Source organism: Photorhabdus sp. RW14-46 (assembly GCF_963887965.1).
Lineage (GTDB): Bacteria > Pseudomonadota > Gammaproteobacteria > Enterobacterales > Enterobacteriaceae > Photorhabdus > Photorhabdus laumondii.
In genome coordinates, this window is the sequence record NZ_CAWPHH010000002.1 from 25,670 (window position 1) to 141,012 (window position 115,343).

Annotated in this window: 101 protein-coding genes, 1 tRNA gene and 7 pseudogenes (1 of these 109 cut by a window edge); 39 read left to right on the forward strand and 70 right to left on the reverse strand. The window is 40.4% G+C overall.

From position 1 onward, the window contains the following. On the reverse strand, positions 1 to 778 hold a 778-nt coding region (bioH, locus tag AACQ38_RS01885; protein ID WP_165577401.1), incomplete at its 3' end, for a pimeloyl-ACP methyl ester esterase BioH. On the opposite strand from bioH, the gene AACQ38_RS01890 reads away from it, so the two are divergent. Beyond that, positions 778 to 1,071 (forward strand): hypothetical protein, encoded by a 294-nt coding sequence (locus AACQ38_RS01890; RefSeq protein ID WP_165577276.1) that lies wholly within the window; start codon positions 778 to 780, stop codon positions 1,069 to 1,071. The two genes, bioH and AACQ38_RS01890, sit on opposite strands and share 1 nt — an antisense overlap. A gap of 175 nt (positions 1,072 to 1,246) precedes the next feature. On the opposite strand, the gene AACQ38_RS01895 is transcribed toward AACQ38_RS01890, so the two are convergent. Next, positions 1,247 to 2,467, reverse strand: a complete 1,221-nt coding sequence (locus tag AACQ38_RS01895; RefSeq protein WP_165577277.1) for an MFS transporter — start codon at positions 2,465 to 2,467, stop codon at positions 1,247 to 1,249. 845 nt (positions 2,468 to 3,312) lie between these two features. Here AACQ38_RS01895 and AACQ38_RS01900 point away from each other — a divergent pair. The 5 genes from AACQ38_RS01900 to AACQ38_RS01920 all read left to right on the forward strand — a co-directional run bounded on the left by AACQ38_RS01900 (position 3,313) and on the right by AACQ38_RS01920 (position 8,467). Beyond that, complete coding sequence (locus AACQ38_RS01900; protein WP_165577278.1) at positions 3,313 to 3,954, forward strand: hypothetical protein; 642 nt, start codon at positions 3,313 to 3,315, stop codon at positions 3,952 to 3,954. 127 nt (positions 3,955 to 4,081) lie between these two features. After that, positions 4,082 to 4,966, forward strand: coding sequence for a phytanoyl-CoA dioxygenase family protein (locus tag AACQ38_RS01905; RefSeq protein WP_207631762.1), 885 nt, complete (start codon positions 4,082 to 4,084; stop codon positions 4,964 to 4,966). Positions 4,967 to 5,020: 54 nt separating this feature from the next. Next, positions 5,021 to 6,004: a phytanoyl-CoA dioxygenase family protein gene (locus AACQ38_RS01910; protein ID WP_165577280.1), complete on the forward strand. Its 984-nt coding sequence runs from the start codon at positions 5,021 to 5,023 to the stop codon at positions 6,002 to 6,004. Positions 6,005 to 6,014: 10 nt separating this feature from the next. After that, positions 6,015 to 7,667, forward strand: a complete 1,653-nt coding sequence (locus AACQ38_RS01915; RefSeq protein WP_165577281.1) for a radical SAM protein — start codon at positions 6,015 to 6,017, stop codon at positions 7,665 to 7,667. A gap of 2 nt (positions 7,668 to 7,669) precedes the next feature. Continuing rightward, complete coding sequence (locus AACQ38_RS01920) at positions 7,670 to 8,467, forward strand: TylF/MycF/NovP-related O-methyltransferase (RefSeq protein ID WP_165577282.1); 798 nt, start codon at positions 7,670 to 7,672, stop codon at positions 8,465 to 8,467. Between the two features lie 10 nt (positions 8,468 to 8,477). Here AACQ38_RS01920 and tyrS read toward each other — a convergent pair whose 3' ends face one another. Together tyrS and AACQ38_RS01930 are read right to left on the reverse strand one after the other, a co-directional pair. After that, the gene (gene tyrS / locus AACQ38_RS01925) at positions 8,478 to 9,677 is read right to left on the reverse strand and encodes a tyrosine--tRNA ligase (RefSeq protein WP_165577283.1); all 1,200 of its coding nucleotides are present in this window, start codon (positions 9,675 to 9,677) and stop codon (positions 8,478 to 8,480) included. A gap of 180 nt (positions 9,678 to 9,857) precedes the next feature. Beyond that, a pseudogene (locus AACQ38_RS01930) lies at positions 9,858 to 9,986 on the reverse strand (pimeloyl-ACP methyl ester esterase BioH); the annotation flags it as partial. A 39-nt stretch (positions 9,987 to 10,025) separates the two neighbouring features. Between AACQ38_RS01930 and gntX the strand changes: the two are divergent. The 6 genes from gntX to glpD all read left to right on the forward strand — a co-directional run bounded on the left by gntX (position 10,026) and on the right by glpD (position 15,186). Next, positions 10,026 to 10,709 carry a DNA utilization protein GntX gene (gene gntX / locus AACQ38_RS01935; RefSeq protein ID WP_058589503.1) on the forward strand — a complete coding sequence of 228 codons (684 nt, stop codon included), beginning with the start codon at positions 10,026 to 10,028 and terminating at the stop codon, positions 10,707 to 10,709. Between the two features lie 59 nt (positions 10,710 to 10,768). Next, positions 10,769 to 11,344, forward strand: coding sequence for a Fe-S biogenesis protein NfuA (gene nfuA / locus AACQ38_RS01940; protein ID WP_011144599.1), 576 nt, complete (start codon positions 10,769 to 10,771; stop codon positions 11,342 to 11,344). Between the two features lie 130 nt (positions 11,345 to 11,474). Continuing rightward, entirely contained in the window at positions 11,475 to 11,810 is a 336-nt protein-coding gene (gene glpE / locus AACQ38_RS01945; protein ID WP_011144598.1) for a thiosulfate sulfurtransferase GlpE, read from the forward strand. 8 nt (positions 11,811 to 11,818) lie between these two features. Next, positions 11,819 to 12,667, forward strand: coding sequence for a rhomboid family intramembrane serine protease GlpG (gene glpG / locus AACQ38_RS01950; protein ID WP_165577284.1), 849 nt, complete (start codon positions 11,819 to 11,821; stop codon positions 12,665 to 12,667). A 17-nt stretch (positions 12,668 to 12,684) separates the two neighbouring features. Then, on the forward strand, positions 12,685 to 13,443 hold the full coding sequence (locus AACQ38_RS01955; RefSeq protein ID WP_113025945.1) for a DeoR/GlpR family transcriptional regulator: 759 nt from the start codon (positions 12,685 to 12,687) through the stop codon (positions 13,441 to 13,443). Between the two features lie 240 nt (positions 13,444 to 13,683). Next, positions 13,684 to 15,186, forward strand: a complete 1,503-nt coding sequence (gene glpD, locus AACQ38_RS01960; RefSeq protein ID WP_165577285.1) for a glycerol-3-phosphate dehydrogenase — start codon at positions 13,684 to 13,686, stop codon at positions 15,184 to 15,186. A gap of 295 nt (positions 15,187 to 15,481) precedes the next feature. On the opposite strand, the gene AACQ38_RS01965 is transcribed toward glpD, so the two are convergent. Both AACQ38_RS01965 and AACQ38_RS01970 read right to left on the reverse strand, forming a co-directional pair. Continuing rightward, positions 15,482 to 15,880: a type II toxin-antitoxin system VapC family toxin gene (locus AACQ38_RS01965; protein ID WP_113025947.1), complete on the reverse strand. Its 399-nt coding sequence runs from the start codon at positions 15,878 to 15,880 to the stop codon at positions 15,482 to 15,484. After that, positions 15,877 to 16,110 (reverse strand): ribbon-helix-helix protein, CopG family, encoded by a 234-nt coding sequence (locus AACQ38_RS01970; protein WP_229000188.1) that lies wholly within the window; start codon positions 16,108 to 16,110, stop codon positions 15,877 to 15,879. The genes AACQ38_RS01965 and AACQ38_RS01970 overlap by 4 nt, the downstream gene beginning before the upstream one ends. A gap of 365 nt (positions 16,111 to 16,475) precedes the next feature. Between AACQ38_RS01970 and AACQ38_RS01975 the strand changes: the two genes are divergently transcribed. The 3 genes from AACQ38_RS01975 (at position 16,476) to AACQ38_RS01985 (ending at position 18,478) form a co-directional block, all read left to right on the forward strand. Continuing rightward, positions 16,476 to 17,351, forward strand: coding sequence for a hypothetical protein (locus AACQ38_RS01975; RefSeq protein WP_242685501.1), 876 nt, complete (start codon positions 16,476 to 16,478; stop codon positions 17,349 to 17,351). Between the two features lie 375 nt (positions 17,352 to 17,726). Continuing rightward, on the forward strand, positions 17,727 to 17,999 hold the full coding sequence (locus AACQ38_RS01980; protein WP_011144582.1) for a type II toxin-antitoxin system TacA family antitoxin: 273 nt from the start codon (positions 17,727 to 17,729) through the stop codon (positions 17,997 to 17,999). Further along, positions 17,990 to 18,478, forward strand: coding sequence for a GNAT family N-acetyltransferase (locus AACQ38_RS01985; protein WP_011144581.1), 489 nt, complete (start codon positions 17,990 to 17,992; stop codon positions 18,476 to 18,478). The genes AACQ38_RS01980 and AACQ38_RS01985 overlap by 10 nt, the downstream gene beginning before the upstream one ends. Positions 18,479 to 18,560: 82 nt before the next feature. Here the strand turns inward: AACQ38_RS01985 and AACQ38_RS01990 are convergent, their stop codons facing one another. Genes AACQ38_RS01990 through AACQ38_RS02015 form a run of 6 tightly spaced genes read right to left on the reverse strand, consistent with a single transcriptional unit; the run spans position 18,561 to position 24,926 of the window. Beyond that, complete coding sequence (locus AACQ38_RS01990) at positions 18,561 to 19,190, reverse strand: bifunctional 4-hydroxy-2-oxoglutarate aldolase/2-dehydro-3-deoxy-phosphogluconate aldolase (protein ID WP_041379857.1); 630 nt, start codon at positions 19,188 to 19,190, stop codon at positions 18,561 to 18,563. 17 nt (positions 19,191 to 19,207) lie between these two features. Then, positions 19,208 to 20,152, reverse strand: coding sequence for a sugar kinase (locus AACQ38_RS01995; RefSeq protein WP_011144579.1), 945 nt, complete (start codon positions 20,150 to 20,152; stop codon positions 19,208 to 19,210). Next, positions 20,149 to 21,573, reverse strand: coding sequence for a glucuronate isomerase (gene uxaC / locus AACQ38_RS02000; protein WP_165577287.1), 1,425 nt, complete (start codon positions 21,571 to 21,573; stop codon positions 20,149 to 20,151). The genes AACQ38_RS01995 and uxaC overlap by 4 nt, the downstream gene beginning before the upstream one ends. Continuing rightward, a complete protein-coding gene (locus tag AACQ38_RS02005) occupies positions 21,570 to 23,051 on the reverse strand; it encodes a fructuronate reductase (protein ID WP_165577288.1) in 1,482 nt (493 codons plus the stop codon). The genes uxaC and AACQ38_RS02005 overlap by 4 nt, the downstream gene beginning before the upstream one ends. A 27-nt stretch (positions 23,052 to 23,078) precedes the next feature. Beyond that, positions 23,079 to 24,392: a TRAP transporter large permease gene (locus AACQ38_RS02010; RefSeq protein ID WP_011144576.1), complete on the reverse strand. Its 1,314-nt coding sequence runs from the start codon at positions 24,390 to 24,392 to the stop codon at positions 23,079 to 23,081. A 27-nt stretch (positions 24,393 to 24,419) separates the two neighbouring features. Continuing rightward, on the reverse strand, positions 24,420 to 24,926 hold the full coding sequence (locus AACQ38_RS02015) for a TRAP transporter small permease (protein WP_113025956.1): 507 nt from the start codon (positions 24,924 to 24,926) through the stop codon (positions 24,420 to 24,422). A 297-nt stretch (positions 24,927 to 25,223) separates the two neighbouring features. On the opposite strand from AACQ38_RS02015, the gene AACQ38_RS02020 reads away from it, so the two are divergent. From AACQ38_RS02020 to uxuA, 3 genes are all read left to right on the forward strand, one after another. Further along, positions 25,224 to 26,204 (forward strand): TRAP transporter substrate-binding protein, encoded by a 981-nt coding sequence (locus AACQ38_RS02020; RefSeq protein WP_112872233.1) that lies wholly within the window; start codon positions 25,224 to 25,226, stop codon positions 26,202 to 26,204. 118 nt (positions 26,205 to 26,322) lie between these two features. Further along, complete coding sequence (locus AACQ38_RS02025; protein ID WP_011144573.1) at positions 26,323 to 27,066, forward strand: FCD domain-containing protein; 744 nt, start codon at positions 26,323 to 26,325, stop codon at positions 27,064 to 27,066. Between the two features lie 37 nt (positions 27,067 to 27,103). Then, positions 27,104 to 28,291 (forward strand): mannonate dehydratase, encoded by a 1,188-nt coding sequence (gene uxuA, locus AACQ38_RS02030; RefSeq protein WP_165577289.1) that lies wholly within the window; start codon positions 27,104 to 27,106, stop codon positions 28,289 to 28,291. A 342-nt stretch (positions 28,292 to 28,633) separates the two neighbouring features. Here the strand turns inward: uxuA and AACQ38_RS02035 are convergent, their stop codons facing one another. The 14 genes from AACQ38_RS02035 to AACQ38_RS02100 form a co-directional block, all read right to left on the reverse strand. Next, positions 28,634 to 28,804: a hypothetical protein gene (locus AACQ38_RS02035; RefSeq protein WP_165577290.1), complete on the reverse strand. Its 171-nt coding sequence runs from the start codon at positions 28,802 to 28,804 to the stop codon at positions 28,634 to 28,636. Continuing rightward, positions 28,801 to 30,348 carry an anti-phage dCTP deaminase gene (locus AACQ38_RS02040; RefSeq protein ID WP_240002221.1) on the reverse strand — a complete coding sequence of 516 codons (1,548 nt, stop codon included), beginning with the start codon at positions 30,346 to 30,348 and terminating at the stop codon, positions 28,801 to 28,803. The genes AACQ38_RS02035 and AACQ38_RS02040 overlap by 4 nt, the downstream gene beginning before the upstream one ends. Before the next feature lie 569 nt (positions 30,349 to 30,917). Further along, positions 30,918 to 32,507: a serine hydrolase domain-containing protein gene (locus tag AACQ38_RS02045; protein WP_165577291.1), complete on the reverse strand. Its 1,590-nt coding sequence runs from the start codon at positions 32,505 to 32,507 to the stop codon at positions 30,918 to 30,920. A gap of 92 nt (positions 32,508 to 32,599) precedes the next feature. After that, positions 32,600 to 34,195: a serine hydrolase domain-containing protein gene (locus AACQ38_RS02050; protein ID WP_165577292.1), complete on the reverse strand. Its 1,596-nt coding sequence runs from the start codon at positions 34,193 to 34,195 to the stop codon at positions 32,600 to 32,602. A gap of 308 nt (positions 34,196 to 34,503) precedes the next feature. Beyond that, the gene (locus AACQ38_RS02055; protein ID WP_165577293.1) at positions 34,504 to 36,096 is read right to left on the reverse strand and encodes a serine hydrolase domain-containing protein; all 1,593 of its coding nucleotides are present in this window, start codon (positions 36,094 to 36,096) and stop codon (positions 34,504 to 34,506) included. 434 nt (positions 36,097 to 36,530) lie between these two features. Then, entirely contained in the window at positions 36,531 to 38,123 is a 1,593-nt protein-coding gene (locus AACQ38_RS02060) for a serine hydrolase domain-containing protein (RefSeq protein ID WP_165577294.1), read from the reverse strand. A 645-nt stretch (positions 38,124 to 38,768) separates the two neighbouring features. After that, complete coding sequence (locus AACQ38_RS02065) at positions 38,769 to 38,996, reverse strand: hypothetical protein (protein ID WP_207631763.1); 228 nt, start codon at positions 38,994 to 38,996, stop codon at positions 38,769 to 38,771. A gap of 162 nt (positions 38,997 to 39,158) precedes the next feature. Then, positions 39,159 to 40,751 carry a serine hydrolase domain-containing protein gene (locus AACQ38_RS02070; RefSeq protein WP_165577297.1) on the reverse strand — a complete coding sequence of 531 codons (1,593 nt, stop codon included), beginning with the start codon at positions 40,749 to 40,751 and terminating at the stop codon, positions 39,159 to 39,161. Positions 40,752 to 41,123: 372 nt separating this feature from the next. Then, a complete protein-coding gene (locus AACQ38_RS02075; protein ID WP_165577298.1) occupies positions 41,124 to 42,005 on the reverse strand; it encodes a DMT family transporter in 882 nt (293 codons plus the stop codon). A gap of 315 nt (positions 42,006 to 42,320) precedes the next feature. After that, positions 42,321 to 43,271 (reverse strand): 2OG-Fe(II)-dependent halogenase WelO5 family protein, encoded by a 951-nt coding sequence (locus AACQ38_RS02080; protein WP_339367020.1) that lies wholly within the window; start codon positions 43,269 to 43,271, stop codon positions 42,321 to 42,323. Between the two features lie 4 nt (positions 43,272 to 43,275). Continuing rightward, entirely contained in the window at positions 43,276 to 44,283 is a 1,008-nt protein-coding gene (locus AACQ38_RS02085) for a fatty acid desaturase family protein (protein ID WP_165577404.1), read from the reverse strand. A gap of 12 nt (positions 44,284 to 44,295) precedes the next feature. Continuing rightward, the gene (locus AACQ38_RS02090) at positions 44,296 to 45,396 is read right to left on the reverse strand and encodes an amidinotransferase (protein WP_165577299.1); all 1,101 of its coding nucleotides are present in this window, start codon (positions 45,394 to 45,396) and stop codon (positions 44,296 to 44,298) included. 763 nt (positions 45,397 to 46,159) lie between these two features. Next, positions 46,160 to 46,462, reverse strand: coding sequence for a hypothetical protein (locus tag AACQ38_RS02095; protein WP_011144559.1), 303 nt, complete (start codon positions 46,460 to 46,462; stop codon positions 46,160 to 46,162). A 935-nt stretch (positions 46,463 to 47,397) separates the two neighbouring features. Then, positions 47,398 to 48,336: an alpha/beta hydrolase family protein gene (locus AACQ38_RS02100; protein ID WP_165577300.1), complete on the reverse strand. Its 939-nt coding sequence runs from the start codon at positions 48,334 to 48,336 to the stop codon at positions 47,398 to 47,400. Between the two features lie 144 nt (positions 48,337 to 48,480). Here AACQ38_RS02100 and AACQ38_RS02105 point away from each other — a divergent pair, with 144 nt between their 5' ends. After that, positions 48,481 to 49,380, forward strand: coding sequence for a DNA-3-methyladenine glycosylase 2 (locus tag AACQ38_RS02105; protein WP_165577301.1), 900 nt, complete (start codon positions 48,481 to 48,483; stop codon positions 49,378 to 49,380). Between the two features lie 388 nt (positions 49,381 to 49,768). On the opposite strand, the gene AACQ38_RS02110 is transcribed toward AACQ38_RS02105, so the two are convergent. Next, on the reverse strand, positions 49,769 to 50,194 hold the full coding sequence (locus tag AACQ38_RS02110) for a hypothetical protein (RefSeq protein ID WP_011144556.1): 426 nt from the start codon (positions 50,192 to 50,194) through the stop codon (positions 49,769 to 49,771). Next, positions 50,191 to 52,050: a DEAD/DEAH box helicase gene (locus tag AACQ38_RS02115; protein ID WP_165577302.1), complete on the reverse strand. Its 1,860-nt coding sequence runs from the start codon at positions 52,048 to 52,050 to the stop codon at positions 50,191 to 50,193. Before AACQ38_RS02115 ends, AACQ38_RS02110 begins: the two co-directional genes overlap by 4 nt. Positions 52,051 to 52,394: 344 nt before the next feature. On the opposite strand from AACQ38_RS02115, the pseudogene AACQ38_RS02120 reads away from it, so the two are divergent. Beyond that, positions 52,395 to 52,592, forward strand: a pseudogene (locus AACQ38_RS02120) (IS982 family transposase); the annotation flags it as partial. On the opposite strand, the gene AACQ38_RS02125 reads toward AACQ38_RS02120, so the two are convergent. Further along, a complete protein-coding gene (locus AACQ38_RS02125; RefSeq protein ID WP_165577303.1) occupies positions 52,589 to 53,035 on the reverse strand; it encodes a hypothetical protein in 447 nt (148 codons plus the stop codon). The pseudogene AACQ38_RS02120 and the gene AACQ38_RS02125 overlap by 4 nt on opposite strands. Before the next feature lie 114 nt (positions 53,036 to 53,149). Further along, positions 53,150 to 53,323 carry a hypothetical protein gene (locus AACQ38_RS02130; protein WP_165577304.1) on the reverse strand — a complete coding sequence of 58 codons (174 nt, stop codon included), beginning with the start codon at positions 53,321 to 53,323 and terminating at the stop codon, positions 53,150 to 53,152. Positions 53,324 to 53,614: 291 nt separating this feature from the next. On the opposite strand from AACQ38_RS02130, the gene AACQ38_RS02135 reads away from it, so the two are divergent. Then, the gene (locus AACQ38_RS02135) at positions 53,615 to 53,809 is read left to right on the forward strand and encodes a hypothetical protein (RefSeq protein WP_242685502.1); all 195 of its coding nucleotides are present in this window, start codon (positions 53,615 to 53,617) and stop codon (positions 53,807 to 53,809) included. Between the two features lie 80 nt (positions 53,810 to 53,889). On the opposite strand, the pseudogene AACQ38_RS02140 reads toward AACQ38_RS02135, so the two are convergent. Further along, positions 53,890 to 53,997: pseudogene (locus AACQ38_RS02140) on the reverse strand (IS5/IS1182 family transposase); the annotation flags it as partial. 176 nt (positions 53,998 to 54,173) lie between these two features. Here AACQ38_RS02140 and AACQ38_RS23990 point away from each other — a divergent pair. Continuing rightward, positions 54,174 to 54,344: pseudogene (locus tag AACQ38_RS23990) on the forward strand (DUF4145 domain-containing protein); the annotation flags it as partial. A 96-nt stretch (positions 54,345 to 54,440) separates the two neighbouring features. Here AACQ38_RS23990 and AACQ38_RS02145 read toward each other — a convergent pair. From AACQ38_RS02145 to AACQ38_RS02180, 8 genes are all read right to left on the reverse strand, one after another. Further along, the gene (locus AACQ38_RS02145; protein ID WP_082302937.1) at positions 54,441 to 54,887 is read right to left on the reverse strand and encodes a Rieske (2Fe-2S) protein; all 447 of its coding nucleotides are present in this window, start codon (positions 54,885 to 54,887) and stop codon (positions 54,441 to 54,443) included. Between the two features lie 133 nt (positions 54,888 to 55,020). Beyond that, entirely contained in the window at positions 55,021 to 56,229 is a 1,209-nt protein-coding gene (pcaF, locus tag AACQ38_RS02150; RefSeq protein WP_165577405.1) for a 3-oxoadipyl-CoA thiolase, read from the reverse strand. Positions 56,230 to 56,289: 60 nt separating this feature from the next. Then, positions 56,290 to 57,354, reverse strand: coding sequence for a maleylacetate reductase (locus AACQ38_RS02155; protein ID WP_011144550.1), 1,065 nt, complete (start codon positions 57,352 to 57,354; stop codon positions 56,290 to 56,292). Next, complete coding sequence (locus tag AACQ38_RS02160; protein ID WP_109791247.1) at positions 57,351 to 58,130, reverse strand: CoA-transferase subunit beta; 780 nt, start codon at positions 58,128 to 58,130, stop codon at positions 57,351 to 57,353. The genes AACQ38_RS02155 and AACQ38_RS02160 overlap by 4 nt, the downstream gene beginning before the upstream one ends. Continuing rightward, entirely contained in the window at positions 58,127 to 58,990 is an 864-nt protein-coding gene (locus tag AACQ38_RS02165) for a CoA transferase subunit A (RefSeq protein ID WP_011144548.1), read from the reverse strand. The genes AACQ38_RS02160 and AACQ38_RS02165 overlap by 4 nt, the downstream gene beginning before the upstream one ends. A 21-nt stretch (positions 58,991 to 59,011) precedes the next feature. Then, complete coding sequence (locus AACQ38_RS02170) at positions 59,012 to 60,481, reverse strand: aldehyde dehydrogenase family protein (RefSeq protein WP_202926158.1); 1,470 nt, start codon at positions 60,479 to 60,481, stop codon at positions 59,012 to 59,014. Between the two features lie 19 nt (positions 60,482 to 60,500). Continuing rightward, positions 60,501 to 61,478: a hypothetical protein gene (locus AACQ38_RS02175; RefSeq protein ID WP_011144546.1), complete on the reverse strand. Its 978-nt coding sequence runs from the start codon at positions 61,476 to 61,478 to the stop codon at positions 60,501 to 60,503. Positions 61,479 to 61,521: 43 nt separating this feature from the next. Next, positions 61,522 to 62,022, reverse strand: coding sequence for a hydroxyquinol 1,2-dioxygenase (locus AACQ38_RS02180; protein WP_165577305.1), 501 nt, complete (start codon positions 62,020 to 62,022; stop codon positions 61,522 to 61,524). A gap of 144 nt (positions 62,023 to 62,166) precedes the next feature. Here AACQ38_RS02180 and AACQ38_RS02185 point away from each other — a divergent pair, with 144 nt between their 5' ends. Continuing rightward, the gene (locus AACQ38_RS02185; protein ID WP_011144544.1) at positions 62,167 to 62,937 is read left to right on the forward strand and encodes an IclR family transcriptional regulator; all 771 of its coding nucleotides are present in this window, start codon (positions 62,167 to 62,169) and stop codon (positions 62,935 to 62,937) included. Here AACQ38_RS02185 and AACQ38_RS02190 read toward each other — a convergent pair. After that, on the reverse strand, positions 62,916 to 63,086 hold the full coding sequence (locus AACQ38_RS02190; RefSeq protein ID WP_157852154.1) for a hypothetical protein: 171 nt from the start codon (positions 63,084 to 63,086) through the stop codon (positions 62,916 to 62,918). The genes AACQ38_RS02185 and AACQ38_RS02190 overlap by 22 nt on opposite strands. Positions 63,087 to 63,490: 404 nt before the next feature. Continuing rightward, positions 63,491 to 63,585: transfer RNA gene (locus AACQ38_RS02195), tRNA-Sec, on the reverse strand. Positions 63,586 to 63,820: 235 nt separating this feature from the next. Between AACQ38_RS02195 and prlC the strand changes: the two genes are divergently transcribed. Further along, positions 63,821 to 65,863, forward strand: coding sequence for an oligopeptidase A (prlC, locus tag AACQ38_RS02200; protein WP_165577306.1), 2,043 nt, complete (start codon positions 63,821 to 63,823; stop codon positions 65,861 to 65,863). A gap of 6 nt (positions 65,864 to 65,869) precedes the next feature. Beyond that, entirely contained in the window at positions 65,870 to 66,613 is a 744-nt protein-coding gene (gene rsmJ, locus AACQ38_RS02205; protein ID WP_011144529.1) for a 16S rRNA (guanine(1516)-N(2))-methyltransferase RsmJ, read from the forward strand. 37 nt (positions 66,614 to 66,650) lie between these two features. On the opposite strand, the gene gdhA is transcribed toward rsmJ, so the two are convergent. Then, positions 66,651 to 67,994 carry an NADP-specific glutamate dehydrogenase gene (gene gdhA / locus AACQ38_RS02210; protein WP_109791244.1) on the reverse strand — a complete coding sequence of 448 codons (1,344 nt, stop codon included), beginning with the start codon at positions 67,992 to 67,994 and terminating at the stop codon, positions 66,651 to 66,653. A gap of 261 nt (positions 67,995 to 68,255) precedes the next feature. Further along, positions 68,256 to 68,687 (reverse strand): universal stress protein UspA, encoded by a 432-nt coding sequence (gene uspA / locus AACQ38_RS02215; RefSeq protein ID WP_011144527.1) that lies wholly within the window; start codon positions 68,685 to 68,687, stop codon positions 68,256 to 68,258. 589 nt (positions 68,688 to 69,276) lie between these two features. On the opposite strand from uspA, the gene uspB reads away from it, so the two are divergent. Beyond that, a complete protein-coding gene (gene uspB / locus AACQ38_RS02220; RefSeq protein WP_011144526.1) occupies positions 69,277 to 69,612 on the forward strand; it encodes a universal stress protein UspB in 336 nt (111 codons plus the stop codon). A 54-nt stretch (positions 69,613 to 69,666) separates the two neighbouring features. Here the strand turns inward: uspB and pitA are convergent, their stop codons facing one another. Continuing rightward, positions 69,667 to 71,157: an inorganic phosphate transporter PitA gene (gene pitA / locus AACQ38_RS02225; protein WP_011144525.1), complete on the reverse strand. Its 1,491-nt coding sequence runs from the start codon at positions 71,155 to 71,157 to the stop codon at positions 69,667 to 69,669. A 269-nt stretch (positions 71,158 to 71,426) separates the two neighbouring features. On the opposite strand from pitA, the gene AACQ38_RS02230 reads away from it, so the two are divergent. Both AACQ38_RS02230 and AACQ38_RS02235 read left to right on the forward strand, forming a co-directional pair. After that, complete coding sequence (locus tag AACQ38_RS02230; RefSeq protein ID WP_165577307.1) at positions 71,427 to 72,611, forward strand: aminoacetone oxidase family FAD-binding enzyme; 1,185 nt, start codon at positions 71,427 to 71,429, stop codon at positions 72,609 to 72,611. A gap of 25 nt (positions 72,612 to 72,636) precedes the next feature. After that, entirely contained in the window at positions 72,637 to 72,864 is a 228-nt protein-coding gene (locus AACQ38_RS02235; RefSeq protein WP_207631764.1) for a hypothetical protein, read from the forward strand. Positions 72,865 to 73,253: 389 nt separating this feature from the next. On the opposite strand, the gene AACQ38_RS02240 is transcribed toward AACQ38_RS02235, so the two are convergent. The 4 genes from AACQ38_RS02240 to AACQ38_RS02255 are packed head-to-tail and all read right to left on the reverse strand — an operon-like array spanning position 73,254 to position 78,088. Next, positions 73,254 to 74,426 (reverse strand): MalY/PatB family protein, encoded by a 1,173-nt coding sequence (locus tag AACQ38_RS02240; RefSeq protein WP_165577309.1) that lies wholly within the window; start codon positions 74,424 to 74,426, stop codon positions 73,254 to 73,256. A gap of 10 nt (positions 74,427 to 74,436) precedes the next feature. Beyond that, entirely contained in the window at positions 74,437 to 75,648 is a 1,212-nt protein-coding gene (locus tag AACQ38_RS02245) for an MFS transporter (protein ID WP_113025974.1), read from the reverse strand. A gap of 24 nt (positions 75,649 to 75,672) precedes the next feature. Continuing rightward, on the reverse strand, positions 75,673 to 76,881 hold the full coding sequence (locus AACQ38_RS02250) for an ATP-grasp domain-containing protein (protein ID WP_165577310.1): 1,209 nt from the start codon (positions 76,879 to 76,881) through the stop codon (positions 75,673 to 75,675). Further along, positions 76,874 to 78,088: a radical SAM protein gene (locus AACQ38_RS02255; RefSeq protein WP_165577311.1), complete on the reverse strand. Its 1,215-nt coding sequence runs from the start codon at positions 78,086 to 78,088 to the stop codon at positions 76,874 to 76,876. Before AACQ38_RS02255 ends, AACQ38_RS02250 begins: the two co-directional genes overlap by 8 nt. A gap of 1,087 nt (positions 78,089 to 79,175) precedes the next feature. Between AACQ38_RS02255 and AACQ38_RS02260 the strand changes: the two genes are divergently transcribed. The 4 genes from AACQ38_RS02260 to AACQ38_RS02275 all read left to right on the forward strand — a co-directional run bounded on the left by AACQ38_RS02260 (position 79,176) and on the right by AACQ38_RS02275 (position 80,885). Further along, positions 79,176 to 79,445, forward strand: a complete 270-nt coding sequence (locus AACQ38_RS02260) for a hypothetical protein (protein WP_165577312.1) — start codon at positions 79,176 to 79,178, stop codon at positions 79,443 to 79,445. Between the two features lie 45 nt (positions 79,446 to 79,490). After that, complete coding sequence (locus tag AACQ38_RS02265) at positions 79,491 to 79,754, forward strand: hypothetical protein (RefSeq protein ID WP_165577313.1); 264 nt, start codon at positions 79,491 to 79,493, stop codon at positions 79,752 to 79,754. After that, a complete protein-coding gene (locus AACQ38_RS02270) occupies positions 79,751 to 80,239 on the forward strand; it encodes a hypothetical protein (protein ID WP_165577314.1) in 489 nt (162 codons plus the stop codon). The genes AACQ38_RS02265 and AACQ38_RS02270 overlap by 4 nt, the downstream gene beginning before the upstream one ends. Positions 80,240 to 80,495: 256 nt before the next feature. Next, positions 80,496 to 80,885, forward strand: a complete 390-nt coding sequence (locus AACQ38_RS02275; protein ID WP_165577406.1) for a hemagglutinin repeat-containing protein — start codon at positions 80,496 to 80,498, stop codon at positions 80,883 to 80,885. A gap of 20 nt (positions 80,886 to 80,905) precedes the next feature. Here AACQ38_RS02275 and AACQ38_RS02280 read toward each other — a convergent pair whose 3' ends face one another. From AACQ38_RS02280 to AACQ38_RS02300, 5 genes are all read right to left on the reverse strand, one after another. Next, positions 80,906 to 81,064 carry a hypothetical protein gene (locus tag AACQ38_RS02280; RefSeq protein ID WP_165577316.1) on the reverse strand — a complete coding sequence of 53 codons (159 nt, stop codon included), beginning with the start codon at positions 81,062 to 81,064 and terminating at the stop codon, positions 80,906 to 80,908. A 130-nt stretch (positions 81,065 to 81,194) separates the two neighbouring features. Continuing rightward, a complete protein-coding gene (locus AACQ38_RS02285) occupies positions 81,195 to 82,133 on the reverse strand; it encodes a helix-turn-helix transcriptional regulator (RefSeq protein WP_165577317.1) in 939 nt (312 codons plus the stop codon). Positions 82,134 to 82,959: 826 nt separating this feature from the next. Beyond that, positions 82,960 to 83,433, reverse strand: coding sequence for a hypothetical protein (locus AACQ38_RS02290; RefSeq protein WP_011144521.1), 474 nt, complete (start codon positions 83,431 to 83,433; stop codon positions 82,960 to 82,962). Beyond that, the gene (locus tag AACQ38_RS02295; RefSeq protein WP_109791239.1) at positions 83,433 to 83,930 is read right to left on the reverse strand and encodes a hypothetical protein; all 498 of its coding nucleotides are present in this window, start codon (positions 83,928 to 83,930) and stop codon (positions 83,433 to 83,435) included. The genes AACQ38_RS02290 and AACQ38_RS02295 overlap by 1 nt, the downstream gene beginning before the upstream one ends. After that, positions 83,908 to 84,078 (reverse strand): hypothetical protein, encoded by a 171-nt coding sequence (locus AACQ38_RS02300; RefSeq protein WP_158538212.1) that lies wholly within the window; start codon positions 84,076 to 84,078, stop codon positions 83,908 to 83,910. Before AACQ38_RS02300 ends, AACQ38_RS02295 begins: the two co-directional genes overlap by 23 nt. Before the next feature lie 605 nt (positions 84,079 to 84,683). Between AACQ38_RS02300 and AACQ38_RS02305 the strand changes: the two genes are divergently transcribed. Further along, positions 84,684 to 85,559 (forward strand): alpha/beta fold hydrolase, encoded by an 876-nt coding sequence (locus tag AACQ38_RS02305; RefSeq protein ID WP_165577318.1) that lies wholly within the window; start codon positions 84,684 to 84,686, stop codon positions 85,557 to 85,559. A gap of 290 nt (positions 85,560 to 85,849) precedes the next feature. Here the strand turns inward: AACQ38_RS02305 and cynS are convergent, their stop codons facing one another. Continuing rightward, entirely contained in the window at positions 85,850 to 86,320 is a 471-nt protein-coding gene (cynS, locus tag AACQ38_RS02310; protein WP_165577320.1) for a cyanase, read from the reverse strand. A gap of 27 nt (positions 86,321 to 86,347) precedes the next feature. After that, complete coding sequence (locus AACQ38_RS02315) at positions 86,348 to 87,007, reverse strand: carbonic anhydrase (RefSeq protein ID WP_165577321.1); 660 nt, start codon at positions 87,005 to 87,007, stop codon at positions 86,348 to 86,350. Positions 87,008 to 87,221: 214 nt separating this feature from the next. On the opposite strand from AACQ38_RS02315, the gene AACQ38_RS02320 reads away from it, so the two are divergent. Together AACQ38_RS02320 and AACQ38_RS02325 are read left to right on the forward strand one after the other, a co-directional pair. Then, positions 87,222 to 87,491, forward strand: a complete 270-nt coding sequence (locus tag AACQ38_RS02320) for a type II toxin-antitoxin system HigB family toxin (protein WP_165577407.1) — start codon at positions 87,222 to 87,224, stop codon at positions 87,489 to 87,491. Between the two features lie 27 nt (positions 87,492 to 87,518). Next, positions 87,519 to 87,836: a helix-turn-helix domain-containing protein gene (locus AACQ38_RS02325; protein ID WP_242685503.1), complete on the forward strand. Its 318-nt coding sequence runs from the start codon at positions 87,519 to 87,521 to the stop codon at positions 87,834 to 87,836. A gap of 549 nt (positions 87,837 to 88,385) precedes the next feature. Here AACQ38_RS02325 and AACQ38_RS02330 read toward each other — a convergent pair. Continuing rightward, entirely contained in the window at positions 88,386 to 88,787 is a 402-nt protein-coding gene (locus AACQ38_RS02330; RefSeq protein WP_165577322.1) for a hypothetical protein, read from the reverse strand. A gap of 576 nt (positions 88,788 to 89,363) precedes the next feature. Between AACQ38_RS02330 and AACQ38_RS02335 the strand changes: the two genes are divergently transcribed. Further along, positions 89,364 to 90,446, forward strand: coding sequence for a hypothetical protein (locus AACQ38_RS02335; RefSeq protein WP_165577323.1), 1,083 nt, complete (start codon positions 89,364 to 89,366; stop codon positions 90,444 to 90,446). A 326-nt stretch (positions 90,447 to 90,772) separates the two neighbouring features. On the opposite strand, the pseudogene AACQ38_RS02340 reads toward AACQ38_RS02335, so the two are convergent. Both AACQ38_RS02340 and AACQ38_RS02345 read right to left on the reverse strand, forming a co-directional pair. Then, positions 90,773 to 91,066 (reverse strand): annotated as a pseudogene (locus AACQ38_RS02340) (transposase); the annotation flags it as partial. A gap of 15 nt (positions 91,067 to 91,081) precedes the next feature. Beyond that, a complete protein-coding gene (locus AACQ38_RS02345) occupies positions 91,082 to 91,990 on the reverse strand; it encodes an IS4 family transposase (RefSeq protein WP_207631766.1) in 909 nt (302 codons plus the stop codon). Between the two features lie 380 nt (positions 91,991 to 92,370). On the opposite strand from AACQ38_RS02345, the gene cynR reads away from it, so the two are divergent. Continuing rightward, a complete protein-coding gene (gene cynR, locus AACQ38_RS02350; protein WP_165577324.1) occupies positions 92,371 to 93,273 on the forward strand; it encodes a transcriptional regulator CynR in 903 nt (300 codons plus the stop codon). A 41-nt stretch (positions 93,274 to 93,314) separates the two neighbouring features. Here the strand turns inward: cynR and AACQ38_RS02355 are convergent, their stop codons facing one another. Genes AACQ38_RS02355 through AACQ38_RS02370 form a run of 4 tightly spaced genes read right to left on the reverse strand, consistent with a single transcriptional unit; the run spans position 93,315 to position 100,321 of the window. Then, entirely contained in the window at positions 93,315 to 94,511 is a 1,197-nt protein-coding gene (locus AACQ38_RS02355) for a Wadjet anti-phage system protein JetD domain-containing protein (RefSeq protein WP_165577325.1), read from the reverse strand. Then, positions 94,508 to 97,903, reverse strand: a complete 3,396-nt coding sequence (locus tag AACQ38_RS02360) for an ATP-binding protein (RefSeq protein WP_165577326.1) — start codon at positions 97,901 to 97,903, stop codon at positions 94,508 to 94,510. Before AACQ38_RS02360 ends, AACQ38_RS02355 begins: the two co-directional genes overlap by 4 nt. A 14-nt stretch (positions 97,904 to 97,917) precedes the next feature. Beyond that, positions 97,918 to 98,811, reverse strand: coding sequence for a DUF4194 domain-containing protein (locus AACQ38_RS02365; RefSeq protein ID WP_165577327.1), 894 nt, complete (start codon positions 98,809 to 98,811; stop codon positions 97,918 to 97,920). A gap of 49 nt (positions 98,812 to 98,860) precedes the next feature. Then, on the reverse strand, positions 98,861 to 100,321 hold the full coding sequence (locus AACQ38_RS02370) for a DUF3375 domain-containing protein (RefSeq protein WP_165577328.1): 1,461 nt from the start codon (positions 100,319 to 100,321) through the stop codon (positions 98,861 to 98,863). 264 nt (positions 100,322 to 100,585) lie between these two features. On the opposite strand from AACQ38_RS02370, the pseudogene AACQ38_RS02375 reads away from it, so the two are divergent. Further along, positions 100,586 to 103,147, forward strand: a pseudogene (locus AACQ38_RS02375) (Tn3 family transposase); the annotation flags it as partial. Positions 103,148 to 103,206: 59 nt separating this feature from the next. After that, a pseudogene (locus AACQ38_RS02380) lies at positions 103,207 to 103,407 on the forward strand (IS6 family transposase); the annotation flags it as partial. 101 nt (positions 103,408 to 103,508) lie between these two features. Here AACQ38_RS02380 and AACQ38_RS02385 read toward each other — a convergent pair. The 8 genes from AACQ38_RS02385 to AACQ38_RS23995 form a co-directional block, all read right to left on the reverse strand. Beyond that, positions 103,509 to 104,762: a glycerophosphodiester phosphodiesterase gene (locus AACQ38_RS02385; protein WP_165577329.1), complete on the reverse strand. Its 1,254-nt coding sequence runs from the start codon at positions 104,760 to 104,762 to the stop codon at positions 103,509 to 103,511. Between the two features lie 459 nt (positions 104,763 to 105,221). Beyond that, positions 105,222 to 108,494, reverse strand: a complete 3,273-nt coding sequence (gene pulA, locus AACQ38_RS02390; protein ID WP_165577330.1) for a pullulanase-type alpha-1,6-glucosidase — start codon at positions 108,492 to 108,494, stop codon at positions 105,222 to 105,224. A 589-nt stretch (positions 108,495 to 109,083) separates the two neighbouring features. Continuing rightward, positions 109,084 to 110,469 (reverse strand): clostripain-related cysteine peptidase, encoded by a 1,386-nt coding sequence (locus AACQ38_RS02395; protein ID WP_165577331.1) that lies wholly within the window; start codon positions 110,467 to 110,469, stop codon positions 109,084 to 109,086. Positions 110,470 to 110,674: 205 nt separating this feature from the next. Then, positions 110,675 to 112,291, reverse strand: coding sequence for an ATP-binding cassette domain-containing protein (locus AACQ38_RS02400; protein ID WP_165577332.1), 1,617 nt, complete (start codon positions 112,289 to 112,291; stop codon positions 110,675 to 110,677). Between the two features lie 2 nt (positions 112,292 to 112,293). Next, positions 112,294 to 114,210, reverse strand: a complete 1,917-nt coding sequence (locus tag AACQ38_RS02405) for an asparagine synthase-related protein (protein WP_165577333.1) — start codon at positions 114,208 to 114,210, stop codon at positions 112,294 to 112,296. After that, on the reverse strand, positions 114,197 to 114,676 hold the full coding sequence (locus AACQ38_RS02410; protein WP_165577334.1) for a lasso peptide biosynthesis protein: 480 nt from the start codon (positions 114,674 to 114,676) through the stop codon (positions 114,197 to 114,199). The genes AACQ38_RS02405 and AACQ38_RS02410 overlap by 14 nt, the downstream gene beginning before the upstream one ends. Then, positions 114,660 to 115,121 carry a hypothetical protein gene (locus tag AACQ38_RS02415; protein ID WP_165577335.1) on the reverse strand — a complete coding sequence of 154 codons (462 nt, stop codon included), beginning with the start codon at positions 115,119 to 115,121 and terminating at the stop codon, positions 114,660 to 114,662. Before AACQ38_RS02415 ends, AACQ38_RS02410 begins: the two co-directional genes overlap by 17 nt. Positions 115,122 to 115,267: 146 nt before the next feature. Then, positions 115,268 to 115,343 carry the 3' portion of a lariocidin family lasso peptide gene (locus AACQ38_RS23995; RefSeq protein WP_434086433.1) on the reverse strand. 38 nt of this gene lie beyond the right edge of the window, so only the last 76 of its 114 coding nucleotides appear in the window; its start codon lies beyond the right edge, outside the window; the stop codon is at positions 115,268 to 115,270.

Consider the following 115,343-nt stretch of genomic DNA (forward strand, 5'->3'; position numbering starts at 1 on the left):
CTTGCAATGCTTCTCTACTAGCAAATTCAGTCAACAATCCAACAAGCTCATCCGGATGAGAAATAAAAGGCGCATGAGCGGCATGGCGCATCATGGCTGAAACTGAACGCGGCCATTTTTCATCAAGAATGTTGATAATTTTTCTTGGCACCAACCCATCCAGATAACCGTAAATCCGCAAGAACGGTATGGCAAGCTCAGCCAAAGGCTGCCTTAAATCTTCGGTACGCAAAATTTCCAAACCAACATGCAGCACTTCAACAGAAGGCATCGGCTGCGCCAGCACAACAGATTTCAGTAATCGCGCATCTTGACGAGCGCTGTCAGTACCTAATGTCTGTAAAGCAAGAAAACGCTCAACTGTGCGCTGGAAATCTTTACTAAGCTGATGTTCGAAATCGTGCAAAACTTCCGGCTTAATCCCCGGCCAGTCACTTTCTGCGCTGAAATGTGGTGAAGAAGCCACGGTAATTAATCCGGCAACTTTATCCTGATGGTCAAGCGCTATCCGACTGGCAACCAGACCTCCCAACGACCAACCTAGCCATAGCGCATTTTCAGGCGCATATCGCCAGACTTCATCCGCCATGTCAGCAAGATTCATCGGGCCATATTTCTGGCTACGGCCATAACCCGGCAAATCCACCAGATGCAAACGAAAATGCGGAGCACATCGCATTTCAATGGAACGCCAAACTTCCACATTCAGCCCCCATCCGTGCAGCAACACAAGATCACGCGAACCTTCATCAGAAGTCTGCCAAAACAGATCAGCCATTGTTATTCTCAACTTTATTTGCCATCAAGGAAGAAGTCTATGCTAACAATGGTTGGGTACTGTTGGCTATGCCATCAGCCTCTTTGGTTTCCACATCATGGAGTATGCAGCTTTTGCAACAAGCGGCTGAAACGTTTGACAAACATGTGCCCGTGCTGTGCACTACCCTCGGAACTCCCTTCACTGCCTTGTGGGCGCTGCCTCAAAAAACCGCCTCTATGGGAGAATATGATATACCCTATGGATTTCAAGATGGATCGCGACGGCAAGGGAGAGAATCCCTAGGAGCATAGGTAACTATGTGACCGGGGTGAGCGAGTGCAGCCAACAAAGAGGCAACTTGAAAGATAACGGGTATAGCGATTACCGACTATTGCCCACCATTGAGCGGCCTGATCCGTCGCTATAAATATCACTAGAGAATAGATTAAAAGATTTAAGTCAAAGAAAGTGTAAAATGAAAAATAATTACCATTGTTTTATATAGGCACGCTTTACAACTAGAAGTATAAAATAAGAAAAGGAAATTGCGACGATAAGAATGAGAAAAATATCAGGGGATTTATAATATGAAATTAAATATCCCATCAGAACAGGACTGACAGCTGCACCCAAACTGCCTAGGTTTTGTATTGCGAAGTAATGCCCCCTTAACCCCTCAGGTGCTATACTGTCAGTAAGCGCGTAAAGGACGGGGATAAAAATGATCTCTCCCAACGAGAAAGAAAATATTGCAATTATCCAATAAATCAAGTTCTGTTCAGAATAGATAAAACCCAAAATACCGAGGATAAAAAAAATTACTCCTCCCGTCAGCCATCTTCCGATATAACCATCTTTAATATACTTTCCAACATGATATTGAAATCCTATAACAACCATAGCATTTGTTACCATCATTGCAGCAATAGCTGTATATGAAAACTCCTTATTTGTAGAAACAATTAAATATTGAGATAAGTAGCTAATGGTACTACCATATACAAAAGACCCGAGTACTGATGAAATCGTTATCAGAAAAAGCAAATGATTCTTCAAGGGCTTTATATTACTTAGGGTATCTGCCAGTAATCTATTATTACTCTGTGATAATATAGGTAAGAAGTGAAAACATGAAGAATAGTATATTATAATAAATATCATCGGGAGCAATGCAGTAAGACCAGACAATATGAAAGGGAAACTATTATTATAACCTGAAAGTAATGCACCAATTAATGGACCAACGGACCACCCTATGTTAATAAACGTGTAGTTTAAAGAAAATAATCTTATCTTAATACTTTGTGGTAAATAATCTGAGAAATAACTCTTTAATAGCACCTCAAATAATGCGTAAGCTAAGTTCACAAAAGCCAGAAGAAAAGAAATAATGATGATGTTTTTAAAATATGGAAAAATTAAAAAACAAAATAAAAAAGTTAAAAGCGATGATACAATAGGGAATTTGAATTTCTTATTATCAGCAAACATACCGCCAACCAGGCTGGTTATTATTCCGAATATCATAGACGAAGATATAATATATCCAACAATGATAGGACTAAAATTAAACTCCACAGATAAATATATAGCTAAATAAGGAAGTGATGCACCGCGACCAATCGTTAATAGTAATGATGAAAAGAGAAAAAAAGATATTGTTTTCTCATTCTTAAACACATGTAATAAACTAATATTATAATTCATGGTATTGATTAAATTCTCCCTTAGTTTATTTTCATATAACGATCTATAATATATTTTTATTATTATGAATACTATAAAGACTTTCTAAAATAACATACAAATCTGTTGTTAATTATCGGCAAGACTGCCAAAAATCCTTAAAGTAAATGGAAGTGATTTTAAGGATAGCAATCTTTATTTATTTTCTTTAATATTATGAATAAAATAATCACCCTTCATGACTCTTCATCGGTTACTGTCAGCTGATATCCTTTGAATAAGAATACAACGTACAAGATAAAACCCAGTGGGAAGTATTACTTGTGATTGTAGAATCTGCAAGCCATTTCTAAAGAAATTATTCAAAAGAAAAATTAATTATAATATTAATTCATTTTTGTGTTGTTTTTTTGCCACATTCACTCAGAAATTAGTATGATTACTATTATTTTTTATAATATAGTTGTCATCAAAAGCACTTTTAGTCAAAATTATAATTTTAACATTAACTTACTGATATTTAAAAGCAAACAACTCAAAATGACATCAATCTCCGACAATATGAATAAATTTTATAAAAAAATTAAATTAATCATCTACAATAATATTGTTATTAGAATGTGCGGTATGCAGTTCCTGATCTATATATTTTTATTAATTAATCAATGTAACTAGTTGCATTGTAGCAATTTAAAATTCTTATACTCAATTATGATTTATCACAACCTGTACCGGTTTTTTATGCTTTAAATCGTACTATGCCGAGAGCATTGGATCATTTAATGTAAGTTGTAGCGTTGTATGTTGTACCCGTATTTTCATATTGAAATGTTCCGTATTGTGATCATGTCATTTAGGAGAAAATTATGGAAAACGTTCATGCTAAAACTATCAGTACAAACCATATCATCAGTTCAGCAATGGTAAGTCAGAATGAGCTGTGTCGTATATCAGACAATGCCGATGCTATCAGAGCTAAGGCAATGGAACTCACAGATTCTTGGGAAGGAGTGATGTTTGCTCTGTCTGCGGAAGAACTAGAAAATATTGCACTAGCATTAAAATTTTCACCAGATGTTGCTGATAAAATCCATAATGAACTCAAAACATTAAGGTATGCAAAAGTACAGTCTCAAGCCGGCCCTTCTTTTATCGTAACTTATCATATCTTAGACGTCAGCTTGCTGGCTCTAAGGGGAGTAACAAGTTTTGATAATGCTCTTTCTCATATAAATGATCTTAATCTACAACCCCTTCTGAATGAAAATCAGGACACCTTCCAGAAAATCCGTGCAGCTCTACCGGAACATGCTGCACGTATGAATTTCAAGCCTGAAACCGCTGCGGCTGTTCTGAAAGCCTTAGGTGCAGATATTTCCCCAGATCTGCTTTATGAGCTTTGCCCAAAATATGGCACAAGCTCAGTTATCGATCTAGAAGGTCGACGTGGTGTTACTACAGAATTTATCAGATGTGTGACACTTACTCTCGGGACGACACTGGCATAGTTAATCATAATGATCATATCTGGTGCTGTTTTTCTTGCAGTGCCAGTTTTTACTTATTCATAGCTCGGCCTGAATATATTCTTCATCTATTATTTTCTTAACAACTATTTTATATATGGAAAGAAAAATGTGTTCTGATATAAATAGATTAGAACCTGAACTAATAAAAAAATATAAAGAAGAGGGGTTTCTTCTTGTTCCTTCTCTTATTAGAAAAGAAGATTTAATAATCTTGGATGTGACCATTCAAAATATCATCAAAGATGCCGAAAATAATGAAACAATTACCCAAGTTATTGAATATGAAAATACTCAAATTGATGGTCTCTGTCTACCAAGAAGATTGTTTAATCCCTTTGAATTACACGAGCAATTCAGACGAATTGCCACTTCAGAACAGGTTCTCGGGTATGTTATATCTTTGATAGGCCAAGATATAGCCCTCCAACATAGTAAACTTAACATGAAGCCTCAAAAAGTTGGTGCTGTTGTAGAATGGCATCAAGATTTCACCTATTTCCCACATACTAATGACGATCTTGTTGGTGTACTTATTTATCTGGATGATGCTACTTCTGAAAATGGCTGCCTGGAAGTTTTGCCACGTCAACATACGCGATCTTTCGATCATTCACTTCCTGATGGATCTTTTGCCGGGATGATTACAGAAGAAATAAATGAAGAAAATTATGGTCAGCCTGTTACGTTAGCAGCTAAAGCAGGAAGTACAATATTTTTGCATCCTTTTACTCCTCACCGTTCGGCACCTAATGTTTCAGAGAAACCAAGAAAAACGTTAATTTTTGAATACAGGGCAACCGATGCTTTCCCGATATACACAGGAAGCCAGCTAGTATCCATGGAGTCATATGTTCATCACCTTCATGGTAATCCTGCCACACACGCCCGTTTCGGTGGTCCTCCTCCTGCTATTTACACACCAAAAGATATACCTAAATCTCTCTATGAGCTTCAGGAGGTTTCGAGAAAAATTTTGAAACCAGAGGAATAATTCTATTGCATTAAAGTTTCCATTCTACAATTTATTTCGTTTGGGAGATATAAAATGCTTGATAATCAATATGCAAATATTATCGATCATTACAGGAATGATGGTTATGTTGTTATACGTAACATTCTTAATCCAGTTACAGATCTTTTCCCGGTTATAAAAGAATACGGTGAGCTTGCAAATAAGCTTGCTAAGCAATGGTTAGAGCAAAGAGTGATCACAAGTTATGATAAAAATACACCCGAAGAGAGTCGGCTTTTACAGTTAATGAAACAAACTGATGGAAACTGTTTTCAGGAACTTGATATTACGCTTCCTGTAGAAGCCGAAATTAAGGAGGACTCTCCGGTACATTTAGGAGAGGCAATATTCAATCTCTTGAGAAACCAGACAATTCTTGACGTAGTAGAAAATATTATTGGGCCCGAAATTTATTCAGTTCCCGTACAACACATGCGCATTAAACCACCCGAAGCACAGATTACAGATAAAACTCAAAGTCACACACTTACATTAACGGGAAAAACTTTCTGGCATCAGGACCTAGCGGTTGTGACCGAGGATGCTGATAATACAGATATGTTGAGTGTCTGGTTACCACTGAATGAAGTAACCGAAAAAAACGGTTGCTTGGTCGTGATACCCGGAAGTCACACCAAAGGGCTTTTGCACCATTGTGATACCCCTGTTTTACAAGGGATTCCTGATTCACTGGTAGGCACAAACATACATCCTATTCCCGCGAAACCAGGCGACATGATACTTCTTCATCCACTTATGATACATGCATCTTTATCGAATATCAGCATGCAAGGAAGGTGGAGCTTTGATCTGAGATACTGCCCTACTGGTCAACCGACAGGTCGACAATGGTTTCCTGGTTTTATTGCGAGAAGTAAATCTCACCCTGAAAAAGAATTATCTAATTATGAAGTTTGGGTCGAATCATGGCACTTTGCAAGACAAACTTTAGCCGGGCAGCCTCATCCAAAATTCGATCGCTGGGATAAAAATGATTCCAACCCTTTATGCGCATGAGGAAAAACTAATGTTAGATCTCTCTCTACTTCGAGACTCGGGTTCGTTTTCGATTGATTGCGGCTCCCCACGACTTGCTCTCGTTCATCATGGCTTTCGTACGACGCAACTAGGAGCAGCTGACAAAAGACAGGATAAATATGCCGCAAGATATGCTTCACTGGGATTACTTAATCTGGCTCGCTCTGCTCAAGTAGACTTTGAGCATGGTCGTATACCTTTTCAACCTGAAATACAATATTTCGATGAGGATAATTTCACAGATGACGTTGAGCTGGCAAAAACCATAAGCGATTGGTTAAGGCCAGTCAAAGCAAGATTTGTATTGGTCAGCCTGTATTCACTGGCATTTGAAAGGACAAAGAATATGCTGTCCAATCTTAATCCCGAGGAAGTCTGCATTATGGTTGGTGGGGCACACCCAACCGTAGCTCCTGAAATTGATTTCGTGCATCTTGTAGCAAGAGGTGAAGGAGGGAATGCTCTAAGGCATGTTCTTAAGCTGTTCCTACATCCTGAATTTGGTGTAGGGAACGAAGCGCGTGGTTTGTGTTTCATGTTGGATGGTAGAGTTCAAATGGGAGAAATCGTATTTGATAAATCTCTTGAGGATATTCCCTCGCCAGCCTTTTCCTATGAACTAATACAGAGTGATACTAGCTTCGCCGGGCAGTCCCGGGAGAGGTGGTGGAAAGCGGTAGGAGAATCTCAACAAATTTATATTTGTACACAGAGCTGCCGAGCTCGCTGTACGTTTTGTTCAACATATCTTATACATGGGAAGCTAGTTTCCCGGCCAGTTGAATTAATTGCAGGAGATATTGAACACCTTTTAACATTCGGTCACGATTCAATTCAGTTTCATGATGACGATCTACTTCAACACAAAAATTTATATGAACTTCTTGATTTGCTCTCAGAGTTTAATATTGCATGGACCTGCAATGCAAGATCAGAAGTAATGACACCAGAACTCGCTCACCGAATGTACGATGCAGGATGCAGAAAAGTTTTTTTAGGGGTTGAATCGTTAGACCAGAGAAGCCTAAATTATTACAACAAAGCAACTACCGTAGAAATGAATATAAATGCGGTAAATGCATTAAGTGGTTCAGGTATCGGAGTTATATGCGGATACATCATTGGCGCACCTCATGACACAGTTGAAAGCATCTTAGCTGATTTAGATCGAGTTTTAGCTTTACCTATATATTTTCTAGCCACAGCAATACTAACACCAGATATAGGTACTGTTGAATACCGCAGAGCCTTGAGGCGGATACCTTTGCTGCAAGAGTTAGGTAACGATGGAACGAAAATGAATATTAGACCACGTCCTGAGATATTTGGAACTTCTGCCCCATATGGTTTGCCTACTGTAGCTGAAGCTATATCTAAGGAAGAATTAAATGAGCTTTATGCCCTTGTTAATTGTGAATTTTTCTTAAGGAAAGAATATATTAATAGGATAATAAAATATACCTCAAATGATAGGCTAAATGAAGCGCTTTCATGGTGTTCACTGCAGAAGCTGAAAGCAGAAGAATTAGCAGAAAACGCAACGCTGGCCTCAGTACAAGAGAGAACTATTCAGTTACTCCAGAAAATAGATGCAGACTATCCGTATTATGGTGTCCTTTCTGAATTTGCTGAGGCTAGATAATTATGAAACCAGAAAAAGAAATTATCCCTTTTTCTCCCGAAATGATACAAAAGTTGATAAGCGAAGGGAAAGATCCACACTACTACGTTATTCAAGACTTCATGGCAGACAAATTATTAGGTTTATCTGAATTGGATAAAAAAAACCTTGTTGACAGTCACTATTTGATTTCAAAAGAAATCATCAGCCCACACAGCACAGAAGATATATTTACTTTTATCAAAGAAATATTATCAATACCATCATCACGAGAGGGTTGTATCGTGGAGGCGGGAAGTTATAAAGGCTCAAGTACAGCCAAGTTCAGCCTGGCTGCTAAGTTAGCCGGCAGAGAACTTGTTGTTTGTGACTCTTTTATGGGCCTCCCGTTTCATAATGAAGTTCATGGCATCAGTATTGAAGGAAGGGAAGCGGTGTTTAGGGAAGGTGATTTCGCAGGTTCTCTTCAGGAAGTAAAAAATAATATTATAAAATATGGTAATATCAGTTCCTGTACATTTATTAAAGGGTGGTTTGAAATATCCTTGGCTAATTGGTCACGACCAATAGCTGCAATCTATCTGGATGTCGATCTTCAAAAATCAACTCGCGACTGTCTCAAATATCTATATCCATGGTTGACACCAGGTGGTAGTCTTTATTCACAAGACGGCCACTTACCACTTGTTCTTGATGTTTTTGAGGATGTGAATTTTTGGCTCAATGAAATAGGTACTCTGCCACCTATAGTAGTGGGTATCAGGAAAAAGAAACTAATAAAAATAACAAAACCTGATACACCTTCTCTACCACTACTTTAATAATATTCCTTCAACTGCCAATACGGAATTTATATCGTTTACCTATCCATATAAGCGTGCCCGGGATAACCTCAATATTTTTAATTTCATCATCTTCTTTACTTTTATCAACACGAACAGCCCCTGAACGAATTAATCGCCTTAGTTCAGAACGGCTTATCGCTGGCAAGGCTACTGAACAAAGATCCAGCAGTGTTATATAAGAGCCTTTTGGTAAAATCAATACATCATGATCGGCCTCTTCAGGTGTCCGCTTTTGTACTACACGCTCAAAATGCTCAGTGGCCTCTTTTGCAGATATGTCATCGTGATATCTTTTAACAATATTATAAGCGATATCTTTTTTGATCTTCATTGGGTTAAGGCCCAATTCTAGTTGACTGACTATCGCAGATTGTTTTTCTGCCTCCATGTCTGTAGCAAGTGTCAAATAATTGATAATGACACTGTCAGGAATTGACATTACTTTGCCATACATATCATTTGCATTATCAGTTAACCCAATATAATTATTTTTTGACTTACTCATTTTTTCAATGCCATCTAGCCCTTCTAATAATGGCATTGTTATTACTATTTGCCCTTTTTTCTCATAGGCTTCTTGAAGTGTTCTCCCTACCAAGTTATTAAATAACTGATCTGTTCCGCCAAGCTCGATATCAGCATCAATCATAACTGAGTCATATCCTTGGAGAATAGGGTAAATAATCTCATGCAAATGGACTGGTGCTTTTGATTCAAATCGGGTTTTAAAATCATCTCGGTGCATGATTTGTGCAAGAGTGATTTTAGAGATTAACTTTATGACATTACTGAATGGCATATTGTTAAACCATTCTGAGTTTTTCCTTATTTCAATATTTTCGATATTTATAACTTTTGCAAGCTGATTTATATAAGTCTGACTGTTTTTATTAATTTGTTCAGGTGTTAATGGAGGACGAAGCTTATTTCTCCCGGTCGGGTCACCAATTCCAGCCGTAAAATCCCCAATGATAACAACAATCCGGTGCCCTTCATCCTGAAAATCTTTAAGCTTTTGTAATACAACCGCATGGCCCAAATGCAAATCAGGTGCAGTCGGATCAAAGCCTAATTTTATTGTCAGTTTTCTATTTTCTTGTCTTGCAAGAGCAAGTTTATCCTGTAACCCTGAGGGTGGCTCCATAATTGCGATGTTTGAAAGCAACTTATCAATATTCTCTTTCATATAGTTAACCTAAATAATTACGTTTATTAACGATGAATAAAACAACTTTATACCATGTTTATAACAATCTCTATTGTCAAGTAAATAATTATTCATTCTGGTCTTGTTGCATTAACGACGATGTAGTATGCAAAAATATGTCGTTTGTTTTTTAATTAGGTCGTCTTGTCCTCTTTCGTGATGCAAACGAAAATGCGGAGCACATCGCATTTCAATGGAACGCCAAACTTCCGCATTCAACCCCCATCCGTGCAGCAACACAAGATCACGCGAACCTTCATCAGAAGTCTGCCAAAACAGATCAGCCATTGTTATTCTCAACTTTATTTGCCATCAAGGAAGAAGTCTATGCTAACAATGGTTGGGTACTGTTGGCTATGCCATCAGCCTCTTTGGTTTCCACATCATGGAGTATGCAGCTTTTGCAACAAGCGGCTGAAACGTTTGACAAACATGTGCCCGTGCTGTGCTCTACCCTCAGAACTCCCGTCGCTGCCTTGTGGACGCTGCCTCAAAAAACCGCCTCTATGGGAGAATATGATAGCGATTACCGACTATTGCCCACCACTGAGTGGCCTGATCCGTCGCTATAAATATCATCGCACCCCACAACTTGCGTCAATTCTGGCGCGTCTGTTTCTGCTGCACTGGCAACAGGGCTATCGTGATGGAAGATGGTATAAACCCAACATTCTGCTCAGTGTGCCACTGCATCGACACCGACGATGGAAACGGGGATTTGATCAAAGTGTATTAATGGCAAAGCAGTTATCAGAATGGCTACAATGCGATTACCAGCAAAGCTTTCTACAGCGGACGCATGCTACACTACCACAAAGAAATTTATCGGCAGCACGGCGTAAAATTAATCTCAGGAAAGCATTTCAGCTTTGTGGCTCCGTTACGGGACAACATGTCGCCATACTTGATGATGTGATTACCACCGGTGCGACCATGACCGAGATTTCCCGTTTGTTAATTCGTGCTGGCGCCCGTTCAGTGCAGGTTTGGGCGATCTGTCGAACCTTGTAGTCAATACGAAAATGGGCGTATTATAACCAACTATAGCAGTCAACTATTGAGCAAATGATATGATTAATATTACTGAAGCAGCGCAAACTCATTTTGCCAAATTACTGGCAAACCAAGAACCAGGTACACAAATTCGCGTATTTGTCATCAATCCAGGTACACCTACTGCTGAGTGTGGCGTATCTTACTGCCCGCCTGATGCCGTTGAAGCAACAGATACTGAACTGAAATTTGATCAACTGTCAGCTTACGTCGATGAACTGAGTGCCCCCTTCCTTGAAGAAGCTGAAATTGATTTTGTCACTGATCAGTTAGGCTCTCAGCTAACATTAAAAGCCCCTAACGCCAAAATGCGTAAAGTTTCTGACGATTCCCCACTTGCCGAACGTGTGGAATACGTTTTGCAGTCACAAATTAATCCACAGTTAGCCGGTCACGGTGGCCGCGTCAGTCTGATGGAAATCACTGATGATGGTTTTGCTATCCTTCAATTCGGCGGCGGTTGTAATGGCTGTTCAATGGTTGATGTCACTCTAAAAGAAGGGATTGAAAAAGAGTTACTGAACATGTTCCCGGAACTAAAAGGGGTAAAAGACTTAACTGAACACCAGCGCGGTGAACACTCTTATTACTAAAAATGTATTACTAAAAATGTATTACTAATAACGTATTACTGATAACAAATTTTCCCGCTCGGATAATCGTCGGGAAAACACTATTACAATAATAACCAACGGGATAAGTTCTAAGAGCAATTCAATATATATGGAACATTTTCAGACTATCAGCCCTGAGCAGGCTTATCAACACTGGCAGAATAAATCCGCGATTATGGTGGATATCCGTGATCCACAGAGTTTCCGGACAGGTCATGCATGTGGCGCTTTTCATTTGACTAATGACACGTTGAATGAATTGATGTTACAAGCCAATTTCGAACAACCTGTTATGGTCATGTGTTATCACGGTCATAGCAGCCAGAGTGCCGCTCAGTATTTATTAAACATCGGTTTTGAAACTGTCTACAGCATTAATGGCGGCTTTGAAGCCTGGCGCAGAGACTATCCTCACGCTGTTGACTCCTTACATAATCCGGCATAACACACCTCATGATCCGCGTAATCGCTATTTCAAACCCGCGTCTAGCGCAAGCCTTTATCGATTATATGGCAACCCATCAGGTCCATCTCACTATGCGCCCCAGTCACGATGGGCAACACGTCGAACTGTGGCTAGAAGATGACACTAAACTTACTCTAGTTCAGCAAGAGTTGGAGCAATTTACTCGCGATCCGCTAAATGAACGTTATCAAGCGGCCAGTTGGCAATCTGGCGATGTGAATCACCCATTGAAGTACCACAATAATCTGAATTGGCAATACTTAAGTCGTCAGGCTGGCCCATTAACCCTTACCGTTTTACTCCTAAATATCGTCGTTTATCTCTGGATGCAATTTGCCGGCGATTATCAGGTGATGTCTTGGCTGGCCTGGCCTAACGATAGCCAACATATGGAACTATGGCGTTGGGTCACCCACGGCTTATTGCACTTCTCACTACTGCATATCATCTTTAATCTCATGTGGTGGTGGTATCTTGGCGGACAAACAGAAAAGCACCTCGGTACAGGAAAACTGTTTGTCATTATGATTGTTTCCGCGGTTTTCAGCGGTTGGGGACAATCATTATTCAGTGGTTCTCACTTTGGCGGCCTTTCTGGTGTTGTTTACGCTTTAATTGGTTATGTCTGGCTAACCGGTGAACGTGCGCCCGAACGTGGTATTGGTGTTCCCCGTGGTTTGATGGCTTTTTCGCTCTTCTGGCTAATTGTTGGATACTTCGATGCATTTGGGCTATCGATTGCCAACGCCGCCCATTTCTCCGGTTTAATTATCGGCTTACTGATGGCGTTATGGGATAACCGTCATACATTCAAAAATAATAACCGACATTTTTAGAAACTTAGGGGACTATCGTGAAGCAAACTCAACGGCATGATGCAATAGTTGAGCTGGTACGCCTTCAGGGCTACGTCAGTACTGAAGAGTTGGTTGAACACTTTAATGTCAGCCCCCAGACTATCCGCCGTGATTTGAACGACCTGGCAGATAAAAACAAAATACAGCGGCATCACGGCGGTGCCGCGTTGCCATCAAGTTCAGTTAATACTGCTTATCACGATCGCAAAATCATGTGGTCAGAAGAGAAAGCACGTATTGCACAACGTGTTGCTAGCCATATCCCGGATGGCGCAACACTGTTTATTGATATTGGCACCACACCCGAAGCTGTCGCTCACGCATTGTTAAATCATAAAGGTCTGCGAATTGTCACTAACAACCTCAACGTCGCTACTCTGTTGATGACAAAAGAGGACTTCCGTTTAATCTTGGCGGGAGGGGAGATTCGTTCCCGTGATGGTGGGATTATCGGTGAAGCCACACTGGATTTTATTTCTCAGTTTCGACTTGATTACGGCATTCTCGGCATCAGTGGCATTGACATGGATGGCTCATTACTGGAATTTGATTACCATGAAGTACGCATTAAACGCGCAATTATCGAAAACTCCCGTTGCGTTATGCTAGTCACTGACCATTCTAAATTTGGCCGCAATGCTATGGTTAATCTGGGTAACATGAATCTCATTGATCACCTCTTTACTGACCAACTTCCCCCGCCAAGCATCCATAAAGTGATTGAGCAACATAACGTGCAGCTTGAACTCTGCTAAGAATTTTCTCTATATTCGGGGGATAGCGCTATCCCCTATCTCCTTGCCGTTCCACAATTACACTATCTTTTAGCTTCTTCATTAATGCCATGCAAATTATATGGATAAGGTAATATTTGCTATCCATATCACGTGAGCATGTTTTTTCTTAACAAATAGTTGGCTATTGATCGATTTCTGATTACAATCATGAGCGAAAACGAGCATTAAAGAACTGTTTCGAACATTTTAGGGGGATGCATGGAAACTAAAGACTTGATTGTGATCGGCGGCGGGATCAACGGTGCCGGAATTGCAGCAGATGCTGCTGGCCGGGGGCTCTCTGTTCTATTGCTGGAAGCACAAGACTTAGCCAAAGCCACATCATCCTCCAGTTCAAAATTGATCCACGGTGGCTTACGCTATCTAGAACACTATGAATTCCGTTTGGTCAGTGAAGCGCTGGCAGAACGTGAAGTTTTACTGAATCTTGCACCACACATCGCTTTTCCGATGCGTTTCCGCCTGCCGCACCAGCCACATTTACGTCCAGCATGGATGATCCGCATTGGCCTGTTCCTCTATGACAATTTGGGCAAACGAGTCAGCCTGCCTGGCAGTAAAGGGCTAAAATTCGGTGCCAATTCTGTTCTGAAACCAGAATTGGTCCGTGGCTTTGAATATTCTGACTGCTGGGTTGATGATGCTCGTTTAGTTGTCCTTAACGCTCAAGAAGTCAAAAAACGTGGCGGGGAAGTCCGTACCCGAACAAAAGTGACCCGTGCATGGCGCGAACAAGAGGGTTGGATGGTTGAAGCCGAAGATCTGCGTACAGGTAAGACCTATACTTGGCGTGCAAAAGGTCTGGTTAATGCTACCGGCCCTTGGGTTAAAGAATTCTTTGACGATGGTCTGAAATTGAAATCACCTTATGGTATTCGCCTGATCAAAGGCAGCCATATTGTGGTGCCAAGAGTGCATGATGAGCCGCAAGCTTATATTCTGCAAAATGAAGATCATCGTATCGTATTTGTTATTCCTTGGATGGATGAATTTTCCATTATCGGAACCACCGATGTGGAATATCAAGGTGATCCAAAAGAGGCGGAGATTGACGATCAGGAGATTAATTATCTGCTGAGAGTTTATAACGACCACTTCAAGAAACAGCTTAACCGTGACGATATCGTCTGGACCTATTCTGGCGTACGTCCACTGTGTGATGATGAATCCGACTCACCTCAGGCCATTACGCGCGACTATACGCTTGACATACATGATGAACAGGGCAAAGCACCATTACTGTCTGTGTTCGGCGGTAAATTAACTACTTACCGTAAGCTGGCAGAACACGCAACCGAAAAGCTCATGCAATACTATCCCACGGCCGGAAAAGCCTGGACCAGAAATGGTCAGTTACCGGGGGGTAATTTGGAAGGATGCGATCGTGATGGTTATGCCCGTTTATTGCGTAAACGTTACAACTGGTTACCGGAAGGCGTTGCTGTACGTTATGCGCGTACTTACGGCAGCAACAGCGAACTCATTCTGCAAGGTGCTAATAATCTGACCGATCTAGGCGAATCCTTCGGTCACGGCCTGTATGAAACAGAGCTTCGTTATCTGGTCGATAATGAATGGGTCGTTGAACTGGATGACGCAATCTGGCGCCGTACCAAACTGGGTATGTGGCTGAAAGAAGAGCAGAAGCAACGCATTGCAGCATGGTTAGCGGAGAATGCTAAACCACGCACTGAGATTTGATTTTTCTTCACAGAAAATCATTGATCTTCCAGTTTAGAAAACGTGACTACCGCGAGAATATTAAAACCTTTCTCGCGGTTTTTATTGCGTAGAATTTATATCCCATTTCTCCCTCCAATGTTATATCAATCTTTCCAATTCCTGATTGACACATAAATTAGCCAAATATTATATATATTCAGTGTAAAATACTGCCTCATGTTCCCTATTGGAGCAATTAACCACGAACATTTTAAGATTCTTATATAAACAATACTTTTGATTCTTTTATACCATGAAGAAGTCTATAAAAATATTAATCTATTTTTGAGCTAGACAGTTCGTAAGGAAGAATAACACCAGCATTATCTTTAAAATCTTTAGGGTTTCTAGTAATCAATAACCGCCCATTTCGCTGAGCTGTTGCCCAGATTATTGCATCAGGCAGCTTTATCTTTTTCTCATGTCGGATAACTACTGCACATTCTGCTACGTCACTCGTGACACTGAGAATCTCAAAGCTATCTAAAAAGATTCTTGTTGCGTTTTCTTTATCCTTGTCCAGCTTCTTAGCTCCTACCATAACCTCCATCCATGTTATACAACTAATAGCTGGACTATTTCCATATTTTCTCAATGTCTCCGCGGCTTGTTCATATCCATTTAAATAGTCAATCAATATATTAGTATCAAATAACGACTTCATAGCAATCATTGCCATTCCTTGCGTAAATTATTTTGATATTCCAATCCATCCAATTTTTTATCCCCCCACAAACCAAAAGCACTGTTATTCTGTTCTGAAATATTAGCATCAAGGTAAGCATCTATTGCTTTCCGGATCTGTGCAGCACGTGACTTATCGGGAGAACGCTCCTTTAAAATCTCGAGCTTTCTAATTGTTTCTTCTGGCAGATCTATATTAATTCTTACCATAGCAACCATATTTATTTCCCCTTATCAGATATCAGGTATATGTATCATATACCTCATTAGTTCGATTGTCTATTTTTTGATCCAAAAAATTATTGTGATAACTAATCAACAGATTTTACTCTGAAAATATCTATTGATCATGTAAACAAAACATTTAAAACATGTGACTTTTCCATTTGCAACAATACCTAAAATAACCTATAAATAAAGCTGTTACATACATATCGGTACTGTTTAACCCTATCTTTGATTAGATAAAAATTCAAATAAAAACAAATTGTTAAGTTATTGTTAGGGAATGAACTTAACAAACAATCTGGTAGCAATAGATGCCCCAAAATTATAACTTGTGAGATATTACATGACCTATGGATATGAATATTAATGAATTATTGACAGCAGAAGCTTCATTTATGCTAGGGACCCTGACATTAGAATCCAACATTATCGGGCTTATGAGATACGAAGATGGCACCCTTTTGATAACCCAAGATAGTCCATTCTACCCGAAGAACTATAAGTGGCCAGACCAACTACATGATAATGGAATAATTTCAATAGGCGATAAAGAACTTACTGTGACAAAAGTTTACACTGCGGGCCTTATTGATGGTCATTTATATATAGACCAGGAAATAACGAAACAAGCAACGTCGCCAGATAAAATTATGCCAGCACACTACTTACCTGATTTACACGGAATTTCTGAGAGAGATCTTATAGGGAAAACGGTAACTCTATCTGTGAACGATGAAACAAGGTATAAGGTAAGTGCTGCACACTCTATGGCCCACTTTATGTCCCTTGCTGTAAATAAAGCAACACATCATATATGGTCCAAAGTGTACGATACCGATGATTTGGGAAACTATAATTTAGATAAAGCCGCCATTTACCAATCTTCTATTACAGAACTTAAATCCGTTGATATTTATCGCTTTGGTAAATCGATCAAAAAGAAAGGATTTGATAAAAATATACTAATTGAAAATCTGGATAAAATTAATAGAGAAGTTAATAACACACTCAATAATTGGTTATCTCAGGGTGCGGAAATAACCATTGAATATAAATCAAAAGAGATTAGTGACACTAGATTATGGAAATCGACTATTGACTCTAAGGTAGTCACTATCCTATGCGGAGGCACACATATAAATAATATTAATGAAGTCAAAGACGTAAATGTTGAAATAAAGATCGGTGAATCTGCTGATTTTATTCAAGTAACAACTCATTGCAGAGTATAAAACTATGAACCTCGACCTACTTTATTTCTATCTTCTGCTGGTTGTTTTATCCTATATAACACCAGGCCCAGACTGGGCTATTATCAGCAAAAAAGTATTAATCCTGTAATAGATGTCTGACAGTATATACCCTATGGATTTCAAGTTGCATCGCGACGGCAAGGGAGAGAATCCCCGGGAGCATAGATAACTATGTGACCGGGGTGAGCGAGTGCAGCCAACAAAGAGGCGGCTTGAAAGATGACGGGTATATATATTTTGGATAACCCAGCATGCTTACGTTTCATAAGATTTCAAATGGAGACGCTAAATGTATATCTATTAGTTATACAACTGCTATAATGACTATCTACCAATTTGCTACACAGGTGATTTATGAGAACACAACCTAAAGAAACCCCGATCAACATCCGGGCGAAAGCCTTCCAGCGGGAGCTTATTGACCATGCAGCAAACCTGCTCTCAAAGACCCGAACTGATTTCATCTTGGATGCTGCCTGCCGCGCAGCCGAAGATGCCATACTCGATCAGCGCCACTTTTTCGTTAACGACGAAAAATACCATATGTTCATGCAGATGCTGGAGCAACCGCTTTCTGATAATGAAGGTTTTAAAAAACTGATGGGATATAAAGCACCGTGGGAATAAGCACACCTGAAATATTAACGGCTGAACATAATATAAATGATTTTTATTGCCAGCATGAAACATTAAACGAATGGCTTTCACGCCGGGCTTTAAAAAATAATAAGCTCGGCGCGAGCCGCACATTTGTTATTTGCAAGGAAGGCACAAAAGACGTTATCGGTTATTATTGTCTAAGCGCCGGTTCAATTAATCATATTGAATCTACACCATCGCTTAAACGCAATATGCCAGATCCTATCCCTGTAGTGCTTCTTGGCCGTCTGGCTGTCGATGTGGAATATCAGGGGAAGAAGCTCGGGGCATTGCTTCTCCAAGATGCTTGGAAGCGTGTCGCCAGCACAGCAGAACAGGTGGGCATTTCAGCTATAATCGTCCACGCACTTGATGAGAGCGCTCGAACGTTCTATACGCGTCTTGGCTTCGTCCAGTCACCGTTGGAGCCATACACGCTGATGCTTCCATTAGGCAAACAGAAGTGAAAGAATTTTTACTAAACCCTTTTTTTCCCTTTGGTATTATTGTCGGAATAATATTTTATCCCAAGACAAGAACCACTATTCCTTAAGTATTCACCAAATCCACCGCTTCACGAGTCAGGCGACCGATTTCCTGCCAGTTTTGGCTGCCCACCAGCGCTTGACTAACCATCCATGAACCACCACACGCCACAATACGCGGTACAGCAAGATAATCGCGAATATTATTTGGTCCGATTCCCCCAGTCGGCATAATTTGCAATTCAGTATAAGGTGCCAATATCGCTTTAATCATTGGCAAACCGCCGGAAGGTTCTGCCGGGAAGAATTTCAATAGTTTTAGCCCCAATTCCATTGCACCTTCAATCGCACTTGGATTATTCACACCCGGAATAATAGGAATATTCAATTGCTGACAGGCTTTGACCGTATTTGGATTAAAACCCGGCGAAACCATAAAATCAGCGCCAGCCTGTTTTGCAGCAACCACCTGATCACGGTTCAGAACAGTACCTGCACCAATCAGCATATTCGGCTGAGCTGCTCTCAACAAACGAATAGCTTCCGCCGCTGCCGTAGAACGGAAAGTAATTTCGGCTACCGGCAAGCCGTTGTCAGCCAATGCTTTACCCAACGGAATAATATCTTCCGCTCGGTCAACAGCAATCACGGGTACAATTTTTAACTGGCGTAACTGTTCAATCATCTGTTTCATCAATTTTCTCTCCGCTGTTAAAAGAAACTGTCAGTCACTGCTTGAGTTGCACTGATTGGAATAATCGCCCCTTTATGCTGAATAACGGTACCAGCCAGACAATGCCCCATAATTGCCGCTTGTTGTATCGGACAATCCGTCAGAAATCCTGCCAGAAACCCAGCATTAAAGGCGTCTCCCGCCGCCGTGGTATCGGCCACGTTAACAACCGGCACCGTTGGGATCAGCTCAATCGGAGTATCCTGTACCAAATGCTGATAATAGCAACCGGCAGCCCCCGCTTTAATCACGGCTTCTTTAACTCCTGCTTGTTTAAGACGAATCATGGTTTCTGTAACCGATTTATCGCCCCACAGCTTACATTCATCGTCATCTGTCACCAGTGCCAATGAGGTAAAGGCGAGTAATTTCTGATAACAAACTTGGGTTTCCTCCACACTTTGCCATAATGCCGAACGATAATTACTGTCGAAAATGATGGTTTTTCCTTGAGCAGCCAGCTCAGCCAGCAAGTTTAGTAGCTTTTCACGATCATCAACAGGCAAGATAGCCAAACTGATACCACTGAGATAAATGGCATCCATCTGCTGTAATGCTTGCATAACCGAAGAGAAATCAGGATGGCGCACCATATAACGGGCAGCGGAATTATTACGCCAGTACAGAAAGGTGCGCTCTCCCTGTCCATCAAGTTGAATCAAATACAGTCCCGGTTGGCGAACCGGATCACGCAAAATCAGATGGGTGCGAATACCCTCGTCTTGCCAACGTGTGATCATCCCTTCACTGAGCGAATCCAAGCCCAACGCAGTCACAAAATGAACAGCAATCTTCTGTCGGCTTGCACGTGCTAAATAAACCGCACTGTTCAAGACATCACCACCGAAAGTCTGATGCATGGTCGAAAAAGGGGCACCATTAAGTTCGATCATACATTCACCAAGGAGTGCAATCTGCTTCATAGATTTTCTCCCGGCAAAGCAAAATAACGGCGAGCGTTATTAAAACAAATATCCTCAACTATCTGCCCTAACATGGCTTTGTGGTTAGGAATTTCGCCCTTTTCTGCCCATTGCCCTAACACATTACACAGAATGCGGCGAAAATATTCATGCCGCGTGTATGAAAGAAAGCTACGAGAATCGGTCAACATACCAACAAATTGACTCAGCAACCCAAGTTGGGAAAGTTGTTCAAGCTGACGCAACATGCCATCTTTCTGATCATTGAACCACCAGCCCGAACCAAACTGCACTTTACCGGCGATACCGCCACCTTGAAAGTTACTGGCCATCGTAGCAATCACTTCGTTATCTCGTGGATTCAGACAGTAAAGAATCGTTTTCGGCAACTCATCCGTCACATCCATACTATCCAGCAAGCGAGATAGCGGCCAAGCAATATTGTTATCACCAATGGAATCAAAGCCGCTATCCGCGCCAAGTAAGCGGAACATCCGGCTATTATTGTTGCGAATAGCGCCGATATGCATTTGCATCACCCAACCACGGGCGGCATATTGCCGGCCAAGCCATACCAGAATCGCCGTGGTGTACTGTGCAATTTCAAGCTCAGAGAGAATGCCCCCTGCCAGCCGTTTTTGCAGGATGCCATTTAATACCGTTTCATCAGGAATAGGAGCATAGCGCAAATTTTCTATGCCGTGATCAGCAGCCCGGCAGCCATGAGCAGCAAAATGCTCAAGCCGACGCTCCAACGCGTTCAACACATCAGCAAAAGCAACAATCGATACATCAGCCACGGCTTCAAGCTGTTTGATATAGTCAATGAAACCCGCCAGCTCGATTTTAAATACCCGATCAGGACGCCAGCTTGGTAATACTTCGATATCGAAACTCTCATCTGTCGCGATTTGGCGGTGATATTGCAAAGAATCTACCGGATCATCCGTGGTTCCAACCATACGTACATTCATTTGCTGCATGATGCCACGCGCTGAAAACGCCGGGGTTGCCAGCTTTTCGTTGCATTGATGCCAAATTTCATCCGCGGTTTGCGGCCCAAACAATATCCCGCTAATACCAAATGGACGACGTAATTCTAGATGTGTCCAGTGATAAAGTGGATTTCCTAAGGTCAACGGTACTGTTTCTGCCCATGCCTGATATTTTTCATAATCACGGGTTTGCTTGCCGGTAATCAGTGATTCATCAATACCCGCACAGCGCATAGCCCGCCATTTGTAGTGATCCCCTTCCAACCAAATCTGACCAAGGTTATCAAACCGGCGATTTTCAGCAATTTCACGCGGATTAAGATGACAGTGATAATCATAAATCGGCATATCTGCGGCATGTTCATGATATAGCTGACGGGCAGTTTCATTGTTCAGAAGAAAATCGTCACACATAAAATTTTTCATATCATTTTCCTGTCAGCTAAATCGAGTGCCGCCACAGCATGACGAGCGCCGCAATCCAATAATAATTGATAAGCTGCGGTAACCGCCCGGACAAAATGCGGATTAGCTAACACTGGGTTACCAAAAATCGCCAACAACGCGGGTACTACATCAACAGATAACCCATATTGCTGGTAAATGGATTTAAACTGCTCAACCAGCGGATCACGCACATCAATCAATTTGCCTTGTTCATCTTTTCCACTGACATAACGCATCCACCCGGCGATACCCAAGGCTAAATGGCGGTAATCGCTGCCGTTTGCCAGATGATAAATGACAGAATCAAACATACGTTGTGGCAGCTTCTGGCTGCCATCCATTGCTATCTGCCCGGTTTGATGCTTAAGGTTGGGGTTACTAAAACGTTCAATCAACAGATGAGCATATTGAAAAAGATCGGTTCCTACCGGCATCGTCAAAGTTGGCGCTTGTTCTTCCAACATCAGATCCAAAGCGGCTTGCCGGTAATCGGGGTTCGCCATTGCGTCAGCAATATGCGCATATCCCGCTAAATAGCCCAGGTAGGCTAAAAATGAGTGGCTACCGTTTAGCATCCGTAATTTCATGGTTTCAAAAGGCATCACATCTTTAACGAATTGGGCTCCTGCCACATCCCAGTTTGGGCGGCCATTGGCAAAGTTATCCTCAATCACCCACTGACGGAAAGGTTCACAGGTGATTGCACTGGGATCGTATACACCTAGCTGTCCGGCTATCTCCGCCACCGATTCTGGCGTAGCCGCAGGAACAATACGGTCAACCATTGTGCATGGAAAAGTCACATTCAGTTCAATCCATTGCGCCAGCTTTTCATCACGTAAGCGGGCAAAACCCACCACCGCTTCACGGGCAATGTTGCCATTCTCTCTGATATTATCGCAGGACATCACCGTCAATGGCGGCAAGTCACGTTCATAACGCAGACGAAGCGCCTCGACAATATAACCAATGGCCGATGTTGGTTCGGTTGGGTTAGCTAAGTCCCGTTGAATTAATGCATTATTCACATCCAGCTTGCCGCTGGCTGCATCGATGCAATACCCTTTTTCAGTAATCGTCAGAGAAATAACCGCCACTTGCGGCTGCGCTATCGTTTCCAGAATACCTTGCTGACCCACAAACTCAGGGTGTAAAGCATCAACCATAGAGCCGATAATTTTCAACTCAGTTTGTTCTGTCCCCTTCTCCGCAATGGTGCACAAGCAATCTTGCTGTTTAAGTTGCTGAATCAACCGATGACCGGAGAACAAACTGACTTCACAAATTCCCCAATCACTGCCCGTTTTTTCCAACATATGATGAGTAAAAACCGCCTGATGGGCACGGTGAAAAGCGCCACATCCCAGATGGACAACACGGGCAACCAACTTCTGACGATCATAAGAAGGCAGAGAAATAGCGGGGTTAATTTTGCTGTTGGCTATATTACGGATCATAGAACAATTCCTGTTTAATGACGCGGATTACTTAAATACTGAGTAATTCAGTAACATCTGAGGCAACCACAAGCTCAGTTGCGGTATGAAGGTCACCAACATCAACGCGATAACCAAAGCGCAATACATGGGAACTAACGGTTTCAATACCTTATTAATGCTGACCTCACCGATAGAACAACCCACAAACAGCGCACTCCCTACCGGCGGTGTACAAATACCAATAGCTAGGTTGAAGGTCATAATGATGCCGAAATGTACCGGATCAACGCCCATATTCTGCGCTACTGGCAGGAAAATCGGCGTAAAAATCAGAATCGCCGGTGTCATATCCATAAAGGTTCCGACCAACAACAGAACCAGATTAATGACCAGCAGAATAACCAGAGGGTTTTCAGAAAACGCCATGAGTGCATCAGCGATCAAATAGGGCAGATCCGCATTCGCCATTGCCCAAGACATGCCCATTGATGCACCAATCAGCAACAAAACAATGGAAGTGGTCACCGCAGAATCCAGAATGATTTTGGGTAATTTAGTGATACTGACTTCACGATAAATCAATACTGCCAATATAAAGCTGTACAACACAGCAATCGCCGAGGCTTCTGTGGCGGTAAAAATACCGGCAATGATCCCTCCCATAATAACCACAACCAGCATCAGAGAAGGCAATGCACGAACTAATGTGGTGAAAAATTCGTTCCATGTCGGCTTGGGTGATACCGGATAACCACGGCGCTTGGCAATGATTGCCGCCACAATCATCAAAGATGCCCCCATCAAAATACCGGGAATATAACCCGCCAAAAACAGTGCGGCAATTGATGTGCCACCAGAAACCAGTGAGTAAACAATCAAAGTATTACTTGGCGGGATCAACAAACCGGCAGGACAGGAAGCAATGTTTACAGCAGCGGAGTATTCCGGCTCATAACCCTCTTTTTTCTGCATTGGTGCCATCGTTCCGCCGACCGCCGCAGCCGATGCCACTGCTGAGCCCGAAATCGCACCGAAAAACATATTCGCTATAATATTGACGTGCACCAGAGAACCGGGCAAACGGCCGCCCATGACTTTCGCCAGATTAATTAGACGGGCAGCGATTCCCCCTTGATTCATAATATTTCCCGCCAGAATAAAGAACGGGATAGCGAGCAAAGAGAAGTTATCAACACCGACTGCCATACGTTGAGCAACCACGGTAATCGCCGCTTCCATTGGTAAAGTCATCATAATTGCCAGTAATGATGACAAACCAATCGCAAAGGATACCGGTACACCCAGTGCCAGCAACACGGCAAAACTACCGAACAACGCTAAAACCACTTGCCAATCCATAAGCCCATCCCCTTCTGCCTGGTGACTTTATTGATTTTCAGAAATAACCGCGTCTTTACCTGAAAAATTCCGAATAAGAGCAACAATGTCTACTAGCACATAGCAGATCATCAGAACACCGCTAATTGGCAGACATAAATAGACATATCCCATCTGTAATCCCAGCGCGGGCGTGATCTGCCCGGTTTCAAGGGTTGAGATCACCAGTACCGATCCGCCATACACCAGCACGATCGAAGCAAACAGCATGATCGCGGCCTGGATCACCAAACCCACACTATTTTTGCCTATTCCCTTAAGTTTCATCGTTAACAGGTCGATAGCTAAATGGCGATGTTGACCTGTGGTATATGCCGCGCCAATCATGGCGACCCACATAAACAGATAACGAGCGAGTTCATCCGTTACCGTACTTGGCGTACCAAACACATAGCGGGAAACCACCTGCCATGTGACACAAAACACCAAAAAAACGGAAAGGCTGACGGTAAAAAATGCCAAACCTTTATTGAGGCAATACACAAGGTTTTTCACGGGGCTTTGTCCTTATTGGCCTCAACATGTGCCCGATTTGATCGACCAAATAGGGCAAACTGTCTGACCAAAATCAGTAAAGGAAGCTTTACGTTGCTTGGATTATAAGATCCAGGTCAAAAAAACATCCAGTGAGCGGGATCACAAACTGACTGGTCCACCCGTTGGCCCGATTATTTTGTGATATTGGTCAACCAAATCACTTTTACTTTTTGACGAAATCCGAAGTGATGCTTATGGTTTGACCGTCAGTTCAGTTGTGCCCGTAACCTATTTACAACAATTGGAGAACGAACAATGAGCAATTCTAAGCGAATTTTATCTACTGTAATCGGTGCGATATTTGCCTTAAGCGCGTCACAAGTTATGGCAGTAACAACATTAAAACTCAGCCATAACCATAACCGCGATCATGCAGTGCACAAGGCAATGACTCAGTTTGCAGATGAAGTTCGCCAAAAAACGAATGGTGATGTTCGTATTCGGATCTATCCAGACGCACAATTGGGTAACCAGCGGGAATCGATGGAACTGATGCAAAATGGTGCATTGGATTTAGTCAAATCCAATGCCGCAGAACTGGAAGCTTTTTCGCCCACTTATTCTGCTTTTAACTTACCTTATCTGTTTCGCGATAAAGCCCATTACGAAAAAATTAAAAACGGCGAGATTGGTAAAGAGATTCTGACATCCAGCAAAAACCGTGGCTTTATTGGTATAACCTACTATGAAGCGGGCGCACGTAGCTTCTACGCCAAAAAGCCTATCCGCACACCTGAGGACCTAAAAGGCATGAAAATTCGGGTTCAGCCAAGCCCAACAGCCATCTCAATGGTGAAAAATTTAGGCGGTAACCCAACTCCACTGGCTTACGGTGAACTGTATACTGCTCTACAACAGGGTGTGGTCGATGCTGCCGAAAATAATATTCCCTCTTTTAGCCTGAGCCGTCACAGTGAAGTTGCCAGATACTTCTCGCTGGATAACCATACTATGGTGCCAGATGTCCTTGTTATTTCTACTAAATCGCTAAATAAACTGTCATCAGAACAACAAAAAATTCTTATAAACGCGGCCATTAACTCTTCTCAATATATGACGAAATTATGGGAAAAATCAGAGGAGAAAGAGCGCCAGAATGCAGAGAAAATTGGCGTTAAGTTCGTCGATGTGGATCAAAAATCGTTTGAAGAGGCGGTCAAACCGATGTATGACGACATTAAGAAAAGCGACCCAATGCTTTACCGTATGGTAGAGCGCATCCGCGCAGTCAGATAAATCATTGGCGAAGGCCAAATGGCCTTCGCCCTTGAGCGGCATTTTTGGTTGACCAATTTCTATTTTTGACTATTATCCATACAATACCATCGATAATCACGACAACAATAGTGACACCATGAAGCATTTACTTGAGCCAAAACGTCCTTACCAAGAAGTTGGCATTTCATTAAGAGAGATGATTGCCAACCAGCAATATCGTATCGGGGATCGCTTACCACCGGAGCGAGAACTTGCTGAATTACTACAGGTTTCCAGAACCGTTGTGCGTGAAGCATTAATTATGCTCGAACTAGAAAGCCTTATTGAAGTGCGCAAAGGTTCCGGGATCTATATTATTAACCGCCCTCACCTGCCGACTTCCTCTTCATGCTCAGTTAACGCAGCGGGACCTTTTGAGTTATTACAAGCTCGCCAATTGCTGGAAAGTAATATTGCCGAATTTGCCGCCATGCAAGTGACACCAAATAACATTGCGAATATGCGTCGAGCCTTGCAAAAGGAATCCGAAGATTTGGCCTCCGGTGAAGATGAATCCGGTGACAGAGAATTCCATCTGGCGATTGCGGAAGCAACCCATAACAGCATGTTAGTTGAACTGCTTAAACAATCTTGGGCATGGCGGGAAAATAATCCCATGTGGCAGAAACTGCACACTCGAATTACCGATAAAGATTATCGTAAAGAATGGCTGCATGACCATCAGATCATTTTATCCGCCATGATCAAGAAAGATCCGGCGGCGGCCAAACAAGCGATGTGGCAACATCTGGAGAATGTAAAATTACGTTTACTGGAATTGTCTGATATTGACGATCCCTATTTCGACGGCTATCTCTTTAACTCATATCCCTGTAAATAAGTTTTTATTCTGGCGTTTGTATATAAGGTAAATAACAATGGAACAAACTTGGCGTTGGTTCGGCCCAAATGATCCTGTTTCTTTAGATGATATCCGTCAGGCTGGTGCAACCGGCATCGTTACCGCATTACACCATATTCCTAACGGACATATTTGGAACAAAGACGAAATCTTGGCCCGTAAAACCCTCATCGAAAATAAGGGGCTTATCTGGTCAGTTGTTGAAAGTGTGCCTGTCCATGAAGAGATTAAAACCCGGACCGGTCACTATTCTCAATGGATTAATAACTACAAAACTTCACTGAAAAATTTGGCGGAATGTGGCATTGATACCGTCTGCTATAATTTTATGCCCGTGCTGGACTGGACACGCACCGATCTGGAATATTCACTCCCTGATGGTTCTAAGGCCCTGCGTTTTGACCAAATTGCCTTCGCCGCATTTGAAATCTATATCCTCAAACGACCAAATGCAGAAGCTGATTACACCGTTGAAGAGCAAGCTCAGGCAAAAGTCTATTACGACAACATGTCTGCGGCTGATATTAAGAAACTCACCACTAATATTATTGCCGGTCTGCCAGGGGCCGAAGAGGGCTATACGTTAGCAGAATTTCAGGCGCAACTAGATCGCTACAAAGATATTACCCGCGATAAACTGCGTGAACATTTGGCTTATTTCCTGCACCAGATTGTTCCTGTATGTGAAGAATATGGTTTACGTCTGGCAATTCACCCGGATGATCCGCCGCGTCCTATTCTGGGCTTACCGCGTATTATTTCCACCATTGAAGATATTGAATGGCTGACCACCATTGAACCAAGCCCGGCTAACGGTATTACAATGTGTACTGGCTCCTATGGTGTTCGTAGTGATAATGATTTGGTTGAGATAATTAAATACTATGGCAACCGAATCTATTTCACTCACCTGCGCTCCACCCAACGGGAAGAAAACAGCAAAACTTTCCATGAAGCCACTCATCTGGCAGGTGATGTGGATATGTATAATGTAGTGATGGAAATCCTGCGTGAAGAATATCGCCGTAAGAAGGTTGGAGATAACCGTTTGATACCTATGCGCCCTGATCACGGCCATCAAATAATTGATGACCTGAAAAAACAGACTAATCCCGGTTATTCCTGTATTGGTCGATTAAAAGGTTTGGCAGAAATTCGCGGTCTGGAATTAGGTTTAAGGCGAGCGTTTTTTGAAAATAAATAATGAATTTACGTTATTCACTATATTTACTAGTAACCCTAAAAAGGGTTACTTTATTTAGATGAAGCCATGTTAAAGCGATTGACTACAACTTTATACCCGTCATCTTTCAAGTTGCCTCTTTGTTGGCTGAACTCGCTCACCCCAGTCACATAGTTTGCTATGCTCCCGGGGATTCTCTCCCTTGCCGTCGCGAAGCATCTTGAAATCCATAGGGTATATGTACAGGCTCATTTTAAACTAAAATTTTAATTTATTATTTTAGTTGATTTATTAATATATAAATTTGGGATGAAAACAAAAAATTCTTATCGACCCTTCTATTTTTCAATAAATAAGAATAGGTTATGCCAATTTATTTTCAGTCTCACCTGTCGTATAGTCCTTAGGTTTATTTTCACCAGATGTCTGCGGGTTACGATAGGTTCTCAATCCACCTTTCTTCCAATCTGGCCATTGTTCAACTATTTTACTCGCTTCACTTAAATAAGCTAAAAACTCCTCTCTCTTAGTCATTTTTTTAACTCCTTTATTAAGTTATCTACGTTAGCTGCTGATTCGGTTTCTTTTTCTATATAAGATAATGATAGCATCTTCATTCTCAGCCTTCCATCCTTTCTACGCCACTTAATAACTTTGCCACCCTTATTTTTTCTTTTTATTTTATATCCTATCCCCAGATTTGTTGAAAACAAATTAAAGAAACAGCGAGGCCCAACACCCACAAATGGTTCAAAAATCACTTTATTATCATAAGACTCTTCAGGTGTTGAAATAGAATCAGGATGAAAATCAAAAGCTTTACTTTTAGGATAAGGCTCAATATAGACAACTCGCCGTATACCGCTAGCAACGATATGTTTTGCACAGTTATGACAAGGAAATGTAGTACAGTATAATATCCCATTATGAGTACTAATGTTACTTCTTGCACACGCCAAGATTGCTTCCATTTCAGCATGTACAACCCTGCCATATTCGGTAATATCCTTTATCTTGCTATTTAGGAGACATCCTCTAAACTTTTCTTTTTGTTCCTCTTCAATATCTTCAAGTATATCTTCAATAATTAATCTTTTCTCTTTAGCGTTTGAATCTTCACCTACTTTATAATCTCTACCATTTTCAGCATCTTCAATTGAATCTCCTACATAATCAGGCCAATATAATCCTCCGCCAAATCGTGGCACATCATTAGCTCCAGTTGAGATTATATTCTTATCTTTGGTTAATACCGCACCAACCTGACGGGAAAGATCTGCTGATCGCAGAGAAGCAGAAAAAGCCATGAACATAGCGTATTCATCAAAGGTTGGCGTGACATATGGGTTACCAAAAATCAGATCTAATATTCTCCATATATTATTGTCGGTCCTATTTTTATTTCCATCATAATTTATAAAGAAATCTGATAACTCATAAGTATCTCGATTACGCTGCCCCCACTTATTCCCTTCATTGGAATCACGATTAATCAATTCTCTGGCTTTTACTTCATCAATACATTTATCAACGATAAGATTTCTTAATCTCTGAGATTCACTCGTATATACACCTATCAAGAAAAAACCATTTACATAAATCTCCCTTAGAGCATTGACTTCATCCGGGTGTTTGAGAGAATTTATAATATATGCCCTCCTAATAGATGGTATTGATGAGAAATGCTTCTTCTCCCTTCTTTTATTTATTTCTGCCACCGCAGCCAATGCTAATATAGAACTATCCTGACTAGACTCTCTTAAATAATTACCCTCCGACATTAAACAACTTATCCTTTCATAATTATCCCTTGTTGAGGGAATATCTCTTAATACCGAAATGATTTCAGAAGATATTCTTATCTCCTGTACATCATACCTGAACGCATTAAGTTTCTTTGTTATAGAATCTCTAATTATTTCCAGATCCGTTCCTACAGCACCAACTAACGCAATAACGACCTCAGAATCAAAATCACAAGGCATCATCTGATCACCCTCAAATAGATATGTTTTATTTATATACCCGTTATCTTTCAAGTTGCCTCTTTGTTGGCTACACTCTCTCACACCGGTCACATCGTTATCTATGCTCCCGGGGATTCGCTCACTTGCCGCCGCGATGCATCTCGAAATCCATAGGGTATGTTAATCATGTTAAGTATTTCTACCTATTATCGTTTTACTCTATTTAAAATAGCCGTTAATTACATTTGTAAAAAACGGACAATAACATTCAAAAAAATATAATTCCGTAGCTAAATATAGACTTTTTATTTACTATACCCTGTACATTCTTATTTAAACTCTTCCTCTAATACCAGATTAGGAAATATGAATTAACATCACATAATTTACCCTTTTTCATAAATTCACCTCCCTTCTATTATAATAAGGACTAAATTGTATCTCTAATTAGAGGAAAGGTGTATCCTTGACGTATCCAGGACGATGAGAATATAAACCAAAAACAATCCATGAAGCAATTAAAATATCAAAATCATGTCGAACAGGCAGAACATTATCATAATAGTTCTGCCTGAAAATAAATAGATTAGATAGAAAATATCTTTATGATCTCAATCTAATTTTCTTATCCTTCCAGAAAAAACGGTTCTTAATTCATATTTACAACCCTATCAATTAAACTAAACGGGTATGAATTCTATCTTCCAACAACGTGCATCATTGACATAAAGACGAGGCTCCTTCGTATCAGGGTTAAATTCAAAATCAATAATAAATTCAATGCTGGGTAAGAAATAACTATTCTCGTAAACCCACCTTAACGCCTCTTTTTTCCCTGGCAAGATAACCGCATCAATATAAAGTTCATCACCGGATACTTCAATATTTAGCATTGATTCTGTTTCGTGATTATAATAGCGACCTGATAATCGCTGAATATCAATATCACCTTTATCAGTCATCTTTTTCAAATAAAAAACATTGTCATTTTCATCAATCTGTTCCAGTGCGATAACACAGTTATTTTCAATGATCGGTCTGAACCGGATATCTCCCCCCTTCTCTTGGAATGTTCCATCGGCGTTAAAGATAATCGGATTACCTTTCTCGAATAAATTACCTAATAAATAGCAATCTTCCTTGGTAATAATATAAGGATAGGGATCAGCCCCCTTGAACATACCGGTAATATCAATATCACTGGTTCGGCAATGCTCTGGCTCAGCCATGTCAGTGTTAAATAATACATTAAGACATTGATTAGTAAACTCAACACTATTAATACCTGTTGCAGCAGTAATCACAACACCTAATTTAGCATCAGGTAAAACACAAACCTCAGCTTTAAAACCATCATAGGCACCATCGTGCCGTATTATCTTTTGACCTTCACGTTGGCTGATCATCAAACCGTAAGCATAATTGTTACGATTGCCATTGGCTAAATTTGGCATACGAGATAAATGAGGCAACATATCCCGAACAATCGATGGTGAATAAAATGCTTTCATCCAGCGGCATAAATCACTCACTGTAGAACGAAGCCCCGCACTACCTATAGTTGAATCGTTGTGATCCGATCTTATCCATTGATTTGAATCTGCGTTATAGACATAACCTATCGCCCGGTCAGAGATAACCTCAGTAACATCATCATAGAAAGAGGTATTATTCATCTTTAATGGAATAAAAATATTTTCTTTCGCATATTCTCTTAACGATTTACCCGAAACCACTTTGATGATTTCTGCCAATAAATTATAGCCCATATTGGTATAACTAAAATATTCCCCAGGCGTGAAATTAAGCTTTTGTTGCCGTTGAATCAGTTTTCTTAATAAATCTATACTGCGGTGGTCAAAATCTGAGTTTTTACCCGCCAAACCATAAGGGGCATATTTATCCCGTAACCCACTGGTATGATGAATAAGATGCTCAATGGTAATATCAGAGAAATGTGCCGGGAAATAATCCACATATTTTCCAACTTTATCCTTGACATTGATCTTTCCTTCTTTTTCCAACAAAGCAATACAAAAAGCGGTGAATTGTTTTGAAACACTCGCCATATAGAACTTCGTATTGGGGGTTATGGCAACTGCATGTTCAATGCTAGCTTGCCCGATATAGCGCTTATAAATAGTTTCATTTCCGTGGGTAACAGCAACCGCGAGGGCGCCGCCATTTTTCTTATTTTCAATATCAATTAAATTGTCTATTTTATTAACAAGAGACTTAATGTTATCTCTAGATATCGTCAATTCCATCATGAATTTCCTTATTTAAGGTTATAAGACAGAACATAAATATAATAGTTCTGTCTGGAACAAAGTGTATCTAATCTGGTTTATCACTTTATAAATTAAACTGCGACAAATTCTACCCTCCAGCAACCCCCATCATTAATATAGAGATGCGGTTTATTTGTATCAGAATTCAATTCAAAATCGATAACAAATTCAGTGCCCGGGGAGAAATAGCTATTACCGTAAACCCGCCGTAAAACTCCTTTGTTCTCAGGGTAAGTAACCCCATCAATATAAATTCCATCTCCAGAAGCGGAAATAGTCATCGTTGCTTCTATTTCATGACTATAATAATTCCCTGACAATCGCTGAATATCAATACCACCACTATCAGTCATCTTTTTAAAATAAAAAACATTGCCATCTTCATCAGTCTGTTCCAGTGAGACAACATTATCATTTTCAATGATAGGTTTGAATCGGGTTTTACTTCCTTGCTGTTGGAATGAACCGTCAGGGTTAAAAGTAATCGGGTCGCCTTTTCCGAATAAACTTCCCAATAAATAACAATCCTCCTTGGTAATAATATAAGGATAAGGCTCTGCCCCTCGGAAAATACCGGTGATATCAATATCACTAGTTAGACAATGTGGTTTTTCCGGTTCAACTATATTCGAGTTAAACAACACATCAAGACACTGTTCAATCCATTGAATGACATTAATATTTGTTGCAGAGGTAATAGCGATACCTAATTTAGCATCAGGTAAAATACAAACATCAGATTTGAAACCAGCATAAGAACCATCATGTTGTATTATTTTTTGCCCTTCTCGTTGGCTGATAATCAAGCCGTAAGCATAATTATTGTGATTGCCATTAGTTAAATCTGGTGTACGAGATAATTGAGGCAACAGCTCCTGAACAATCGATGGTGAATAAAATGCTCTGATCCAACGACACAAATCATTCACTGTAGAATAAAGCCCTGTGCCACCTACCACAGAACCATTGAGATCATATCTTGCCCACCGGTTCGGTTCCTTGCTATAAGTGTAACCCATCGCCCGATCAAAAATAATCTCTGTGACATCATCATAGAAAGTAGTATCTTTCATCTTTAGCGGAGCGAAAATATTTTCTTCTGTATATTCCCTCAATGATTTACCTGAAACCACACTGACTATTTCCGCCAGCAAATAATAGCCAGTGTTGCTATAAGCATAATATTCGCTAGGTGTAAAATTAAGTGTTCGTTGCCGCTGCGTCAGTTTTCTTATCAAATCAATATCATGGTAATCAAAACGCGAGTTTTTACCTGCCAGACGATAAAGTAAAGATTCATCCCGTAATCCACTGGTATGATGAATAAGATGTTCAATAGTAATATCAGAGAATTCTACCGGGAAATAATCCAGATATTGCCCGACTTTATCCTTGACGCTAAGCTTTCCTTCTTTCTCTAATAAGGCTATGCAAAAAGCGGTGAATTGTTTTGAAACACTCGCTAAATAGAATTTAGTATTAGGTTTTGCAGTCACAGCATGTTCAATATTAGCCTTTCCGATATGGCGCTGATAAATCGTTTTATTACCGTGGGTCACAGCAATAGCAAGAGCGCCACCCTTTTTCTTATTTTCAATATCAACCAATTCATCTATTTTCTTGAGAAACAATTTAACTTTATCTGTAGATATAGTAGATTCCATCATGAACTTCCTTATTTTAAGGTTATAAAACAGAACATATATATGACCTAATAGCAATATCATATACGAGTAATTACTGTAAAACGTAAATAGCAAATCATCCAAGTGATAATCATCATCATTTAATGTATGGAAGGCAATATAAAGTCACTACCGGAGCTAATGTTGATAAAAAACAGACAGAACATAAATATAATAGTTCTGCCTGGAGAAAAATGCATCTAATAGAAAATATCTTTAACCCCTCAATAGCATTAATTCCATCCGGCTATAACAATGCCATTATTCATTCTGATTTATCACTTTATAAATTAAACTACAACGAATTCTATCTTCCAACAACGTGAATTACTGATATAGAGATGAGGTTTATTAGTTTCAGTATCTAATTCAAAATCGATAATCAGTTCAGTGCTGGGAGAAAAATAACTATTCCCATAAATCCGCCGTAAGGCTTCCTTTTTACCAATATAAACAACCCCATCAATATAAATCCCATCGCCAGAAGCGGAAACCGTGATCGTTGCTTCTGTTTCATGACTATAATAACGCCCTGACAATCGCTGAATATCGACACTACCGTCATCAACTCTCTTTTTAAGATAAAAAACATTGCCATTTTCATCAATCTGTTCTAATGCAATGACACTGCCATTTTCAATGATGGGTCTGAACCGGATTTTACCGCCTTTCTCTTGGAATGTACCATCAGCGTTAAAAATAATCGGGTTACCTTTTTCAAATAAATTACCTAATAAATAAGTCTCTTCCTTGGTAATAATATAAGGATAAGGCTCCACCCCCCGGAAAATACCGGTAATATCGATATCACTGGTTAAGCAATGCGGTTCTTCTGGCTTAATATCGGTGTCAAATAAGATATCAATATACTGCTCCACCCATGTAGAAACATCAACACCTGTTGCAGCGGTAATCGCGATACCGAATTTAGCATCCGGTAAAATACAAACATGAGATTTAAAACCCGTATAAGAACCACCATGTTGTATTATCTTTTGCCCTTCGCGTTGGCTGATAATAAAACCGTAAGCATAATTATTACGATTACCATTGGTTAAATTCAGGGTACGGGATAATTGAGGCAACAGATCCTGAACAATGGATGGTGAATAAAATGCTCTGATCCAACGACACAAATCATTTACCGTAGAATGAAGCCCTGAACCACCGACCACCGTATCGTTAAGATCATCTCTTATCCACTGATGAGAGTTCTTGTTATAAGTGTAGCCCATTGCCCGATCAGGAATAATCTCGGTTATGTCATCATAGAAAAAGGTGTCTTTCATCTTTAATGGGGCAAAAACATTTTCTTCTGCATATTCTTTTAATGATTTACCAGAAACCACTCTAACTATTTCCGCCAGCAAATTATAGCCCGTATTGCTATAGAGATGATATTCCCCCGGCGTAAAGTTAAGCGCTTGTTGCCGTTGAGTCAGTTTTCTGACTAAATCAATATGGCGGTGGTCAAAGTCCGAATTTTTACCTGCCAACTCATAAAGTAAAAACTCATCCCGTAATCCACTGGTATGGTGAATAAGATGCTCAATAGTAATATCAGAAAATTCCGTGGGGAAATAATCCAAATATTGTCCAACTTTATCCTTGACGCAAAGCTTTCCTGCTTTTTCCAGCAAAGCAATACAAAAAGCCGCGAATTGTTTTGAAACACTCGCCAAATAGAATTTAGTATTAGGCTTTACAGCAACAGCATGTTCAATGCTAACTTTTCCGATATGACGCTGATAAATGATTTTATTGCCGTGGGTAACAGCAACAGCGAGAGCGCCCCCCTTTTTTTTATTCTCAATATTAACCAATTCATCTATTTTCTTGAGAAATAATTTAATATTATCTGTGGCTATAGTAGATTCCATCATGAACTTCCTTATTTAAGGTTATCAAACAAAATATATATATACGGCCTGATAGCAATACATATGCGGGCAGTACTGTAAGACGTAAACATGAAATATCCAAGTGATAATGATTATCATTTAATGTGTGAATGGCAATATAAAGTAACTATGGGAGCGGATGTTTACAAAAAACAGACAGAACATAAATATAATAGTTCTGCCTGGAACAAAGTGCATCTAATAATAGAAAGTATTTTTAATCCCTCAATAGCATTAATGCTATCCTGCTAGTGAAACTCTATTCTAAATTTATATTTATACCTGCCATCTTTCAAGTTGCCTCTTTGTTGGCTGCACTCACTCACCCCGGTCACATAGTTATCTATGCTCCCGGGGATTCGTTCTCTTGCCGTCGCGATCCATCTTGAAATCCATAGGGTATATTAACTAGCCAATTAAACTGCAACAAATTCCACATTCAAGCAACGTGAATTACCAATATAAATACGATATTTATTTGTTTCAGGATCAAACTCAAAATCAATAACAGATTCAGTACTGGATGAGAAATAACTATTGCCATAAATATGTCGCATAGCCTCTTTTTTTACAGGATGGATAATCCCATCAATATAAAGATCATCACCAGATGATATAATATTAATTATTGCCTCTGTTTCGTGACTATAATAGCGCCCTGACAATAACTTAATATCGACACTACTTTCATTGTTCATCTTTTTCAAATAAAAAACATTACCATTTTCATCAATATACTCCAGTGCAATAACACTGTCATTTTCAATAACGGGTCTGAACTGAATTTTACTTCCTTTCTCTTGGAATGTACCGTCAGAGTTAAAAATAATCGGATTACCTTTTTTAAATAAATCACCTAAAAAATAAATATCTTCTTTGGTAATAATATAAGGATAAGGCTCTATCCCCCGGAAAATACCGGTGATATCAATATCACTGGTTAGGCAATATGGTTTTTCCGGTTCAATATGGATGTTAAACAAGATATCCATATAATTATCCGTCCATTGATCAACATCAGCATCAGTTGCAGAAGTCATCGCCATACCTAATTTAGCATCCGGTAAAATACAAATATTCGCTCGGAAGCCAGCAAAGGTACCATTATGTTGTATTATCCTTTGCCCTTCACGTTGTTCGATAATCAAACCGTAAGCATAATTGTTACGATTGCCATTGGTTAAATCTGGTGTACGGGATAATTGAGGCAGTAGCTCCTGAACAATCGATGGCGAATAAAACGCTCTAGCCCAACGACATAAATCATTCACGGTGGAGTGAACCGCTGCACTACCCATCACAGAATTGTTGATATCGCTTCTTATCCACTGTTGCGCATTCTCATTATAAGTGTAACCCATCGCCCGATTAGAGATAATCTCGGTTATATCATCACAGATAACGGTATCTTTCATCTTTAATGGAACGAAAATATTTTCTTCTGCATAGTCTCTTAACGACTTACCTGAAACCACATTGATAATTTCCCCCAATAAATAATAGCCCGTATTGCTATAAATATAATATTCTCCAGCAGGGGCGTTAAATGTCTGTTGTCGTTGAACCAGTTTTTCCATCAAATCAGCATTGCAGTAGTCAAAACTTGAGTTTTTACCTACCAAACTATAAAGTAAAAATATATCCCGTAATCCGCTGGTGTGATGAATAAGATGCTCAATAGTAATATCAGCGAAATGTTCGGGTAAATAATCCAAATATTGTCTGATTTTATCCTTAACGTTGAGCTTTCCTTCTTTCTCCAGCAAAGCTATGCAAAAAGCCGTGAATTGTTTTGAAGTACTCGCCAAATAGAATTTAGTATTAGGCTGTATAGCAACAGCATGTTCAATGCTAGCTTGCCCGATATGACGCTGATAAATTATCTTATCATCGTGGATAATAGCGACTGCGAGAGCTCCACCTTTTTTTTCATTTTCAATATTAACCAGCTCATCTATTTTATTGATAAACAACTGAATATTATCTTTAGATATCATCGATTCCATCATGAATTTCCCTATTTAAGGTTACAAAACAGAACATATATATATACAACTTGATAGCAGTACATATATGGGCAGTACTGTAAGACGTAAACAAGAAATATCCAAGTAATAATGACTATCATTTAATGTGTGAATGACAATATAAAGTAACTGCGGATGAAAATTAAAATTATCTAAATTTTATAAACATTATTTTCTTTCAGAAATCATTTTGGATCTAATATTTACAAAAACAGGCAGAACGTAAATATAACCGCTCTGCCTAGAATGAAGTGTATCTAATAGAAAAGATCTCCATACTCTCACAATAGCATCAATCCTATCTTGCTAGCAAAATACTATTCTAAATTTGTATTTACTAACCTGTCCATTAAACTGCAATGAATTCCAAATTCAAGCAACGAGAATTACTGATATAGAGAAGACATGTATTTTTATCTGGATCAAATTCAAAATTAATAATAAGATTAGTTACTGGAGATAAGTAACTATCCCCATAAATATGCCGCAAAACCTCTTTTTTTACAGGATAGACAATCCCATAAATATAAATACCTTCACCATACGGTATAATATTAACTATCGCCTCTGTTTCATTACTATAATAGCGCCCTGACAATAACTGAATATCAATAATTCCTTCATTGTTCATTTTTTTAAAATAAAAAACATTGCCATTTTCATTAATCTGTTCCAGTGCAATAACATTGTTATTTTCAATGATAGGTCTGAACCGGGTTTTACCTTCTTTCGCTTGGAATGTACCGTCAGAGTTAAAAGTAATCGGATTTCCTCTTTTTTATTCTCAATATCAACTAATTCATCTATTTTCTTGAGAAATAATTTAATATTATCTGTGGATATTGTCAGTTTCATCATTAATCTCCTCATATTTATAAAAAACAGACAGAACATAAATATAATAGTTCTGTCTGGAACAAGGTTCATCTAATATAAAATATCTTTAGGCCCTCAATAACATTCATTCTATCCTGCTAACGAAACGCTGATCTAAATTTCCACGTACTAACCTGTGAATTAAACTGCAACAAATTCCACATTCAAGCAACGTGCATTGCCGATATAAAGACGAGATTTATTGGTATCAGGATCAAATTCAAAATCAATAACAAACTCAGCACTGGGTGAGAAATAACTATTGCCATAAATATGTCGCAAAGCCTCTTTTTTTACAGGATGGATAATCCCATCGATATAAAGATCATCACCAGATGATATAATATTAATTATCGCCTCTGTTTCGTGACTATAATAGCGCCCTGACAATAACTGAATATCGACACTATCTTCATTGTTCATCTTTTTCAAATAAAAAACATTACCATTTTCATCAATATGCTCCAGTGCGATAACACAGTTATTTTCAATGACGGGCCTGAACTTAATTTTACCTCCTTGCTCCTGGAATGTACCGTCAGAGTTAAAAATAATTGGGTTACCTTTTGTAAATAAATTACCTAAAAAATAAACATCTTCTTTGGTAATAATATAAGGATAAGGCTCTATTCCTCGGAAAATACCGGTGATATCAACATCACTGGTTAGGCAATGTGGTTTTTCCGGTTCAAGATGGGTGTTAAACAAGATATCCATATACTTATCCGTCCATTTACCAACATCAACATCGCTTGCAGCCGTCATCGCTATACCTAATTTAGCATCCGGTAGAATACAAATATTCGCTCGAAAGCCGGCATAGGTACCACTGTGTTGTATTATCCTTTGCTCTTCACGTTGGTCGATAATAAAACCATAAGCATAATTGTTGCGATTGCCATTGGTTAAATCTGGTGTACGGGATAATTGAGGCAGTAGATCCTGAACAATTGATGGCGAATAAAACGCCCTAGCCCAACGACATAAATCATTCACGGTGGAGTGAACCGCTGCACTACCGATCACAGAATTGTTAATATCACTTCTTATCCACTGTTGCGAATTTTGATTATAAGTGTAACCCATCGCCCGATTAGAGATAATCTCGGTTATATCATCACAGATAATGGTATCTTTCATCTCTAATGGAGCGAAAATATTTTCTTCTGCATATTTCTTCCACGACTTACCTGAAACTATGCTGACAATTTCCCCTAGCAAATAATAGCCCGTGTTGCTATAAATATAATACTCCCCAATAGGAGCGTTAAATGTCTGTTGTCGTTGGATCAATTTTCTCACTAAATCAGCATGACAGTAGTCAAAACTTGAGTTTTTACCTGCCAAATTATAAAGTAAAAATATATCCCGTAACCCACTAGTGTGATGAATAAGATGCTCAATGGTAATATCAGAGAAATGCGCAGGTAAATAATCAAAATATTGTTTGACTTTATCTTTGACGTTAAGCTTTCCTTCTTTCTCCAGCAAGGCTATGCAAAAAGCCGTGAATTGTTTTGAGGCACTCGCTAAATAGAATTTAGTATTAGGCTGTATAGCAACAGCATGTTCAATACTAGCTTGTCCGATATGACGCTGATAAATTATCTTATCATCGTGGATAATAGCAACTGCGAGAGCTCCCCCTTTTTTTTCATTTTCAATATTAACCAGTTCATCTATTTTCTTGATAAATAACTGAATATTATCTTTAGATATCATCGATTCCATCATTAATTTCCTAATAATTTAATGTTATACAAATAGGGCACATATGCAATCTGGTAATACGATATATGCGGGCAGTACTGTAAGACGGAAATAACCAACATCCAAGTAATAACGATTATCATTTAATATATATACCCTATGGATTTCAAGATGCATCGCGACGGCAAGGGAGTGAATCCCCGGGAGCATAGGTAACTATGTGACCGGGGTGAGCGAGTGCAGCCAACAAAGAGGTAACTTGAAAGATAACGGGTATAAAGAGAAACAGAAAGTAACTGCCGTTACTCATCGGAATAGGTGAATTCGTGCTAGTGCTGATTTCGACATTCATAAAAAAGCAATTACCGGACTTATTGTAAGCCCGGTAATCCAGATTTATTCAGTGGCAAGGGAACCTTTCTTTGTACGAAAGACTAATACAAGTCCTGATAAAATGGCGGCCATTCCCAACAAACTTAGAGCAGGTAACGAATTTCCTAAAAATAAATAATCCATTACAGCGGTTACACCAGGAACGAGATAAAAAAGACTGGTTACATTCACTAAATTACCTGCCTGAATGAGTCGGTAAAGTAATAATTGAGCCACAACAGAGATAACTAGCCCTAACCATAATAATGAAATAATAAAGCCAGGCACCAGTTGAAATTCAAAAGGTTGGAAAGGAACAAACAATAAACAAAGTAGTAGACTAACACTATATTGCAGGGGTAAAACCGCAGAAGGAGCTTGATGAATTCGTTTCTGTAAAATCGCACCAATACTCATACAAGCCAATGCTGCTAAGGCAAAAGTAATACCAGCAATAGAAAACCGAGACAGCACCAAGCTTTGATACACCACTAATACCAAGCCCAATAATGCTAATAACAAACCCGCTAAACGTACAACCGAGAAACGACGTTCGATCACCAACAATGTGATAATCGGTTGAATCCCCATCACTGTAGCCAAAACGCCAGGCGTGATCCCGTTATCCAAAGCAAAAAAGTAACAAATAGAATAGCCGCCAATTAACAAAACACCGGTACCCGCAATCTGTTTGCGAGTACCATGTTCAGGTAAATAATAGCCCTTATGCCTGAATAATAATCCTAGAAATATCAAAAAAATAAGTGCAATAGCAAAACGCATCGTAAGAATGGCAAATGCGGTACTATGATCGAGTCCCCACCGAGAAAAAATCGCACCACTGCTCCACAATAAAACAAAAATCAACGTTGAACTATAAGAGATCCATTGAGCTTTAGAAGTCATAGAGAATCCACACCCTGTTTTACATTTAATGTACCCAAGTCAACGCAGCTAGCCAAATCTGACATTGACTAAATATCACCCCTCTCTCAAAGGTAATCATATTATACTGTTATGGATAATATAAGGAGGTAGAATAGCAGGAGGAAAAATGAAAGTGAAACGCATGAACACATACGCTTCAGCTAATACTAACCTGGCAAGTGTGTGCATGCGAGTAGTGGCCTAGTCTATCTCTTCTAACATTGACATGGGTTATTTCTAAATAGAGGCGCATATTCCATTTCGTTATGGATAAATATCTGTAAGCACGTTGCGTTAGGTCCACCAGATAAGATCACCATTTTGCTGTAATCCCATAAAACAGGTCACCAGTAAACGCCGTTCTGGTGCAGAGATAGTATTGCCATTCAGTACCGCATGGACCAAGTTCCCATTCAGTAATACCAAATCTCCCGCCTCAATATTAATCACCATACTTGCATGATCTTCCAATAATTCCGACGGGTATGGAAAACCACTGTAAGTTAAACCAAGGGCACTACGCGATTGGTCGTCAGGTTGAATGTTCCATACTTTTAATTGTCCGCCATTTTGAGGAACGTCAGCGTAAAAATTTACCGCCATAACACGATTAATCTGTTGGATCTCAAAATCACTCTGGCGCGGATCACTTAACTGCGCAAGATCATCATGAGGTAATAAAAGGAATTCGCCAAAATTATTCCAATACACAATTTTTACATTACCCGCCGCAACACCATGATACATTGCAGGACGCATTACCCGTAGGTTATTACTACTAAAATGAACTATTTGATCAATAAAACGATCAATGGGATTGATCGTATCTTGAAACACCTCATTAATTGCTGAACGGAAATTTTCTGCTTCTTCAATATATTGGCGGGTATCTTTTTCAATATGAGATGCTCCAATGAAATACCCCTCAACACCTTCAATACCTTCTCCGTAACGAGGAGTCCGTGCCGAAGAACACCAAAAGTTCTCAATTATTTTCCTACTTTGTTCTGACGGAAGAAAATTACGAACCCGACAAGCCGCAAGGTGGCCATCTAAAAGGGCAGAAAGTGCGTGTACAGATATATTGTTTGATGTTTCGTATATCATAAACTCCGATTCTGCCAGTGTTGCTCCTCTAATCTCGAATTTTTCTTGCATTATAGTAGACTCACCCATTATTTTTGATTTATACCCGTCATCTTTCAAGTTGCCTCTTTGTTGGCTGCACTCACTCACCCCGGTCACATAGTTACCTATGCTCCCGGGGATTCGTTCCCTTGCCGTCGCGATGCATCTTGAAATCCATTGGGTATATAGATCTATGAAGTAAAGATCTATGTCTATGTAAAAAACCCAGTATTGCAGGTACCGGACTAATAACTCTCTTCTGTGCAAAAAGCTGGATCGAATATTTTCTACGTAAATCAGGTAATAGCTTCCAATGCGTGTTTCCTGAGATATGATGTTCTTGGTGATAGCCATCATTAAACATCAAAAAATTATAGACACGGCCATAGTAACTCACTGAATTTGCAAATTTATTTCCCGGCAATGCACCATAATGCTCATAATAATTTTGTATATTAACCAGAACAAAGGCAAAATAGAGAGAAGGTAGATAGCAAAATAAGGCCCATTCCCAAGACCAAGTGAATAAGATAATCACCCACATCGCTTGAAATAATCTATCCAGTCTCAATTGCCACAACTCTTTCATTCTCCTAACTTTTACTCTTGAAAGAAGTTTTTCATATCCTTTATCCGCTTTACTAAGCGGTTTATGCCAGATAAATATAGCCCATAACATACGAACTAAACTGTTATAAAGAGTAAATATTCCACCAATGGTAGAATAATTCCAAAGAGTATTATGTTCCCCTCTTTCTTTTCCATTGATAAAGGTTGAAGAGATATCCTGCGGTCCACTTTCGCCGACTCCCCGGTCGTTATTATATTTGTGGTGATTACGAACATGGGACAAATGATAAGACTGTATAGATTGCCCAATATTCATTGAATTCAATATAGACACAAACATATTCATGGTATTAGAAACAAACCAAGGAGTATGGGTAAAAAAATGCGAGATCACTACTATGTTGTAAGTTGCCATCAATGTAAGGAGAATAACATGAGTCAACCACCCCATAATAGTGAAACCATTCCAATACACAACTAGCGTAATAGTGGCTACCGTATGCAAGATACTTAATGCAAACATTACTGCATCCCAAGGGGAATATCTCCAGATAGCCATCATTATTTATTCCTAGTCAAGATAAGACTGTAAAGTTCCGCGCCGTCTTACATCCACTGTTGCACAATGGAAGGAACCGCCGAACGTATTAAAATTCCTGAAATTACATGGAATTGGCGTAAAGCCCCAGCGTTTCATCGCAGCAATCATTGGTTCATCCTGCTTTTCAACAATCACGCGCTGTTCATCCAACATCAGAATATTCATGTTGATCCATTTACTGGTGGTATACAGAGGATGGTCATCAGGAATAACCGGTTTCGGCGCATGTAATACATCCCAGTTCCTAAACAATTCAGGAATTTTTAATACTTTTTCTGGGTGAATTAACAGTTTTCCTGGCGCCATAGGAACAAAGGTGGCATCAATGTGCATAGGGCTATCATCGTTAAATTCAAAAACATGAATACGATATTCATCACCTATATGACGACGAAGCCATTCAATACCAAATTCATTTGTAACATGGCTCTTTTGAGCAATGATATCTCGCCCACACCGAATAAAATCCGCAGCATCAAAAGTTGGTTCAAATTCAGTTATAGCAAGGGGAACACGCTCCTTACTATTAGGCCGATGCCATTCGAAATTATATTGTTCCTCAGTCAACTGCGGCTTTGGCCCAGCGCTCCATTTTGCCCCTTTCTTAAAGTAATCTTTAAGTAAAGTCTTATATGCCGCTGTCTCAAAATAACGGGAACGCCATGCTAGCGGGCATTCAATAATATCATTTCCAATAACTAACAGCACATCGCGAGGCATGGCACAATAAAACCCTGTACTACTCCAGCCTGGTGCACCAAATACCTGAGATTGGTCTTGCGGATCCGGACGACGTACTGTCACACCTTCACCTTCAAGAATATGGACAAACTCTTCTAACTCTCTAGATGCTGCATCAATTTGCTCTTGCGGAAATGACCGACCTGCATATCGATGAAAATTATCAACTTGATTCGGTGGTAATATTGGCTCTGTCGCCATATGCCAACCGGGAAATCTGGCGCCATCAACTACACCGACAATAACTTCCTCAAGTGGGTCCCACTCATTAAAAGAACAAACTGGGGAAGTATTCTTACTATTACAATCTGTTACATTTGAATCAAGCATGTCGTCTCCTGATATTTTAATATTATGTCGCTTTAAAACTATAACAATTGTATTAATCGCGACCCTATTTCCATCAATATAAACCTCTTAGAAAAAATTCAATTTCAATATGTAATCATACATAATATTATAGATTTACATTTCTTTCCGTTTAAAAAGTCAAATTAACTATGATTTTTTATAACTAACAAATCCAACAATAAATCATAATATTGGCTATTTAAAACAGTGAAAAACTGTTATAAAATTTATTTTTTCATCATAAAACTTTCAGTTAAGGTAATAATATAAAAAACAACTTTATAGTTTCACCGTAGTTTTATAACGCTAAAATAAGAATATAAATTTGTCTGCGAGCAATAATATATGGACATTTGAATTTGTAAAGAAATTAAATTTAAGCATTGTAAAATAGAGTTAATGTGATTGTTTGCTATATAATTATTGACTTTATAAATATTAACACAGATAAATAAAAGCTTATTTATAATAACATTGTTTTTTTAATTCTATAATAATGAACCTCAATATAAACACAGGCAGAACAGTAATATTACCATTCTGCCTGTAGTTAAGTGTATTTAATAGAAAGTACATTTAGGATTTGAATAAAACCAGTTTCATCATACAAATAAACATTACATTTAATTTCAATTAGTAACAATACTGTATTTGATAACTGATTATATTTCTTAAATCAAATCCAGTTATTCTAAGAAATATTTTAATTCACGCGCTCATTTAGAAATTTAACAAATACTTCTTAAATTTCAACACCTACTATATATTTTATCTTAGTAAGTTTACTTTTTGCGACTTTTACTTTTACATCTAATTTTTCATGAAGAACACGTAAAAGAGAAAGATAGAGCAGCACAATCTTATCTTTATCTTTATCATCAACTAGTAATAGATGAAAATCATCAACTACGCCTAAAATATTCAGACTAACAATGACTGAGCTGGGTGACAGAATATCAATATTGACCTTCTCTACTTTACCCACTTTAAGATCATCATCGACAATCAGCTCTTCATTTAACAAAATATCTTTCTTAATTATCATGACATAAACTCCAAAATTTAATCTAACCGATTGATAAATAACTTATATCATTCAAAAATAAATACAATAAGCCATTTATCTTGCCCACACAAAACGGTAACCATTTTCACTAGAAAACAAGGTGTTTATCAGGAATTTATCCAGCACTTAGATAACATATACAGCATTTTTAATGCCATATTGACGCTTTATCTAATACATATAACTATAGATGCGATTAATGTATTGTCAATAAAATAAAAAAATAAATTTAATTAATTTAAAATCAATATTTTATTACCCAACAGAAAATAAAAAAGATATTACATCCTGTAATGAGCAGGATATTTTTAGTAATTTTTTCTAGAAAATATAATGACAGCGATAAATGATAATGAGAAATAAATAGCTATTTCCCTCTACTCTACAAAAGCTAAAGTCGAGGAAATCATCTCATAAACAACAAATAATTCATAACGTTTTAATACTATATTTTGTAGAAATAACAAGCGGTATATTAATCAAGTGATGATTTATAGTAAATATTATAATTACATCCCATTCATCTATTATAATAACAAGAATATAAAATAAATCTCAAGCAATTATATTATTAAATTTATTACAAATCATTAATCATCAACTTGTTATACCCAATAGATTTCAAGATGCATCGCGACGGCAAGGGAGCGAATCCCCGGGAGCATAGCTAACTATGTGACAGGGGTGAGTGAGTGCAGCCAACAAAGAGGCAACTTGAAAGATGACGGATATATTTATATATATTTTTCATTGCCAAATGAGATATCGAATTAATAACAGTTAATATGTAAAAATAATACTAAAAAAAACGTGGTGTCAATTTTAACTATACCACGTTTTATTACTAAATTTAATATCACTTTACAATATAGAAAAACCACCGACGAATTAATACTACTTTAGATAACAGACTTTTATCCATAATCTCTGGACAACCAGTTCTTTATATCCTCAACAATAGGAGTAATTTGCAAAACACCTTCACTATTTCTAAATCCATGACTTAGGCCAAGGTATTGATAAAAGGTAATATTCTCTTTCTTTAATTGCTCTTCCATTTTCATCGCTGCACTAGGGTTAACTGAATTATCATTTAGTGTTTGAATAATCAGAATAGGTCTTTTAGTCTGACTTAACACTTTATATTGATCAATACCAAGTGAGACTCTCCACCAATTAGCACCATGATTACTCATTTCTATATGACTCATATTATCCCCGGCAGCTATTTTTTGCTGAAAATCCCTAAATCCTTTAATCTCTTCATTGAGATATTCTGGTGGCGCTTCACTTTTTATACTATGAATAACATCGTCAGCGAAATACCGACCTCCACCATTCAGTGACACAGTTCTATCAATATAATTGACTTGTGATGTAATTAAATTAGCAACCACTGCCCCTTCACTTCCACCCAAGATAATGATCTTGTTATATTTATTCTGATGTTTCAGATAATCAATGATCTGAATATAATCCTTAACTCGCTGCTCTGGCGTATCCAACCTAATATAAGCTTTAGGACAATCTGAACGCTCAACAACATCAGACCAAAGGAGTAATGCATTAATGCCATATTTTTCCACGGTCAGAACATCACTATCGGGATAAATATCACTGAACGTGTCATTCACAAACTTATTATTGGCGATACTATTACAATCAGAGCCTTGTATCAGTACTAATAAATTCTTACCACCTCTTTGCTTAAGATAGTAAGTTATTTCACTACCATCATGACGGAAAAACTGTTTATGCGTATTTATATTTGAGTAAGCAAAACCTATATAACATGAAAAAAGCAGAACAGATGTCATAATTTTCTGTCGTAGATTAAAACGATATGCTTTCATTAATCTCTCCTTTAATTGACATATACAAAGACCACAAATTGACGATATTGTTCCTGTCAGAAAAAATTTTAAAATTTAAAAACAAGGTTCAGAGTTTTTTATCCAAAGTGCTAACTAAAACACCCATACCTTTGGAGAGAAGAAATGCAAACCACTTTATCCACAGAAATTACATTACCCGATAATTATCATACCCACGATTTTTTCGCTCTTCATCAAAGGGATAAACAAAATATCGCTGAAATTGTGGAACAGAATAAAGTTCAAAAAGGGATGATGTGGGATGACAAACCTGCGGAATTAACCATAGCGATTAATGCAAAAACCGCACATATACAACTTAAGATTGATGGTGACACAACAGGCCCTGATGAGCTCTTATCTACTTTAGCATCACATATGCCAGGGCTTCTACAGCCTGTTCATCTATTTGAGTGTTTATATAAAAGGCACCCAGTTATCGGTTCACTTATTGCCAGACAATCAGGTTTAAGAATTTATCAATCGGCCACACCGTTTGAAGCATTAAGTTGGGCGGTTATCGGCCAACAGATCAGCGTCAGTGCAGCCATCTCTATTCGCAGGAGATTTATTCAGGCAATGGGCGTTCAGCACTCTTCCGGGCTATGGTGCTTTCCAACCGCCAGACAAATTATCAACCATTCAGAAGATGAATTACGCCAATGCGGATTTTCCGTCAGCAAAGCCAAGGCATTACTCCGCTTAAGTCAATTAATTGAATCTGGTGAATTAACATTAGCAATCTCTAATAGTGAGACAGATATTCAGCAATTGATAGATAATCTACTCGCTATAAAAGGCATTGGTATGTGGACAATTAACTATTCCCTGTTACGAGGATTTAACTATTTAAATAACTCATTGCATGGCGACGTCGCAGTAAGACGTAATATCCAAAGATTATTCAATCAAAATGAAAAAGTTTCCGCAGAACAAGCAGAAAAATGGTTGGCAGATTTCGCCCCTTGGAAAGCCCTATTAGCCGCACATTTATGGCAACAAGAATCAAGTGCAGGATATTGATGTTATTGTTAATTTTCATTTCCTTAGCTGGTATCGTGTATTGTTGCTATATACCCGTTATCCTTCAAGTTGCCTCTTTGTTGGCTACACTCGCTCACCCCGGTCACATCGTTATCTATGCTCCCGGGGATTCACTCCCTTGCCGTCGCGATGCATCTTGAAATCCATAGGGTATAGAACGATTAACCTTGAAAACAACTTTTTTCGTGAATATAAATTCTATGATAAGACCGACAAAGTTTCCAATAAATCAAATTGTTATGAGTCTATTCTCATTTCTTCTTTTTTAGATGATTTATTAAAAGAAAAAATTTCTAATACTCTTAAATGTACTACTGAAAATCCTATTGATAAAAAAGGAGGTGTTCCCCCCTTAATCAGTGCACACTTAGCAAACAAGTTTTAACTTAAGGTAAACAATACTTTGAAACTCTGCCGGAATTTTTTCTTTAATATCTGATAATATTTTTTTGTCTGCCCCGATAGCTTCTAAAAGCTCATTAATAATAGATTCTAGTTTCTCCGTTCTATCCCATTGGACTTTATAAGCTGCCGAATTTATCTTTTGTTCTATTCTCTGTAACTGTTTATTTTCTTTATATATATATTTCATTCTAATAATATTCACCTCGTTATCTACATTTTCTTTATAGGTGATAATCATATGAATATCATTAGATTTCTTAATGGTTTCAATGCTATCGTATTCACTCTCAAAAATAGCAGTTATGAGCTCATCAGGCTGAACACCTTTCACTAAGCAAAAGGCTACCATTCTTTCTATAATCTCGTTTACTTTTAATGAGTCGATCATCGTATCACCCTCTTAACTTCTTCAAGTATTCCCGCTAATGCCCCTATTGATTTTAGCAATGTTTTATTATCCCGATCCTTAACCGCCCCATATATCCTAGATAATTTGCTATTAATAAAACGAACAACAATACCATCATTAACATCTGTTGTCTTTAGATTAGGAATACAGCGATTAAAAACATGATAAAGCTCAGAGCCTTTTTCATCAATACCATTTTCAATCAAAAGATTAGCAACCTCATCCTGTATTCGAGTACTCAAGATTTGTCGCATCATTTTTCTTGCTTGCGCAGGCCGCTTCTCTATCAACTCAGGGTCTATTAATTTAGCAGCTTCACGAATTTCTCTCTCTACAAGAGAATCTTTCAAATTTTCAAGCACATCTAATGGTAGATCTACTCCCGATTGAATAATTTTATTTATATTTTCGGATACTAATGCATTTATCTCCGCTCTCTTTCTTTCAAATAATTCATTAAAATCTATATCATCAAGATATGAATCTTTATTACTAATAAAAGCCCCCTCACTATTTACACTAGCTAATGAATTTTCTCTCTCAATATATTCTCTATCACTAAATGTATATTCCCGGATACTTCCTCTTTTAGCTCTATCAACTTCCTTTTGAAATACATTCCACATTGTGTTGAGTCCAATTTCTTCGTGAAATATTACCAATCCATTATTATCAATTTCAAAAGCTGTTATTTCATCATCAGGTATTGCACGCAATATTCTACCAACCACTTGTGCAAATGCATTAATACTTCTATATGGCCTAAATATAGCCAGAATACTTAAGTATTTATGATCATAACCCTCCATCAACATGTTAACTGAAATTACGACATCACATTGATGATTTTCAATATTTCTAAAAGCTCTACGTAATTCATCTAAGGACATTTCACTATGAACAATAATAGAATTTAATCCCTTTTCTTTATACCAATGATATAAATCTTCTGCGTGAGAAATACTACAACCTACAGCTAATATTTTATGGGGAACTTTACTAGATAATTTCTTTAACTCATTTAATTTTAATATGCTATATTCAATAACATCTTTTGAGCATTCCTCAGACAGAGCGACACTTTTCTCTATCCATTCTTTATCTTTAAATGCCAATACCTCTTCCTTTGATAATTTAACTTCCTCATTTTCTTTTATAGAAAAATACAACTCATGTGCATTAACCGTCTCTTTTCTTAACCACTTCACATAATTATTTTTCATAACCTCTGAAAGAGGAGTTTCATGTATTTTTTCTCCAGGAATTTCTTGATTATCACCTCGATATGGTGTTCCTGTAACATGAAGTATCTTAGCCTCGCGGAAATATCCCAAAACTTCACGCCAACTTTGGGCAGGAGCATGGTGAGCCTCATCAATAATAATAAAATCAAAAAAATCCTGTGGAACTCTACTTATTAGACTTGTCTCACGCTTACTTGATACTCGATGTATATTAGAGTAAACAATATGACTAGCAAATAAATGCTCATCACTGATATCTTGAAGATATTCATTCACCACAGGAATATCTTTACTATTAAATATAACATCACAATTCACCCAGAAATTGTCCTCTAACACCTCTTGAGTTTTTCGTATACTATCTTTAGTAACAAGCCCAGGAGTTATGATGAGAACTCTTTTATTTGAAACTCCATATGGCGCAATAGAAATTAAACCACTTTTCCCTGTACCTGTCGGTAGTACTACTAATGCTTCTTTATTATCTGGCTGATTAAAATACTCTCTAATCTTGATGTATGCCTCAATCTGAGGCGTTCTTAATTTCTTATTTCCCTCAATATTAACTGCTGTATCAAAAAAATAAGACATACATATTCCTTTTACTCTACCAATTATATAATCACTATTAAACCCATATTCATGCAAAATAGTCTATGTAGTATGGACAAAATCTTGACTAATAGCACGAAATTTATAACTTGGTCGCTCAATAAATTACTTTTCATTTTTTCCTAATTGTTTCATTTACGCTATCTATTTCAATGAAAACACAATAATATTTCACAGTATATAATCCTATGAATAATTTAATTATCTAATAATAACCCGAATTCTGGATAAGAAATTGACGGGAATCCTGTTCTAGGAACAAAGTTTTAGTGAACGCCTAAAACAGCTCCGGGGAGGAGCAGGTCATGGATAAGTGAGTTGAAATTTTCTGTAATGTCGATGATTTTTGCAGCTTTTTAATACCCCAGTAGGAACCGTTTTGTTTCGATAACGGATACCGTCTGCGCCATCGGTAAGATTACATGTATCCCAATGAAATCATGACCATTTTTATCCTCTTTAACATGTCACATTACTGTAACTTTAACGCTTTCTATTTGGAACACCTCTGGAAATATCATCGTTTTCGGAACGATGCAGGGTTCCTCTGAACCTGCTGCTCATTAACGGAAGAAAATAAATAGTAAATTTTGTCTTCTACTGATGGGTCTCCTTTCATTTTTATGACAATTTTGGGAGCCTCTCTGGGAACACGATAATAAGCTATAAGCCCTTTTTCCTGATTTTCATAATCAAAATCGAGAACCAAGATTTTTTTATCCCCTGAATCCGGATAATAATGATACTCTTCGAAATAAACCACTTGCCCATCCTTAACAAAGATAATCTTGGAAAAGATATCAGTCCTTTCCTTTAACTCCGCGCCAATGACAGACTTAATTTCGTCAATATTCCAACCACTATCAATAACATACAAAGTGTCCCATTTAAACGGCGTAATTTTGCTGATGTTAACCAAGCAGTCTGTGTTTTGCTGGCAATGTTTATCAGCATAATCAAACATACTCTTAACAATGCTAAACTGTCGGTTACTATTGAACATAAAAAAAACTATCAGCAACGTGCATGAAAAAAAATGATTTTATTTTTTCTGCTGTTCCAATTGCATCGCCAATAGTTACTCAGGTGAAAAGCCATCTTCATTTCCTCTTTCAAATACCGAGTTCATATAAGAAAACTGCTCATCGGTGATTTTTTCTTTGACAATCTCAAACCCCATCGTATTTTTCTTGGCAACATACAGTCCCTCTTTATGAAAGCGATTCAACACTGCCTTGTCCTGCGCTTTCATTGACGAGTTCCTGCTCTGTAGGCCAATCCTACGCCCTATCTGGTTATTGAGTAAATCAATTGTCTGATCTGCGTCCTTAAGGGCAGCAAACTGCCGGATGTTAAGATCTATAATAGGGCAATTCTCTTTGTTATATTTATCCTTATAAGTATTAACTATATCAGCAAAGCCAAAGCATTACTCCGCTTAAGCCAATTAATTGAGTCTGGTGAATTAACATTAGCAATCTCTAATGATGAGCAAGATATTCAGCAATTAACAGATAATCTACTCACTATAAAAGGCATTGGTATGTGGACAATTAATTATTCCCTGTTACGGGGATTCAACTATTTAAATGGCTCATTGCATGGCGACGTCGCAGTAAGACGTAATATCCAAAGATTATTCAATCAAAATGAAAAAGTTTCCGCAGAACAAGCAGAAAAATGGTTGGCAGATTTCGCCCCTTGGAAAGCCCTATTAGCCGCACATTTATGGCGATAAGAATCAAGTGCAGGGTATTGATGTTGTTGTTAGTTTTCATTTCCTTAGCTGGTATGGCGTATTGTTGCTATCGAACGATTAACCTTTTTACCCGGCTTGCCTGTCTGAAGCGCATCGAGCGTCTCTTCAACGAGTTTGATATCGTGAGCGTTTGCTACGGCAACAACGAGTGAAAGAGGAAGCCCTTTAGCCTCTATCGGGAGGCTGCGTTGAAAAGATTCACTTTTCCCGCTTAAGCCCCCCCCAATTTAAAGCGGCTACAGCAGTAAGTTCATATTCGCCGTATGTCATCAGACTCACTTTGTCAGCCAAATTAGTGTGATATTCTTGCCAGAAATCCTAATTGTATCCACAACATAAGGCGATGATTGATGGAGCAGTCTCTCTTGAAATGTTGCGCAGCCAGTGGCCGGAGCTGGCGGAATTGGCATGTATGGCGGAATGCTAGGTTCACTCCGATCCGGAAAGCTGTCTGGTGAAGTTACGTAACTACACCGAATTGATGGTACGCCTGTTGCATTTAAATCATCAAATTGATCCATGCCTGTTCCTCATAAATTCTCTTTTTTCTTGGTCGAAATTTTTGATCTTGGAACAGGCATTGAGTTACATCTTTTATCCAGAGTTCAGGTTATTTATGTAAATCATATTTCGCAATAAATACACTTTCTCCGGTAATAGTCAGCGGGATCGATTCTAGGCCAATACCCTCACACGGTCCTTCTGTACAATGACCATCATGAAAATTAAATCTGGCATAATGAATCGAACACATAAACTGACTGCGGTCCGAGGTAAATATCTCACCGGAGCGAACATTCAAAGGCACATCAAAATGTGGGCAAACATTCATATATGCCCGTAGTTGACCTGCATCATTGTAGATAAACATGCGAAACTGCGTTTTTCTGTGTTTCCCAAAGCAAAATTCCATCACTCCGCCAGATGTAATATCAAAAACAGAACACAGGTATGTTCCTGGCAGAGGCGCATTTTTTTCCTGATACCAGACTTTCATTTTACTCCTCCCGTGGAGCACCAATCCCCAACAGCCAAGGGCGAACGATAATTTCTCCATACCCTCGCCAGCATGTAAGGGTCATCCTTTAAAAATGCATACACCCGGTGTGCCGGGCAGATGCGGGCACGCAGCGTCTCCCGAGCAGGTCTGTCAGTAGCCAAAACGACAAAATACACGGTTCCTTTTCCTTTCAGACGCGTTCAATCAGGATAGCTATCCCTTGTCCCACGCCAATGCACATGGTGCAAATGGCATATCGCTTTTGCCTCAACGACAGTTCCAGCAAGGCGGTGGTAACCAGTCGGGCACCACTCATGCCCAGCGGATGTCCCAGAGCTATTGCGCCTCCATTAGGATTCACTCGCTCATCGTCATCCCTCACCCCCAAAGCACGCAGTGTCGCCAGCGCCTGCGAGGCGAAAGCTTCATTGAGTTCCAGCAGGTCTACTTCATCAAGGCTAATCCCCGTTTTCAACAGAAGTTTTTGCGTGGCCGGAGCCGGACCAAAGCCCATAATGCGTGGTTCCACTCCCGCCGTCGCTGCTGCAATAACTTTGCCGCGCAGTGTCAATCCATGCCGTTGCACAGCCTCAGCAGAGGCCAGGATCAGCGCACAGGCTCCGTCATTCACCCCCGAAGCATTCCCAGCCGTCACTGAGCCTCCTGCACGAAAGGGAGCACGCAGTTTTGCCAGTCCTTCCAGCGTTGTCTCAGGCCGCAAGTGCTCATCCTGATCGACCACCAGAGACTCTCCCCGCTTCTGTGGCACGCTGACTGAAACGATCTCCAAACTGAAACGTCCTGATAACCGGGCAGCCTTAGCTTTTTGCTGGCTGCGAAAAGCAAATAGATCCTGATCCTGACGGGAGATACCAAACGTTTCAGCAACGTTTTCTGCCGTTTCCGGCATGGAATCCACACCATACAGCTCGGCCATTTGCGGATTGATAAAGCGCCAGCCAATCGTCGTATCGTGCAGTCCGTTAGCTTCCCGGCTGAATGGGGTTTCAGCTTTTCCCATCACAAAAGGAGCACGGGACATTGATTCAACGCCACCTGCAATGATGAGATCAGCTTCACCGGCTTTAATCGCCCGAGCACCGATGCTGATGGCATCCATGCCAGAGCCACACAGGCGGTTGACCGTGGTCGCCGCAACCGTCACCGGCAGGCCGGCCAACAGTGCCGACATACGTGCAACATTACGGTTATCTTCTCCTGCCTGATTGGCACAGCCATAAATCACTTCATCCACCGCCGACCAGTCCAGATCTTGGTATTTTTGCAGAAAATATTTCAGCGGCACTGCCCCCAAGTCATCTGCACGAATCTTGGACAATGCGCCGCCATAGCGCCCGATCGGCGTACGAATCGCATCACAAATAAAGACTTCTCTCATCATCATGGTTCCTAAATGAAGATTTCTTTCTGACAGAAATAAGTGCCGCAGTAATTGGCTTTATTCTGGGCGAATCCCCCAGAACGCTTTTTCTAATAATTCCCTGACTGCCATACAGTCAACCGGACGCGGATTATAATAAGGATCAGTTGTGGCAATCTTCGCTGCTTTATCCAGATCTTTTTCCTGCATCCCGATATCTTTCAGTGCCACGGGCGCACCAATTGCTTTTGCCAGATCATACAATCCAGCGGCTGCATCCTGCGCTTTTACCCCCAGCGCACGCCCTATGGCCTGCATTGCCTGCGGGGCATACGTCTGGTTGAACCCGGTTGCCTGAGGAATAATCACGGTATGGACTTGCGCATGCGGCAGATTGAAACTTCCTCCCAGCGTATGGCAGAGCTTGTGGTGAATAGCCATCCCTACAGAACCCAGTACGCTGCCGGACAGCCATGCTCCATACAATGCCTGCGCACGTGCATTGATATCTTCTGGGCGTATCACAACTTCAGGCAGGCTTAAGCGCAATGCCCTGATCCCTTCTTCCGCCATCATGGATGTGATCGGATTGTGATTCTGTGAATACAATCCTTCCACACAGTGGGCAATCGCATTCATGCCGCTGGGACCGGAGATAAAAGCTGGCAGGCTGAGGGTCAATTGAGGATCATAAATCACGGTCTTTGGCAATACATTCACATCGCGCCCGGTGGTTTTAATCCCGTCCCGGGTTATACCCCAGACCGGCGTCATTTCTGAGCCAGCATAAGTCGTAGGGATCGTCAGAATCGGTAGTGCGGTTTGCAGGGCTATCGCCTTCGCCAATCCGACTGTCGAGCCGCCACCAATTGCCACGCAACCGTCAACGCGCAACTCGTCCACAACGCGCATGACATCCGCTACTGTTTCTGCCGGGACGTGCATGACGGCTTTATCATAAATACCAGCAGCAATATCGCCTAATATCGACTGCACATCAGTTGCCAGATTAAGCTGCTGTGGCGTTGAGATCACCAGAGCCCGAGTGATCCCCAGCAATTGCGCCTCCGCTTTTGTTTCAGCGATTTTACCGGCACCGAAGATAACTCTGCCGGGCAAAGCTTGGTAAATAAAATTCATCATGATGCCACTTCTGTATGCGCACGCTCTGTACGCTCATTGAGATCCCGTAATACTTTCAGTTCCTGTTCTGTGGGCGGTTGCGTCGTGTTTAATACTGAGGCTATCCGCAACGGCCAACCAGTATTCTCCAGAACCTGTTCTGTCGTGACGCCGGGGTGAAGGTAAGTCATAACCAGCTCTTTGGTCACCGGATCAGGCTCCAGAATCCCCAAATCGGTAATGACAGCCCGAGGCCCTCCATTGGTCAGGTCAAGCTTTTCACGCGAATCTCCGCCTTGCAGGTAACCTGGTGAGGTGATGAAATCCATGTGTTCAACAAAAGAACGGCTGTTTTGCTTCAGAATGATCAATACTTCCTTGCAGTTAGTGCTGATTTCCGGTGCACCGCCCGCGCCGGGCAAACGGACTGTCGGCGAGTGATAATCGCCAATCACCGTGGTGTTGATATTGGCGTATTTATCAATCTGAGCGGCTCCGAGAAAACCAACATCGATGTGTTCACCCTGTAGCCAGTAACGAAACATCTCAGGCACCGAAACCACCACATCAGCCGTTTCTGCCAGTTCCCCATCACCGATGGACAGAGGCAGAACGTCAGGTTTCGTGCCGATGGTGCCGGATTCATAGATCAGGACAATATCGGGCGTGCGGGTCAGGCGAGCCAGATTGGCCGCTGCGCTGGGCATACCGATCCCCACAAAACACACCTGACCCTCTTTGAGCATCCGGGAAGCACAAACCGTCATCATTTCAGAAGATGTATAGGTATTGCTCACGCTACCTCTCCTTTTTGCTCTTTCTCCAAGCTCAGTTTGAAGGCAGCGAAATCTGCCGTCCCTAGTACGTGTTTCTCCATCCAGTCGCTGAACGTTTGGCGGTCACGAGCAATGCTGTCCCAGTTCTGGTAGAACGCATTGTTACGCTTATAGTAACCCTGCGCATATGAAGGAAACGCCCCGCCGGGGATCACGCAGATCGCGTCAATCACCCATCCGGGAAGTACTACCTGGTTCATCGCGGGCTTGAGGACGTCAACCACTTCTTCCACCGTCACGATGACTTTTTGGGCCGCCAGTACGGCCTCTTTCTGTACCCCAATGATGCCCCATAACAGAACATTGCCCTTTCTATCAGCCTGTTGGGCATGAATTATCGTGACATCAGGACGGATCGCGGGTACTGCTGCCAGCCTCTGCCCCGTAAACGGACAATTTATCTGTTTAATCGTCGTCGTGTATTTGGGAATATCAGAGCCGAGATAGCCACGCAGGACGGCAAACGGCAGATTTGCCGCTCCCGCATCATAGGCATTGGCCATATCTGCATGGGCATGCTCTTCGATCTCTAGCGTATGAGGCCAGCCCTTTTCCACCGCATCGCGCAAACGGTGCAGCGATCCCACTCCGGGGTTTCCGCCCCAGGAGAAAATTATCTTTCTGGCACACCCCATGCCAATAAGCTGGTCGTAAATCACATCCGGCGTCATGCGGATCAATGTCAGATCTTTTTTGCGTTGCCGGATAATCTCATGTCCCGCAGCAAAGGGGATCAGGTGAGTAAATCCTTCCAGCGCAAGGATATTACCGTCCTGTACCAGTTCGCAGACAGCCTGTTTCAGTGCTATTATTTTTGTCATAGCGTTCCCCCTGATGCGAATTTATCTCTGGTAAAAAGGCGGGATTTTTGCATCAACATTGACCCACACAGATTTCACCTGAGTATATTCACGCATCACTTCAAACCCCATCTCACGACCATAGCCTGAACGCCCCACGCCACCAAACGGACTGGCCGGGTTGACGCGCTTGTAGCAATTGATCCACACCATGCCAGCATGCATATCACGGGCAAACCTGTGAGCACGGCTGATGTCTTTGGTCCATAGCCCTGAACCCAGCCCATATTCGGTGCTGTTGGCAATCGCCAGCGCTTCTTCATCATTCTTGAAGGTAATAACCGTCACAAAGGGGCCGAACACCTCCTCCTGTGCAATGCGATCGGAATATTTCGCCCTGACGACGGTTGGTTCAATGTAACAGCCATTGGCAAGAGCGGGATCCGCTGGCGGCTTACCGCCCAGCAGGATCTCACACCCTTGTGAACGGGCAACGTCGCAGTAAGCCAACACGCGCTCCCTGTGTTGCAAAGAGGTCACCGGCCCCATTTCCGTCTCCGGTAACAAAGGATCGCCCAGACGGATGGAACCGGCCAGCGTTAGGAACTTCTCCAGAAAAGCATCAGCAATACTTTCATGTAGGATAATGCGCGATCCGGCAATACACGCCTGCCCCTGATTATGAAAGATGGCCCAAGCACTGCCGCCAACGGCTTTGGTCAGATCGGCATCTTCAAAAATGATATTGGCCCCTTTGCCGCCCAACTCCAACTGTACTTTCTTCAGGTTACCCGCTGAGGCGGCAACAATGCTCTGCCCGGTCGTTGTCGATCCGGTAAAAGCAATTTTGCCCACATCTTCATGCTCCGACAATCTCGCTCCGGCACTATTCCCATATCCCACCACCACGTTAATCACGCCAGGAGGAAAGCCCACTTCCATCATCAGTTCAGCAATACGCAGCGTACTCAGAGGCGTGATTTCCGAAGGCTTGATCACAATCGTGTTACCGGCAGCAAGAGCTGGTGCCATCTTCCAACTGGTAAACATCAAAGGGAAGTTCCAGGGGACGATTTGACCCACCACGCCAATGGGCTCACGTGTGGTATAGTTCAGAAAACCTTCTTCTACCGGAATTACGCTGCCTTCAAGTTTATCTGCCATTCCACCAAAATAGCGGAAACAGTATGCCGTGCGGGGAACATCTATATTCAGCGTATCGCGGATCGGATGTCCTGTATCCATAGTTTCCAGTTGAGCGAGTTCTGCTGCATGTTCTTCAATTTTATCAGCCAGTTTCAGCAACAAAGCCCCTCTTTCAGATGCCTGCAACCTACCCCAAGCGGGGTAGGCGGCTTTTGCAGCAGCCACTGCACAATCCACATCGGCCTCTTTTGCTTCAGCAACCCGGGTAATAAGTGAGCCATCATGAGGATTCATGACTTCAATAGTCTGACCGTCGGACGCATCTATCCAGTCACCGTTTATCAGCATTTTGTTCTGTATACGCATGGGTATATCCTCACCCTGATTAGAATGTCACCGGAACCATCGGAATGGTACCATCCTTGATCATGTCCATGATTTCAGGCGAACCATTTTCCCACACCAGTAACATGGAGCGCTTGGGCGACATTCCCTGATGGCGAATATCTCCTGGCATGGCAGCAATATCCCCGGCACGCATGGTGACTTTCGCCAGTGGGCTGCTGCTCTTGCCATCCTTGATATCCCAGGCAATTTCATCAGACAACTGGATGAACCATTCGGCACGGTCATTACCGTGGTCAATAGGAAGAATAAACTCTTCGGTAGTCGGGCAAAACAGACTCTGACGCACCACGGAAACCACTGACGGATTCCAGGTCATATCCGAACGGGAGAGATAACCAAACAGGTTGAACGCATGCAGTTCACCTTCAAAGCCTGGTTCAGCTTTCACGACGGGCTGCTCCTGATTTACATCCATGAAAGCCCGGTTAACCGGATGACCATTATCATCTGAACGCAGCGGCGCATCACCCGGAATGCCCACCATGCGTTTAGCCACTTCACGTTTACGCCCGATTAAACGATCTTCATTGCCATTTTTGCGTCCCCACGCCACTCCCGTTTCCTGCGGTGCAGCGAAGGGATCAAACCCGGTGTTGGTCCAGTCAGAAATCATGGCTTTGAAAATCGCCATTAGCTCGTCAGATTTGAAATTCTCTTTATAATCACGGCCAGCACGGGTCCATTCTTTATGGAATGACCCCATGTACAAATCGACGTTACCGTAATGATTAGTCGTGCCCAGTACATCATCAAACGCAACAGTGCCATAAAAAAATCCCCAGGCAATATCACGCATCAAAGCTTTGAGGTAGTCATCGATCGGTATCATATGTTCCCCTGTCGGGCAACTGATGTAGGCGAAGTACTCGCAGCGATCAAACGTAAAATGGCCAGCGGTAAAAGTTTGATAGCCCGTTTCGGTATTATCTATTGTACATTTTAAATTCGTATTCATTTTTTCAGCCCTCAGTTATGCTGGGAAAAACCATCAAATTCAATTAATTCAGGCAGATATCAGCCCATTTCTGGACTGAGACATCACCGAGAATTGACTGAATCATCAGAGTTGCAGGCTTATCAGCATGGAAGCGATAAGCCACTTTTTCAGGCAGGAGGGCCTGGTGCCCACGTTTGAGGTAGATACATCCCATTTTTTGCCCATCGGGAGTGCCATTCAGCTTAACAGCGCCATCTTTATCTTCATCAATGACCGATTCATCAGTCAGCTTGACAAAATGCACCTCAACATCATAATCCATAGCAACCACAAATTCGTCGTGCGCACAGGCAAACCAGGGCGATGTCCCTTCGGCACGAGCGATCTCGATGGTATAGTCTAAATTGATCGCAGCAACGATACGGTCGTAGGATGCACTGGTTGCCGCGATTTCATACATGTTGGAAAAAACGTAACGTTTGGGATCTTCAACCAGCGCTTGGATCCCACCTTTGTGATAATTATCGATTGATGCGAATGCTGTTTTATATTGCACTAACATGATGTTTTATCTCCTTAACGAAAGTATGGATTGAGACCTTGAAATGGATTTTATTTTTATATCATCAAGTCACTCCGTGTTCGCATAGAGAACAAAAAAATCACCATGCGAACACCAATTAGATATTGGAAACGTGTTAATAAAATGTCAATACCTGAAGAGTCAAAAGAGTTCGTTACGTCACTGGCACGTGGTCTTTCTGTGATCCAGGTCTTTAATCGAGCAGCAAATAAGCTGTCTTTAAGTGAGGTGGCCAAGCTTTCCGGGCTGAGCAGGGCAACTGCCCGACGCTTTTTATTTACACTCAGCGTGTTGGGGTATACAGAGAGTGACGGGAAACTTTTTTGGCTGTCGCCAAAAGTGCTGCAACTGGGGTATTCCTATTTAGCATCACAGCCAATCGTGAACATTGTTCAACCGTTTATTGAACAGGTCAGTAACGAAACCGGGGAATCCTGCTCGGTTTCAGTCTTAGATGGTTCTGAAATCGTCTATGTAGCCAGATATATGACACATCATATTATGTCAGTCAATCTGGGAATTGGTACACGCCTGCCTGCTGTTGCCACCTCTATGGGACGCGTTTTATTAGCCTATAAAACACCTGAGGAGCAGCAAGCCTTTCTGGCAAACTATATACTGGAACGCTACACTCCCCATACGTTGGTAGAACGTAATGCATTACTGGGGATTCTGACACAGGTGCAGGCCCAAGGATATGCGATAGTCAATCAGGAGCTTGAACTGGGCTTAAGATCCATCGCGGTTCCCATTATGAATCAACGTGATCAGGTTATTGCAGCCATTAATGTATCCACACAGCCAACACGCACATCCGAATCCGTATTGCTGGAAAAAATTCTGCCCAGCCTGCGTCAGGCCGCCAAATGTATCTATGACCGTCTGCCTGTGTGACCATACCTTCGCCAGAGATGCAGCACTGACATCAGTGCTGCTGAATATGCAAGATCCAGCGCAAGCAACGGATCGCCCAGTTCATCAATTTTTCGGCGAGGGTATTCAGGGACCTGTTTGTCTTTTTTCAATGCAGAGCGAGTCATCATGACGAGATCACCTTGTCAGGAACAACATTGTTTATATTTTACTTTCGCGATCAAGGGAAGTATTTAAAGGTTCTCTCAAAATGAAAAAGTTTCCGCAGAACAAGCAAAATGTAATTTGTTTTGAATTGTCTTAAAGAAACGTGTTGTTTCTTATTTCTAATGATGAAATGGTCGCTCGGGTTGCCTCAATGCCCAAACAGAGCAAGTCACGACTAATACTGTGCCACATCAATTCGTCATAATCAGCAACCACAGGAAGCAGTAACTAATGAGATAATCGTCAAAATTTTTGTAACTCCGGGAACCTTTGATCCAGATCCCCCCTGACCGCAGCGCCCATTTAAGTTCATTTAGACGAGGGTGACCATACTAATTTTGATGACTTTTTCTGGGACGAGTACGGATGGCGGAAGATCACAGGAGTCGAACCTGCCAGAGACCGCTGGCGGCCCCATCTGGATTTGAAGTCCAGCCGCCCCACCGGGGACGATGATCTTCCATATGAATACTAAGAATTATGAAAAGCAACTCATCATAGCGCATATTATCTGGCTTCTGAATCCGTTTGCTGAAATCATTCTCAATTTCCTAAAAAGCATTAAATTTTATTGTTCATAAGCTCAACATTCGCGTTGAGTTTGTCGAATTTTACCTACATCTTATTAGCCGATACCCATTACGATACAGCGTTGCTCCGCTCAGCAATGTATCCAACACATAAAAGGACGCTTTATATGACTAACCCGTTACTCGTTCCATCAGGTTTACCAAAATTTTCTTCTATTAAACCAGAACATGTTGTTCCGGCTGTAAAGGAAGTCATTGCCAATTATCGCCAAACCGTCGAAAAAATATTGGCCGAGAATACCGTTTTTACCTGGGATAATCTGTGTCAACCACTGGCCGAAGCAGGTGATAAACAGTCCCGTGCATGGTCACCTGTCAATCATCTGAATTCGGTTAAAAACAGCCCAGAATTACGCGCCGTCTATGAAGAAAGTTTGCCATTACTGTCCGAATTCAGTACCTGGTTAGGTCAGCACAAGGGATTATATCAAGCGTATAAGTCATTACGTGAAAGTGCTGAGTTTGAGAAGCTCTCTGTGCCTCAACGCAAAGTTGTCGAAAATGCACTGCGTGATTTTAAACTATCCGGTATTGGTCTGCCCGAAGAGAAGCAGAAACGTTATGGCGAGATTAGCGCACGTTTGTCAGATTTAAGTTCGCAATTCAACAATAATGTGCTCGATGCCACTATGGGCTGGACCAAATTAATTACTAATGTGAAAGATCTGTCTGGTCTGCCTGAAAGCGCGATTGCCGCCGCTAAAGCTCAAGCAGAAGCTAAAGGTCAAAAAGGCTGGCTACTGACTTTAGAAGCACCAAGCTACCAGCCAGTTATCACTTATGCAGATAACCGTGAACTGCGTCGGGAAATTTACCACGCCTACAATACCCGCGCATCCGATCAAGGCCCAAATGCAGGTAAATGGGATAACAGCGAAGTAATCGCCGAAATCCTTGCGCTGCGTCACGAACAGGCTCAATTGCTTGGTTTCAAAAATTATGCTGAACAATCCCTTGCAACCAAGATGGCAAAAACCCCTAAGGAAGTGTTGGATTTTCTGAATGATTTGACAAAACGCGCGCATCCACAGGGCGAAGAAGAAGTAGATGAGTTAAAAGGTTTTGCTAAATGGCATCATTGTGCCCACAAGCTAGAAGCTTGGGATATGACTTACTATGGCGAAAAACAAAAACAGTACGAGTTCTCTATCAATGATGAGCAGTTACGTCCTTATTTCCCTGAACAAAAGGCTGTTGAAGGATTATTCGAAGTTGTTCGCCGTATCTATGGTATTACTGCCAAAGAACGCCATGATGTAGAAACCTGGCATACGGATGTCCGTTTCTTTGATCTGTACGATGACACCAATGAGCTGCGCGGTAGCTTCTATATGGATCTGTACGCACGCGAGAATAAACGTGGTGGCGCTTGGATGGATGAGTGTATCAGCAAAATGCGTCGTTCCAACGGCGAACTGCAAAAACCTGTCGCTTATCTGAATTGCAATTTCAACAAACCTGTTGGTAATAAACCCGCGCTATTCACCCACAATGAAGTCAATACGCTGTTCCACGAGTTTGGTCACTGTCTACACCTGATGCTGACTCAGATTGAAACTGCCGGTGTCTCCGGTACCAATGGTGTACCGTGGGATGCGGTCGAAATGCCAAGCCAATTCATGGAAAACTGGTGCTGGGAGCCAGAAGCACTGGCATTCATCTCTGGTCACTACGAGACTAAAGAACCTCTACCACAAGCCCTGCTGGATAATCTGTTAGCAGCCAAAAACTATCAAGCTGCTATGCGGATCTTACGTCAACTTGAGTTTGGTCAGTTCGATTTCCGTCTGCATGTTAACTACGATCCAAAGAAAGGCGCTCAAACCATGAAGACCTTAAAGGAAGTGAAGAAATTGGTCTCGGTAGTGCCTTCACCTGAATGGGGCCGTTTCCCACACTCATTCACCCACATCTTCTCTGGCGGTTATGCTGCTGGCTACTACAGTTATCTGTGGGCTGATGTGTTGGCAGCCGATGCTTACTCTCGCTTCGAGGAAGAAGGCATTTTTAACCGCGAAACCGGACAATCTTTCCTTGATAACATTTTGTCCCGTGGTGGTTCCGAAGAGCCAATGGAGCTGTTCAAACGCTTCCGTGGCCGTGAACCAAAACTGGATGCAATGCTGCGCAAGGCCGGTATTAAAGGGTAATTTAAGGTGGGAATCTGTTTAATCTGTGAACAAGGCGCTGATAACAGCGCCTTATCTCAACTCGCGGAGCGCTGGGGGTTGGTGCATGACGAAAACGCTATTATGGCGTTGGTCCTTACTCCTCAGCACCTTGAACTTCGCAAACGGGATGAACCAAAGCTAGGTGGCATCTATGTCGATTTTGTATCAGGTACAATGGCACATCGCCGCCGCTTTGGCGGCGGACGCGGCGAAGCAGTCGCTAAGGCCATAGGGATCAAAAAAGATTATCTGCCAACAATCGTGGATGCTACCGCAGGTCTAGGGCGAGATGCCTTTGTACTGGCATCATTAGGTTGTCATGTAAGAATGCTGGAACGCCATCCGGTGGTCGCAGCATTGCTGGATGATGGGCTGCAACGCGGTTATCAGGATGAAGAAATTGGTGGCTGGTTGCAACAACGCATGACACTGCTCCATGCCTCCAGCATTACAGCGCTGGCCGATATTACGCCACAGCCCGATGTCGTTTATCTTGATCCTATGTATCCACATAAGCAGAAAAGTGCACTGGTGAAAAAAGAGATGCGAGTGTTCCAATCTCTGGTTGGCGCTGATGAAGATGCTGATAGTTTGCTATCCCCTGCACGCGTTTTGGCAAAACGCCGCGTCGTGGTAAAGCGGCCTGATTATGCAGAACCCTTAGCTGGAGTCGCTGCATCAGCAGCTATCACCACGAAAAACCACCGTTTTGACATTTACCCTTGTTAAAAAAATCAGCCGTATATTGCGGCTGATATCTTTTAACCTACAGAATACCTTGAGCAAGCATAGCGTCGGCAACTTTCACAAATCCAGCGATATTCGCCCCCTGAACATAATTGATCTGTTTGCCCTCGCCACCATACTCAACACAAGCGTGGTGAATATCTAGCATGATGTGATGCAAACGTGCATCCACTTTTTCAGCCTTCCAGCCTAAACGGGCCGCATTTTGTGCCATTTCCAGACCAGATGTTGCCACGCCACCCGCATTGGCTGCTTTACCTGGTGCAAATAGCACACCTGCTTCAATAAAGGCTTCCGTCGCTGAAATAGTTGCTGGCATATTCGCCCCTTCAGCAACAGCTTTAACACCATTCTTGATAAGGACCTTAGCCGCATCCAAATCCAGCTCATTCTGGGTGGCACATGGCAAAGCGATATCAACCGGTACAGACCACGGTTGTAACCCTTTCAAGAAAGTCAGACCCCGCTCTCTGGCATATTCTTCCACTCGGCCATAGCGTTGGTTTTTTATCTCTTCAAGATGAGTCAGTTTCTCTGGTGTGAACCCATCCTCATCAACTAAGGTACCGCCGGAATCCGAAGCGGTGACCACTTTCGCTCCCAATGCCATGCATTTTTCAATCGTATATTGCGCGACATTACCAGCACCGGAAACCGATACGCGCATACCTTCAAACCCCATGCCATGACGTTTCAACATGGCATTGACGAAATAGACCAGACCATAACCGGTTGCTTCCGGGCGAATCAAACTACCGCCAAAAGAGAGACCTTTGCCGGTAAATACACAAGCCGTGTTGTTAGAAAGCTTTTTCATCATCCCTGACATGAAAGCCACTTCACGGCCACCCACACCAATATCACCTGCGGGAACATCAGTATCTGGCCCCAAATGACGGTACAATTCTGTCATTAATGCCTGACAAAAACGCATAACCTCGCCCTGACTTTTTCCTTTAGGATCAAAATCTGAACCGCCTTTACCACCACCCATTGGTAAAGTTGTCAGTGCATTTTTCAAGGTTTGTTCAAAGCCCAAGAATTTCAGAATAGAGAGGTTCACCGATGGATGAAAACGCATACCACCTTTATATGGCCCAATAGCTGAGTTGAACTGCACTCGCCATGCACGGTTTACCTGAACTTTACCTTGATCATCTACCCAACAAACCCGGAACTGGATAACCCTTTCTGGCTCCACCATACGCTCCAGTAAGCTGTATTCACGGTATTTCGGGTTTTGTTCAAGAAACGGCCAAAGAGAGGTGAATACTTCCCGAACAGCCTGGAGATATTCTGGTTGATATTCATCCCTGCGTTGAATCGATCCAAGAAATGAAGACAAAGATAGTAAACAGCTCATTTAGTTATTCCTTATTTCTACTTCGGTTGTAATAGCACCCCAGCCATTTTCTAATAATTATTTTTGTCGAAAATGTGAGGTAAGTTGTGTTTGCCCTTTGAATATATCACTGTTCTATATTCATCTTTCAAGAAGTTTTTTTGCAGAAAGGTAAAAAAAATTTCTTGATTGCACCGGGCATAAACTAAACAACACTCCATTTCACCCAAAAAAACGCCTGCATAAGCAGGCGATTTTATCGAATAACTTTTCAATCTGTTGTCATTCATCATCACGCAGAGGAACAATCAGCATATCAACATGCACCGTGTTAATTAACTGACGAGCAGAAGACATCAATTTGCTCCAGAAATCCTGATGATGACCGCAAACAACCATATCTATGCCATATTTCTTAATTGCATCAACGAGTACTTGCCCCAGATCACCGCTACCACTCAGGGTTTCCTGAATGTCATAGGCTGAATCTGCCGAGAGAGCTTTCAGCGCACTGCGGGTCTCCTCAGAAATACGTTGCTGCATATCACCGAGATTAACATCAATCAAACCGGTGTAGAGATCGGAATAGTTAACATCAACATGGATCAGGGAAACTTTGGCATTGTCCGGTTTAGCCATAGAAACAGCTTTTCTCACCAAAACCTGACTTTCCGGGGATAAATCAACCGCAACAAGAATATGTTTGTAAGCCATAAGCGAACTCCTTCCATAATGCCGAGTTAGTGAGTTGGCAGGGCAAATTGCCACTATCCTGTGTTTATACCCGTCATCTTTCAAGTTGCCTCTTTGTTGGCTGCACTCACTCACCCCGGTCTCATAGTTATCTATGCTCCCGAGGATTCGCTCCCTTGCCGTCGCGAAGCATCTTGAAATCCATAGGGTATATTACTACTGAGAATGTTCTTCAAAATTGTTTCGATCACAGCCCATCATATTTAACGACTGAGCAAAGAACATCCACCAAACAAACAACATATACCACAATTGCTCTTCCTGCTACTTGATGGATAACAAAATCCTACTCTGAATTTATAGCCTTCCTTGAAGCTCAATAGATTTACGCGAACAACTAACCGGTCTCTCTGGGATTGCATGGTTGGATAGAACTGACTAGATGAGTGTTTATGACGTTTTTCCACCAGTTTTGTCCCAACTGATACAAAACAGGTTTTTTGTACTATCTGACTATCTTTCCTACAATAAATATAAAGGTGTCACCACCTGCAATTTTGATTTTTTCTTTTCTGTGACAGCTCTAGCTAACCATTCTAAGGAGGGGATTATGTTCAGTACAATCGCACTGTTTTGGGCACTGTGTCTTGTCTGCATTATCAATATGATGCGCTACTTCTCTTCACTACGAGCATTGCTGTCCATTCTTCGTCAATCTGATCCCTTGCTTTATCAATCAGTAGACGGTAACGGCTTTTTCACTACACATGGGCAACTTAATAAGCAAATACGGCTAGTAAACTATATCAATTCACAACGTTACCTTGATCATCATGATCCAGAAGTTGTTCTTCGTTGTGAAAGGTTGAGAAAACAATTTATTTTGACCAGCTCACTGAGTGGATTAGTTGTTATTTGCCTGATTTCTATGTTGATTTGGTATTAAATAGAAAGGCGGTATAGTTAACCCATACCGCCTTCAAATTATTCATCAAAACAATTAAATTAGTTTCAAAGCGAACCAGTAAAGCGTACCAGACAACCCGATTGAAACCGGCAGCGTCAGTATCCAAGCCAACATGATATTCTGGATAGTTTTACCCTGAACACCACCGCCATCAACCAACATCGTCCCCGCTACCGCAGAGGAAAGAACCTGTGTAGTTGAAACTGGCATCCCGGTATAACTCGCCACACCGATTGAAACAGCAGCAGTCATCTGAGCTGAAACACCCTGTGCGTAGGTCATACCTTTTTTACCAATCTTCTCACCAATAGTGACTGCAACACGTTTCCAACCAACCAGTGTCCCCAAAGACAGAGCCAGTGCTACCGCAATGATGATCCAGACTGGTGCATACTCAACGGTGTGTAATAAGTCTTTCCGCAATTTATTCAGGAAACGGGCGTCTTCAGCACGGGTTTCCGGCAGTTTAGCCAGAGACTCAGCCGTATCAGCAATACACATCAACATGCGGCGCATATTGTTACGCTGTTCAGCATTCAGCTCACTGTAGCTCTGAATGCCTTTTAATAGGCTTTCTGTCTGGTCAAGAACAACGACAGCACGCGTAATATCACAATGGAATCGCCCTTCCGGTTCATCTTCCGCAACAACGACCGATGGCGTCAGTTCAATTGCATGGGATAACGCTGCGCCATGCTGCTGATAATATTGCTGCAAGTGAGTAATGGCATCGTAGGTACGGGCAATGTCATAACCATTAGCATTCATGTTTACGACAAATCCCGCTGGAGCTACACCAATTAGCACCAGCATAATCAGACCGATACCTTTCTGACCATCATTCGCCCCATGAGAGAAGCTTACACCTACCGCAGATAAAATCAGCGCAGTCCGTGTCCAGAAAGGAGGTTTACGCTTACCATCCTTCTTTTCACGTTCAGCGGGAGTCAGATGAATACGTTTACGTTTCTTGGTGCTACTCCAGTAACGGCGCAGTAGAAACACGATTGCCCCCGCAATGATCAATCCGATTAAAGGAGAGAGGATCAACGACAGGAAAATCTGTATCATCTTCGGCACATTCAACGCATCAACCACCGAAGAACCGGTTACGATCGCATTGGTCAAACCGATACCAATGATAGAACCAATCAGGGTATGAGAACTGGATGCAGGTAAACCGAAATACCAGGTCCCAAGGTTCCAGACAATCGCAGCCAGCAACATGGAAAACACCATAGCAAGGCCATGAGCAGAACTGACATTGAGAAGAAGATCGGTTGGAAGTAAATGTACAATCGCGTAAGCGACACTTAATCCACCAAGAAGAACACCAAAGAAGTTAAATACCCCAGCCATAACAACGGCGAACTGTGCTCGCATAGCACGGGTATAAATAACTGTTGCTACCGCATTCGCGGTATCATGAAAGCCATTAATGGCTTCATAAAATAGCACAAACAGTAGTGCCAGTACTAACATTAGGCTGGTGTGAAAATCCAGGCCAGTAAAAAGATGTAGCATAAACGTTAAGCCAGTTAGTTGGACATGAACGCGGCGCATTATCAGTGACAAATGCTAGCGGGGGAAGTGAAATATGAACTTTTTTTGATTCCATGACAACTAGATAACAATAAGAAATAGGAATACTCCTTATATATCATTAAATTACATATCTTTTAAAAAATTGACAATTCTAAGTTATAAAGGACTTTTTCCCTACAAACTTATCAAAAATACAACATATTAGGGGATATTCCCCACTAAATTATTTAGTCATAAAGAGAAAAACAGTGGAAAAATTTGATGCGGTGATTATTGGTGCTGGTGCAGCAGGTTTGTTCTGTGCAGCTCAGGCTGGACAGCTCGGTTTACGGATACTTGTTCTGGATAACGGTAAAAAAGCCGGGCGTAAGATTTTAATGTCCGGTGGTGGACGTTGCAACTTCACTAATATGTACACAGAACCATCAGCTTATCTTTCTACTAACCCCCATTTTTGCAAATCTGCTCTAGCCCGTTATACACAATGGGATTTTATCGAACTGGTTCAGCGTCATGGCATTGCTCACCATGAAAAAACACTGGGGCAGCTTTTCTGTGATGATTCCTCCCAACAGATAGTTGACATGTTACTGAAAGAGTGTGAAGCCGGTCAGGTCACTATTCGCCTGCGCAGCGAAGTTAGCCAGGTAGAAAAAAATGAGCAAGGTTTTGTTATCATCGTTAACGGAAAAGAAGTAAGTACACGCTCACTTGTCATTGCTTCCGGTGGGTTATCTATGCCTGGTCTTGGAGCAACGCCTTTTGGTTATCGGATTGCAGAACAGTTCGGCATGAAAGTCTTGCCAACCCGCGCCGCCCTTGTACCTTTTACTCTGCATAAACCACTACTGGAGCAACTTCATATGCTCTCTGGTGTGTCCGTTCCCGCCATTGTCACTGCCGAAAATGGCGTTCTGTTCAAAGAAAATATCCTGTTTACTCACCGAGGACTCTCTGGTCCAGCAATCTTACAAATTTCCAGTTACTGGCAATCAGGAGAGTTTGTAAGTATTAACTTACTTCCAGATAGTGATCTGGAAGCCCTTCTGGAGAAAGAGCGGAGTTCTCATCCAAACCAAAGCGTAAAAAATACTTTGGCAAAATTATTACCAAAGCGGCTGACAGAGTGCCTGCAAACGCTCGGCCAAATCCCAGATATTGCTCTTAAACAACTAACCCCAAATCAGCAAAAACAGTTGGCTGTAAACCTCCAATCATGGCGGGTACAACCCAACGGTACAGAGGGCTATCGCACCGCCGAAGTGACGATGGGCGGTATTGATACTCATCAGCTTTCATCTAAAACGATGGAAGCTAATCAGGTAAAAGGACTCTACTTTATTGGTGAGGTAGTGGACGTCACCGGCTGGCTTGGTGGCTATAACTTCCAGTGGGCATGGAGTTCCGCCTGGGCATGTGCGCAGGCGTTGTGACTGTTGTGGAGAGACAATAAATGAAATGGTAACGCTGGATGCCAATGCTAAACAAAATTACCGAGAGCAACGCTGTATCAACGATGCAGTTCGGTTAAAAGTGCCTGATGAAGTTATCAAACAACAATGCCGAAAATACATGCGAAAGGGTAAGCCTGTACACCGACCTGAACGTCTGCACAATGATGATTACAGCATCGTTGCACAATATCAGTTGGAGTACAGAGGTTTTGTTCAGTACTACCGGATTTGATGCACATCGCCTTTGGTGTGTTCATCGGGTGATGAAGGCATCCTTGAAGGGAACACTGGCCAATAAGCACAGAACAAGGATATCTGTTGTAGCCAGACGCCTGACAACGGTGTTACCAGTTAGTCATCGGACGATCAAGGCGTTACAGGTAGTTCGAAAGTCTCATGTCCGGTTTGGATAGGGGACATTCGGAAAAGTGCCATAGCAAATGGTAACTCGCTGGCACTCTACTCTACTTCACGTCCAGTTGCATGAAAGCCTGTGGGTGAGATCTCTCCTCGGGCTACTCAAACATATACGGGGCGCACGTTGCACTTATTGCGTTAATCCGGCTCTAACTACCGGAATTATGACCTGAGTGGTTTAGCTCTGTCAGTTGACGCAATATTCTAAAAATGACAGATATGGAGCATATTTTTAATTGAAGATTCTAATATCTTTCTAGGACAAGCAAAATTCAATCTCGCAAATCCATGTCCTTCCGCACCAAATTTTTCACCATTATCTAACCAAACTTTTCCTTGTTGAATTAATGTATTATTCAAACTATCTAAATTGATATTTGTTTGCCGAAAGTCTATCCAAGATAAAAATAATGCATCGGATTCAGTCACTCGAATACCCTCAACACCATTCAGCATAGTATGTAATAAATTATAATTTCCCTTTAAATATAGTAAAAGCGCTTCTAACCACTCCTGCCCTGTTTTATAGGCTGCTTCACACGCAGCTAATCCTATCATGTTGGGACGGGACATATCATATCGCAGAAACTCTTCTTTTACTCTTTCACGTAGCTTATTATTTTTAATAATAATATTAGATGTTTGCAGCCCTGCTAGATTAAAGGTTTTGCTTGGTGAGGTACACGTAATACATATCTCAGAAAAATAAGGGTGCAGAGCTGCTAAAGGTGTGTATTGCGAACGGTTATTGAAAATTAAATCTTGGTGAATATCATCTGATATGATGATTATTTCATGTTTTAAACAGATATTACCAATGATATTGAGCTCATCAATAGACCAAATTTTACCAATTGGATTATGGGGATTACAGAGGATAAGCATTTTTGTTTTTGCTGTAATGCTTCTTTCTAGCTCATCAAAATCAAGTAAATATCGACCAGTAATATTATGAAGAGGAACTGTTATTGCGGAGCGTTGATTGGCGAGTATAGAGCGCGAAAATGCCCCATAAACAGGTGTCATTATAATGATAGAATCATCGGGCTCCGAAAGTGCATTAATTATAATATCAATCGCAGTAGCAACACCTGGGCTCTGAACAATCCAATCAGGTTCAATTGTCCAGTCATGCCTGTTTTTTTGCCAGTCTGTAATCGCATTTAATGTTGATAAGCTACAATTAGTGTAACCCAAGATGCCATAATCAATGATGTTCAAAAGCGCTTTTCTGACAGAAGGAGGACACTGAAAATCCATATCTGCTACCCATAATGGTGTTGGCTTGTTATCGGTATACAGTGGGTCTTGAGGGTATGTCCATTTAGTGGATGAAAAAACAGAACGATCGAATACAACATCAAAATTGCAATTCATACATCCACCATTAATTATTTTTTTTGATTAAAAAAATATAATAAATCAATAGAGTTATCAAGCTAATTAGGGATAATAATGAAAACAGTAGAGTAGCATTAAATAAATCAAGCATGATCCCTCCGTAAATAGGTGCTAAAGCTGATCCGATACTTGACATATTGGAAGCACCAAAAAAAGCTCCTCTTAAATGGTGAGGAGTGAGCCTATCAACTTCGACATTAAACGTAGGTATGGCAACTATTTCCCCAAAACTCAGAATGACAGTTGCGACACAGAGATAATAAACTGTATTAATAGGTGAGAACGCAAAAATGATTTGAGCTATGGCAATTAACACGATACCAATTAATATTTTTATTCTTGGTGTAAAATTTCTTAATAAAATTAAAGTTGGGATTTGCAAAGTGATAATTGTCAATGAGTTGACAATAACTAATAAAGCAATAAAATTGGTAACATTGTTGATATTTGATCTAGATAAATATTGAACAAGCGTAGAATCAAAGTTAGCATAAACAAACATAACAAGAACATTACATAATAAAAGTATCAAGAATGTTCGGTGAGAAATAATTATGTTCAATGTTTTTGTAAAGCTAATGTCATTGCTGACTTTTTTTATTTTCTCTTCCTTTTTTGAAGATAATAAAAAGACACGCAACATAATACCATAAACAAAATAAACAATAGCTGTAATTAGAAAAGTTTCTCTCTGTGCCGATAGGCCAGAAGCTAATCCAATATAAGGACCAATTGCAGCGCCAACATTGACCAAATAATATCGATAGTATTGTACTGACTCTCTCTCTTTAGGAGAGTCAATATAATCGCCAATTAAGGCTTTGCTACACGCTTCTAACAGAGCACGCCCAATACTAATTCCGGATATAGCGATTAAATATAAGATAGGTGAAGATGAGAAGGACATCATGATGAACGAAATAATGCTTATCATCACCCCGATAAGCATTATTGTTCTGCGGCAAAAAATATCAGATAAATATCCGGTATAAATGCCTGTCACTGAGCCTAAGATACTTGACAGCGCCAATAATCCTCCAATCCCTGTCGCTGACATGTTAAACTGCCGATACAGGATCATCGCTAAAAAAGGCCAAACCATAAAATAGGCAGCTCTTGTTAATAGTGTCCCCAGTAACATGATAAAAATTGGGGGAGGTAAATGTTTTAATAAAGATAATTTGAATAGAGATGCCATTGGTTCACCAAGATACGTATTGAGTTACTCTGACTCTATTTCGATAATAACACTCTCTTTAAGGTGGTGACTACCAAATTCAGCTTGCTCCGCTGTTACGCCACACGCAATAGCATACCCTAATCGTTGAGAGCTATTTTTAAGTGATTCAATATGTTCTCCAACGTTAACATCAAAATGGATAAAGTCATTCTTTGTGTAATTTATCTTTTTAACAATGCCAGAAGGTGCTGTGATATAAGAAATAGCGGCATATTTACTGAACTTCTTACTCAAGTCAGGTGAAATATTTAACGAAACTTGGATAACTGCTTTCCACATATCAATACCAGTAGCCATTTCCACTAATTCAGGAATATGATCTCCTCCTAACCGAGCTCCTACTTCAATGACTTTGACACCATCACTTGTTACCTTAACCTCGGTATGTCCTCCCCCATTATAAATACCTAACGCGAACAAGGCTTGAGTTACCACTTTTTCTATTTCGATTTTTTGTTGTAATGGTATATTAGCAGGCAATGTATGCCCTAATTCAACAAAATAACCATTACTTGATACGTATTTTTTAGTAATTGTGACAATGTTCACAACACCATTAAAGGAAATAGATTCAATACTGTATTCTTGTCCTTCTAGATATTCTTCTATCAAAAATAAAGAAGATTTTTTTACTCCAAATGGAGGAGTTATTTCACAGACTTCACGGAAATTCCTTTCCAATTCGATGACATTATCATTACGTAAAACACCTCGACTTCCGGCCATGTTAATAGGTTTTATAATGTTTGGATACCCAATTTTGGCTGCTTCTATTTTTGCGCTGTCAATATTCGAAATTAGAGCGTATTTAGGGATAGGAACATTTTTTTGCCTAAAAGACTCTCTCATTAGGTGTTTGTTTCTCGCTCTCAATGCATTTTCATATGTTATTCCTTTAAGACCTAATGTTTCTGCTACCTTAGCCACAAGGGGAACATAGAACTCCATAAATGTAATAACACCCTGTATTTTTTTCTTAGCATTGATATACTCAACCATATTTATAACAAGTTCATCGTCATTAGTATCTGCTTCGAAGAATTCATCAATATAGAGTAAATCATTATCAGATACTTTATTATAGTACTTCCTTGATCCAATGAATATAATATAAGCGCCCAGCTCTTTTGCTTTTTTTAACCCAATCGAACCGGATGGGTTTTTTTCTATTACCAATAATCTATTAGACATTTTTAATCTCTATCGATCTACTAGAGAGGTTATTCATTAGCTCACGAGAAAAACACCCATTCTTTAACACACCGTTTAATCTTTTATTAACAAGATCGTTAATTTCATCAAGATAAAAATTGACTTTATATGTTATCGTTTCATTGTGAACATTAGTCACTCTAGTTAAGTTTCCTACTTTAGGTTCAAAAATATTCACACATCCTACAATATCGCCAATCTCTTCATAAAAATAATCTGTATGTTTTTCTCTACTTTTTTTATTTTTTAACGGAATAATGGCAAAAAGCTGTTTGCCCGCCTGGCAATGACCAACAGCTGGCGGTAATCCTAAAACATCTATCCCGAAAGAACCAAAGTCCTCACTCACACCTAATTGAAAATTTAATAATTTGTTTTCATGAAAATATTTTATATTCTTATAAAAATCAGCACACATTTGATGAGTTATCTCTAGGTGAGGATGTTTTTCTCCATGATCAAAGAATTTATTAAATCGCAGAGTATCGATTCCTATTTTATTGAAATAATCTAGATAGCGTTCAAGCATTTCTTTCGATACGTTGTGTGACCCTACAGTGATACCAATTCCTATTCTAAATCCAGTAAAAATATCTCTATTTTTTTCGTTGTAATCCTTTATGATTTTTAAAACACGCTCAAGGTCTGTGCCATAAAAAACCCCTTTTATTGGGTATTCATGTCTATCAGAAATTATTCCTTTTTCGTTAATTAATCCGTGAAAAGTAAGTGTGATTGTCCCGTATCCATAATCTCTTGCCGTATCTAAAAGAAACTCTGATTTTTCACCTAATAATGGCCGACCACTTGTCCAAGCTTCTCCACTCTCCATTGCAACGCCAGATGATGTATCACCTTCAAAATAAGTTCTAGCTCTCGCAACACCATAATGTCGCATCAGCTCACCATCATAAGCAAAGCTATCCGTGTATCTTGGATAGACCTTATAACCTTCTGATTTTAAAAAACGAGTAATATTTATTCCTTCATTATCTTTAAACTTTAACTTTTTAACGTGTTCATAGTTAACAAACCAACAATGCTTACAAGCTTGTCCACATGTTTTGCTACCAATATAAGTATCAACATCAAGATAAATATGAATGTCTTGGGGCTTTATATCAGTAAAAGGTGTACTTAATGGTTTATCACCATGAAAATCATAGACAATCGGTTTATTTATCATTTTTATTTTCCTTGCCTGAAATGTTTGAAATTAAACCTTAACATTGATATGGTTATTTTCAAGTGTTTTTTGATAGCCAAGAAAAAAGACTTTTGTCACTTAACGGAGAAGTACGACAGAACAAATGATAGTATAAAAACTGGAGAGGCACAAATTCAATAAAAACCAGATGCGATAATTCAGATTACAGTAATAAAATGAAAAAACCACTTCACTGATAGCAAATTTTCACTAGAAGATATAATCTTAATAAAATATAATAAAAAACAAAATTATTTACTTTAAATACTTTATTTAGCTTTAGGAATTTATAATGGATAGCAGAGGTTTATATTTTCAAAATAGTTAGATTGGAATTTTACTCATGCTTCGGTTCTGTCACATTAATCCATGCCCAGATAGTATGTCTTTTCATTTTAAGTTGACCAACTAAGTTCAGCTCTTGTCGATTGCAGGTCGCTGCACGACAAATTACATCAAATTTAGCCATAATTCACCAATGATAAAGAAGAAAGAGTTTATCGAAATATCTTCCTATGGGAATCAAGACATTGAGTTTAACATGCTAATTACTTAGATAGAACATTACTAACATTATAGATATTAAAACTATATTTGTATTGAATGCCATACAAGTGCATTAATTATAGAAATTTATATTTAAAATAGCAATTATGTTGATAAATGTAATTAATAGAAAAATTAATTTCCGAAATAACATCCAGACATCAACCAAATTAACACTTTAAATAAGAAAGAATTTTTATTCCATATAATGATCGGAAAGAAACACACTGCGAGTCTAATTTGAACAATCAGACTCGCAGCGTTGTTTCCAGTACATAGATACAGCGACGGTGGTGCCGTTTGTGGTTTATAACCCGATTCTTTGCCTATGATAATCCCCGGAACATAGAAACGAAGCTCCACTGACAATTGGACGTCAGTTTCGGTGAAGACCGCCAGCGTCTGAGCAGCGGTCATGCCGCTGAAAACCAAACGCCAAAAGGTAAAGTAGAATAATAATTATACGATAAAGGTTGATAGCAGGCTTGTGAGATGTCCAAAATTCATACGCCACTACACTGTGACGAATGTTGAACATCCGACAGGTAAATTTGATGGGAAGTCATTATCTAATAATCAACTTGTAAAAAATGTAGATGAAAAGTTTGAAATCAAATCATTACCGGATATGCATGGAAAAGAACATATCACTGCGGTAAAAGGTGATGCCAAGATACCAGTTGATCCAGTTGATAAAGTAGAGCTTTATATGCGAGGTAAGGCAGAGGGTGATCTTGATGCACTCAAAAAAGAATACAATGCATTGAAAGAGTTAAGAATTAAAAACTAGAAGGAATTTGCTAAAAATCCAGAAAATAAGGCGAATTTATCTATTTTGGAGAAGAAAATTCACAATATTGAGCGTTCTCAAGAAATGAATAGGGTGCTAAATAATGCAGGTCTTCCTGATACTAAAGCTAATAACCATATGATAATAGATAAACTGCTGGATTCAGCAAAAAGCGTTAGACCTGAAAACAGAAAAACGTCTGTCGTTGTTTCAGGAAATAATGGTGAGGTTAGAGTTTATGCAACTTGGACAATTTTGCCTGATAGTTCGAAGAGATTAGCGACTGTTCAAACAGGAACTTTCAAATGACAGCAAGAATAAAACTTATTGAATTGATTGCAGGATTAAATAGTTATCTTGAACATGGCTATGTGAATGCAAATTCATACGAAGATCCTTCTGACGATGCGACAGATTATTTAGGCGAGTTGTTATTGAAAGATTCTGAATGTTGTTTAGATTTTTGTATAAAAATCATAAACGTAAATCTTTTGCATAGTGAGTCAGTCAAATCTACTGCTTTGGATTTTTTGATGTTATCGGAGTCCAATTGGCAAGATGCTTTTGACTACTTGCTCAATAAAACTGAAGCATTGTCTATTCCCGAATTAGAAAAGGCATTGTTCTACTTCTATTGTGCAAAAAATGAACCTAAACCATATCTTGTACCTGAGGGACTTTTTGATAAATTGGTAGAGAGATATCAGGTATTAAAAACCGAACCTGATGCAAATTTTTATCATCTACATGAAACTTATAATGATTTTGTTAAAGCATATTTATTGGAACTTTGACTGATACAAGATCCCAGCCAAGTGAACTGCACCCCGAAAGTTGGACACCCAACAAGTAGGGGGAAGTTCTCCACGAAGAAGTACAGGAAGTATTCGCTCACATTTAAGTGGGTACCGCTTCATCAGACCTGGTAGAACACAGCAAACAGACCAGTAAAAGCTCACTCTCCAAATCCTCAGCCGAAACCCACGATGAGGTGCATGAACGCCGGGCACAGAGCTCAACGCTCAACGCTCAACGCTCAACGGCGACAGCATAACCGTACAAACCGGGCATAACCTAAACATCATCGGCGGTAACGTGGCGGACACTCAGGAGGTTAATCTGGCCGCAGGCAATCAGCTCACTATCACCACCTCTGATGAAGCCCGTTATGAAACACACTTCAAACAAGAGAAAAAATCCGGTCTGATGGGCACCGGTGGCGTGGGCTTTACGATGGGCAGTTCAAAACTCAAACAGTCCAGCGACAGCAATGCCACCCCGCAAAAAGGCAGTACCGTGGCAGCAGTGACGGCCATGTCACACTGCGCGCCGGGGAACAGGCTGCCCTGCATGGCAGCGATATTATCGCCGGCAAAGATATTAATATTGAAGTTAAAAAAGTCACTATCACGGCCACGAAAAACAGCCATACCGAACTGAGCAAAACCGAGCAAAAACAGTCAGGTCTGACGCTGGCGTTGCCCGGTACAGTAGGCAGCGCTATTAACACGGCCGTGTAAACAGCCAATGAAGCCAAAGATACCCAAGACAGCCGATTGCAAACACTGAAAACACACTAAATAACCTGCTGCGAAGCTAAAATAAAGTTTGTCTTCCATCAACTCTTGTTGACTGCTCTCTCACGAAAGGAAAAGGATTCCCACTTCACAGATATATCACTCGTTATACATCTGGCAGAACACCCTGAATTTAGGAAACTGCCAGATGAGCTGGTGTTTAATCGCAGAATCATCCTATACGAAAAGCAGATGGATCTAGTTGAAATTCTTTGTCAATTTCCAACTTTTTCAATATAGCGGGAAGAACCTGGTGAATCGTACGCATGCCAACCAGAAGTTCGTTCATATAAATGTCTGGATGGATACGTGAAGAATTAAACCCCAAACTTTCTGCTTCGGCTTCAAGACCGAGATTGTCACCAGAATCATAAATTAACGCGAGCAGTTCTGCCCTGAGAGGAACACCAGCCCGAAACGCTTTATCCTTAACAATATTGAGCCATTTTTCATAATCCTTCATAACATTATATTTGAATTCTTTGTACCTAGGAGCCAGTTTTGTATCAACCTCAATTTTACAAGCAGCCAGAGCAACCAAGCAGGGTTCAATGTTTCCTGCCTCTGTATCAAATAAATCTAACTCTTCATCATAGATGAAGTCAGAAATGTAAGCAGCGTAGAAGCCATAAACATTATTAAGTGCATTGAAGATCTTGTAGATGATATTAGCGTAATTATCCTTTTCTATCGCCCCCCAAAATTCTTCATCCTCATCAACATCCAGCTCTTCAGGGAATGACTTCGGCGGCTTTATCCCCACGTCTGTAAGTACTCTGGAAACTTTTGAACATAAGAGATCCATCTCGTCCAACAAGGGGTAAGTAATATATCCAGTCTCTGCATTATCGTGAGCCATGTCAGCAAGACGGTATATGAGTTTTTGCCATTTAATGGCTTCTTCATAAGAGCCCGTCCAGAGAATAAATTGAGGGTCCAGTTCTCCTATCATTGCAATATCCCGGAGTTTCTTTTCCATATCCAGAGACATATGCTCACCTTTTTTCCATTTAGTGATCTGGGTAGGAGACACACCAAGTTGGCTGGCTAATTCTTTTTGGGTACAGGATAAAGTACGCAGGGCTAGTTCTACCAAAGCTTCACTTATCATGGTGATGTTCCTTTCGTTTTACTAAATATATCTAATAATGTAGTAAAAACAGTCTTGCTTCTTTTTTAGTATATTTCAATAGTTTTTTACTAAAAAATTGCAATTTATTAATCTTTCAGTATTTATCTGCATGGCGGCTGGTTTCAAATGAAGTCTGGGCTGAATTAAGACGTCCTTTAGGACGTGGTAGATATCAATGCCCCCAAAGCGCATTCATTGGTACTGCAAAATGTGTTCGGTATGTGGCTAATTGGCAGGCAATTGTTACCTGTGTAAAGTAAGATGCCACCCTGCCAATCTCTGTCAGCCAGTGAAGCTTATGCTCTCGTCTAAATGCTGGTTTGTACAGCGTCTATTTGATGGCTTCCATATCGTCCAAATGCTGGTTTTGATAGCGTCTATTTGTTGGTTTCCTTTCCGTCTATTTGTCGATTTCTGACGTTCTTACACATCAGTCAAAACTTTTCCCTTGGGCTTAAAGGCACGACTGTAACGAAAAACTAGGGTAATTAGAGGAATAAATCTAACAATACCAGACGGTAGAGGAATCGACGCCAGTGAACTCTGTATCCAGCACACAGAGAGGATAAGGAGCGTCAGCGGACTTAAAAAAGCTTACTGTAAAGCTGTATTAGTGAGGAAGCCCCAATCTTGCATTCGCAAAACTGGGGCCTAATATCTTTCGCTTTATGTCGGGGAACTGAGCATCATGACAGGATGGGAGAAAAACCGTCGACTGGCTATGCTTTGGAAGCTCTGATTCACAAGTAATAAACTGTCAACATAATAATAGCGGTTTAGCCACCAAGAATTTATTCAGATCTTATCACCTAAACTGCTTTCCCATTTTTATCGAAAAAGCATTCACGATAGAGATAACCGTTGCACATAAACTGGGCAGTAGTTGCGTAATAAAACCAAGAATAGTTCCGTGATTTACCGAGGAATGATGATGAGCTTCTCCTCCCATAGCAATTTGCATAAAAACAGAGTTTGTCAGGTAGGCATAAACCAAACCGCAAATCCCTGTAACCAACAGAAAGCTTATAAGCGTGACGACCACCGCACCCACCCTCCGAGGTAATCTTCCTCTGATTGAATTGATGGTGAGCACGGTCAGGCAGCCCGGAGCAAAACCCCATCCCAAAATATACCAAATAATCATTAACCCCTTCAGCGGGATGCTATGTGCCATTTCTAATATATCAGCGCGCCATAATATAAGATTCAGGCATGCAGCCAACACAGCCAGAAATACGGAAACGGCAAAGCTATTGGGCAAAGTTAATTTCTTATTCACTAAAAGACCTTGAGACGAGCAAGAAATCTCGCACCAGTTACTGAGTTAAGAAGAAAGCTGCCCAAAATGCCAGCGATAAGTGCGGCAGTATATCCTTTAATCAGGAATAGCAACGGCATTTCTATTGAACCCCAATAATTCAGCCCCACGTTGTGGTCCAAGCCCCAACAAAGTGTTTGGCAAACACTGAATAACAGAGTGCTACTTACTGCGGTCATGATATAAGCGCCGGTACTTCCAGGCGTGAAACGTGCTGATACCAAGTAAGTCAACCCCCCAACGGCGGCCCCCATGCCAATACCACATAAACCAAGCGCCCATACGAGACGCCATACCAAAGGGCCATTATCGGGAAACAAAATAAGCCCCATTAAAAGAAATCCAGCCTCTGCGATAAAGCCCAAAGAAATAAATAGCTTAATCGTGCGTATAGCTCGTTTCTCACCTTCTGCCACCACATATTGCGGATCTCGTTCATTCACGATTCGAGTAGACATTTTTCATCTCCTGAATAGGTGTGTTAAATATCTGATGATGCCATTCAGTTTTATCCCTCTGAAGCAGACTATACACGCTGATGAATGGTATATACCCGTTATCCTTCAAGTTGCCTCTTTGTTGGCTGCACTCGCTCACCCCGGTCACATAGTTATCTATGTTATCTATGCTCCCGGGGATTCTCTCCCTTGCCGCCGCGATGCATCTTGAAATCCATAGGGTATAAACTGAGTCGAACGTTATAGCAGAATGCTGTCAGAGCGAAAAAAACACTTCATAAAATATTTCGAAAAATGATTTTTGGTGTATTACTGATAACTCCTAATTATATAAATTATCAATCAATAATATCCAAGCAATAAATGAATCAAATTATTTAATAATGCAATCACATAAAAAAAGTGATGTAATCACTATGGTATGAGGATGAAAATCTGTCAATATGGAATAAGAAATTAATAAGATAATCCAGCATATGGGCTTTTTAATATTTTGATATTTCTTCCACTCAGCCTGACAAAATATTCATAGCTTAATTAATGAATTGCAATTTATTTCCTCTACCTGCAATATCGCCAAAATACAATAATCAATACCTAATATTGAGGTTTGTAATAATAGGAATATTCAAGTGCGACACTATTTTAGTTTTATAATTTGACAATAACTCTATACTTGGTTATTAATTTAATTAAGCAACTAACAAGATAATTATTTAATAACCTATATCTATCAGGAGATATTTAATCACCATGAATAAATCCGAGCAAAAATTTAATATCAACGAAAGTGTTATCAACGTAGATGGAAAAGAGGTAAAGTTCTTCACATCCCAACCTCTCGATCCAATTAAGAATAACGCCAAGAGAAATCCTATCGTCTTGGTACATGGCACTGGCGGCAGCACAGAAATACATTTCGGTTATCTCTTTCAACTGCTTGCCTCGGAAAATCGAGTTATATCCCTAGATTTTTCTCAACCAATAAAAGCAAACGAAACGCTTACCCTTGAACATCTTGAAAAGCAGGTCGAAGCTGTTATTGAAGCAGCAGCGTTAGGAGAACCCGTCACACTAATAGGTTACTCTTTGGGAGCTGTTGTTACGGCTTCTGTTGCCGCTAAGCGTCCTGATCGGGTTTGTAATTTGGTTCTAATCGCAGGATGGATGAAAACAGATTTACAGTTAGAGCAATTTTTATCTGTCTGGCGTCAGTTATACGAGATCCAATCACCAGCTATTGCAGACTTTGTGATGTTTTGCGCTTTCAGCGGTGCCAGTCATGTAAATATGTCTCCAGATCAGTTTGCAGTCAGCTTCGAAAATGCCATACCAGAGGAATTTGAAGCATTACAAATGGACCTTAATGGCCGGGTTGATATCACTCAAATTGTTCCTACGATAAAAGCCACAACACTGATTATTGGCTGTACGCATGATCAAATGACGCCCATCCGCCACAGCAAAGCACTGTTTGGTGCAATTCAGGATGCACGCTTTACAGAGATAGCGTGTGGACATGCCGTCGTTTATGAGCGTCCTGCGCAGTTGGCACAAATTATTGACCAATTCTGCGCAGACCCCTCGCTCTATCCTGCCGGGACCTTAATCCCCGCTGACCAGTCATAATCCCTTTGATCCTCTGGAGAGCTATTACGAATAAAAGTACACCAGACCATGATCCACAAACAAACATATCGTAGACCAAGATGTAGAGATTATTATCATCGTCGCAGGCTTTGCTGGCCTTGGTATGGCCTGATTTTGCTCATTCAGGGAGCGAAACGGCAATTTCAATTTACTCCCTATACATCTTATGCAAAAACCGAAGTGGCTAGTTAATAAACTTTAATTTGAAAAGGCAAGAGGTTTGTCTCTCAAATTCAAACCTCTTACCGATGCCAACAATTGCAATTGTTTTAGAATGGCTTAGTCGGCAAATATTTCCCATCTAACGTAATTACAGCTCGTGAACCACCATTAGGATCATCGACCTTTTTGATATCAAGTTTAAAGTCAATCGCACTGATAATGCCATCACCAAACTGCTCGTGGACAAGCGCCTTAAGTGTTGAACCATAAACCTGCACCATTTCATAGAATCGGTAAATAGTCGGATCAGTCGGCACACCACCGGGGATACTGCCGCGTACAGGGATAGTTTGCAGCAGAAAGAAGGCATCTTCTTCAAGTTCAAGTCGGTCAACCACAACCCTCGCAGCATCGGCAGGCAATGGGTGCTGGCCGAGTAGTGCAGCAGTGACGAATGCGAGACTCAGACCGGTTCCTTGTGCAATATCCTCGAACGTCAAATTCTTGCGTGCCTTGGCGTCGATGATAGCATCAGTGAGGGCCAGCCGGGGAGTTTGGGAGTATTGAGATTGTGTCATAATGATTCCTTTGGATTAATAAGCTATTTAAATGCCGTAGTGAAACAAGGATTGCGTTGCAGAAACATGCGGATAGTCCGCAAGCGAAACAAATTGGCTGGCTAAGCCGTCTAGAGCATCGATCGAACCAGCCTCTATGTCGTAAATCCAGCCGTGTAGATTCAAGTGCCCCTGTTCCAGCCCGAGTGCCACGGACGGGTGAGTTTTGATATTAGCAATTTGAGCGATTACGTTTTCACGCACCATCGAATCAATTCGAGCAGGCTCACTAACGTGCGCACGGGCCCGATTAATCGCTTTCGCAGAATCTGCATAACACAACCAACTAGTAATCGCGGGCAGGTGATCCATACATTTACAGCTTGCAATTGTGGTCATGGCACCACAATCTGAATGTCCGCAAATCACAATGTCGGTGACTCCAAGCACAACAACCGCATACTCAACAGTAGCGGAAACACCGTCAGATTCTGCACTGTACGACGGAACGATATTACCCGCATTGCGTATCACGAACAGATCACCTGGCTCACTCTGAGTCAGAAGCTCTGGAACCACACGGCTGTCGGAGCACGTGATAAACAAAGTACGCGGATTTTGGCTGGTGGCAAGCCGCTTGAAAAGCTCGCAACGCTTTGGAAATACCTCGCGCTGGAATTGTAAAAAGCCTTCAATAATATCCTGCATGTCTTCACTCCATCGTGATCGATAAGAAAGCGGATGGATAAAGAATGAACGAATTTATCTATAGCGTCAAAGATCGGATTACTATCATCGCTATAGTATTTTCCAATAGTTTATTGTTATTCTGCGGCAACGTATTGGTTTTTTGTTGTTTACATTTTGCGAACGGCAAATGATGACGCTACAGTGTTTACATGACGTAAACTGAGTGAGTGACATGCACGTTATTTCCAAAGATCCATTTGAGAAAGCTGCTCGCGATTTCCCAAATGATGCGGATGCGATTATTGCAACGTATAAGCAGTTAAAAGAAAAAGATTTTGAGAACCCTGCGGAATTACGAAATCAGTTCCCCAGTCTTGATAATTTCAAATACAGAGACAAATGGTGGGTAATAGACAGACATAGAGACGAAAGAATGATTGCAGAACCTACCAAAGCACTTGAAGCCATAAAGGTATTGGTAGCTACTGTTCCCTTCTTTTAGGGAACTGCACTTCCGAGGACGCATATAATGATGCTCTGGCAATGGTGGATTACCTTATTGAGCACAATGATGAAAATCCACTATATTGGCTTTCTAGCCGCTAAAATCACTGAGTATGAAAACAATAATGAGCGCTTTGCTGCATTTAATAAAGCAGTAGATGACATACCAACCGGTGTAGCAGCGCTACGCGTACTAATACATCAATACGGACTCTCTTACTCAGACCTGAAAGAGGAAATCGGTTCTAAGTCGCTTATCAGCCAGATTTTCTCTGGTAAACGCTCATTAACGATTGCGCATATTAAGGCTAGAGCTGTTTCTCTAATGATTCAGAATAATTAATGTCATCGTGGCCGCACCATGCAAATGATGCGGCTTTTTTATCGTTCTCATTCTGTTCAAATCTTACCACCGAGTTATTAGGCAAGCGACCTATCACCGCATAGTAAGTTTGGTTAAATTCTTCTGCCATCGCAGTAAGAGTTTAACCCGGAGAGGAGAAAATTAGAAGCATCAGTCTTGAGTGCGCTTGGGCGCGGAAAAAACAAGAAAGGTATTTATAATACACGGTCAACGACTTTTTCCTAGCAGAGGTTTAGCCAACCTCCATTTGGTTGACCTCTTAACATGTAGTAAATAAATTTCAGTATTTAATTATTTAACTTCATTCTAAGACCAAAGCTGTTATTGCGGTTTTTTAATTCAGAATATAAAAAGCCACCCGAGGTGGCTTCCACGTATTAATGTCACTCTTCTGAATAATCATTGAGACTTAGTAAATTAATACAAGCTGTGTTGATCAAACTTAACACTAATTTAAAATAGTTCACGATAAGTCTCCATCATTACATTCGTAAGATCATACTCAGTACAGTGGTGATATTAATATAATTATATTAATTCAAACCAATTTATAAATTTTGTTACTCCATTCTCTGTAATTTTCTTCTCATAGAAATATAAAACTTTGTCTCCTCCCCCAGAAGATTCTCCATCCACGTTCTTAGCTAATTTATAGCTAAATGTTTCACCTTGATGATATTTAATTTGATCTTCATTTGGAGGGAAGTGATAATCTTGGAAAAACCAAATAAAAGTTGGAGCACTGGGTATCGTTATGCGAATAGCCTTCTTATTTTCGTTTTCACGTCCAATCCACGGCACCTCTATGCTAACTCCATATTCTGATTTGCTTTCAATTTTATAAGATTTGTTATTTTCCTGCCCCACTACAATATAAATGCTATCTTGGGTTTCATTAATAACTTTCTTAATAGTTGATACATTAGCCATTCAAAAATACCTCTCTTATAATAAATATTACTAGTTTAAACATAAATTGAGTTACTTAGAATTAAATTCTAATTTTCTTCCTCAATAATCTATATCGTATACAATAAAAATAAATCTCATAGACTTATTTTTTATAAGTGAATTGATAAGAAATTAAATATTTATAGTGGATACCAGTACATCGGTTTAGGGAATTATAACAATGAAAATCCTATCAGGGAAAAACATGCTATATCATATGCTAATGAAAATATAACCTGATGGGAAAGACATCTAAGTAGAAAATAATCTGAGAGCCAGTTTTTCTACGCTGACACCAAACTGTTAATTCAACCCGGCCAGTGATTATATTTTAGATTCATTAACTTATTAAATTACTCAAACTATACTGAGTTCTGTAAAGATGATTAATTATTTCGCAAAGCTATTTAAAGCATCACAAGAACAATTATCACTTTATTTATAGTATGGATTATTATATTTTGTTCATTGACCTCCAGCTATGTATATACTAGCTTTTAAATCTGAAATATATAATTTTTTGACCACCTAAAGACAAAAAAGTGAGGTTTACCTATGGATAATGATTTGAATAATTTCATGAACGCATGTCGGGAATTCAGAGAAAATATAATAATTTTAGATAAAAACAACCTAAAAGTTGAAAATGTTGATAATGGCAATCAAGAATTAGTTAACATTACTAATAATCTACAAAATCTTATTGAAAGAGAAGCACCAAAAATAAATAATTTACTGTCTGAATTTTCAGGAGAAATTAAAATTCATTCTGAAAGTGTTAATAACGAGATGTTAGAATTACAAAAGGATATAAACAATTCCTCTATAAATATCAATAAATTGAGGATGAGTTCGGGGCAATTAGTAACACACATTAATTTAGTGAATGGTCGATTAAAATATTTTAAGGAAAATGATAGTATAGAAAATAAATCAGGTTCATTAAGAGATAATATTAATGGATATAAAAACAACATATCAAGGATCTATAACCCACTTAAAAATAAATTGAAAAAAGATAAAAACAATATGGATGCAATAGATGAAATTAAAGACCTTTATAATCAAAAAAATAATGTTCTTCATGGATTATTAAGCGTGATTTTCAGGGATAATACAGAAACACCTTCTTCTATTGAAGATATTATAAAAAAAATGGAGTTTGGGAAAAGAAAATTTAATGAAGAAGAAATCTTACCTGTGGATTGGGGTTTCTGGGGTTTCGTCATAGGTTTATCTGGTTTGATTTTTGTGATAGGAATAATGATATCAGATAAGATTGAGAAATATAATGATTATTCTAACAAGATTATTCTCAAGGAAAAAAGTTTAATTGACTCAAATCTTGAATTGCTCATTGCTTATAAGCTGTACCATTCAACTAAAGGTCTTTCTGATGCGTGTGAAGGAATTCGCTATCATTACGCTAATGTTATTAATCAATTAATAATTAAGAATAATGAACTCTTGGAATTAGCTAAGAAAATTAAGCAATATCTTGATGGAAATGATTGGAATAAAAATATGGATAAGTGTAAATCTTTACTAGAACAATTTAAGGAAAAAAGTACACGAGCTGCAACCGTAAATTTTACTACTCTCTTATATTGTATTATTAATAGCAAACTAAAAAATTAGCGTGAATTTTGCTTAGGCTTAAATTAATCATGCTGTCTTTTTAGCATTTTATGAGTTTCTAAGGTTCAGAGGATAGCCGATGAGGATATCATTCCTCTCGGCAGATATTTACTAGCCAGCTCTTTTTTTCTTATTAGGAATACATCTATCATCGTCATAAATCATTTCTGTTACAGCTCCCCGTCCTGTCGAGGCTGTCGCAAAAGGCCCGCATTAGCCGTAAAGCCAGTCAGTTAAGCTGACTGGCCTTTCTTTTTACCGGGTATTTTTGCGGTTTACGCCGCACTACTCTCGGATATTTTCTGTCAGGAAGCTTCTCAGGTAATTCAAACATGCTTAATGTTCCCAATACGCTTAGGTAAATTACCCGCACTGCTCAGTGGCGTTGTGATCAGGTAGATTATCACATGCCGCGCACAATGCGAGAAGCTGAGTCTATTTGGTAAGATTTCGGTTTCCTTCACCGCTTCAATCAGTGCAATACGGACAAGGTTATAGGCGAGTAATACGCCCCACAGTTCCTGTTTCACCATTTCAGGTTTTTTACTTCTTAGTAGATGATTTGACTGAAGAAGTGTCTGCTTGATTTCCCTATAACTCAATTCTATTTCCCAACGCTGCTGATAGACTTCGACTCATTCATCATAAGGATATTTTTGCTGAGAAACTAAAGAGCTTAATACACGATATTCTTTTTTATCTATCGTATAACTTGTTAATCTCGCTGTTATTTCGTCCGGTAAATCAGTGAACTTTTTTCTTGATTGTAGGGATGTTTGCAAGGTAATAAGCCAATCCTTATCGCCCAGCTTTCTAACCTCTTCATAGTTTAAATCCTTCTTTGCAGGTATCATCCAACGTCTCTCTATTCCTGTTGTCGACCACTGATTTAACAGTCCTAAGGAATAGTAACCTCTGTCAAATAAGGTCAAAGAATGATCAGGGGTTCGCTCAATAAGGCGGCTTGCTAAAGTCATTTCACCCACATGTCGTGAATCAAAGGCACTCTCGAGTAGTAGATGACTTGAAAGCTCCATCAAGCAGCACATTCTTACTGAGAGATAATTGTTTTCTCCATATTTGTTTTTTTCACAACCGAACTCGCTTCTATTCTCAGGGTTATCCTGAGTTCTGAAAACAACACCATCAACAGCAAGAAGATTTAAACCACACCAGGATTCAAATTGCTGCGCATTAAAATGACATGCTGTAATTAATTGAAAGACTTCTTTTACCGCATCAACGCCAAGGCGTTGACCGGCTTGTACAAGAGCGCTCGGCGCTACCAACGCCTTTTTAACCGGTAATGAAATATCAAGTTTACTGGCGATATCCCACACCGATTCATGACGAAAAAAAGCCATTCCAATGACAGACCAGATGACTGAATCTAATGATAAATGTCGCTTACGTACAGTTGCTACACCAGATTTTTCAAAGGGTTGTTTGAGAAGGTCGCTATCTAAAAAGTGGCTAAGTTTATCAAGAGAAGAAAGTTCTTCATTGAACGAAATGGTTGAATCTAGCAACGATTGAAGTGACATAAAAAATCCGGCATCAAAGTTTGATACCGGATTTTGAAACCTTTTAAGGATCTGTCAACCGATCAACTGAATCGGCACTATGCATTAGCAGAGGTTTATGGCGGTTTTCGCTAAATCCATATAGCAAGCGCTCTGACTCATCTACTACCTTGCTAAGTTTCATGATCTGCTCAGGGATAAGCTACGGAGTTATACCACCAACGTTAGCACTAACTTCGGAACTGGGACACACCAGCGTTGACATGTTCAAGAAGCCCTTATAGTCTTCACTCCATCGTGGCCGATAAGACAGCTAACAGGTGAAGAATGAACGAATTTTTCTATAGTCTCAAAGCTCAGGATGTCATTACTTCCATATTATTTTCAAATAGTTAATTGATATGCTGCTACGACACATTCGTTATCTACTGGCAGTTGCCGAACATCAGAACTTCACCCGCGCCGCAGAGGAACTTCATGTCTCGCAACCGACCCTATCGCAACAAATCAGACAACTTGAAGAGTCACTGCACGTGCAACTGTTCGACCGCTCTGGAAGGAGTGTGCGACTCACCGATGCTGGCGAGGTATACACAAGTTACGCCCGTCGTGCATTGCAGGATCTGGATGCGGGGCAACGTGCGATTCATGATGTGCAGGATTTAAGCCGCGGATTGCTCAGGCTAGCAATGACACCCACCTTCACCACTTACTTCATCGGCCATTGGGTAGAACGTTTCAACGCACTCTATCCAGGAATTTCGTTGAATATCAAGGAAATGACACAAGACCAGATAGAGATCTCTTTAGCGGAGAATCAACTCGATCTCGGCATCGCGTTCTCAGACATACGTTCCCCCGACATTGATAGCGAACCATTGTTCATCGAAACACTTAGCCTGATCGTTGGTCAATCGCATCGATTTATTGGTCAACAAACATCATTGACGGCGAAAATGTTGGAACATGAAGGGCTAGCGCTACTAAGTAAAGACTTTGCAACGCGGAGCCATATTGATTTGTACTTCCAGAAACAGGGGATCACCCCACGCATTGCAATTGAGGCCAACTCCATCAGTGCAATCGTAGAAATTGTCCGTCGAGGGCGACTCGCAACTCTGTTACCTGATGTCATCGCCCACGAACAGACCGGGCTCTATTCCATTGCAATTCGACCTACGTTACCGCAACGCAATGCAGTACTGTTGTGGCGCCGTGGTGCATATCGAAGCGCGGCAAGCCAAGCGTTTGCCAATCTCATCATACACCATTTCGATGTACACCAAGAAAGTGACGATTTCTGATAAATAGAAAACACATCGCGTCTGGCGGCTTCCCTTCCGTATTAGGACAGCCAATTCGTAAGCTTGTTTCTAATGTAATCAGATGAAAGGCGCTCCTGCTCTAAACGTGAAGATTGGAACCGGCCAGAAATGAGATCATTAAACAACTTTGCTTCATCCTCATTTAGCAATGTAGGATTAGATTCAACTGGATTTGGTTCAGGAACCATTCTATCTTCATGAGCTTTAACAGTTTTAACATCCATCATCAGAGGCTCAATATCCATAAACTTGTTTCTGGCATCACTGAGAATAGATAAACCCCAAGTATCAATATCTCCCCAATACCCTACACGCTTACCTTTCAACCAAGCTGCATCCATCCAAGCAATGTTTTTCCCCCCGCCGATCACCGCTATCGTGTCAGACATTTCGGGTAATGCTAAACCAGACTGTAAGTTTTCAACTATTAATATATTCGATGCCGGAAGTTCATGCCTTCTAAGTAATTCGCTAGGTATTTGTAGTATCGGCATTCCCCCAAGCGCAACAGTTGCAGCACGGCAAAGCGGCCTGATAGTTAACCAGCCTTTAGGATTTATTGAACATCCCAACCAAGCGATAAGACCACCTGATGCCGAAACAGCTCCCTTGTGAATAATATCGGCCAGCTCTTCGATCAGGATTTGGTGGTTCTCAAGAAACTTAGTATCAATTCCAATGAGTGGCAGTGCTCTTAGATATTGCCCTTCCCCTAAGCCTTGCTTTAATTGTGGCAACAATTTTGCTAATAATTCCGCATCCCTCAACGAGAGTTTTTCCACAATATCTATGCACTTAACCAATGCAGGGTAGAGATCTTTATTAACCCACAAAAATGGCTTCATATTTCTTTCCCACACCTTACTTCGGGAAAGGGCATCATTCCCTAAAAATTGAATCAGACATTGCATCGATTCAATGACAACAAAAGTTGGAATGCGCTGTTCAGATAGTTCCCTGAAATTTTTGGAAGACCACTCTACAAGATCTTGATGGGGAAATGATTTCCACTCATCAATAAACCGTTGAAAATGAGCTATATCTAATATGGCAGAATTCCCTTTGGGCGGTTTCAAGCCAACGCGAATAGGGAATGCCTTGATGCCCAGTAACCGGGATTTTAGTGAGGAAAGGTTATCCCACTCACGTTGCCTAATGATGCTCTTAACTTGTGATGGCAATAACCCCCAACGCACCTCATACTGCCCTCTTTTCATGTCAGTTTCTCAAACTCAATACCCAAATCAGCCGCCTCATCAGGCAACTTTTTCTCCTTCTCTTCGCCCATTCTCCGGTCAATCTCTTCCCAAGTCACTTCACATAAATGGCTGTCATGGTTTTCCTGGTCTCTTTCCGCAATGAGCAGTGAACGAGCAGATTCTCTTGCCAGATTCAAGTTCTTATAAGGCGTAATCAAATTAACGTGAATATGGAGCTCCCTAAATACTCGGAGCACCCGCCGACTTACTGTTTCAGCCGTATTTGAGAATGCTTCATCCAAGAAAACAGTACAGTAAACCGGTCGATCATAGCCATCCGGCGTCAAAACATAGGCCAAACTTGCCGCGACAATAGTCGCCGCAAACGACTCTTTCTCGCCACCGGACTTTCCACTAGATGACTCCAAGACATCCCGAATCTCACCGGTATTACTATCCAACTCTTCGGCATAAAATGACATCTGATAACGAGGATCAAGCAGCCTTAAACTTTCCAATGTATTTGAGGAGCCAGGGGCACTCGCTTTGCCAAGTATTTCAACTACTTTAGCCAATTGACGGAACCGTGCTTCATGGTCATCACTGGTTACCTGACTCAGCACCTTACGCAAATGCTGTTCAAACTCATTAACATGCGGAAATTTCTCTCTCTTTGAACCTAGCTTTAAATGTGTCCCTGATCGAAACTCTGTACGCTTGAGGACCCGGTTAATGATATCAATCCGCTCAAGGATATCTTCCCGTTCAGATTCAAGCTTAGTTTTAATCCGCGCTAGTGACTGCGTTGCATGCTTATTCAAACGTTCAATAAACTGCTCCACAAGGTTGGGAAGCCCTTCCTCTTCCAGTTGTCGTAAATGATTAAGATAATCAGGTAAGCCACCAATATTACTTTGCCAGTCAACCGTGAAGACTTGCCATTTATCGTTAGATTTGAATGAGACCATAATGCTAATGGCTAATCTTTCTGCTTTGTCTTTACTGTTTCGGCTAATATCTAACAGACGTTCTAAATCTTCTTCAACTTTCAACACCAATTCAGACATCCGGCCTAAATCGTTTGTATTAAGCACGCCAACCCGAATCGCAAGTAATTGTCTGGCTGAATCAGGTAATCCTTTCGACGCTTTTGCCCGCGCTTTGCTCCATTCTTCTTTTGCATTTTTCAGCGTATTTTTAACGCCACCAGAATCAGAGTTGAGCTGATTTAATACCGATTGAATTTGAACTAGCTGCTCTTTAGCCGACTCCCAACGCTCTCTGGCCTTATCAAGATCACCACCTGACTGTTCCAACATCTTAAGGTCAACCTGCAAATCAGAAAGCTTTTCGTGCCAGTAAGGAGCATTAATATCATCCCAGCGGTAACCTTGGATCTTCTCCCAAAGAATTTTACGATCAGAAACAGAATTCAAATCTTGACGGGCCTGACTCACCTTTTTCTCGGTTTCCGCCAATTGCAGAGTTAACTCTTTTTTATCGTTATTCAGAATGGCTAAACGTGATTTGTTTGAAAAACCCAGACACCAGCGTCTTCTGTCATCTATTCGGTACTGATCTTTTTTCTCAAAGCGCCCTTTATCCATGTGCATTAACCCCTGTTGTGTCATCGAAAACGGGGTTTGATCCAATTCTTCCGTGCTTGAAACACATTGCAGGTCAAATCGTTGCAAATGGTGCTTGAGCCACTCTCGATAAGGGTGAGTGCGCCAAACCAGTTTCCTTAGATAACCATCAGACTTAAACACCACCGATTGGCCTTGAGTTGTAGAATCATTCACAACTTGAACACGGACATGTAAACCCGTATGCCGAGCGTTTAACCAACGAGTCACCATTGAATAACAATGATGTGGCACAGCAAGTGTTGTTCGTAACCCGCCTAACGCCCTCTCTATCGCGCCCTGCCAGCTCTTTTCACGATCTTCGACATCGATAAGCTCACCGATAAATACACATTGCTCTTTACTTAATTCTAAAGAATTAACCAGTTCATCTCGCAATTGCTGATATTTCACATCAATATTGGAATCGGGTCTTGCCTCGATTTCCCGAATTTCTTGAGAGATATCATGGATATTTGCTTGTAGCTCGCTGAATTTAGCACTGATGGTGGCAAACCTGTCCTGATACTCTCCTTCTTCTTGCTGAATACTGGCAAGCCGAGTTGATGCGGTGGATTGATTTTTGAGAAATACCGCCTCCTCTAATACAGAAGGGAGAGCCAGTTCGTTGGCATGAGTTTGATATTGAGATGAATTTCTAACCACCCGATTCAACTGAGTTTGGGTATGATCAACTTCCTTTCTTAGCGACTCTATTTTATCCCCACCAAATTGAAGGTACTCCTCGTGCCTTCGCTCAACCAGCTTATTCGCATCCACTTTCTGCCCTTCAACTTGGCTAATTTTTAGAAGTAGCGCTTCCAGTTCAGCCTCAATATCAGTAATTTTTTCACTCCACAATTGTGCAAAAATCTCACCAAAGTAAACCGGGAGACTATTTTTCTCAGCCATTAGCTCCGCAAATTCTTTGGTTGTTTTTTCGATAATTGAGTTGAGTTCAGGTAACCTGGATAAGTGCACCTTTTGTGCTCTTGCATCCACTAATTGACTATGAATTGCCACCAGATCAGCAAACTCTTCCACGACCTTTTTAGCATCATCCTTGACCGTACTCGGTTCCAGTACTAATTCACGAATCAACCCGGTTAAATCATCAATTTTTTTCAGACCTAACGCCCGCGATAACAGTGCAGGCGCATTCTTATTGTCCATATACAGGAGCTTTCGGTACAACTCCTGATAATCAGAAAAATTATCATCACAGCACGTAATCGTCGGATCATCACGAAGCCATTGCTTGAATGCCCGGGCATTACCGTTCCCAAAAGCATTAAGCATTTCCTTAAGAGTCAGATCTCTTTTGGCAACAACATAAACGCGTGTCACATCCGCAAGCACATTCGTCGATTTAGTAATCCAGAAAAGCGCCGCAAGCGTAATTTTTGACCCATCATCACCCTGATACAAAGCCCTAAGCCCAGTCACCACGCCAAATTCACGCTTACTTCTGACTCTCGTCCCCACTCCGTCATGGGCAGATCCAAAACTTCCCCGCATATAGGAAAGTAAAGTCCGGTCAGAACGATCACCCTGCGCCGCAGCCACATTAAAAGTTGCCTTTCCGGCAGGAAGCAGCAAAGCCATAAGGCCATCAATAAATGTCGATTTTCCGGCACCATTATCTCCAGTGACCAGCGTTCCCATAGGATCGATCAACGCGGTATGCAAGCCATTAAATGACCCCCAGTTATACACTGAGAGTTCAGCTAATCTGATTTGACCAACGTGAAATAATGAATTAGCCGAAAGAGTTTGATCAGTCATTTTTCATCTCCTGTCTATTCCTCTTCATCTTGATAATCAACAGCGTCGCTGCCATTTTTATTTAGCTCAATACCCTTCTCTCCCGCCATTTTCAGGTATTCATTAAGCATGCTTTCGAGAAATTCAGCGCTGACTACATAGCGGATCACCGGCGTAATCTCGAAGCGATCCTCGCTTCCCCGGACCGAACTCAATATTTTTTTCGTCACCATTTTATCAAGAGCGCCCTTGAGTTTTCTTCGGTCAGATTTCGTGCTGTTTGTCAGCGGTAAAAACGGTGTCAGATGAGATTCTATACGTTCAATATCAATGATAACCCTTTGCTCTCCCGAAGTTTCCCGGTCCTGGTAGTGTTTACGCAGCACTAACAGCAACAAGGTATCGTATAAAGAGAGCGTCCTTCGGCTAATCAGAGAGACAACCTCTTCATCATCTATACCTAATGATTCAGTATCTTCCTCATTCTGAAAGCCAGCGATAAAGGCGACACCTGCTTTTTCATCTAAAACTAACCTCAAATAGACTTCTGACAGATGTTTGCGTACAGCAGATTGGTATCGACAAAGTAATTCAAACAATTTAGCTTTCTGCGAAGACAAAATAACACCCTGACGCAGCAAGCTAACCAGCACCCGGCGCGCATCAGGCGGCATATCACTGTTTGAGTTTTCAGCGTGCTTACTGACTAATACATCATCAACCTCACAGGATGGGCTTTGATTGACAATCGAAAAAGCAACATCAGATTCAACGCCGGCTGTATCTGTAAGCGGGTCATACTCTGATTGAGTATGGTGTTTTATCAACTGATCGAAGAACCCTGTCTTCTGTTCTTCCTGAGGATTGGAATCAGACTTACCAAGGGTAGCGAGGGCACCATTATCTTTATTCAACTTTTTACCTACCATGCATTACAACCCTCACTATATATCTCTACAACCATTTTCTATTCACCATCTAAAGAACCAATTCATCCAAACTGTCTGGAAACAGGTCCGCACTCAGCAAGAAAGTGGGTATAGATGCCCGCAAGCGAGCTCCCCGTTTGTCACTGATTTCAACTGATTCCTTTTCTTCCAATAATGCCGCCCCGACAGATTTGGCCACTCTCAAATAGGCAACTAACTCCTCCAACCCTGAATTAATCGGCTGATAATTTGCAATAGACGCAATCGTCATTGGACCAAACTCTTTTAACGTTTCTAGCGCCCTCTCAGCGATTAATCGAATTTGAACAACATCAAGGCAATCCAGCATTTGCATACTCGGTTCGCGAGAATTGAGCTGTTCTTCAGCATCTGAGGTATCCAGCTTTTCATCAGGTGATTTAAGCAGCATGCTTTCCGGAGAGCTAATACTTGCCGCGCCAACGGGCAGTGACAGCATTGTTGCCGTTTGCAAGTCATAACCTAAGTTCTTCAATTCAATGGCGAGTCGTTCCAATTGACCAAGCAATCTATCAACAGCACGATTTTCTTGAGCAGTGCCACTCTCTATGTAAGCACGCAAACTCTCTTCCGTTCTTCGCCTGATTTGAAAAACTCTGTCACTCTCGCGGCTCAGTTCTCTCATGAGCTGACTTAAGAATTGGCGCTGTTGGGTACTTAAGTGTTCTGCGACCGGACGACTTAAAATACTTCGAAGCTGATCTCGTAGCTCCATCGTTCTATTTTGATCACATAACAAATCAAAAAAGCTTTCAAACGCACTACCGGCATCCGTTTTAGCCAGTAACGCTTCCTTTTCTAAAACAGCAAGAAGGATATCTCCTCTGGTGGAGTCCCCCTCAATAATTTGAATACGAATTTCCTGATCCAACTGACGAATTTCATCTTCAACACGGCGAAAATCACCCGTTAAAACAGAAGCCAGTTGGTAAATTTCACGAATTCTTTCCCGCTGCTCAGCCTTGGTTAATTCGGTCACAACGCCAGCCCTCAGAGCATCAATCTCTCTCTGAATCTCGGATTTTCTATCTTCCAAAAACGCGACACGCTCATCGGCATTTGGGCTAATCGCTATTGCAAAGTCCCTGACCGCTTCCTGCACAATTCGAAGATGAGACGCAGTGGTCCCTGAATTGCGTTCATCAAGCCCTTGGCTAAAGCGGAGTGCAATTTCACTGGCATCCGTTTTAGTTAATGTGTCATCCATCTCACGCAACCAGCCTTCCCGAATCCATTTATTGAGATAAGTACCCGCTCCTGTTTCAGTTTCCCAAAGGCCAAGTTCACGACAGCGTACCAGCTCTGCATCAAGTGACACCCGGGCACGACTAAAAGGGACTTCACTATCCTCGGAAAATAACTCCCCCAAAAATGCCAAAATTACAGGAGCATTATCAGCTCTCAACAGTTTCCAGGCAGCACTTTCCTGAAATAGACGGCGGTACTTTGCCTGTAACCCTTGGAAATTCAACTTGCCTCCCTCTATGTGGTGATAAGTAAAAAATCACCACCAAGAATTTTGTATAATTTACAATCGAATAAAACTATATCATCATATTTTTTTATTATGTCAACACAAATTACTGGCTTTTAAACTATTCAGCGCTGTGACCAATGGGAAAATTAAGCTTATAAGTCCACCCAATTTTGTGAAAAAAGCAGCAACATGATGAAAAACAAAAACTGCTAGCGCAGACAGATAATAAGGAGATAAACAATGCCTCAATTATCATCAAACGCGCATAAAATCATCCGCCCCGGTTATACCACGCTCCAGGAACTGGTGAGCCGGGTTCTTTCTGATGAAAGGCAGCGACTTGGACGTATTCTGACGGAGCGACTTGATGACGCCACCATTTCCGGTCTGGACAAGCTGATTGAGCGAGATGATACCCTTTCCCGACTCGCGATCCTCAGGCAGGATGCGCGTGACTTTGGCTGGCGCCAGATGGTCCACGAACGGGAAAAACGAGCCATCCTGGAGCCGCTGCATCGTAAAGCCTGCGACATCCTGCCGGCACTGAATATTTCCCAACAAAACCTGCTGTATTACACCAGCCTGGCAAATTTCTATACCGTTTACGATCTTCGCAACCTGAAGCAGGAGCAGACCCGTCTTTATCTGCTGTGTTATGCCTGGATCCGCTATCGCCAGTTCAGCGACAACCTAGTGGACGCGATGTTTTTCCATATGAAACAGCTTGAGGATGAAAGCCGCAGAGTGGCTAAACAGCTTATGGCTGACATACAGGAAAAACACCGCCGTGAAACCTCTAAAATCGGACGGCTGTTATCGCTTTACGTTGACGACAGCGTTCCGGACCCCACCACCTTTGGCGAAGTCCGTCGTCGTGCCTGGAAAATCATGCCGCGGGAGACGCTAAAAAGCACCGCACAGCACATGAGTGTGAAACCCGTTAGTAAGCTGGCGCTGCAGTGGCAGGCCGTGGACGGGATGACGGTATTAATCCGGCGTCATCTGCGGCCATTATATCTGTCACTTGACCTCACCAGCGTGGTCCAGGACAGTCCGTGGGCTGAAGCGCTGAGCTGGCTAAAAATGGTGTTCAGCAAAAAACAGACGCTTTCGCAGCGGTCGCTTGAGGAATGCCCGCCGGAAACATTACCAGCGCGGCTACGCCCGTACCTGCTGGAGTCAGGCGAGGATGGTGAACCCGCAGGCCTGAACGCCGGGCGCTATGAGTTCTGGGTCTACCGGCAGATAAGAAAACGCTTTCAGTCAGGTGAATTCCACCTCAACGACAGTCTCCGGCACAAGCATCTTTCTGATGAACTTGTACCGGAAGGGGAACAGGCCGCTGTGCTGGCTGAAATGAACATCCCCTTTCTGCAGAAACCAGTTAAAACGCAGCTCAAAGCGCTGGAGTCCGAGTTACACCGACAATGGAAAGCGTTCAACCGGGAGCTGAAGCAGGGGAAGCTGAAACACCTGGAATACGATAAAGAAACGCAGAAACTGACCTGGCATAAATCCGTGGTCAGTCGCCATAAGGCGCAGGAGAAGCGTTTTTATGAGCAGCTACCGTTTTGCGATGTAACCGACGTCTTCCACTTTGTTAACGAGCAGTGTCGGTTCCTCCCCGCCATGAAGCCGCTGCAGCCCCGTTATGCAAAAAAATACGCTGATGCAGACAGCCTGATGGTGGTCATTGTTGCTCAGGCAATGAATCATGTCATGGCGAGAACCAGCGATATACCGTTCCATATACTGGAGACCACGTACGAACAGTACCTTCGCCTGGCGTCGTTGCTCGCAGCCAATGACTGTATCACCGATGCCATTAAGGTCCTGCCGATTTTCCCGCTCTATTCGTTTGATCCGGAGACCCTTTATGGCGCCGTTGACGGGCAAAAATTTGGCGTTGAGCGACCGACAGTAAAGGCCAGACATTCACGTAAATATTTCGGCCGCGGTAAAGGTATGGTGGCCTACACACTGCTGTGTAACCACATCCCGATCTACGGGTACCTGATTGGCACAAACGAATATGAAGGCCACCATGTATTTGATACCTGGTACAGAAATACCTCAGAAGTGAAACCCACGGCCATCACCGGTGATATGCACAGCATCAATAAAGCCAACTTTGCGATCCTGCACTGGTTTGGTCTGCGCTTTGAACCTCATTTTACCAACCTGAACAGGCAGCTGCAGGAACTGTACTGCACCAGAGAGCCGTCGGCCTATAAAAAATGCCTGATTCAGCCCGTCGGGCAGATTGACCTGGATCTTATCACCCGCGAAAAAAGCAATCTCGATCGTATTGTCGCCACGCTGGGGTTGAAGGAGATGACGCAGGGAACGCTGATCCGCAAATTGTGCACGTACACAACAACCAATCCGACAAGACAGGCAGTATTTGAGTATGACAGGCTGGTTCGTAGCATTTACACGCTGAAGTATCTGCGTGATCCGCAGCTGGAACGCAATATCCGTCGCTCCCAGAACCGGATTGAATCTTATCACCAGCTACGCGCCGCAGTATCAAAAGTCGGCGGAAAGAAAGAGTTAACCGGGAAAAATGACCTTGAAACGGAAATCAGCAATCAGTGCGGGCGGTTGATCTCCAACGCGATCGTTTATTACAACTCCGCGATCATGTCGCGACTACTGGAACGACTGGAAGCGGAAGGGAACGCTAAAGGCATTGAGGCTCTGACCCGGATATCACCGGTGGCCTGGCAGCACATTTTGTTGAATGGGCATTACACCTTCCAGAGCAGCAATGAAATTATTGACCTGGATGCACTGGTTGCGGGGCTGAAACTGGGGTAACGGAAAAATCGGTTCTGTCGCATTAAGCGGCTAATCAGGTAACATTCTGTTTTTTTATGATGCTACTGATCCGAAAAGCTTTCCGCCGACTTCATTATCCCATTGATATTATCGCCCAGTGTGTCCGCGGGTATCTGACTTATGCCCTGAGCCTGCGCAACCTGGAAGAAATGATGGCAGAGCGCGGGATTATCGTTGACCATTCCACGCTCCACCGCTGGGGTATTCGTCTGGTACCCTTACTGGATAAGGGTACCAGAATTCTATTTACTAGCTGCCTGAAATATGAGCAACGTGCTTTCCCCTGATTCTGCGCTGCTAATGCGACAGAGCCAATTAGAATCATAATGCGACGAAATCCTTAATTACGCTCCAGCTTAGAGTAGGCAATCGGTTTTTTCGCGCCAGTCTGCAAAATCGCGCTGGTATCCTGCTGGTCGTTTGGGCGGTAAAAATAGAAGTAATCCTCGCCAGTGGAGTTCTGCTTGTACATCATCTGAATGCCTATGCCATTAAGCAAGATGCTGGATTCCAACAATACCTTACGAGCATCGTCAACATTATCACACTTGAAAAAAGTATCGACGCGATTACTTAATTCGAGCAGCAAATGGGAGAAATCCCTGTTGTCTGCATACTGGCGGAAATCCGATGTTGATGCATGAATCGCCTTGTTGCCAGTAACGGCAAGATCGACAATAGGCTCACGCAAGTCCCACAAAATGCCGTCGTAACCCTGAAAATCATTCCCTTCCACTAATTTGCGCAGATTATCCATTGCCTGTGGGTGGTAGCCCGCATTCGGATCTTTTAGCGAAAAATCCGGGTTCATATTATCCTTACCAAACAAGTCTGCAGTTTTGATTCCGGGCGCGATATTGATCCCGGACATGCCTCGCTGCTCGGCCTTTTCCTTGAGTTCCTTCAGCGCTTCGTGCTTGAATGAACAAAACACGATGCTTTCCAGCGGCGCAGAAGCGTGCCCGTCCAAATCATCAGCCAGTAGGTCCAGCGTTTCGTTGACAGCGCCAGCGTCTTTCAGCTCGATGTTAAGGATAATGGTGTTTTTGCCATACAGAGTTAATGTCTGGTTAGCATCGTTGACCAGTTCCATCACCTCAGCCAACGTGGGCATGGTTTCACCATTGCGGCCAAGCGGAATGCGCTTCAATTCCTCTACTGTCTTTTGCCCAACCAGATAGGACTCGGTCGTTTCCCCTTCAGGCAATTGGATACCGCTCCTTTCCACCTGAAAAGCATTACGCCAGATTTCATCATCATGGGTTACGACCACTTTGCCGTCCCCAGATTTGAAGATATCGATTTCGATGGCATCAGCCCCCTGCAGAATGGCTGCCTTGATCGCCTGTAAAGTATTTTCCGGCAGGTACTTGTCCGGGAAAGAGGAGCCAAACACACTGGTGGGACCGGTTCCGCGATGGGCCGTCAGCAGCAAATGATGACCTGTACGCTCTTTCAGCATTTCGCTGTAACTTCGGTTTTCCAGCATTGTTTGTTTTTCGCTCTCATTCAACCGGGTTAAAATAAGGTCAGCTTGCTCGTCGATTTTGTGAATAGCTGATGTCGTATAAATGGAAGTAGGGGAAACGTTCATGTCTCAATCTCTCTTATTTCTAATTTATTGAATTTTAAACGTAGTCACCGTCTAAAAAATATCAATTTTCGCTCAAAGTTATGGCATTTTTCATTTGTAGCTAATACCGGCACATGACATTCATTCGTCGGTTGTGTCGCGTTAACAGAGGGAGGTTGGCAAAATTTGCCTGCTGGTATCCGTGATTCTCGATGGACGATCCATGTGGTGGAGAGGCTCAGGAATCAGTGATGGCAGCATAACTCACTACTGCCCCAGGGTTTTTCATGCTCTCGTCATTTAGCCGTTGTCACTCAATCGGTCGTTTGTGGGACAACCCCGCCGTTGCTGACCGCGGAAAAATCTAGGTTTCCGGCGCAGAACCCCATCAACAAGAAAAGTAGCAGGAGTACCCTTTCAAGGTAAAAATGGGCGGTCTAGACAAACCGCCCGATGTAAACAATGGAAAATTCCTACGCGTTACTTTCTACGGACAGGCAAACCGATACCACGCTTCCCATATTGCGGTAGAACCAGCACTGCTACTGACCAAGCTGGCAGCGTGACCGTGCCATCTTTCGCAATTCTGGTCCCCGCCGCCAGAGATGTGTGGCCCAGTTCCCTCTGAATATCATTCAACTTTAACCCTCTGACGTTAAGATCTCTTACTGTGGCAGGATACGGAGCCGCATTAATCATCACCACCAAACCGTCAAATCGCGAATCACGATCATCACCCGTAGTATTACCGTCATCTATGGTCATCACCAACAAGCCAAGCTGCTGATGCGGCCCAACGTTACGGAAATCAACACGTTGTTTAACCGATGTACCATCACCAAGCGTCATCAGTGGTGAATATTGACGCAAACGCAGCAATTCCTGATAAAAAGCCGTCATCTGTAATAATTCAGTCCGGCCCGGTTTATCTACCACATTTTTCACTTTTTCAATCAATGCGTAATTTTCGCCATCAACACGCTGATCCGGCATACCAACATCATAGTTGTTATCCTGGTAGGTGTAGCTAACACGGTTAAACCAATCGCCGGAATTATAGGAATCACGGGTAAAAGATTTTGAACGTAGTAGCTCCGATCCATGTTGAGCAAAGGCCAATCCTTGTCCAAGGAATGTCGTGGCGAGGGATATTGCCTGCATACGAACCCGTGTTGCCAGATTCGCCTCACGGGCCGCTTTGTAGCTGATTATGTCCCACAGCGTTTGGTTATCGTGCTTAGAGACATAATTAATCACCTCAATTGGATCAGCGGCATAACCGGCTATAGCCCCTTTGTAGTTAATTTCCCGACCCGTTTTTACCGCCCCATCTTTATTAATCAGCACAAAATCAGCCAAATTGCCCGCCATGCCAAGACGTACCAGATCCGCCAGATGACGCGTCTCATTAACATCTAACCAAGCCATTTCGTTCAGTAACGTTCCCGCACCGTTGCCCACCCCCTGATTAATACGAATAGTGTCAGCGGAATCAAACGGTCCACCACCTTGTACCGCGTCGCGCAGTCGATCAGAGAAAGTACCAATTCCAGTGCCTTTAAGATTAATCTGTGAAGCAATCTCGAAACGGTCATCCTGCCCGGAGTTCCAACCTTCACCAAAGAAATAGACCGATGGGTTAATTCCGCGTACTTTTGCCAGCGCCGATAACATCTGCGCCTTGGGATGGTAGCCCATTAAGTCAAATCGAAACGCGTCGATTTTATAGTCCTTAACCCAAGTCACCAACGAGTCTTCAATGAGTTTAGCGAACATGCGGTGCTCTGGAGCCGTATCGTGACAACAAGTGTTAGATTCAACATTGCCCGTGATCTCATCCAAACGATGATAGTACCAAGGCACTACCTTATCTAATACTGAGGATCGGTGCGCCGGCCCGGCTGCGTTGGTATGGTTATACGCCACGTCCATGATCACATTCATCCCCAATTGTTGCTTGATGGCCTGAATCATGGCGCGAAACTCGTTTATACGTACCGAACCTTCCGCATCTGTAGCATAAGAACCTTCCGGTACCGAGTAATGAAACGGATCGTAGCCCCAGTTGTAGGAGTCGGTTTCTGCAATCATTGCATTCAGCTCTTGTACCTGCGGGTTATTGGCGTTGTCACCGCGCTGCAATGCCTGCAATACCTCACCCACAGTCTGTGAACCACTGCAATAATTCGCGAAGCGGCTATTTTTCACCCTTGGGTTAACCTGGCACAAACGGCTAAACGGGTGATTCAGATCAGCCACTTCATTGCTGAATTCATTAATGGAAGCCACATCGAATACCGGCAATAGCTCCATATGAGTAACCCCTGCCTGACTCAATGTCTTAAGGTGTTTGAACATATCGCTGTTGTCAGCGGTGAGAGCCAGATATTTACCTCGCCAAGTTTCTGTTACCGTGCCATCTGCAACAGAGAGATCACGAATATGAGCTTCATATATGGTCATACGCGCAATGTCAGCCGGTGTATTTTGCGAACGCGGCATGATCAGGCTATCCCAATTTTGTGGTTTCAGTGCCTCGTCATCCAAATTGATGACTTGACTGTACTCCGAATTGGTAGACAAACTATGGGAATAGGGATCGGTAACCTCATAATGCTCCACATGACGGGAATATGGATGGTATACCGTTAAAGCATAGCGGTAGTAAGCACCAACCAGCTCTTTATCACCTTGCCATGACCAAGAACCACTAGCAGGATCACGCTTCATTGCATGATTGGCAATGATCTGTTTATTTGCATCATAGATAACCAACCCAACATGCTGAGCAGTCGGTGCCCACAAGCGGAAGGTAACACCGGTATCGTTGATTAGTGCTCCATATTCCAGTGTGTCAGCAACGTTAGCGAAGCGGTCGTCCAGCACACCAGCCGTTTGTACTTGAGTCGCCGACAATAGCAAGCCAGCTTCATTGGTCGCCAACGCCACCAACTCACCGGTAAGCAGTGTATCAACATCCGTGTCCTCTGGCAGGCGGAACGCTGTTAACTTCTTCAAGTGCGGGAATCGCTCAGCCGTCTTCTGGCTCAGAGTCGTCGGCGTTAACGTCAGATAGCTATCGATGAAATTTCCTTCATCATTAGCTTCCACCTTGCCATTCCGGTTGTAATATAAGCGGACATAGGGCTTATCCGCGCCACCCGACCATAACAGCGTCTGGTTATCAACCCAATGTGCTGAAGCCTGAGAAACACCAAACACGGAATTAAAGGCTGCCGCACGACTGCCATAGATTTGATAATTGCCGGGTATCACAGAGACGGTACGGTTACTGAAATCGGAGAAGGAGATTTTCAGGTCACTGTCGATCAATTTATTGTTGTTACCATCACGCACGATAAAATTGATACAGCCCTCGTTCTTGGTTAACGGTATCACCCAGTAAGGCCCATAACTATCGCTACCCGTAGGAGTTGCACTGGTGTCGTTCCAGCTTGATGAAAGGGAAGCCAAGGCATCACAATTTTTATCGTTCCATAAGTAGAGGGTGTTGGTACTGTAGTCACGGTTCGTTGTTGGGCTTTGACTTAATTTAGCAATGTCCACCAAGTGGATCACTGCCTGAAAATTGCCGGCAGTGGCAGCTTCACTGGGTACTTTATTAGGGATATGCGCCATCGGTTTCTCCGGGGTTTTGGGTAAAGAACGATTGTTATCACAGCTAGCCAGTAGCAAAACGAATGTACTGCTTAATAGGGCCAGGTAAGCCCTTTTCCAGAAGGGAGCTACCATAATCAGACCTTTTTAATAGAAATAAATCGTCGCCGATATTATTGTTAATAAAATAGGAATGAAATATTAAATAATGTCTCAGATGAGTCAGCATCCTCCTAGCTTTGATACTAAGAGGGAGGAGGAGTTAGGAGGAGATACTTTTTCGTGATATTGCGCACAATAATAATGTAATGATCTTTTATTACATAAGGCTGGTGTGAATTTATATAAATTACTCCAGATATTAAATCTGCTGTCAACTTACTGTTATTACTCACTAACTTCCGTTACCACCGGTAATATCAAGCAAGTAGCATAAAACACAGTAGAACTATTTTATATACCCGTTATCCTTCAAGTTGCCTCTTTGGTTGGCTGCACTCACTCACCCCGGTCACATCGTTATCTATGCTCCCGGGGATTCGCTCCCTTGCCGTCGCGATGCATCTTGAAATCCATAGAATATATATGGTGATTCTTCATCATGTTTACCGATTTCAGCGTCTCAACAATGATCGCTTAGTTTTCATCAACCACCATTGTCCGGGAAAATTTGTGTTGAATCTTGTTCTGCCAATCACCGACGCTCAATTCGGGGATTTTTTATTTAATTATTGGATTTCAGAATAACTTCGTTGCATTTAATTTCATCATTTATTAAAAAATATTTGTAAATGTTATATTTATAATTTGTAGAAAAGTCATTAGTGTTATTAAAATATTTCTCTAAGAAGTCTGGATAGTCGCAAATATTATGTAAAGGAAAATATATTGATAAACCTTTACCTTTTAGATGCTCAGGTGTTTTCATGTTCAGCAAAATTGATTTGCTAATAGAATTTTCTAGTGAAGTTAAATCCATATCAGATAGAGTGTTCGGAAATTCGGTTTTAATGTTTTTTACAAAATCATATAAATCAATCATGTTTGCCTCATCTTCATAGTCTTCGGTAACCCTTCTTGATTTGTTTATTTTATAAATATAGCTTGGATCTTTTATATGAGAAGATAATTTATAAAATATCCTATCAACGGATTCGGCAACATCTTTTATTTGATTTAAATTTATCACAGAGCCTTGAATATCATCAGAAGCACCGATTTGGGTGATAGACTGTTCTATATAAGATGATAAAATTTTTGATGCAATGGCCTCTGAAGAAGAATATAAACTAAACGATTCAATAATATCTTTATAATTCCATCCATTCTTATGCGTGTAATCAACTGAACCAACCAGGTATTTACCGTAAGATTTAAGAGCATATGCTGTTTCGATATTAGCCATTTTGCAGTTATCAAATCCAATTATTTCAAATGTAGTTTGTTTAATCGAACTGTTTTTAAATGCAAGTGCCATATCACCTATACTCATTTTTTTATTACCATAATTCTCATCGCCACCATAACCACCTGCTGCCCCTAAACCATGTCCCCAAAAGAAAATATAATATGAATTAGAAGGGAAGTGTTCCAATCCCCATTTTATAAAAGATGATAAAGTATTTTGATCATCCATATTTGCATTAGGGAGTTGCTCTATTAGCGCTAATTTATTATTAACAACTTTCCATCTCTGAATATAGTTGTTTTTTATTTGTGATGAATGCCAGTTTAAAGAGCCTCCAGTTTGAATTATTATATTTAAATTATCAGGTTTTTTGGCAGAAAGTATCTCCTGAATATCATCAGTCGCCATTTTAAAATCGGATTCCATATCTCCGCCTATAATATAGATAAAAAGAGTGTCAATATCATTTGTTCTAGATGATGCATGGCTAATCTTCATTGAAAGAGCAACTGAAAAAGACAATAAAAAAACACTCATGATGTAAAATATTTTATTTTTCAAAGAAAATTTTGACATATTCGTTATCCTCAATACCTTAAAATTTCCATCCATTTTTTCTAAAAAAAGAAAGTGCATTTCTATTGGTTTAAAGAAACTATTGCTATGCTCCCGGGGATTCGCTCCCTTGCCGTCGCGAAGCATCTTGAAATCCATAAGGTATAGAATAATATTTACGTTCACTATTTGGTAAGAAAATTCCAATAGCACCAATAAGCACATTATTATCGTAAAACACTAATTGTGATACTTCAGAAGAGTTTAAAATATAATTCAGCCACTTTTTATCTATGTCTCCTAAAAACCTTGAAATATTTTCATCATCGAACTATTTAGAATACTCATAATATTATCTTCTTTTTTTAGTAAGCTTAATTTTAATAGGCTTTACATTTAAATGACTTGCTATTTTTTTATGACTAATTATGATTAAAGTTGTTTTTGAATTTAAATAATTTATAAGCATATAAAATAGATTGTTACCTTTTGAATCTAACGCTGAATTTATTTCATCCAGTAAAATTAGCTCGTAATTAAAATAATTTAAATATGATTTTGCCATTAAAAGTCTTTGCCATTGCCCTCCTGATAATTTTAAGTAATCTTCAAAACCTTCAACTAAGTAGTAGTTAAGGTTTATTTCAGATATAAAATCTAATTCAAAAATACGTAAGACCCTAATAATCTCATCATTGTTGAATTTATCAAAAGGATCAATAAATTCTCTAAATGTAATAGGTAAAGGTTTAAAATTTTGAGAAATATACAATATTTTATCAGTTTGAATATTTGAAAAAATTTCACCAGAAAAATTTGAATACAACCCACTAATTATATTAGTAAATGTGCTTTTACCACTTCCATTTTCACCATCAAGTATATATGTGTGATTTTTTTTGAATTTCAAATTGATGTTATCTAACACTTTATCTTTGCTCTCACTATATGAAAAATCAACATTTTTCATGAATATAATATTTTCATCATCATTTCTAAATACTATATCATTATAATGATAGTTTGAGTTTTCAATTTTATCAAGAGATAATGTTGATAAAAGCCCATAAATAAGTTGTGAGAAATTGGCTATAAGTATTGTTAGACTAGTTCTAATTTGAAGAATAGAACCGAATATAATCATTAGATTTCCAGGTGTAGGGTCAATACTGTCTCTTGTCTTATATAGTGTATAAATTAATAAAAATAAACCCGGTATAGAACAAAAGATTAAAAATAAAATCCCATTAAATCGCTCTTTAAATACTTTATTCAATATTAGATTATAGGTGTAATCCCATTTTGAAAATAAAATTTTTCTAAAGTTATCAACTCTTATAGAATATGAGGATTCAAATCTGGTTAAACATTCATAGTATTTAGATATATGACTAAATTCAGAAGAAAAGTGGGTTTCAATTTCCCAAATTTTTGATTCGGCTTTGAATCTTGCATAAATAATAGGAAACATTCCAATTATAATTGTAAAAGGTATCCACCAATCTAAATTAAACAATAAGGTGGAAATTGAAAGTATACTTATAAAGCCAGTCATAAACTGTGAAATATCGCCAATAAAATCTGATATATGATCTATTTTTAACTCAGTTAAATAAAAGTTATTTTGAAATTCTTTTTCATTAAGATGGTTTATACTATTAGGTGATGAGGATTTTTTTATTAGAAGTTCTCTTACGTTTTTCTTAGCAAAATCACTTATTATACTTGATGCAACTGCTTCAATAATTTCAATTATTTCAGTAAAAACAACTAATATGCATAAAAATAATATTATCATTAAATATATGCTTTCATCATTTAAACTGTTAATTGCAGAACCCATTAAATATAAAATAACAGCAGGTAAAATACCTAGTGCTATTTGAAAAAACACAATAAGAATTAAATATTTTTTTTTGCCATTTAATAATATATTGAAGATATTTTTAGGTATTAAATATTTATTCATAATTAATTAATCTTCTCAACGTCAATTTTCATGTTGATTTTTCTTGGTTTAATTCGTTCAATAAGCTTATTCTTCTCCATAGTAATATTTCTTAACCATATTTCAAGAGTAATGACACTGTGTATAAATTGATAATTTTCGTCAAAGGTTGAATTTCCATCTTCTGCTTTTAATAAATATATAGTAAGAGCTTCTATGAATTTTTTTCTATCTACTAATCCCATCTTATAAACTAAACAACTATCAAAAGAAAGGAATAATTCATTTAACCCTGGCTTGGAATTTAATAGTATTTTTTTTGTCATTCCTTCATAGGATGTTTTTTCCTTTTTAAATTTAAATATTTCAGGTAATGTTTGTTTGAATGATTCTCTGGCTAATCTTTTACTTGAAAAGTATGAACCATACTTAATTGATTCGATGTATAAATGCTCATGCGGTGGTATTTTAAAAACGAGATTTACTAGTCTTAAATCTAAAAAAGGATGAGTCATAGGGCTGTTTAAACTCAAAGAATCAAAGTACTTGGCTTTTGGCCACAAAAAGTCTAACATAAACCTATGTCCATCTAGCATATTTTTATATTGATCACTGTATAGTTTGTTAGTTGAAAAATTTTTTGATTGACAAATATATTCTGGAGCCTTAACTATTTCATCTTTCCACTGCGTCTTCACATATGTTCTTTTTGCTAATTTATTATTAAATTTAGATAAAAAAAGATTATAGAGATTTATATAATATTTTATATTGTAAGGAGATACTCTTTGCTGTTCATTTATTATTTTAAATAAATTAAATGCATTTTTAGCAGAGTCAAATTTAATTAAAGAATCTAATATTACTTCATCAAATTGTTCACCTAAAATCACATCACCGGACTCCCCCGTTATTGCCTGAACAGCACCTAACTCATTTATTAATTGATCTACTTGTAGGCATGCTAAACTATTCGAACGTGGCTCTGGCCCATCGATATATAACAGGGGATCGTTATCTATTAAGTTGTTTTGAAACCTTAAGGTATTATCAGCCCATAAAATATAAGAAGGTTTATCCAGACGTTTTGATACTTTTTTTACTATCTCCGAGTCTTGACTATACATTAAATCATTATTTTTAAAACCTATGTTAACGCATAAATAATTTAAATCGTTTTCTATTGCTGTTGCTAATATACTTCCTGAATCTAATCCGCCGCTAAAATGAATTGCAGTTAAACCATTATTCATTCTATCTATTGTTGATTCTTTAAATTTTTCCTTAAACTGACTTATAAAGTCTTTTTTGATAAATTTTGATGTATCAATTTCAAAATTATAATCAATAATTTCTTTTATTGATAATTTATTATTTTTTATAGTTAACTTGCTTCCTTTAGGTACCTTCTTTATTTTCATAAAGAAGGTATTATTGTCTGGCAATTCATTTTCACCTATAGCAATATCATTACCAAGGTGATATAAGACTGATTCAAAATTTACATCTACCGTAAATTCGCTATATACAATAATGGCCCTTATGTCATTCGTTATGATATAGTGGTTTTTATTCTGAAAGTAATATATTGGTATTGATGAATAAAAATCTGTACAAAAATTCAATCCTTCATTGTTGAAATATGCTAGAGAGAACTCTCCGTATATTTCATTATTTTCTTTGCCTGTTATGATTGAATTTAGACTTTCTTCTTTTATCCATCCGTCTAAAATGATTTTTTTGTTATTTATATAACTAATTAGTGGTTTGATTTTTGAAGATATAGCAATGTAACAATGATTTTGCTCTTCATATTTTATAAAATCATGGCTATCACTCAAATTTTCATAGAAATTTTTTACGTTTCTAACGTAAATATCATTATTTTGATTTTCTAAATTTGTGACAATCCAGAACGATTTATTTTCATTTAGAGACATAATTTAATAAATCCTCAACCATTATCTTAGAATCAATTATTTTCATTTCATTTAAAGCTACTCGGCCTGGATTAAACAATACTTCTTTATTAAATCTAGAGTCTTTTAATTCAATCCATGCATGTCCAAAGATTCTTTGGTCAATTTTCGTTAACCCATAAATTAATTTTGAATCATAACCATTTGAATACAAATATAGTTGTATACAAAGTGATAGCGTATAACAAGTACTATCTTCTTTGTACATACCATTTTTATCATGCATTTTTTTCAAAAAATTTTTTATATGGAAGACTTTTTTATTAAGGTCTAATATATTGTTTTTCTGTCTTTTTTTTAAATAATCTTCATAAAATTGCATGCTTAATCTTGTATAAACTAAATTGCTATTTTCTAAGATACTCATTGCTTTGATAAACTTATGTATATTTAGAAGCATATTCATTTCATTAGATAGTATATTCAAATATCAATCCTTTTTGTTCTAATAAGTAAAGGGCTTCTTTTAAGTTATCTAAATCGGCATCATTATCTATTTGTAACTCCTTAATGATTTTAGATATTGAGATGACTTCCATATCACAAGTCCAAATATCTTTTGCTGCACCAATTAACCCAATGTATATATCATTATCTTTATCCAATAATATTATTTCTTGTTCATCTAAATCTGTAAAGATTACATTACTTTTCTTTATAAAGAATTTTTCTTCTGTATTATTCATATCTAATGTAAATTCCAATGTATACCCGTCATCCTTCAAGTTGCCTCTTTGTTGGCTGCACTCACTCACCCCGGTCACATCGTTATCTATGCTCCCGGGGATTCGCTCCCTTGCCGCCGCGATGCATCTTGAAATCCATAGGGTATATACGCCTCTTTGTTGGCTGCACTCGCTCACCCCGGCCACATCGTTATCTATGCTCCCGGGGATTCACTCCCTTGCCGTCGCGATCCATCTTGAAATCCATAGGGTATATAGTGCATACAATAAATCATAAGAGATAAATAAGGTTTATAATTTCTGCGCTCCTTACTTATCCCTATTTTTAAAGTTTATCCGCGACGAACACCTCTTGCATGCATACCATCAGCAGGTGCCGCTTTTTTACGTAAAGTGATAGAAATAAAT

What these genes read in the sequence shown, in the direction of transcription:
- AACQ38_RS01895 (WP_165577277.1), bottom strand. Translation starts at nt 2,467, where the DNA reads ATGAATTATAATATTAGTTTATTACATGTGTTTAAGAATGAGAAAACA.
- AACQ38_RS01900 (WP_165577278.1), top strand. Translation starts at nt 3,313, where the DNA reads ATGGAAAACGTTCATGCTAAAACTATCAGTACAAACCATATCATCAGT.
- AACQ38_RS01905 (WP_207631762.1), top strand. Translation starts at nt 4,082, where the DNA reads ATGTGTTCTGATATAAATAGATTAGAACCTGAACTAATAAAAAAATAT.
- AACQ38_RS01910 (WP_165577280.1), top strand. Translation starts at nt 5,021, where the DNA reads ATGCTTGATAATCAATATGCAAATATTATCGATCATTACAGGAATGAT.
- AACQ38_RS01915 (WP_165577281.1), top strand. Translation starts at nt 6,015, where the DNA reads ATGTTAGATCTCTCTCTACTTCGAGACTCGGGTTCGTTTTCGATTGAT.
- AACQ38_RS01920 (WP_165577282.1), top strand. Translation starts at nt 7,670, where the DNA reads ATGAAACCAGAAAAAGAAATTATCCCTTTTTCTCCCGAAATGATACAA.
- tyrS (WP_165577283.1), bottom strand. Translation starts at nt 9,677, where the DNA reads ATGAAAGAGAATATTGATAAGTTGCTTTCAAACATCGCAATTATGGAG.
- gntX (WP_058589503.1), top strand. Translation starts at nt 10,026, where the DNA reads ATGCTAACAATGGTTGGGTACTGTTGGCTATGCCATCAGCCTCTTTGG.
- nfuA (WP_011144599.1), top strand. Translation starts at nt 10,769, where the DNA reads ATGATTAATATTACTGAAGCAGCGCAAACTCATTTTGCCAAATTACTG.
- glpE (WP_011144598.1), top strand. Translation starts at nt 11,475, where the DNA reads ATGGAACATTTTCAGACTATCAGCCCTGAGCAGGCTTATCAACACTGG.
- glpG (WP_165577284.1), top strand. Translation starts at nt 11,819, where the DNA reads ATGATCCGCGTAATCGCTATTTCAAACCCGCGTCTAGCGCAAGCCTTT.
- glpD (WP_165577285.1), top strand. Translation starts at nt 13,684, where the DNA reads ATGGAAACTAAAGACTTGATTGTGATCGGCGGCGGGATCAACGGTGCC.
- AACQ38_RS01965 (WP_113025947.1), bottom strand. Translation starts at nt 15,880, where the DNA reads ATGATTGCTATGAAGTCGTTATTTGATACTAATATATTGATTGACTAT.
- AACQ38_RS01970 (WP_229000188.1), bottom strand. Translation starts at nt 16,110, where the DNA reads ATGGTTGCTATGGTAAGAATTAATATAGATCTGCCAGAAGAAACAATT.
- AACQ38_RS01975 (WP_242685501.1), top strand. Translation starts at nt 16,476, where the DNA reads ATGAATATTAATGAATTATTGACAGCAGAAGCTTCATTTATGCTAGGG.
- AACQ38_RS01980 (WP_011144582.1), top strand. Translation starts at nt 17,727, where the DNA reads ATGAGAACACAACCTAAAGAAACCCCGATCAACATCCGGGCGAAAGCC.
- AACQ38_RS01990 (WP_041379857.1), bottom strand. Translation starts at nt 19,190, where the DNA reads ATGAAACAGATGATTGAACAGTTACGCCAGTTAAAAATTGTACCCGTG.
- AACQ38_RS01995 (WP_011144579.1), bottom strand. Translation starts at nt 20,152, where the DNA reads ATGAAGCAGATTGCACTCCTTGGTGAATGTATGATCGAACTTAATGGT.
- uxaC (WP_165577287.1), bottom strand. Translation starts at nt 21,573, where the DNA reads ATGAAAAATTTTATGTGTGACGATTTTCTTCTGAACAATGAAACTGCC.
- AACQ38_RS02005 (WP_165577288.1), bottom strand. Translation starts at nt 23,051, where the DNA reads ATGATCCGTAATATAGCCAACAGCAAAATTAACCCCGCTATTTCTCTG.
- AACQ38_RS02010 (WP_011144576.1), bottom strand. Translation starts at nt 24,392, where the DNA reads ATGGATTGGCAAGTGGTTTTAGCGTTGTTCGGTAGTTTTGCCGTGTTG.
- AACQ38_RS02020 (WP_112872233.1), top strand. Translation starts at nt 25,224, where the DNA reads ATGAGCAATTCTAAGCGAATTTTATCTACTGTAATCGGTGCGATATTT.
- AACQ38_RS02025 (WP_011144573.1), top strand. Translation starts at nt 26,323, where the DNA reads ATGAAGCATTTACTTGAGCCAAAACGTCCTTACCAAGAAGTTGGCATT.
- uxuA (WP_165577289.1), top strand. Translation starts at nt 27,104, where the DNA reads ATGGAACAAACTTGGCGTTGGTTCGGCCCAAATGATCCTGTTTCTTTA.
- AACQ38_RS02035 (WP_165577290.1), bottom strand. Translation starts at nt 28,804, where the DNA reads ATGACTAAGAGAGAGGAGTTTTTAGCTTATTTAAGTGAAGCGAGTAAA.
- AACQ38_RS02045 (WP_165577291.1), bottom strand. Translation starts at nt 32,507, where the DNA reads ATGATGGAATTGACGATATCTAGAGATAACATTAAGTCTCTTGTTAAT.
- AACQ38_RS02050 (WP_165577292.1), bottom strand. Translation starts at nt 34,195, where the DNA reads ATGATGGAATCTACTATATCTACAGATAAAGTTAAATTGTTTCTCAAG.
- AACQ38_RS02055 (WP_165577293.1), bottom strand. Translation starts at nt 36,096, where the DNA reads ATGATGGAATCTACTATAGCCACAGATAATATTAAATTATTTCTCAAG.
- AACQ38_RS02060 (WP_165577294.1), bottom strand. Translation starts at nt 38,123, where the DNA reads ATGATGGAATCGATGATATCTAAAGATAATATTCAGTTGTTTATCAAT.
- AACQ38_RS02065 (WP_207631763.1), bottom strand. Translation starts at nt 38,996, where the DNA reads ATGAAACTGACAATATCCACAGATAATATTAAATTATTTCTCAAGAAA.
- AACQ38_RS02070 (WP_165577297.1), bottom strand. Translation starts at nt 40,751, where the DNA reads ATGATGGAATCGATGATATCTAAAGATAATATTCAGTTATTTATCAAG.
- AACQ38_RS02075 (WP_165577298.1), bottom strand. Translation starts at nt 42,005, where the DNA reads ATGACTTCTAAAGCTCAATGGATCTCTTATAGTTCAACGTTGATTTTT.
- AACQ38_RS02085 (WP_165577404.1), bottom strand. Translation starts at nt 44,283, where the DNA reads ATGGCTATCTGGAGATATTCCCCTTGGGATGCAGTAATGTTTGCATTA.
- AACQ38_RS02090 (WP_165577299.1), bottom strand. Translation starts at nt 45,396, where the DNA reads ATGCTTGATTCAAATGTAACAGATTGTAATAGTAAGAATACTTCCCCA.
- AACQ38_RS02095 (WP_011144559.1), bottom strand. Translation starts at nt 46,462, where the DNA reads ATGATAATTAAGAAAGATATTTTGTTAAATGAAGAGCTGATTGTCGAT.
- AACQ38_RS02100 (WP_165577300.1), bottom strand. Translation starts at nt 48,336, where the DNA reads ATGAAAGCATATCGTTTTAATCTACGACAGAAAATTATGACATCTGTT.
- AACQ38_RS02105 (WP_165577301.1), top strand. Translation starts at nt 48,481, where the DNA reads ATGCAAACCACTTTATCCACAGAAATTACATTACCCGATAATTATCAT.
- AACQ38_RS02110 (WP_011144556.1), bottom strand. Translation starts at nt 50,194, where the DNA reads ATGATCGACTCATTAAAAGTAAACGAGATTATAGAAAGAATGGTAGCC.
- AACQ38_RS02115 (WP_165577302.1), bottom strand. Translation starts at nt 52,050, where the DNA reads ATGTCTTATTTTTTTGATACAGCAGTTAATATTGAGGGAAATAAGAAA.
- AACQ38_RS02125 (WP_165577303.1), bottom strand. Translation starts at nt 53,035, where the DNA reads ATGTTTGATTATGCTGATAAACATTGCCAGCAAAACACAGACTGCTTG.
- AACQ38_RS02130 (WP_165577304.1), bottom strand. Translation starts at nt 53,323, where the DNA reads ATGAAAGCGCAGGACAAGGCAGTGTTGAATCGCTTTCATAAAGAGGGA.
- AACQ38_RS02135 (WP_242685502.1), top strand. Translation starts at nt 53,615, where the DNA reads ATGTGGACAATTAATTATTCCCTGTTACGGGGATTCAACTATTTAAAT.
- AACQ38_RS02145 (WP_082302937.1), bottom strand. Translation starts at nt 54,887, where the DNA reads ATGGAGAAATTATCGTTCGCCCTTGGCTGTTGGGGATTGGTGCTCCAC.
- pcaF (WP_165577405.1), bottom strand. Translation starts at nt 56,229, where the DNA reads ATGAGAGAAGTCTTTATTTGTGATGCGATTCGTACGCCGATCGGGCGC.
- AACQ38_RS02155 (WP_011144550.1), bottom strand. Translation starts at nt 57,354, where the DNA reads ATGATGAATTTTATTTACCAAGCTTTGCCCGGCAGAGTTATCTTCGGT.
- AACQ38_RS02165 (WP_011144548.1), bottom strand. Translation starts at nt 58,990, where the DNA reads ATGACAAAAATAATAGCACTGAAACAGGCTGTCTGCGAACTGGTACAG.
- AACQ38_RS02170 (WP_202926158.1), bottom strand. Translation starts at nt 60,481, where the DNA reads ATGCGTATACAGAACAAAATGCTGATAAACGGTGACTGGATAGATGCG.
- AACQ38_RS02175 (WP_011144546.1), bottom strand. Translation starts at nt 61,478, where the DNA reads ATGAATACGAATTTAAAATGTACAATAGATAATACCGAAACGGGCTAT.
- AACQ38_RS02180 (WP_165577305.1), bottom strand. Translation starts at nt 62,022, where the DNA reads ATGTTAGTGCAATATAAAACAGCATTCGCATCAATCGATAATTATCAC.
- AACQ38_RS02185 (WP_011144544.1), top strand. Translation starts at nt 62,167, where the DNA reads ATGTCAATACCTGAAGAGTCAAAAGAGTTCGTTACGTCACTGGCACGT.
- AACQ38_RS02190 (WP_157852154.1), bottom strand. Translation starts at nt 63,086, where the DNA reads ATGATGACTCGCTCTGCATTGAAAAAAGACAAACAGGTCCCTGAATAC.
- prlC (WP_165577306.1), top strand. Translation starts at nt 63,821, where the DNA reads ATGACTAACCCGTTACTCGTTCCATCAGGTTTACCAAAATTTTCTTCT.
- gdhA (WP_109791244.1), bottom strand. Translation starts at nt 67,994, where the DNA reads ATGAGCTGTTTACTATCTTTGTCTTCATTTCTTGGATCGATTCAACGC.
- uspA (WP_011144527.1), bottom strand. Translation starts at nt 68,687, where the DNA reads ATGGCTTACAAACATATTCTTGTTGCGGTTGATTTATCCCCGGAAAGT.
- uspB (WP_011144526.1), top strand. Translation starts at nt 69,277, where the DNA reads ATGTTCAGTACAATCGCACTGTTTTGGGCACTGTGTCTTGTCTGCATT.
- pitA (WP_011144525.1), bottom strand. Translation starts at nt 71,157, where the DNA reads ATGCTACATCTTTTTACTGGCCTGGATTTTCACACCAGCCTAATGTTA.
- AACQ38_RS02235 (WP_207631764.1), top strand. Translation starts at nt 72,637, where the DNA reads ATGGTAACGCTGGATGCCAATGCTAAACAAAATTACCGAGAGCAACGC.
- AACQ38_RS02240 (WP_165577309.1), bottom strand. Translation starts at nt 74,426, where the DNA reads ATGAATTGCAATTTTGATGTTGTATTCGATCGTTCTGTTTTTTCATCC.
- AACQ38_RS02245 (WP_113025974.1), bottom strand. Translation starts at nt 75,648, where the DNA reads ATGGCATCTCTATTCAAATTATCTTTATTAAAACATTTACCTCCCCCA.
- AACQ38_RS02250 (WP_165577310.1), bottom strand. Translation starts at nt 76,881, where the DNA reads ATGTCTAATAGATTATTGGTAATAGAAAAAAACCCATCCGGTTCGATT.
- AACQ38_RS02255 (WP_165577311.1), bottom strand. Translation starts at nt 78,088, where the DNA reads ATGATAAATAAACCGATTGTCTATGATTTTCATGGTGATAAACCATTA.
- AACQ38_RS02270 (WP_165577314.1), top strand. Translation starts at nt 79,751, where the DNA reads ATGACAGCAAGAATAAAACTTATTGAATTGATTGCAGGATTAAATAGT.
- AACQ38_RS02280 (WP_165577316.1), bottom strand. Translation starts at nt 81,064, where the DNA reads ATGGAAGACAAACTTTATTTTAGCTTCGCAGCAGGTTATTTAGTGTGT.
- AACQ38_RS02285 (WP_165577317.1), bottom strand. Translation starts at nt 82,133, where the DNA reads ATGATAAGTGAAGCTTTGGTAGAACTAGCCCTGCGTACTTTATCCTGT.
- AACQ38_RS02295 (WP_109791239.1), bottom strand. Translation starts at nt 83,930, where the DNA reads ATGTCTACTCGAATCGTGAATGAACGAGATCCGCAATATGTGGTGGCA.
- AACQ38_RS02305 (WP_165577318.1), top strand. Translation starts at nt 84,684, where the DNA reads ATGAATAAATCCGAGCAAAAATTTAATATCAACGAAAGTGTTATCAAC.
- cynS (WP_165577320.1), bottom strand. Translation starts at nt 86,320, where the DNA reads ATGACACAATCTCAATACTCCCAAACTCCCCGGCTGGCCCTCACTGAT.
- AACQ38_RS02315 (WP_165577321.1), bottom strand. Translation starts at nt 87,007, where the DNA reads ATGCAGGATATTATTGAAGGCTTTTTACAATTCCAGCGCGAGGTATTT.
- AACQ38_RS02320 (WP_165577407.1), top strand. Translation starts at nt 87,222, where the DNA reads ATGCACGTTATTTCCAAAGATCCATTTGAGAAAGCTGCTCGCGATTTC.
- AACQ38_RS02325 (WP_242685503.1), top strand. Translation starts at nt 87,519, where the DNA reads ATGATGCTCTGGCAATGGTGGATTACCTTATTGAGCACAATGATGAAA.
- AACQ38_RS02330 (WP_165577322.1), bottom strand. Translation starts at nt 88,787, where the DNA reads ATGGCTAATGTATCAACTATTAAGAAAGTTATTAATGAAACCCAAGAT.
- AACQ38_RS02335 (WP_165577323.1), top strand. Translation starts at nt 89,364, where the DNA reads ATGGATAATGATTTGAATAATTTCATGAACGCATGTCGGGAATTCAGA.
- AACQ38_RS02345 (WP_207631766.1), bottom strand. Translation starts at nt 91,990, where the DNA reads ATGTCACTTCAATCGTTGCTAGATTCAACCATTTCGTTCAATGAAGAA.
- cynR (WP_165577324.1), top strand. Translation starts at nt 92,371, where the DNA reads ATGCTGCTACGACACATTCGTTATCTACTGGCAGTTGCCGAACATCAG.
- AACQ38_RS02355 (WP_165577325.1), bottom strand. Translation starts at nt 94,511, where the DNA reads ATGAAAAGAGGGCAGTATGAGGTGCGTTGGGGGTTATTGCCATCACAA.
- AACQ38_RS02360 (WP_165577326.1), bottom strand. Translation starts at nt 97,903, where the DNA reads ATGACTGATCAAACTCTTTCGGCTAATTCATTATTTCACGTTGGTCAA.
- AACQ38_RS02365 (WP_165577327.1), bottom strand. Translation starts at nt 98,811, where the DNA reads ATGGTAGGTAAAAAGTTGAATAAAGATAATGGTGCCCTCGCTACCCTT.
- AACQ38_RS02385 (WP_165577329.1), bottom strand. Translation starts at nt 104,762, where the DNA reads ATGAACGTTTCCCCTACTTCCATTTATACGACATCAGCTATTCACAAA.
- pulA (WP_165577330.1), bottom strand. Translation starts at nt 108,494, where the DNA reads ATGGTAGCTCCCTTCTGGAAAAGGGCTTACCTGGCCCTATTAAGCAGT.
- AACQ38_RS02395 (WP_165577331.1), bottom strand. Translation starts at nt 110,469, where the DNA reads ATGCTTCGCGACGGCAAGGGAGCGAATCCCCGGGAGCATAGCAATAGT.
- AACQ38_RS02400 (WP_165577332.1), bottom strand. Translation starts at nt 112,291, where the DNA reads ATGAATAAATATTTAATACCTAAAAATATCTTCAATATATTATTAAAT.
- AACQ38_RS02405 (WP_165577333.1), bottom strand. Translation starts at nt 114,210, where the DNA reads ATGTCTCTAAATGAAAATAAATCGTTCTGGATTGTCACAAATTTAGAA.